This is a genomic window from Gemmatimonadales bacterium (assembly GCA_019637315.1).
GTDB lineage: Bacteria > Gemmatimonadota > Gemmatimonadetes > Gemmatimonadales > GWC2-71-9 > SHZU01.
In genome coordinates, this window is record JAHBVU010000005.1 from 113,670 (window position 1) to 229,012 (window position 115,343).

The window sequence follows — 115,343 nt, forward strand, 5'->3', positions numbered from 1 at the left end:
CCACCCTGGCCCGGGGCACCCCGGCCCAGAAGGCGATGGTTCAGGAGTCGGTCAACCGCTGGTGGTGGCCGTCGCTGATGATGTTCGGGCCCCACGACAAGGACTCGCCCAACAGCGGCGACCTGCTGCGCTGGAAGGTGAAGCAGAAGGGCAACGACGAGCTGCGCCAGCGGTTCATCAATCTGACGATTCCGCAGGTCAAGGCCATCGATCTGACGGTTCCCGATCCGGACCTCCGCTTCGACGAGGCGTCGGGTAACTGGGAAATCGGGCCGATCGACTGGGACGAGTTCAAGCAGGTGCTGGCCGGCAACGGCCCGTGCAACAAGGAACGGATCGCCGCGCGCCGGAAGGCGCACGAGGACGGGCAGTGGGTCCGCGATGCCGCCACGGCCTATGCGGCCAAGCGGCAGGGCGCAACCCAGGCCGCCTAACGCTACGAGGAGATATGGCGACGGAATCGACCGAACGCAACGAATGGCCGCTCTGGGAAGTCTTTACCCAGCCGCCGAACGGTAAGCCTCACGAGCATGCAGGCAGCGTCCACGCTCCCGATGCGGAAATCGCCCTGCAGAACGCGCGCGACGTCTACACCCGTCGCGGCGAAGCCGTGAGCCTGTGGGTGGTGCCGAGCGTAGCTATCGTCGCGTCCGCGCCGAGCGACGCCGGGCCGTTCTTCGATCCGGGCAACGACAAGGCCTATCGCCATCCGCAGTTCTACAAGATTCCACGCGGCGTGCGGGGCGTTTGACGTGTCGGCCTCTCTCTTCGAGTTCCTCCTCCGTCTGGGCGACGACCGCCTGATCCTGGGCCACCGCAACGCCGAGTGGTGCGGGCACGGTCCGATCCTGGAAGAGGACATCGCGATCACCAACATCGCGCTCGACCTGACCGGCGCTGCCCAGCTGCTGCTGGACCTGGCCGGCCGAGTCGAGGGTCAGGGCCGAGACGCCGACGCGCTGGCCTACTGGCGCGACGAGACGCAGTTCCGCAACCTGCAGATGGTGGAGCTGCCCCGCGGCGATTTTGCCTTCACCATGGTGCGGCAGCTCTTCTTCTCAGCGTGGACTCATTTCCACTTCGAGTGGCTCAAGGGATCGGCGCACGAGGAACTCGCCGGCATTGCCGCCAAGGCGCAGAAGGAAAATCGCTACCATCTACGTCATGCTGGTGAGTGGGTAGTGCGCCTGGGCGACGGCACCGAGGAGAGTCACCGCCGTGCTCAGGAAGCGGTTGACGCGCTCTGGCCCTGGACCGACGAGATGTTTGCGACGGACGCCGTCGATCAGGCTGCCGAGGCCGAACTCGGTCTGCCGGCTCGGCCCGATCTCAAGGCGGAATGGCGTGCGGTCGTGCTCGAGGTGCTCGGTCGGGCGCGGCTGACCGTTCCCGAGGCGCCGATGCGGATGACCGGCGGTCGCAAAGGACGGCACACCGAATCGCTTGGACCCCTCCTGGCCGAGATGCAGATCGTGCCCCGGTCGCATCCGGGCGCAACATGGTAGCGATCCGGTCACCCGAGGTCGAGCGGGTCTTCGAGATCCTGCATGAGGTCAAGGATCCCGAAGTACCCGTCATCGACGTGGTCGAACTCGGCATCGTCCGCTCCGCCCAGGTCGAGGGCAATCGCGTGACGGTGTTGGTGACACCGACCTATTCCGGGTGCCCCGCCACCAAGGTGATCGAACGGGACATAGCCGAGGCGCTCAAACGGCACGGTTTCGAGGACGTGACGGTCAGGACGGTGTTCACGCCGCCTTGGACCACCGACTGGATCACGGCCGACGCGAGGGAAAAGCTGCGGGCCTACGGCATCGCCCCGCCCGGTCCGGTTGGGCCCGGCGGCCTCGAGCTGGTGCCGCTCGGCGGGCCGACCCGGAGCATCGCCTGTCCCTACTGCGGTTCGAAGGATACCCGCCGCGAAAGCGAGTTCGGGTCGACCGCCTGTAAAGCGATCCACGTTTGCCACGCCTGCCACCAGCCGTTCGAGTACTTCAAGCCGATCTGACAACGCAGTTGCGGGCGACAGGTTCCGTCGCGTCGCCGCATGAGCCAATCCAGAGTACTTCTGCGCATGGACGAGTAGGTCCGGTATCGAGCCGAGACCTGGCTCTCTATGTGAGGACTACATGCGTCGCCCTGATGCCCTGGTAACCTCTCTGGCCGTTGCGGCCACCGTCTTCCTGTCGGCGTGCGGCGGGGGGACCACTCCTAACCCACCCTCGCCCCCGCCGGTTCCGCCGCCGCCACCACCGGCCGCGGTCGCCAGTGTCGCGGTGGCGCCGGGAACGGCAACGCTGGTGCCGCAAGCGACCCAGGCCTTCACGGCCACGGTCAGGGACGGAGCAGGGAACACGCTCTCGGGTCGCACGGTCACCTGGTCGAGCAGCCAGGCCACGGTGGCGACAGTCGACGGCAGCGGTCTCGTCACCGCCCTGGCGGTCGGGAGCACGACGATCACCGCGACGAGCGAGGGGCAGTCTGGGACGGCGCAGGTCACCGTCGCCGTCGGCGCCGTGGTCGGGTCGACCGGGGGGACGGTGACGACTCCCGACGGCACGGTAGAGATCGTCATACCGTCTGGAGCGCTGACGGGCCAGACCAACATCACGGTGACCCCGCTGGCGGCCCCGAGACAGGCGCTGCCCGCAGACTACCAGACCATGGGGCCGATGTACGCCTTCGGACCGAGCGGTACCACGTTCAGTCAGCCGGTCACGGTCAAGATCAAGTACGATCCAGCCAAACTGCCCAAATGGGTCATGGCGGGCGACCTCGCACTGCTGCACCTGAGTGGCAGCCAGTGGGACACCCTGACGGCGTTTGCGATCGATACCGCTGCCAAGGTGATGTCCGGCAAGACGACGAGTTTCAGCGATATCGGGCCGGGGGTCGAGGACCCGAAGGTCGAAATGACACCCACGAGTGCCAGCGTGAATCACACCCACCGATCGGTGGTCTTCCATGTCTCGCTGGCTCCTCGAGGCGCCGACATGAACGTGCCTGCAACGCAGTCTTTTCCCGTTCGCTATCGATGGAGCACATCGGGCCAGAACGGGGCACTGAGCGTTGCGTCCGGGCAGTGGAGTACGACTGCCGAGGCCCAGTACACGGCAACGGCAGGCGCGCTCGCCCAGATGACCGGCAAGATCGATGACGTGACCGTCGATGTGCTGCTCAATCCGCAGTCGCTTACGCCGGGCTCGGCCGAGGCCCAGCGAATCGTCACCGTCAAGGCCGATATCGATGCGGATCTCGAGCTGACCTACGACCTGTCACCAGGTGTTGCCGAGATCGGTCCGGGCGAAGTCGCCACATTCCGCCTGCGCGCGAACGACAAGCAGGGTCAGGAACTTCCGATCCCGGTCAACTTCACGGGCGAATGGCGATCCTCGGCCAATGTGGGAACGCTGATTGCCAACAGCACGACTCAGGCAACCTACACGGCAATGAGTGTTTTCAATCATCCGCCGCCGCGGGTGGACGACGTCGAGGTCATGCTGATCGAGAAGATTCAGCGTTGGGTGCGGACTCACCGGGCCGGGGCGTTTGGTTTCGAGGGGTCGAGCGAAGAGATCCGTGACTTCGAGATCGAGCGAGCCAAGCCGAAGTCGTTTGTCGAGGTCAAGGTCAACTACCAGGCCAAGCTGACGCCGGCAACCGACACCCTGCCGATCGGCGGAGCGGTCAATCTCGCGGTGACCGTCGAACCCGCCTACAACGGGCCCGGCTTCAGGTACCGTTACACACATACCGGAACCCGCGGCAGCATCGACCTTGCGCAGGGCGTTCCGCTCGAGGACAAGACGGTCCGGTACACCGCCAAAGCCGATGGGTCGGGAACCGGAAGCGATCAGGTCAGAGTCGACGTTCTCTCCGTCGTGGCAGGCGTGATCGTCCAGGTGGTCGCAACCGGCACGGCGAATATCAGCATCGACGATTGGCTGAGCGGGAGCTTCATCGTGGCAGAAGAGCCGACGCCTGGCGGTGCGTTCATCGCCGCGCAGATCGTGATACCGAAGCGATCCGGCAATCCCACCTACCGGCTGGAGGTGATCAACAACGGCGAGACCATCGTCTCGAAGACCTTCAGCGGCGCCGAGACCACCAACACCCGCTCCGTCGGCCAGATTTTCGACGGCGGCAGCTCGTGGCGCCTCAATCTGGCTGGAGGTTTCTCAACGACGCCAGCTGGCATGGAAGGACGAAGGAACGTCTACCGGACCGAGTATGCCAGTGTGAAGGTGCGATACAAGGTGGATTAGCGACCAGACGGGATGCGAAGAGGCCCGGTTCCACTCATGGAGTGGAACCGGGCCTCCTCGTTTCCCGCAATGGCCTATGCCCAGCTTTCGATCGTCTCGACCCACCTGGTGAGGAACGCGTTGGCCTGGAAACCGTCGAGCACCCGATGGTCGATCGTCAGGGTGACATACATTCGCGGGCGCACCACCGGGACGCCGTTCGGGTCGGCCACCACCCGGTTCTCGAGTTTGCCGATGCCGAGAATGGCGGATTGCGGCTGATTGATGACGATCGGGGTCGCCACCAGGCTGCCGCTCACGCCGTGATTCGAAATCGTAAAGGTGCCGCCCTGGACATCCTTCGGGGTGAGTGTGCCCGCCCGCGCCCGCGACGTCAGATCCTGCAGCCGCGCGGCGGTGCCCTCCAGGTCGAGGGTCTGCGCCTGCAGGATGACCGGAACGATCAATCCGCCGGTTTCGAGCGCCGTGCCGACGCCGACGTTGCAGTCATCGAAGAGCTCGAGCGCATCGTCGTGCCAGCGGCTGTTGACTTCAGGTACGGCCTCGAGCGCAGCAACCGTGGCACGAACGAAGTACGCCGTGAACGTCAGCTTGGTGCCGCGCGATTCGAAGTCGGCCTTGTGGGCGTTCCGGTGCGCAATCACGGCGGAGAGATCGACCTCGAAGACCGAGGTGACGTGCGGTGCCGTGGCCATGCTCTGAGCCATGTGATGCGCAATGCTCTTGCGCATCGGCGTGTGCGGAATCCGCCGCCCGCCGGTCTGGCTGGCGCCGGCATTCCGGGCCCGCTCGACGTCCTCGACCGTAATCCGCCCGCCTCGGCCCGTGCCAGTGATCGTCGCGGCATCGAGGCCGTGTTCCTTGATGAGCCGGCGGACCGCCGGGCTCAGTTCGGGTGTTCCCTCTGCATCCGCGGCTGGGGCCCGGGTCCGCGGGGCAGTCTCCGAGGCGCCTGCCGCTGCTACCGGAGCCGCCGAGGCGGCAGGCGCAACCGATCCGGCGGGTCCGATCCGGCCGAGCGGTTCACCCGGCTCGACCGTATCACCCTCGGCCTTGAGAATCTCGACCAGCACCCCGTCGCCGGGAGCCGCGATTTCGACCGTCACTTTGTCGGTGGTGATTTCGAGCAGCGGTTCGTCCGCTGTGACGGTATCGCCTGCGGATTTGAACCACTTGCCGACGGTGTTGGTGGTGCCCTCGGCCTGGTCGGCGGGGAGCAGAATATCGATGGGTGAAGCCATAGGGGTGTCAGGGCCGTGGATGAATGCGGATCGGGTACCAACCGACGCATTCTAGCCGGATGGACCGCCTCGGCGAAGGGGTTGCCGAGGCGGTCGATGCCGGGGTTGGCAGGCCGGTCAGGTCGTAGGCTTGGCGGCGCGACCCACGGCAGCACGGCCGATCGTGTTGTTGTCGCTGCCAAACCAGATCACGCCCGTTCTCGGGTCGAACACCATGTGGCGAATCGACCCCCCGCCGTTCGGGATGGCTGAGTTCTCGACGAAGGCGCCCTTCTTCGGGTCGAATCCGACCAGCCGGTTGGGCTGCACCCCGGTTTCGACCATCCAGACCCGCTCTTGATCGTCGGTGGCCATGGCGTACGGCATGGAGACGTTGCCGCTGGGTGCGGTCCACTCGCGGACCGCTCCGCTCTTTGGGTCGAGGCGGCCCAGCATGCCGACCGTGTAATCGCTGTACCAGACGTAGCCGTCGGAGGTCAGGGCCAGCCGTCGTGGCCGACTCTTCGGGTTCGGCAGGTCGTACTCCCGCGGGGTCATGGTGGCGGGATCGATCGTGCCGATCTTGTTGCTGCCGAACAGGGTGTACCACGGGCGGCCTTCGGCATCGAGCAGGATACCGTAGGGGCGCGACTTCGCGGTCGCGATCCTGACGAGCTGAACCTGGCCCGTCTTGGTCGCCAGCTTGCCGACGAAGTTGCCGTTCTGCACTGTGAACCAGATGTCGCCGGCGCGATCGAAAACCATGGTGTGCGGATCGCCTGCCTCGCTGTCGGGCATCGGGTAGCGTGTGATGGCGCCGGACGCACCGTCGACCTTGCCGATCATGCCGTTGCGATTTCCTGCGTACCAACCGTTGCCGGCCAGGTCGACGATGACCGTATGAGGGTAGGTCCCGGCGTCGATGGTGAACTGCTCGAACTTGGCCGACCGGGGGTCGAAGCGCGCGACGTAGTTGCCGGCCTGACCGACAAACCAGATCCGTCCGTCAGGTGCGACCGAGGGGTCTCTGGGTCGGGACTTTTCCCAAGGTACGGTCCATTCGTCGATGCTCACCGCCGGTGCCTGGGCCTGGGCATCGAGCACGAGCTGAGTCGCGAACACGAGAATGAGACTGGCGAGACGCATGGCTTCCCTCCTTCGGGGTTACCATACGTTAGCACAGTTCCTGGCGGGTCGGTACCGGAGGCGAGCCAATGGCGGGAAGGGCGGCATCGCCGCCCTTCCCCAAGGAGCTTACTTGTCCTTCGTGTAACTCACCGGCTTGATGGCGGGTTCGATCGGCATCGTCAGGTTGGCAATCTTACCGTTCGGGTCCATGTGGAACTGAACTCGCATCCGTCGCGGGATTGCCGGGCTGGCGGGCTCGGTTTCAAACACGTCGTAGTGCCAGTGGTTGAGGCCGACGCCTTCGAAGATCCCGTAGGTAAACCGCAGTTTGTCGCCGTCGACGGCGACGCGGATGCTGCCGTAGCCCGGATGGCTGTAGGTGCCCGCGTAGTCCGCCAGCGAGTGGGAGGGCCGGGTTCCGGCCACCTTGGAAGCGACCTCGCGGCCTCGGGCCGAATCGGCGCGGGCGCGGGCGCGCGCCGCCTGCTCGAGATAGCGTCCGCTCCAGTCGATCTGCGAGAGGCCGAGCATCCGGTCATACACCATGAACGGAATGAAGTCGCGGGTCTGGGTCCCGTTCATGTTGGTCAGCACGATCACGCCGACCGAATCGTCCGGCAGGAAGGACATCTGCGCCGAGAAGCCGTCGATGTTGCCACCGTGCTGAACCAGCTTGCGGCCCCGGTAGGTGCCCACCATGAAGCCCATGCCGTACTGCTGAAAACCGACTTCCGCTCCGCCTGCCCCCGGATTCGGCGAACTCGGCATCACCATGTGGGGAATGTGCATGTCGCGGATCTGCGCGGCGGGAATGACCTGCTTGCCGTCGAGCAGGCCGCGGTTCATGTGCAGAATCAGGTAGCGGGCCATGTCGGCTGCGCTGGCGTTGATGTTGCCGGCGGGTCCGATGGCATCGATGTTCTTGAACGGGATTCGCACCACCGAGTCGTTCGGCAGCCGCGCATGGCCGTAGGAGAAGTCGGGCGACCGGGCCATGTCGGTGACCGAGAAGTCCGCCGTATTCATGGCCAGCGGCTGGAACACCCTGGCGCGAACGACGTCTTCCCAGGAGCGGTTTTCGATCTTGCCCGACAGCAGTCCCGCGGTCATGTACATCAGGTTCTGATACTGCCAGACGCTGCGGAAATCGTGTGACGGCTCGAGATAGCGCAGGCGGTCGAGCATTTCCTGGCGACCGAAGCCGACCACGCCCCAGAGCGCGTCATGTCGGGGCAGGCCCGATCGGTGGGTTACCAGATCGCGCGGCGTCATGCGTTCGGTGGCCACCGCGTCGTACATGGTGAATTCCGGCAGGTAGCGGCGCACCGGGGCGTCCCAGTCGAGCTTGCCGTCGCCGGCCTGGGCGGCCATTGCGGTCACGGTAAACGACTTGGTGACGGAGCCGATGGCGAACTTGGTATTCCCGGTAACCGGCAACCGCTGTTCCAGATCCTTGAATCCGTAGCCTTTGAGCAACACGACCTCGTTGCCTTTGACGACGGCGATGCCAACGCCCGGGACGTTCCAGGCCTTGAGCACCGATTCGATGGCCGCATCGAAGTTTCGGTCGAGGCGCGGGGTTGCGGTTCGTTGAGCCTCGGCGGTCGAAACGAGCAGCAGGGTGGCGCACGCGGCGCCGATGCGGGCTTGCCAACGCATCACGGTCTCCTTCACGATGGGACGGGCCCCCCAAACCGGGGGCGGGGAATTGTACCCAGAATTGTGTCCAACTGCACCGTACGCGACCGGGGGGCCGCTGGTGTCAACCGGGTACTGGATTGCTCACGGTTGACCGCCCCTCCGATTGGGCCTTAGTTGTCAGAACAGAGAAGGTCCGGACGCGCTGGCGTGCCGGTTCCCGATTCAGGTCCTCACGATCGGTTCAGTCGATGCTTATGTCTCTCGATACGATCTTCTATGGGAATTCGTTGACTCAGTGGCTGTTCGCAGGCGTCCTCACCTTGTCGACCTGGGGCGCCATGCTGGTGGTGCGTCGCCTGATCTCCGGTCGGTTGACGGCGCTGGCGGCGGCGACCGCGGGCCAGTGGGACGATCTCATCGTCGCGGCGCTGAGTCGGACCAAGCCGTTCTTCTTCGCGACCGTATCGATCGTGGTCGGTGCTCAGGTGCTGACCCTGCCGCCGCGGCTCGAATCGTTCCTCGCGCACCTGATGGCCGTCGTGCTGCTGGTGCAGGTCGGGATCTGGGCGAGTCTGATCGCGCGAACGCTGCTGGATCGCTATGGCGCCAGTCGTGCCGAGAATGATCGTGGTGCTGCCACGATGATGAGCGCGGTCGGGTTCGTGGTACAGGTCCTGATCTGGTCGGGGGTGTTCCTGCTGACGCTCTCGAATCTGGGCGTCGACATCACCGCACTGATCGCCGGACTCGGCGTCGGCGGCATCGCGATTGCGCTTGCCACCCAGAATATTCTGGGCGACCTGCTCGCGTCGCTTGCCATCGTGCTCGACAAACCGTTCGCGATCAAGGACTTCATCATCGTGGGTGACCTGATGGGGTCGGTCGAGCACATCGGGCTCAAGACCACCCGGGTGCGGTCGCTGTCAGGTGAGCAACTCGTCTTTTCCAACGCCGATCTGCTGTCGAGCAGGATTCGCAACTACGGCAGGATGTTCGAGCGTCGAGTGGTGCTCTCGATCGGGGTCGAGTATGAAACGCCGAGAGCCAAGCTGGAACGGATCCCGGCAATCCTGAAAGAGGCAATCGGATCGCAATCGGGTACCCGATTCGATCGGAGTCACTTCGCCAGCTTCGGTGACTTTTCTCTCGACTTCGAGTCGGTCTACTACGTCCTGTCCGCCGACTTCAACCGGCACATGGATATTCAGCAGGCAATCAACTTCCGAATCCACGAGCAGTTCGAAGCGGAGGGTATCGGGTTTGCCTATCCGACCCAGCGGCTGGTCGTCGAACGGCGACGGGTTCAGGGCAGCGAATCATGAACCTTTCGGTCGTCAATGCCGGGGGGAATCGACTGGAGCCGGACAGCCCAAGATACCGGCAACGCACTTGCCTGCGTATTTTCCGGCACGCTCCCTGTCGCCGCGGCTGCGGCATCGGTCCACATTTCCGGTATAGGTCATGACCATTCGTCCGTCGATAAGCCGCCGTGTAGCGTGCGGCGCGCTGCTTCTCGTGTTGGCGGCTATTCCCGTCCTCCTCGAAGCGCAGGCCATTCGCACCACGCGTCAGGAAGACCCTCGCGTCGGGCTGCGGGCAGGCTGGCATAACGCGGAGAGCGCCATCCGCAATCTGCGTCTCGTCGCCAATCGTTCGCGCCCGGCCGGGTTCTTCGATCCGGCTTCGCTCGGGAACTTTGCTTTTGCCAACTCTGATCTGGCCTTCCGCGGTAATTTCGTGTTTCAAGGCGGATACAACGGTTTCCAGGTCTGGGATATCTCGAACCCCGCCGCACCGGCCATCCGGAAGGCGTTCCCCTGTCCGGGAGGCCAGGGTGATCCGTCGGTCTACGGCAACCTGCTGTTCATCTCGGTCGAGGAAACCAGCGGGCGGCTCGACTGTGGCGCTCAGGGCGTGGTCGATACGGTGAGCGCCGAGCGGTTTCGGGGCGTGCGGATCTTCGACATCAGCAGTCTCGATGCGCCGAAACAGGTGGCTGCGGTGCAGACCTGCCGAGGGTCGCACACCCATACGCTAGTGACCAGTCCGAAGGATCCGAGCAGTATTTATGTATATGTGTCCGGGACCAGTGTGGTTCGTTCGAGCAGCGAACTCCAGGGCTGCTCCGGGCGTGCTCCGGAGGAGGACCCGAATACCTCGCTGTTTCGTATCGAGATCATTCAGGTTCCATTGGCCGCTCCGCACACTGCCCGGGTCATCAGCGCGCCGCGCCTCTTTACCGATGCGTCCGGCAACATTGCGGGTCTCTGGCGTGGCGGGACCCACGGCGAAGGCACCCAGGAGACCGCGACGACGGATCAATGCCATGACATCACGGTCTATCCGGAGTACGGTCTTGCGGCGGGAGCTTGCTCAGGAAACGGCTTGCTGCTCGACGTGAGCGACCCCACCAATCCGCGCCGGATTGCGGAGGTGAGCGATCCGAACTTTGCCTACTGGCATTCGGCGACGTTCAATAACGATGCGACCTCTATTCTGTTCACGGACGAGTGGGGCGGTGGCATGGGGCCTCGCTGCCGCGCGACGGATCGGCCCGAGTGGGGCGCCAACGCGATCTATCGTCTCGAGAATCGTCAGCTCACACCGGCCAGCTTCTTCAAGTTGCCGGCGGCCCAGTCCGAGGTGGAAAATTGCGTGGCTCACAACGGCTCGCTGATTCCGGTGCCTGGCCGCGACATCTTCGTGCAGGCCTGGTATCAGGGTGGCATTTCGGTGATTGATTTCACGGATCCTGCCAAGCCGTTCGAGATCGCGTTCTTCGACCGTGGCCCGGTCAGTGCCGAGCGCCTCGAGCTGGCGGGCCACTGGTCGGCGTACTGGTACAACGGCTACATCTACGGGTCGGAGATTGCGCGCGGTCTCGATGTGCTCGAACTGCGACCGAGCGAGTTCCTGACGGCCAACGAGATTGCGGCGGCCAGGCTGGTGCGGCTCGATCAGTTCAATCCGCAGCTGCAGCCGAAGTTGACCTGGCCGGCCGATTTCTCGGTGTCGCGCGCGTATCTGGATCAGTTGGTGCGTAACCGCGGTCTCGTACGTGATCGCCTCAATCGGATCACCCGCGATCTGCGCAGCGCGGAGCAAGCGCGCGGCACGGACCGGCAGCAACGGCTGGCCCGACTGGCGGAGGCGATCGACCGGGACGTCGACGGGGCTGTCGATCCGGCGCGGGTCAGGGCGTTGGCGGCGTCGGTGCGGGCCTTGGCGGGCCAGTAGGCACCGACGCGCCTGCGGACAGATTGGAGACGTGCACGGCCCCGCTTGGGGCCGTGTGTCGTTCCGAGCCGGTCAGAAGGCCTGGGTCTGACGATCCCGGGTCCGGTTGTCGTCGCCGTGGCGCGAGCGAAAGCCGAAGGACTGCCAGACCATGCTGCCGGACCGCAGGGTGGCGACCACGCGAGTTGTTTCGAAGCGTTCGCGGGGGACCGCAAACGGATCGCGTTGCAACACCACCAGGTCCGCAACGGCCCCTGGCCGCAGGGCGGGCTCGACCGCCGGCCCGGCTGCCGGATGCCAGGTGGCGTTCATCTTCCAGGCAACCACCCGCGCGATCGAGTCGGGATAGGACGATCCGACGGCATTGGTGCGGGTCATGGTTGCCGCGACCTGGTGGAGTGCATCCGTCGTCGGGCGGGTAAAGTAGTCCGAGCCTTCGGCCAGCCGCGCTCCCATGCGGGCCAGACGATCCCATGCGTACACGCGACCGGCATTGGCCGTGCCCACCCGGGCCAGCTCGAAGCCACTGTGGTCACCCGGATGGGCATTGAAGTTGGAATGAACCGAGAGGACGACGCCGAGGCGGACCGCTCGCTGCATGTCGTGCTCGGAGGCGTAGGAGAAGTGCTCGATCCGCAGGCGACGGCTGTCGAGGCCGGCGCGGGTGCGCAGCAGCTCCTCGTAGGCGTCGAGGACGCGAGTCACCGCGCCGTCGCCGATGGCGTGGGCGGCGACACCCAGGTTCCGGTCGAGGGCCCGGCCGGCCAGGGTCGCGATTTCCGGCGTCGTCATTCGGAGGAGTCCGGTGGTCGACGGGTCGTCCGCGTAGGGGTGGGTCAGGGCGGCGCTGCGGCTGCCTAACGCGCCGTCGACGAAGAGTTTGAGATGGGTAATCCGGACTCGGGGCGAGAGCTGATACCGGCCCTGGTCCCAACCGAGCACCGAGTCGGCAAACGGGCTCGGGGCCGGAACCATCAGCGACAGCTCGAGCGGCAGCGGCTCGGCTCGGTCCGCCTGAGCCAGCAGCCCCGCATAGCGACCGAAATCGAGGTTGAGGGCAACGATGCCCGGTGCGGCGAGCACGCCGGCGTCGTAGGCACGGGCAATGCCGCGTCCGGCCAATTCTTCGGCGCCGAGCCGGTAGGCACGCACGATGTCGCTGTCGGCCAGCTGTGGCAGCAGAGCAACCAGCGGCTCGTTGGCGCGGCCCAGCAGGATCCCGGTGGGGCGGCCGTCGCGGTTGCGGACCACACGTCCACCGACCGGGTCGGGGCCGGGCGCCCACAGGCCGGCGGCTTCGAGGGCACGCCGGTTGGCCCAGCCGGTCTGGCCGTCGACGCGGCTGAGGTAGACCGGGTGGTTCGGGGCGGACAGGGTCAGGAGGTCATGGGTGGGCAGGGTGCGCGATCCCCACTGGATCTCGCTCCAGCCGGTTCCGAGGACCCACTGTCCGCGCGGCACCGGTGAGCTGCGCAGCCGGACGCCGTTGCCGACGTCCCGGTAGGCGGTGGCCGGTGCCAGGTCCAGGAACATCCGGTCGGGGTCGTGCTCGTTGAGCAGCGAGTAGCCCACGTTGAAGACGTGGACGTGGTGATCGGCGAGCGCCGGCGCCACGGCGGCTCCGCCCAGGTCGATGACGCGGGTCGTCGCACCCTGCCAGGTAGCGACGATGTCGCCGCCGCCGAGCGCGGCAACCGTGCCATTCCGGATTGCAATCGTGGTGACCAGGGGCGCTGCCGGGTCCAGAGTTCGGACCGCCGCGTTGGTCAGGATCAGGTCTGCTTTGGCTGCCGTTGGCGGCGGCACGGGGCGCTCGACGTCGGGTGGCGTCGGCCGGGGCGGTGGCGGAGCCGGAGGCCGGGCCGTTGAGCAGCCGAGGGCCAGGGTCGCTAAGCCGATTGAGTACCACCAGGAAAGTCGCATAGCCACGATTCGGTGACGGTGTCGCGAGCTGAATCTGCAAGCCGAAGGCCAGGGCCGGGTTGTCGCACGCTGCGCCACGATTGCGCGGAACCTTGCGCGGATCGCGGGTCCGCGGCGCTGACCCGCTCGGCCCAGAGCAGGCAACGCGCAGTCTCTTGCGCGGGTGGCTCCCCGGCGATCATGACCTGGCGGCATTCTGCCGGATCGTGCTCGTCGGGAAAGGTACGGCGGTATGGCGTCCCGGTGTCACGCTTTGGACGACTCGGTTGCCAGGAGAGTGCACAGTACCCGGGCTTGGCGGCGAGGCTCGACCGGTTATGCTCCCCCGTAAGGTTGCTGTGGTGACGGCTACCAATCGGATGGAACGGAAACTACTCGATAGAACTGGAGGCGGTATGGCAGGATCCTGGATCAGGCGGATCATCGCTGGTGGGGCGCTGGTTGTTGGCGCGGTCGGGCCGGTAGCGGCACAGCTCGGGATGGTCTCACTCGATGTCCGGGTGCCGAAGCGGCCGATTCCGGTTCCGTCGGATGGGCAGGCCCATCTCGTGTATGAACTGCGCGCCACCAACATCGGTCGCACCGGTTACGCGGTGCAGCGCATCGAGGTCACCAGTGGTGATCGGGTCCTGGCCTCCTGGGATGGCAGTGCCCTGCGGTCGATTGCGCTGCGGATGGGCGAGACGGGCGATCCGCGGATCATCGGTCCCGGGCGCCAGAACCTGTTTTACCTCATCGTGTCGGTACCGGTCGGCGCGGTTCCGGACACGTTGGGTCACCGGATCCATACTGCGCACGCCGACTCCGCCGAGGGTCCGACCCGTACCGTGCTCGGCGGCCCCGCAGTGGCGGTGGACCGGACGGCACCGATTCAGATTCGCTCACCGCTCAAGGGTGGTCCGTGGGCTGCGATCAACGGACCCGGCAACTTGTCGGGGCATCGTCGCACGGTGATTCCACTCGAGGGCGAGGGACGGATTGCGCAGCGGTTTGCCACCGATTGGATCAAGCTTGGTCCGGATGGCAGGGCCTGGCAGGGTGATTCCACCGTCAATGCCAACTGGTATGGCTACGGCGATTCACTGGTGGCGGTCGGCGCGGGGACCGTGGTGGCGCTCAAGGACGGCATCATCGAGAATGTGCCGTTTTCGCCGACCATGGCGGTGCCGATCACGCTCGAAACCGTGGCGGGCAATTACGTCATCATCGACCTGGGCCGCGGCAACTATGCCTTCTATGCGCACATCATTCCGGGCACCGTGGCGGTCAAACTCGGCGATCGGGTCAGGCCGGGGCAGCTGGTGGGCTTGCTGGGCAACTCCGGCAACTCGACAGCGCCGCACCTGCACTTCCACATCGGTGATCGGCCGACCCCACTGGGGTCCGAGGGCATTCCTTTCGTGCTGGACCAGTACGTCAAGCTCGGCGTGATGGAGAACTTCCTGTCGCCCTGGACCAACCGGGGGGCGGAGCAGGTCAAGCGTGGTGAAACGCCGTTCGAGAATCACGTGACTCAGTTTCGTCCCTGAGCCGGTCGGCGCCGTCCGTTGACGAGCGGAGTTGCGGGCCGTGAGGAACAGTTCCGCGTTGTGGTGGCCACGCACGGGCCCGCAATCCGCCGGATTGCCCGCATTTACGCAGGTAGCGACGGCGAGGAGGAGGATCTCTATCAGGAGATCCTCTACCAGATCTGGAACTCGCTGCCCTCCTTTCGGGGCCAGTCGGCCATCGGAACCTGGGCGTACCGGGTCGCGCTCAACGTCGGGCTGGGCTATCGGCGGCGAGAAACCCGGCGCTGGCAGACGCATGATCCGACGACGATCGTTGCGGACCTGCCGGCGCCTGCGGCATCGCCTGCCTCGGTCGAAGACGCCATTCTCGCGGAGTTTGTCGGCAGCCTCAACCCGGTCGACCGATCGGTTCTCGGTCTGTATATGGAAGGCCTCAAGCAACAGGACATCGCGGAGGTAACCGGATTGTCGGTTGGTGCGGTCGGGGTTCGGATTCATCGTCTCAAACAGCTGTTCAAGCAGCGCTACGTGGAACGGTGACCATGGAACTCGACTCGCTCAAGGAGGCCTGGCTTCGCCAAACGGTCAACGTCGACTCCACCCGAACGATCGATCGTGATGTGGCCGCCGCAATGGAGCGGGGGCGAGCCATGACCCGGCGAGTGCGGCGCCGCGACTGGCTCGAAACGGGCGCCTGTGTGCTGCTGTTTCCGTTCATGGTCATGACAGCCCTCGACGACGACTCATCGTTGGTTCGGGCCGGTGCCATCGTGACGGCGTTGGCGTGCGTGCTGATTCCGATTCGACTGCGAATGGCTCGTCGGGCGGCGCCGGATGTTGGGCTGCCGGTGCTCGACACCTTGCGGCACGAGATCGAGCATCTGAGCGCCCAGGAGCGGCTGCTGCGGACCTCTCTCTGGTGGTACTTCCTGCCGCTGCTCCTCGGCTTTGTCCTGATGATCCTCGGATTTCCTGGCTCTCCGGTACGGAAGGTTGCCGTTCTGGGTGTTGGGGTGGCCGTTTTCGGGGTCCTCGCCCGGGTCAACTGGAAGGCCGGTTACCGCAGCTTCGCGACTCGTCGTCGCGAGCTGGAGGACCTGGAGCGTGGACTCCTGGCGCTCGAGCGCGACACCGGTTCGGCAGGGAGGGGTGGAATGGAGGGCCATTAGGTTGCCTGCCGGTCGCGGTTCGCCGTTCATCCCCCGAGGGTAGTCGAAACCGGATTGAGCCGATATCGTACGGGGTCGGTGGTTTCTCGACCCTCATCCGTGACTCCGGAGTTCAAAATCCGCATGCAGCTTGTTGCCCGTCTTGCCCTCTTCGTGTGGGTGCTGGGTGTTGCCGTCGGCTCAGCCAGCGCTCAGGTCAGTACCACCGATACCCGCCTCCTTGCTCAGCCGGCTGTCAGCGCCGATCGCGTCGCATTCACCTACGCCGGCGATCTTTGGACTGCCCGCCATGACGGGTCGGATCTGCGTCGGATTACCACCGCCGATGGCGACGAGAGCAGCCCGGTATTCTCTCGTGACGGCAAGTGGCTCGCCTTCGCGGGCAATTACGACGGCAACACCGACGTCTATGTGGTGTCCGCCGAGGGCGGGGAACCGCGGCGGTTGACCTGGCACCCCGGTCCCGACCTGCCGCAAGCGTTCTCGCCTGACGGCTCGACCGTCCTGTTCACCTCGAATCGGGCGGACTACTCGATGCGGTACACCCAGCTGTGGACCGTGCCGGTTGCGGGCGGTCCGGCCACTCGGCTGCCGATTCCCAATGGAGCGCAGGCGACCTACTCGCCTGACGGACGGTGGATTGCTTACAACCCCATCGGACGGCGGTTCGAGCAATGGAAAGGCTATCGTGGGGGCACGGTGTCGCAGCTCTGGCTGATCGATACCAGAACTTGGGACATCGAGAAGGTGCCGCAACCGGCGGGCCGCTCGAACGACGTCGATGCGATGTGGCTCGAGCCAAACGTGGTGTGGTTCCGCTCGGATCGGGACGGCGAGTTCAATCTCTATCGCTATGATCGGTCGACCAAAACGGTCACCCCAGTTACCAGGCACACCGACTTCCCGGTGATGGCAGCATCGGCAGGCGCTGGCCGGATCGTCTACGAGCAGGCGGGTTGGCTCCATTTGCTCGACCCCTCGTCCGGCCGGGCCCAGAAGCTCACGATCGGCGTGTCTGCAGATCTGCGTGAGACCCGTCCGCGATGGGTCAAGGGTGCGGACTTCGTTCGTAACGCGTCCGTGTCGCCCAGCGGTGCGAGGGTAGCGTTCGAGATGCGAGGGGAGATCGTCACGGTTCCTGCGGAGCAGGGGGACCCCCGCAATCTGTCGAATACACCCGGGGTTCATGAACGGTCTCCGGCATGGTCGCCCGATGGCTCTCAGATTGCCTATCTGTCGGATGACGGGGGCGAATACCGACTCCACCTCGTGCCGCAGGATGGCAAGGGGACCCGAAGAGTCATTCCGCTGACGGGCGCGGGGTTCTACTCGGACCTGCGCTGGTCACCGGACGGGAAGCGGATTGCCTATACCGACAATTCGCTCTCAGTGTTCGTGCTCGACGTCGCATCGGGTCGCAGTAATCGGGTTGGTGGGCATCGGACCTATACGCCGATCGGCGGGCCAGGGTATGCCTGGTCGCCTGATTCGCGGTGGCTGGCGTACTGGGTATACAGTCAACCGCTGGTAGCGACGCTCTCGCTCTACGACGCCGATCAGAATCGGTCGACGGTCATCACCGATGGGCTGAGCGAAGTGACGCAGCCGGTCTTCGAACGGAACGGCAAGTACCTCTATGTGCTGGCCTCGACGGATGCCGGACCGGCTCTCGATTGGTTTGCGCAGAGTACGACGGGCTTGCGTCGGACCCGGGCAATCTACGCGATTGCCCTGAGCAAGGATGCGCCGAACCCCTTTGCAAAGCAGAGTGACGAGGAGGCTGCTGCTGCGGCTGCGAAGCCGGCCTCGCCATCCTCGCCATCCTCCTCGACGACGACCGTGGATTTCGATGGGCTGGCCGACCGGATCGTCGCCTTTCCGGTGCCGGCGGCGGAGATTCTGCAACTCGAGGTAGGGGAGGCGAACCAGGTCTACTACCTTCGCCTCACTGACGGCCGGCCCACGTTGCGTCGCTATGACGTGGTCAAGCGCAAGGATGACGTCGTCATACCGGAGGCCCAGGGCTTCGAGCTGACGGCGGACGGCAAGAAGCTACTCTATCGCAACGGACCGGCGTGGTTCATCACCTCGGCTGCGCAGCCACGCCCCGGGGAGGGTCGGGTCAATACCGGGTCGGTCGAGCTGCGGATCGACCCCCGGCTCGAGTGGGCCCAGATGTATCAGGAGGCGTGGCGGATAACCCGCGACTATTTCTATGCCCCGAATTTTCACGGGGTCGACTGGAACGCCCAGCGGGGCAAGTATGCGCCGCTGCTCGCGGCCGCGAGCAGCCGGGGGGATGTCGAGCGGGTGATTCGCTGGTTGTTGAGCGAGGTGCGGGTCGGACACAGTGGCCAGGGTCCTGGGCAGCGCCTTTCGCCACCAGGTCAGGTTGGGGTCGGCCTGCTTGGTGCGGATTACGAGATCGTCTCCGGACGGTATCGGTTTGCTCGGGTGTACGGCGGGGTCAACTGGAATCCGACGCTGCGGTCGCCGCTGACCGAGCCCGGAGTCGGTGTCCGCACCGGAGAGTATCTCCTGGCGGTCAATGGTGTCTCGATTGCTCCGCCTACGAGCGTGTACAGCCCGTTCGAGCAGACGGTCGGCCGAGCGGTCGAGCTTACGGTCGGTCCGAACCCGGATGGTACAGGGTCGAGAACGGTTACTGTCGTTCCGATCGGTTCGGAGGCACAGCTTCGGAACCGGTATTGGATCGAGAGCAACCTGCGACGGGTTGATTCGGCAACGGGCGGTCGGGTGGCCTACGTCTATGTGCCGAACACCACCACGGCCGGGTACGAATCGTTCAAGCGGTACTTCTACCCGCAGGCGCACAAGGACGCGATCATCGTCGACGAGCGGTTCAACGGTGGCGGGCAGCTGGCAGACTACTACGTCGATGTGCTGGCGCGGCAGACGATGAGTTATTGGGCGATGCGGTATGGCGAGGATCTGCGGACGCCCACGGCGTCGATCGCCGGGCCGAAGGCACTGCTAATCGATGAAACAGCCGGCTCGGGCGGCGACTATTTCCCGTGGATGTTTCGCAAGATGAACCTCGGGCCGCTGATCGGGCAGCGAACCTGGGGCGGCTTGGTCGGCATTCTAGGCTTTCCGGTGCTGATGGACGGCGGTACCATGACTGCTCCCAACCTGGCGATCTGGACGCCGGAGGAAGGCTTCATCGTCGAGAACGTTGGCGTGCCGCCTGACATCGATGTCGAGCAGACGCCGAAGGACGTGATTGCGGGGAAGGATCCGCAGCTCGATCGCGCGATTGCCTGGGTTATGGAGGAACTTCGCAAGAATCCTCCGACCAAGCCGTCGCGGCCGCCCTACCCGGACAAGACCAAGCGGCCCTGAGAGTACAGAATGGCCGGCACCCCAAGCGGAGTGCCGGCCGTTTGCCGCCCTACGCGGTGACGTCCGCTACTCGAACGTCTGTGCAAAGACGATCTCGTTCCCGTCCAGATCGAGGACGGCAAAGTCGCGAAGCCCCCACGGCCGGCTGGCTGGCGGACTGCCGACGCGGGCGCCATTGCTGCGCAACTCCTGATACAATTGATCCGCGTCTCGCACGTAGACGCAGCAGCTCGCGGCGCTGCGGCCTTGGCCTGCCCGTGTCGTGAGGAGCAGGCGGATCGAGTCGCGATCGAGAACGGCGAGGTCGCTCTGCTGGTAGTTCACCGTAAAACCGAGGGCGTTGCGGTAGTGAGCCACACTGGTGGCGACATCGTCCACAGGAAAGCTGGGCATGATAGCGCGACACTGGCCTGTCCCCGGCGGCGTGTGCGCCTCGATCGGTGGTTCGGCAAAGGACTGGCCGAACCAGAGGACATGGCCGTCCGGATCCCTGAGGTCGAACATCTGCATCTTGATCCAGTTGACGCGAGCTAACGGCCCCGGAGCCGCGCCACGATCCGCCAGGTCCGCGTGCATCGCGGCGATGTTGGCGACCTCGATGAAGACGACGTCGCGCGCACCCGACTCATCGGTGCCGCGCAGGACGAGGTCGAGTTGTGCAGGGCCAGAGGTTAGCTGAACAGATCCATCGTCCGAGGTGGCGGCGGCGAACCCGAGCACGTCGCGATAGAACGCCAGGCTGCGTTGCCGGTCGATGACGCGGAGCTGTCGTGAAACAGGTGATACGATCATCGATGCCTCGCCAAGAGTCTATCGGCCTCGTCATATCCTGTGGGCACCTGAACGCCCTCGGTCGATGCGCCGGCTTCGAGCAAGATCCGGATGGAGTCGGGTTGTCGCCGGTCGGACCAGTATGACTCAGTGCAGGCGCTGATCGCCAGCTGGAGCGCGGTTCGGCCGTTGCCATCCCGGGTGTCGAGTGGCGCGCCCCGCGCTATCAGCGTCTCGACCGTCCGATGACGAGCTCGCCACGCCGAGACATGCAGCGCCGTACTGCCCGCCGGGATGCCGAAGTAGCCGTCGCCGGCATACTCGGCGGTGATGCCGACGCCCAGGTCGAGGAGGAGTTCCACCCCGCGAGAGTTGCCATTGCCCGCGAACTCGGCCAGAAGCTGTCCTCCAATGTCGATCAACGCGGACAGCGCCTCGGGTCTCTGGCGAGCCAGTGCCGGTACGTTCTCCTGTCCGCGAGCGCAGGCTGCGATCAGCGCGTCGACACCCGTCGGTGCCTCCGCATGCCCATGGCGTTCGAGCGCAGCAAGCACGTCGCCGCGGCCGCGGCGTGCAGCAAGCCAGCTGACGGTGTGGCCCTGGGCAAGGCGGGCAGGGTCCGCTCCCCGGTCGAGCAGGAGCTCGACGAAGGCGATGTCATTGTCCCGGGCAATCGAGTGGTGCAGTGCCAGGAGGCCCCAGCGCCGGTCCTGATTCGGATCGGCGCCGTGGTCGAGCAGGTACTTTGCGCCGTAGTAGTCATGCCAGTCCAGCTTTCGAATCAGCATCAGCGCCAGATTGTCTGCGGTCACCCTGCCGGTCTCGACCACGAGCTGCATGGCGCGATTGTCGTGCGTTTCCGGGGAGTGGTAGACCACCTCCACGTCGTTCGGGTCGGCGCCACGCTCGAGGAGCAGTGCGGTCAGCTCCGGATGGTGCGCAACGCCCGCCGCACCATAGAGTGCCGTTTCCCGTTCCGGATGCGCTCCCGTCGTCCAGAACCCGGTGTTGGGGTCGGCTCCGGCGTCGAGGAGTGCGGTTGCTGCGCGGAGGAACCTGCTCGTCCGGCTCCGGTCGAGACGAAGGTACCTGGACAGGCCGAGATAGTTGAGCGCATCGCCACCATAGGGTGGGGCCGGGGCGGTCGCGCGCTTCGGATCGACCGCCAGATGCCGCCGAACCTCGGCGTCATCGCCGAGGACGGCGGCGGCGTGAATACTGCTCGATGCGAGTTCGGGCTGGGCCGCCAAGAGAGCGTTGGCCTGGTCGAGCGAGCCGTGCCAGATGGCGGCCTCGATGAACTCAGCAAGCCGATCGGGGGTCGAGCGTGACACGAGACTTCTCCGCGTCTACCGTGACTCAGCTGGACGGTGGGGTCAGACCAAGTATACGAAGGTAAGTCACCAGATTCCCATAATGCAGATTGACGTGCCCCAGATTGGCGACCAGCTCGGCAATTCTGGGTGCGTTGCTTTGATGGTAGGTCTTGCCGCACTCGGCCGTCGAGGCTTCGAGTTGTCGGATCAGCTCGTCCTTGGCTGCGCCGGATTCGGCGACAGTCTCCACCCAGTCCGGGCTCTTGCCGGCGGCTCGGCCGCAGTAGTAGGCGTTGCCGTCGACCACATGCCCGATCAGCTGGCCAAGGGTTCGGACCGACGCCGCCGGCCGAAAGTCGAACCGTTCTGCCGGTACGCGCCGAGCGGCCTCGACGATCCAGGCACTCGTAGCGAGAAAGCTCTCCCGGAGGGCGTCCATGGGAGACGGTTCGGCCGGTGGTGGTACGATTGGTGAAGCGGCCATCAGAGAAAGCAGGACGTGCCGGGTCATGTTGCCTCCTTGCGGGGTCGGGTAGGGTGGACCAGCGCAAGCTGACGAGGAGGGCGGGCCAAAGGGTCGGTGCGGGGTTCGGAGAATGTAAGGATCCTGTGGGGGGTCAGCGTTCCAGTCGATAGCCGACCTTCCAGACAGTCAGGATATGGCGGGGGTTGGCGGGATCGGCCTCGAGCTTCCGTCGCAACTCGGCGACATGGATGTCGACAGTTCGAGACTGAATGTCGGCTCGATACTCCCAGACCTCTTTCAGCAGGTCTGCGCGCGAAGCCACCGCGCCGTTGCGTCGCGCCAGGGCGAGCAGGAGGTCGAACTCGCGCGGTGTGAGGGCGACTTCGCCGCCCTCTCGATACACCGTGCGTGATGCCGGGTTGACCTCGATCTCTCCGAAGCGTTCGACTGACGGCGGCGGAGCGCCCTCGCGGCGACCGGATCGACGGAGCAGTGCGCGCACCCGGGCAATCAACTCCAGGGTGCCGAAGGGTTTGGTCACGTAGTCGTCGGCGCCCAAGGCGAACGCCTGAACCTTGTTGGCTTCTTCGCCTTTCGCCGTGAGCACCAGCACCGGTACCTCCGGATCGTCGGTTCGCAGCGAGCGAAGTACCCGGTAGCCGTCGAGCTTCGGAAGCATCAGGTCGAGGACGACGAGGTCGACGCCGCCGCGCCGGACCCGGTCGAGACCGGCCGACCCGTCGCCGGCGATCTCGACGGCAAATCCCTCGTTCTCGAAGGCCGTTTCCAGGCCGAATGCGAGATCTTCGTTGTCTTCGATGACGAGGAGCGTGCTCATGTCGGACTCTCACCGGTGCCAGGCAGTTCGACCACGAATCGGGCCCCGCCGCCCGGCGCGTCCTCAACCCAGGCTCGGCCCCCGAGCGCTTCGACCAGTTGGTTGACGACGGACAGGCCGAGCCCGCTGCCTCCGATGGCCGCGTTGCGGTGGCGCTCGAGGCGATAGTACGGCTGCCAGATGCGCAGCCGTTCCTCGGCCGGCACTCCCGGACCCTGATCGTCGATGGTAATTCGGACACCCGGGTCGACCGCGGCCGCTGCGATGCGAACCGTCTGACCCGTCCGACCGTACTTGATCGCGTTCTCGAGCAGATTGCGGACGATCCGGGCCAGACTGTCTCGATCGCCCCGGATGGTGAGTGGCTCGCAAGGATCGAGGACGATCGAGGTCGTTCCGGCCTGTGCCAGCGGCTCCAGAACATCCCGAGTTTCTTCGAGGAGCGCGGTGATGGGGACCGCAGTGGCCTCAGGCGAAGCAGGCTGTCGCCGCAGGCGAGCAAACTGGAGGATGTTGTCGACCAGGTTGGTGAGGCGAAGGGCTTCCCGGTGAATGATGCCGATGGCGCGAGCTCGCTCCGGCTCGGTGCGGAAGCCATCCCCTTGCAGCAACTCGCTCAGCATTCGTACCTGAGTCAGTGGTGTCCGCAGTTCGTGCGATACGCCCGATACGAAGTCATCCCGGAGCTGGGCCAACTGCTGCTCGCGCCTGAGCAGAATCAGTGCGGCAGCGCCAATCGCCAAGGTCAGAGCCAAGAGAATGCCGATCTGCGGCAGTCGCGCCGAGGGCACCCCGCCCCCGACGAGCACCGAGGCGACCTCGGGTTCGATCGAAGCGGTGACTGTTAAACCACCATAGAGGGAGCCGAGGGTGTCGACCCCGCTGTACACGGCCGCTGGCGATCCGGTTCCGAGCAGCGAGGCGCCGTTCGCGCCTTCGACATGAATGCGCATCAGCGAGTCGGCCCGGATGCCCCCGGTCATCGCAGGGGGAAAGAACTCGGCGTCGCCGAGGGCGCCCTCGAGCGGCCGCCGTATCTGGGCGGCTTCGACGACCATGCCGTAGATCAAAGGAACACCCCGGTCGGCAATCGCCCAGGCAAGGACGACATCGTCCGGGTGCGTAAGGTCCGGAGCGCCCGGAGCCAGGATCCGCCACGAGCGCGGGCCCCGGCGTGCGACCGAATCCTCGGCAAAGAGCTCGATCAGTTGTCGACCGACCGTGGCCGGAAGCGAGTCGCCGTCGGTCAGGAGTTCGGGTGTGCTGCCTAACGTTGCGCGGAAGGTCGTTCGCGCGAAGCCTGCCGACATGCAGTCGCACTCCTTCTCGGCCAGGACGCGTCGGAGCAGATCCGGGCCGGGCAGGGGGCGACCGGGCGCGGGCAAGGCCGTGCCGATTGCTGCGGCGGCCTCGTTCATTCCCCAGCTCAGCCAGATCCGGCCCTGTCTGGCGTACTGCCACGCCGCGATCGAGGCATAGTGACGCAGGGTTCCCTCGACGATGCCCCGATGTGAGCGTGCCGCCCGGGCGGCTTCAAGGCCCAGGACGCCGGCCAGGCCGAGTGTCGCTAGCAGGAGCGCGACCCCGAGTAAACCGGGGCGACTACCATGGCGGATCGGGCGGGCTGGCTTGGCCATGGCCTACAAGCTTGCGGCTGCCGGACCGGGGCGCCAGGCGTGCCAATGGGGCGGGGCGTATGGGACCTGTAAGGATTGACAGATATGCATAGCATATATACTATATGCTATGTAAAGGAGGCGTCATGCTCAACGCCACACCCCTCGTCCGGGCGATCGACCCTGAGATGCTGAGACGGGCGGCATCCATCATCAAGCTGCTCGGTCATCCGGAGCGGCTCAAAATCGTCGAGGCACTCGAGGGCTCCGAGCGGTCGGTTTCGGAAATCTGCGAGATCTGCGACCTCGAACAGGCGATCTGTTCCCAGCACCTGAGTCGGCTGCGTCGATACCAAGTCGTGAGCGCCCGCAAGGATGGGCAGCATGTCTGGTATCGGGTGGTCGAACCCAAGGTCCACCACATTCTCGAGTGCATCCGCAAATGCGATACGTCATCCTGACCGTCGCGCTGCTCGGCGCGCCCGGGTCCATTCGGGGGCAGGAACCGATCCGCCTGGGCGTGGCGGAGGCCATGGCGCGGGCCCGCACCGCCCATCCGCAGCTTTCGGGTCCTCGGGCGGAGCGCCGTGCCCGAGAGGCGGATGCTCGCGGTTCCAACGCCGCCTATCTCCCGTCGGTTGGGGCCGAGTGGCTGCTGATGCGGAGCGACGACCCCGTCGCTGCCTTCGGTGCCAAGCTGCGCCAGGGCATCTTCTCCGGAGCGGACCTCGGGCTCGATGCGCTCAACAACCCAAATGCTATCTCAAACGTCAGCCTTGGTGTCACGGTTGAACAACCGCTGCTGGCGCCGAGCGGGTGGATGGGTCGTCGCGCTGCAAAGGCCGGCGTAGCCGCGGCGCGCAGTGCCGAAACGCGGGCCGAGCAGCTGGCGGCGCTCGACGCCCTCGGAGCGTACTACGGGGCGGTGCTTGCGTCGTCCCGGGTCGCATCACTCGACACGGCCCTTGCCGCAATGAACGAAACCGTGCGGCAGGTCAGAACATTCCGTCGCGAGGGGATGGTCACGATCGTCGACGAGCAGCTGGCGACCGCGCGGCTGAGCGAGCTGGAGGCAGCCCGGGCGATGGCGCAGGCCGGCCGGCTCGAGGCGGTCGATCGTCTCCTGCTGCTGATGGGCGACGACCCTGGTCAGACCGTCGAGCTGACGGACTCGCTTGCGATCACCACGCTGGAGCCCGCAATGGCGCCGCGGGCCGATTTGGAGGCGCTGCGAGCCGTCGTCGATGCGCAGCAGGCCAATCTTGCCAGGAACCGGGCCGAGTTGCTTCCGACGGCCGGCGCCTTTGGATCGCTGGCCTTCAATGACGACAAGCTGGCGGCCCTGACGGGTCCGATGCGCTGGACTGCCGGTGTGGTAGTACGCTGGTCGCCGTTTCGCGGGTTGCGGGAAACGGCCGAGATCGATCGAGCCCGTGCCGGGCGCGACCGTGCTCGCGAGGAGCTGGCCGCCGCCGAGCGATCGGCGCAGGCCGAGGTGCGGGCGGCGGTGGCGCGACTGGAGGCTGCGACAGCGGCACTCGAGGCGACGGAGCGTGCCCTGGATCAGGCCGCCCAGGCTGCTCGCGTCGCCGCCACTCGCTATGCAGGCGGCGCAGGGACGCTGTCCGAGTTGCTTGCCATTCGGGCGGCCGAATCAGCTCAGCGGCAGAGTCGTCTCGAGGCGCTGTATCAGGCACGTCTGGCCCAGGCTCAGGTGGCCGTTGCGAGGGGAGGAAATCCATGAAGTACCTGATGGTAGTGGCAATCCTGCTGGCCGGTGCCGGCTGTGGTTCCGAGAAGCCCGCAGCGGCAACGGCCGAGGGACCGGTCTCGGAGGTCGCGACGATCGTAATAGGCGACTCCGGGGCGACCGAGACATACCATGCGGCGGGAACCGTTCGGGCGACCCGTCGTGCTGAGCTTGCGACGCGGGCCATGGCGCGAGTGGAAACGGTCCGGGTGCGGGCCGGTGATCGAGTGCGTAGCGGTCAGGTCCTGGCCACGGTGGAGCGGGGTGCGGTGACGGCGGCGGGGTCGCAGGCGGCGGCCGGGCTCGAACTCGCGACCACGAATCTGCGCCGGATGGAACGGCTCTATGCCGATAGTGCGGTTCCGCTGGCGCAGCTCGAGTCCAGTCGGGCCGCCTTTGCCGCCGCCCAGGGTCAGGCGGACGCCGCGACCGCCGAACTGGGCTACGCCTCGATCACGGCGCCGTTCGACGGCGTCGTTGTCGCGCGCAACGTCGATCCGGGTGCGTTGGCGACGCCTGGTCGACCCTTGCTGATCGTCGAGGATATGGGAACGCGGGAGATCGTCGCGGGGGTGCCCGATGCGCTGGCGCGCGGGCTCGTCGTCGGTGGAACGCTCACAGCGCTGGTTGGTGCGGATCGGCAGGCTGTGCCCGTCGTGGTAGCTGCGGTAGTTCCGTCAGCCGATCCGGTCAGCCGGACGGTCGAGGTTCGTCTCACCTCCAAGTCGCCGCTGACCCCGGGACTGACGGCCATCGTCGAAGTGCCGGGAGCGCAGCGCATCAGCCGGCAGATTGCGGTGCCGTCGTCCGCGGTGCTCTCGCGCGGCGAGCTGACGGGTGTCTATCTCGTCGGGGCCGACTCCACGGCGCGTCTTCGCTGGGTCCGGTTGGGTCGAGCGCAGGGCGATGCGGTTGCCGTCGTAAGCGGGCTGGCCGCAGGAGATGTCGTCGTTCGTGACGCTGCAGGGGTGCGTGACGGCATGCGGATACGGAGCGCGGCGAGCAGCGGTGGTGCGACATGACGATCGGGATATCCGGGCGGGTTGCCCAAGCGTTTCTCAAGAGCAAACTCACGCCGCTGCTGATCCTGGCCTCGCTCGTTGCCGGGTTGGCCGGTGTGCTGACGACACCGCGCGAAGAAGAGCCGCAGATCAGCGTGCCGATGGTCGACGTCTTTCTCTCGGCGCCCGGGTCCTCGCCTGAGGAGGTCGAGCGTCGGCTGATCGAGCCGGTCGAGCGGCGGCTTTGGGAAATTGGCGGTGTCGATCATCTCTACAGCACGGCGGCCAGCGACGGCGGGATGATCACCGTCCGCTTTGCCGTGGGCGACGATCCGGAGGAGAGCATCGTCAAGGTCTTTGCGAAGCTTTCCGGCACGCCCGCGCTGCTCAAGCTGCACACCATCGACGAGGTGCCGGTCCTGACGCTGACGCTCCATGGCGGTGGGTACGACGAGTTTCAGCTTCGTCGGGTGGCGGCGGAACTGCGAAACGAGATTCAGCGGATTCCGAATGTCGCCGAAGTCGAAGTCATCGGCGGCGCGCCCCGGGTTCTCCTGGTCGAGCCCGATGCCGCGCGGTTGACGGCGCATGGCCTGTCGCTCGATCGGCTGGTTAGCGCGCTGGCTGGCGCGAACGTCCTGGTGTCCGCCGGCGACGTGCTGGTCGACAATGCGAGTCTCCCGGTCCGGGCCGGTCGTCAACTGGGCAATGCGGAGGATGTTGCTGCGGTTCTGGTGGCGGTGCGGGCTGGCCGCGGAGTTCGTCTCGGGGATGTTGCCCGGGTTGTGGATGGCCCGGCTGAGCCGGCCTGGTATGTGAGCCACCTCGAGCGCAATGTACCGACCAGTCCCGCGGTGACCATCTCCATTGCCAAGCGACCCGGGACCAATGCGGCGTCGCTTGCCAATGTAGTTCTCGCCAAGGTCGAGTCGCTCCGGGGCGTGGTCGTTCCGGCGGATCTCGAGACCAGTGTTACCAGAAACTATGGCGAGACGGCGAACGAGAAGGCCGTCGAACTGCTGAGCCATATCATCATCGCCACCGTCGGCGTGGCGCTGCTGGTCTGGTTTGCGCTCGGCTGGCGTGAGGCGCTGGTGGTGCTCGTGGCGGTGCCGGTTACGCTGGCGTTGACACTGCTCGTCTATCGCGTGCTCGGATATACGCTCAATCGGATCACCCTCTTTGCTCTGGTATTTGCGATCGGGATTCTGGTCGATGATGCCATCGTCGTCGTCGAGAACATTGCGCGGCACCTGGGGATGAAGGGCAAGTCACCCGAGGATGCGGCGGTCGAGGGCGTCGACGAGGTCGGCAACCCCACCATTCTGGCCACATTCACGGTGATCGCGGCCATCCTGCCCATGGCGTTCGTGACCGGATTGATGGGTCCGTATATGCGGCCGATTCCAGTCGGCGCCTCGATGGCCATGCTGTTCTCGCTGGCGGTTGCGTTCATCGTGACACCGTACCTGGCGCTGCGGCTGGTGCGTCATCATGAACCTGCTGAAGATGTCGCGGTGTCTGCCGAGGGTCGAGTCGGGCGGGGCTACCGTCGGATGATCGAGCGCCTGCTGGTCAATCGCGGGCAGCGCTGGGCGGTCTACGGCGGGGTGGTTGTGCTGCTGCTGGTGTCAGTCGGCCTTATCGGCATCAAGGCCGTTACCGTCAAAATGCTGCCCTTCGACAACAAGAGCGAGTTCCAGGTCATTCTCGACTTTCCGGAGGGTACTACGCTGGAAACCAGCGCTCGCGCTGCGCACGAGATTGCCGAAAGGCTGCTGTCGGACCCGGATGTTCGCGACATCCAGGTCTATGCCGGCACTGCTGCGCCGTTCAACTTCAACGGGCTGGTGCGCCACTACTTCCTTCGTCAGGGTCCGGAAGTCGCCGACCTCCAGGTCAACCTGGCCCCGAAGCATGATCGGGATGCCCAGAGCCACGACATTGCGGTTCGGCTGCGCCCCGCCGTGACCGAGGTGGCCTCGCGATACGGTGCGCGGGCCAAGGTTGCCGAGATACCTCCGGGCCCGCCCGTCCTCGCGACGATTACGGCCGAGGTGTTTGGTCCCGATGATGTCACTCGGCGCCAGGTGGCGAGTGAGGTGCGCCGGGCTCTCGAAGCAACCGACGGCGTGGTGGATACGGACTGGACCCTGGCTGACCGGGCACACGAGGTTCGAGTGGCAGTACGCCCCGATGTTGCCGAGTTCGCCGCGCTGGCTGGTGCCGACGTTGCGCAGGCCGTCCGCAGCCTGGGTGGAATCCAAGCGGGATTGCTGCATGATGCCCGGGCAGCGGAGCCGGTGCCGATCATGGTGCGGCTGGCGCAAGCGGAGCGGTCGGGAATTTACGGAATCCTGGGAATTCCCTTGCAGAGTCGGGCTGGTGGAATCGTGCCGGTTGCTGCGGTTGCCTCGGTGGATACGGTGCCTCGGCAGGAACCAAGATTCCGGAAGGATATGAAGCCGGTCGTATACGTTACTGCGGACGTAGCGGGTGCCATCGAGGCGCCGGTGTATGCGATGCTGGCGGTCGATCCGGTTCTCCAGCAGGCCGGGGTTGTGACGACCTGGAGCGGGCCGGCATCGTCGACGGAAACCGCTACGGTCAACTGGGACGGCGAGTGGCGGATAACCTACGAGGTCTTCCGCGACCTGGGTATTGCCTTCGCGGCTGTGCTGCTGCTGATCTACTTCCTGGTGGTGGCCTGGTTCCAGTCGTTCCGGACCCCGCTCGTCATCATGGCGCCGATTCCCCTCACGCTGATCGGCATTCTCCCCGGTCATGCGATCGCCGGCGCGTTCTTCACGGCGACATCGATGATCGGGATGATCGCCCTGGCCGGGATCATCGTTCGCAACTCCATCCTGCTGGTCGACTTTGCGGAACTCGAGCGGGCGCGCGGTCTGTCGGTTCGCGAAGCGGTGGTCGAGGCCGGTGTTATCCGTGCCAGACCGATCGTGCTCACCGCGGCGGCTGTTGTCATTGGCGGCGCGGTGATGGTGACCGATCCGATTTTTCAGGGACTGGGCCTCGCGCTGATGGCTGGCGCCGTCGTGGCGACGCTGCTGACCTTGGTGCTGATCCCTCTTCTCTATGCGGAGATTGCCTGATGTCGCTCCATCATCGTATTCGCCTGATTGCCGGTACGTTCGTGCTGATTTCGCTGGCCCTCGGTACCTGGGTTCACCCCTACTGGTACCTCTTGACCGCGTTTGTCGGCGTCAATCTGATTCAGTCGGCCTTTACCCGGTGGTGCCCCGCCGAGTTGATCCTCGCCAAGCTCGGCCTGGCCGGGCCTGCAGAGCGTTCTGACAGCTGTGGCTGACCGCTCCCGACGGCGTCATCCGTTCTAGGGGCGGATGACGACCGTCTTGGTGTTGACGAACTCACGGATCCCGTAGACGCCGAGCTCGCGTCCATAGCCTGATTCCTTGATGCCGCCAAAGGGCAGCCGCGGGTCTGAGGCGACCTGGCTGTTGACGAAGGTACACCCCGCTTCGAGCTGGCGCGCGACCCGCTCGCCGCGCTCCAGGTCGCGAGAGAACACCGCGGCGCCCAGTCCGAAGATGGTGCCGTTGGCGATACGAATCGCATCCGCTTCGTCGCGCGCGGCGATGATGGCGGCGACCGGACCAAACAGCTCTTCATCGTGCGCGGGCATTCCCGCAGTCACATTCGTCAGCACGGTCGGCGGGTAGAATGCGCCGGGGCCCTCGGGGATGCTGCCTCCCAGGCGGAGCGCGGCCCCCTTGGCGACCGAGGCGACGACCTGTCCGTGCAACTCGTCTCGGAGGTCGTGGCGAGCCTGCGGCCCGACATCGGTGTCGGGGTCGAGCGGGTCACCGGTTTTCTTGGTGCGCATCAAGGCAATGAAGCGCTCGGTGAAGGCGTCGCGCACCGCATCGACGGCGATGAATCGCTTGGCCGCCACGCAGCTTTGGCCGCTGTTGACGAGCCGGGCGGCGACGCAGACCGCCGCTGCCTGGTCGACATCGGCGTCCTCCAGGATCAGGTAGGGATCCGAGCCGCCGAGTTCGAGCACCGTCTTCTTGAGCACTGCGCCGGCTTGCGCGGCAACCGCCTTGCCGGCTGGCGTACTGCCGGTCAGCGTCACAGCCCGAACCAGCGGATGCTCGATGATCGCCCGAACCTGATCGCTGCCGACGAGCAGCGTGCGAAAGACGCCGTGTGGAAACCCGGCCTGCTGAAAGAGCTCTTCGATGACGAGCGCGCACCCAGGCACATTCGACGCATGCTTGAGTACGCCCACATTGCCTGCCATCAGGGCCGGTGCCGCAAACCGATACACCTGCCAGAGCGGGAAGTTCCACGGCATCACGGCGAGGACCACGCCGAGCGGCTCGAACGCTACGTACGATCGGGTCGCGTCGGTTGGGATGACGTCGTGGGCCAGGTGAGTTTCGGCATGGTCGGCGTAGTACTCAGACACCCAGGCGCACTTGTCGACTTCGGCCCGGCCCTGGGCCAGCGGCTTGCCCATCTCGACGGCCATGAGCCGGGCGAGTTCGTCCTTCCGCTGACGCAGGTGCTCTGCCATCGATCGGAACAGGCGGGCCCGGTCCCCAAAAGTCGTCGTCCGCCACCGTGGCCATGCCTCGTGGGCCTCGGTAACGGCGGCAAACGTATCGGCTGGGGACATCGTGCTGTAATCAGCGACGGTTTCGCCAGTCGCAGGGTTGATGGCTCGGATCGGCATGCGGTCCTCGAACGTGTCGGCTGTGTTCCTGAACAGTAACAGGCCGGCCACGGCTCTGGGCCGCCCTTCATGAACGTTCCATCATACCAGGCTCAGGATCGGCTCACGGGTCCGACCCCAGTATTGCTGTATCGGGCTGAACGAGGCGGAGGAGCTCATGTCAATCCAATCGGTGATGGTGTCGGTCGACGGGTCTCGTTTCAGTGAGACGGCGGTTCCAGTGGCACGGCAGCTGGCGCGAACCGCGCGGGCTTCCCTGACGATCGTTATGGCGCACGAGATGGCTGGCGTCCCAACGGCGGCTGGTGTTGGCGAGTCCGACGACCGGGATGGCCAGGGCATCCGGGTTTTGGAGAAGACCTACCTGGCAGAAATTGCGCTCGCCAACGCGCATACGGGTGGCATTCCGGTCGGATTTCGCCTGATCGAGGGATCGCCCGGACCTGCCCTGATCGCCGAGATGGACCTGGCACGCCCTGATCTGCTGGTCATGTCGACGCATGGCCGGGGGGTCCTGAGTCGGCTCTGGCTGGGCAGTGTGGCGGACTATGTCGTCAGGCACGCGACACAACCGGTGCTTCTGCTGCCCGGATCTGCCAATGTCGCGGCAGATTGCTCGTTCCGGCGCGGGCTCGTGCTGATGGACCGCACAGAGGCAGCCGAGGCTGTGCTCGGACCGGTGGCCGAATTTGCGGCCCTGCACCAGTCTCACCTGACTCTGATGCACGTACTCGAGCCTGAGCCTGGTGCCCTGGGAATGGCGTCCGGGGAGTCGGTGCCCCCTCGTGATTCGCAGCTGGGCGGGGAGTATCGTAAGGCACAGCGATACCTCGATGGCCTAGCCCACGAGCTTCGTGCTCACGGCATTCAGGTCGCGACCCGGGTGGTGGTCGGCCTCGGTGCAGCGCCCACGATTCTGCAGCAGATCGAAGTAGGCGGGTACGATTTCGTCGCCATGACGACGCATGCCGGCAGCGGGATGGTGGCGCCACTACTGGGGCGGGTGGCCGACAAGGTCATCCGGGGGGCTGAGCGCCCGGTGTTCCTGGTTCGGCCGAGGGCTGCCCCCTGACGGCAGCTGCGTCCGGGACCCATTGGTCCCGAGCGCAGCTGACTTCGTGATGCTATTTACCCGGGCGGTAAGTTCGCTTGGTGCGCCCGACGAGCTGGTCAGGGTAGAAGTAGACCTCCCTCAACGTCCCGGTACTGTACCGCTCGGCCTGATCGCCAAAGTGCGGTGAACTCGGGTGACCGCTCTGACCCCCGGCTGTGATGGCGCGGGCCCGGACGCTGTCGCCGAACTCCACCGCGGCTACGAAGCTATTGCCGCTGGTACCATACCATTTCTTGGTGCCAGGATAGGCCCGTGCACCAAAGACGGCCAATGAGCCCCAGCGGCCCGAGGTGAACCCAACCGGGATGCTCGGACTGGCGTCGTCGAAGGGGTGGACGATGTCGCCGGTGATCCGCTGGAAGCGGTTGATCTCGCCCCAAGGTGTTTTCCAGGTTCCGAAGTCGGCGGCGAGCTTGTCGGAAGCGGCGGCCAGTGCCTCCAGGCGTGCTGCTGGGCTGGTACGACCGGCCATGTACTCGTAGACCGACAGGTTGCCCCGATCAGTCGCGTTGATAACCCGCTGCCACAGCTCTTCACCCCAGAAGACGGCGAGTGACGTCGGAACCGACGCCACGCCCCACTGGCGGTCCCAACGGCGCAGCGAGTCGAGCTGTTCTGCCAAACGCGTCTTGAGCGGGTCCGAGGCCGGGGTTCCGTCGGCGGCGCTGAGCAGCGCCGGAATGAGATCGTCGAAGGCCGGCATCGACCGGTTGTACGCGATGGCAATGAGCGTATCGAGCGTGACGTTGCGCCGTCCCGTCAGCTGACGGATCGCGTTGATTCCGCGAGGATTCTCGGGGTAGGTCTCCATGTAGGCCGGGAACCGGTCGCGCCTGGGGCTGTCCGGGCCGGCGGCGGAGTAGGGCCAGTTGTTGGTGTTGTAGACCCAACCGATCGACGGATTGAATACGTTGGGCGATTCGTCGATGCTGTGGATGCCCTGCCATTCCGTGGCCGGGTTGCTGCCGTCTACCGGACGCGACCAGTCGAATCTGGTGTCGCGTCGGGGGACGAAGTTGGCGTGAAAGTACGCGATGTTGCCGTCGGCGTCTGCATAGACGGTGTTGTTGGACGAGTTGGTGTGCAGTTCCATCGTCTGACGGAACTGCTGCAGATTCCTCGCCTTGGTTCGACCGTACGACTGACTGAGTGCCTTGACCGGCTCTTCCATCAGACGCACGGCAACCCATTTCCCGTCCTGGGCGCGGACCACCGGGCCGTGGTGGGTTCGGTGGACCGTGAAGCTGCGCTCGGCCATCCCGGTGCTTGTCTTGTACGGGACCTTGATGGTTCGACTCGTCACGGGCCGCTCTTCGTTGCCGAACCGGTAGGTGTGCCCATCCGCCGTCGAGGTGGTGGTCAGGAGATACTCGTCGATGTTGTCGACGCCGCTCGACGTATGCATCCACCCGGCCCGGTCGTTGAAGCCCTGGTAGACGAAAAACTGACCCCACGTGACCGCTCCATAAGCGTTGAGTCCCTCCTCGCTGGTGACATGGACTTCAGCCCGGAAAAAGAACGACGTATGGGGATTGATTAGAAGCATCGATCGACCCGAGGCCGAGTTCTTGGGGGCGATCGCGATGCCGTTGGAGCCGCGTGGCTCGTTGTCCGGCGGGGCAATCGTTCGATGTGCAGCTGCGACCTGTGCCGGCTGACCACCGTAAAAGGCCTCGAGCTCCCGGAGTGAAACGCGCTCGATGTCGCCTCCGATGCTTCCTTCGCTGAAGCTCAGCGCCATCCACGGCTCGAATCGCGCAATGACCCGCGGCTTCACCTCCGGATGCGTGTGGAGGTAGTAGTTGAGGCCGTCGGCAAAGGCGTCCATCAGGGACCGGAGCCACTCGGGGCTCGCGGCATACTTGGCGCGCAGGCTGTCCGGGTCGATGAACAGCTTCATCCGCAGGTCGCGGTAGATCTCCCCTTCGCCCTCCGCCTCTGCCAGCCTGCCCATGGCGTTCAGGTAGTTCGTCTCGATCCGATTGAAATCGTCTTCCGCCTGGGCATACATCAGGCCGAACACAACATCGGCATCGGTCTTGGCTGAGATGTGCGGAATGCCCCAGTCGTCACGAATGATGGTGACGTTGCTGGCTCGTGCTTCCCAGCGTTCGAGGTCGGGATGCTCTGGTGAGCCGGTTCCGCAGGCAGCGAGCATGCCGACGAGGACAAGACCTGCGTAGTTGAAACGTGCGGACATGGCAGCGGTGCGCTTGGCGCGATAGGGGACAGATGCTCGAGCGGAGGACGAAAGATCGCCCCGCCTCCGGCCGTGGGCCAGGGGCGGGGCAGGACTCAGCGGGCCGCAGGTACGGGAGGAAGCCGCGGGTGAAAACCTCGATCGCGGACGGCGATCTGACCCTGGCGCGCGTAGTCGATGGCCTCGCCGAGAATGCGTGCGGCTTCCTGAGGCGCGTGGAAGCCCATCGAGTTCTCCGCCTCGATGAAGTCGAGATAGAACTGGGCCCGGCGCTGGAGACTTCGCGCGGTCGCCAGTTCGGCGTCCGGTCGCCCCGCGCTCCTGGCGGCGGAGAGGTCCGCGATCAGGCCGACCAGTGCGTCCATGGCCTGATCTCTCAGGCGGTAGGTGTTCTCCTGAATCAACTCGGCGCGTGCTTTCAGTTCATCCGCAGCGACCGGATGGCAGGTCTGACAGGCATTGCTGACATTGAGCAGCGGGCTTCGAATGTGGTGATCGGTCACCTTGAGTGCGCCAACCCGCTGGTAGGGCATATGGCAGTCGGCACAGGTTACGCCGGATCGGGCGTGCACGCCCTGGTTCCACATCTCGAACTCCGGGTGCTGCGCCTTGAGGACCTCGGCGCCGGTCTCTGCGTGAACCCAGTCGCGAAATGCAACGCTGTCGTAGTAGGCATAGATCTGGTCGACCTTGAGTCCCTTGGACCAAGGATAGACGAGCCGCTTCTCTGAGCCTTTGAAGTAGTACTCGACATGGCACTGACCACAGACGAAGGCGCGCTTTTCCTGGCGGGTCGCATCACGGTTCACGTCGTAGTTGGCGACGCCCTGCGAGGCTTTGTACGCCCGCATGCCCTCGATGAATCCCGGGCGCGTGATCCGCAGCTCCATGGTTCCCGGAGTATGGCAGTCGATACAGGCCACCGGATGGGTCACCTTGGTGCGCGCCTCAGCGTACGGCATCTGGTTCATCAACTCAAAGCCGCGGGTCAGGTCTCCCTCGCCGAGGCGCATATATGGCACGTAGACCGAGGCATGACAGTGCATGCACGTGCCAGGCTGGCCGACCGCTTGACGCTCGGTGAAGGTCTGATCTTCCAGCATGTAGGCGTGCCCACGCTCCTCGCGGAAGTCGCGCGCAAAGGCATAGCCGGCCCACATAGTGCGCAGTCGGGGGTCCTCCTCGAGGCGTGATTGGGCCACGATACTTCGGGGATCTGCAGCAGTTGGCGTGCGCGGCATCGCTTCGCTGCCACCAAAGCGGGTCCGCTCCTGGTCGACGGTCCGCCGATAGGTGTCGTACTGATGGGGAAAGTTGCGTCCCCAGACTTCGGGTGCCTCAGTCGTGTCGGTTATCTCCACGACCTGAAAGAACGGGGCGCGAGCTTCCTGCTTTCGCTCGAAGATGTTGACGAGCAAGGCAAGGACGGCCACGGTTGTCAGAGCGGCAGCGAGTCCCAGCAGGAGCAGGCGGCGAGGGCGGCCAGGGCGCTCAGTCATCGATTCTCCTCCGGAGTGAGCGTGACACTATCGTCGGTGTCCGACCGATGGATGACAGGCAAGGCAGCTGACGGAACCGTCGTTGTTCGCCAGGATGGCGTGCACCATCGGAGCGTGGCAATCGCGACAACGCTGCTCGGCGATGGCGCGATTCGTGGCCTTGATCTGGATCGGCTCGTGAAAAATGCCCGACGTGAAAGCGGTCGAGTGCCAGAATCCGTTGCTTGCTTTGGTGACGTACTTCGCGATGGTCCCGTCAGGCGTGTGGCAATCGTTGCAAGTCGCCGCCTTGCGATGGCTGCCGGTCAGCCAGGCAGAGTACTGAGGTTCCATGATATGGCAATTGGCGCATGCCGCAGGATCGTTGGTCAGGTAGGATGCCCCTTTTCCATAGGAGAAGGTGAACATTCCCACGCCAAGGCCGACGCCGACGAGCGCAACGACGACGAGCAGGGGGGTCTGACCGCGATTGTGACTGGAGTCTCGCATCCGGCCTCCGGTTCGAAACCGCGTTCATGGAACGCCGTCGCGGGCTGCGGTGCTGTGACTCTACCATACTAGTCTGGCCGAGCCGAGTGCGCATCCCCCGGGGCCCGCTGTTGCTGCTGCCCCGCTTGCTGCAGGATCTGTCGTGGCCGCGTCCGAAGCCGGGCAGCGATGCCCGGCTTCGTCACATCAGAAGGTTCTCAGGGGCGTCAGTGTACGCGGGTAACGAACGAATCTCCGGTGATCATCCGGACGACGCGGCCACCCTCCTCGACGAAACGCACCACCTCGCCAACAGGCCCGCCGCCGGTCGGGGCCACGAAGCGGAACTGATCGTTGCCGATGGGTTCGAGCTCGGTAGGATTGTCGACGTTCGGCCCGTACGGATTGATGATGACGAGGCGATCGTTGAGCTGGACGACCTGGGACACGCTGCCGCGATTCTGATACAGACCCACGAACCGTGACCATGAGGGGTCCCAGGCAAACTTACGGGGCGGAGGCGCCGTGGCCTTGGCAACCGCCTCGCCGACGGTGCGCATCAGCTGACGCGCGATGTCGCTGGGATTGGAGTCATTGGTGTTGGTAAGCACCACGACACCGACCTTGGAGTCCAGTTGGATCAGCGTCTGCGTGGTGTACCCCGGGTAGCCGCCGCCGTGCCCGACGTAGACCTTGTCACCGATCCGGTTGACAGCAAATCCGACGCCGGTGCCCGAGGTCCAGTTGGTTTCGAGCATGCGGACCCGGTGCATTTCCCGGAGCGACGCCGTGCTGAGAATTCGATCGCCCCCGCGCGACCCGCGACGGAACTGCGCCGAGACGAAGCGTGCCATGTCGTCGACGGTCGAGGTGATACCGGTTGCTGCGGGCATGCCTCGCGAATCGACGAACGGCGTCGTCACGCGGGAGCCGTCGGGCAGGCGCGGGCCGTAGCCGGTGGCCAGGCCGGCCACGTTCTGGTCGACGCTGGACGCGGTCATGCCTAACGGGTCGAACACGTTACGCTGGATGTAGTCGGACCAGCTCTCGCCGGTAATGGCCTCGACGACGTATCCCGCCACCGCATACGCCAGGTTGGAATACTTCCAGCGGGTCTCCGGCGGAAACGCAGCCTGCCGGTCGCCGATCAGGGCACGAACCTGATCGATCGTGGGAAACTCGAACGTGGTCCAGTGATCACCGGCTTCGCGCGGCAGACCGGAGCTGTGGGTCAGCAACTCTTCGATCGTGATTGGGGGGTCATCCGGCTCGGCCGGTTTGACCTTGAACCAGGGCAGGTACTTCACCACCGGATCGTCGAGCTGCAGCTTCCCCTGCTCGCGCAGCTGCATGATGGCCGTCGCGGCGAACAGCTTGCTGTGTGAGGCCATCCTGAACTTGGTGCTGCGCGTCATCGGCCGCTTCGCGGCGATGTCGGCATGCCCAAATCCGGCAGTCCAGACCAGCTCCTGGTCGGCAATGACACCGACCACAATGCCTGGCAGGCCTCGGGAAACGACCTGACCCTCCATCCAGGCAGAGAACAGGCGTTGTGCGGCGAGAACGTCGGGGTGGTTGCTGGCCTGGGCTTGGGCGCTGAGGGGGGCCATCCCGAGGATCAGGATGGCCCCGGCGACCGTCGCGGTAGCCGCGAACGATCGCCGGAAGCCGCGGCGCATCAGGACCGCGCTGCGGCGAGGTCCTTCACCGCCTGTGAGAGGAGGCGGACCTTGGCGGCATCGCGTGAGCCGCCTGCCTCGCCGTCGAGCTGCGAGGCAAGGGCGTTGAGGCCGTCGCGCCGGGCCGAGCTCGAGCCCCGTTCGGCAGTGCTCAGCGTCTGGCGGACAGCCGCGATCCGGTCAGCCGACAGGCCGCGCGACCGCTCCAGCTGGTCGACATACGCCCGCGCGAGCGCAAAGCTCGGCGGCCAGACGAACTTGGGCTGACTCTGCGGATTCAAGTAGTCGAGCTTGACCGTATTGGCGGCGTCGATCTCGTTCTGCGACAGGAACCCGCTCGGCACCAGTTCGAAGATGTCGAGCCCGCGGGCGATTTCCGAGTTGACGATCAGACCATTGTACCAGTAGACCGACCAGGACCCGCCCATGACCATCCGAGTGGGGTCGACCGGTCCGCGATCGTGATAGGCGATCTCGATCGGATTCTTCGGGTCGGTCCAGTCAAAGACCAGAATGCCGCCCTGATACCAGCCCTGCACCATCACATCTCGGCCGGGAATCGGGATCAGCGAGCCGTTGTGGGCGACGCAATTCTCCTCTTCGGTCTGCTCAGCGGGCAACTTGAAGTAACTCTGGAACTTCATCTGCCCGTTCTCGATCGTGAAGATGGCGTTGGCGCCCCACTCGGGCTTGTCGATGGCCCGGCATTTCGGCGCGCCGCCGCCGCCCCATTCATCGGTGAACATGATCTTGCGGCCATCGTTGCTGAACGTCGCCGAGTGCCAGTAGGCAAAGTTCGAGTCGGCCACGAAACTGATGCGGCGCGGATTGACCGGGTCGCTGATGTCGAGCAGCATCCCGTATCCTTCGCAAGCGCCTCCGGCCAGGCCGATTTCGGGATACACGGTAATGTCGTGGCACTGGGTCGGGCCCGTTTCGCGCCGGGGTGGCGCGTTGCCCAGCAAGCGGGCAATGATGCCCGGCAATGCCGCATTCAGGGCGGCGCTGTCCGCAGCGGTCGGGGTGCCTGAGCCGTTCCGCGCCCGGACGATGCTGTCGAGCATCGGGCTCGTCATCTGGACCGGCAGCGGCATGTCCTGACCCATCACGTTGGCGATGAACTGCCCCCGCGCTCGCGCGGCCGCGAGTTCGCCCGGAATCGCGGCGTGGCGCGGCGGTGCATCGAGTCCCTCGAAAATCCGGGGGGAGCTCACGATGGCTGCCTTGGACGGATCGGCGAGAGGTACCTTGATGACCTCGATCCGGAAGAGTGCCGTGTTGGCGTCCGTGTCCGGCATCGCATCGCTGCAACCAGGCAGCTCTGCAGCCGGGCGAACCGGTGCCGAGCCGGAGACGTAGACATAGACGTTGTTCGGATCGCTGGGGTGAGCCAGCACCGTGTGGGTGTGCGAGCCGCGGCAGGTTTGCACGTTTGCAACGTTCTTCGGATTCTTGATGTCGCTGATGTCGAAGACCCGAATGCCGCGCAGCCGATCATGACTGACGGCTTCCCGGACACCCTCGTCGCTGCAGTCGAGACGCCCGGTGTAGCCTTCACCCGACACAAAGAGCAAGTTCTTGTAGATCGAAACGTCGCTCTGCGAGGCCGGGCAGTAGATGGCCGACACCAGGCCAGGCTTCTTGGGAGTGGAAAGATCCCAGATCTGCCAGCCGTTATAATTGCCCTGGATGGCATACTTGCCGGTGAAGGCGAGATCTGAGTTGGTGCTTCCTGCGAACCGCTCCGGCGACATGGTGTTGGAGAGCAGCCGGAGATTCCAGATTGCCTCGCCCGCGTCGGTCAGCCCCGCGCGCAACCCGACTCGGGGATCGGGAGTCGGCTTGGCCGTCGAAAGGGTGGCCGGTGCTGGTGTGCTGCCCCCATAGCTGGAGGAGCTGTAGGAGGAACACCCGAGCGAGAAGAGCCCAACGGCCAGCGACAGCGCCAGGCCGGGGCGATGAACACGATGCACAGCTAGCATGACAGGTTCCTCGGTGGGGAGAGCAGGTAACGGACGCCACAGGATCATGGCGTCTTTCCTTCGATAACCAGAGCGACGAGCATCTTTTCCATTCGGGCGATTTCGGTCACCTGGTCGACATTGATGTCGGCCGCGAGGCGGAACACGGTTTCGTCCTGCCCGGCTCCGTCAGTGGCGAACAGGTCCTCGACCATCGAGACGGCCCCGCGATGATGCTGGATCATGAGTTTGAGAAAGAGACGGTCGAACTCGGTGCCGCGGGCGCGGTTCAGGCGGTCGAGCTGCTCCTCGCTGAGCATGCCCGGCATCTCGCCATGGTGGGCAGCGTGGTCGCTATGCTCCGGGATACCCTTCCTGTCGACCCGCGGTACCGGCTGATGGCGGTCGGCCAGCCAGCGCTGCATCAAGGCAATCTCATCCCGCTGGGCGTTGATGATCCGCTCGGCCAGGCGTTGAATCCCGGGACTGGCCTGATGGGTGGGGGCCCAATGAGCGATGTACAGGGCCTGCGCGTGATGCCCGATCATGGCCGACATAAAGTGAATGTCAGCCTCCGTGTACGGGCGTTGAATGCTGTCGGCACGGGCCTGGGCAATATGGCGGTCATCGCCGGCGTGCGCCCCGTGTGCCGGCGTCGGAACGGCCCGGATCGGCTGACCGCTGCTGCAGCCCGCGGTCAACAGCCCGATCAGCGCCAGAGCAGGTATATGAGGTGATGAAAATGAGGCCATGCGGTCTCCTGCATTTCGGGCGGACTGACCCCTGGGGTCGCCCGCAGGTTAGCCCCGTAGAATACATCGTAAGGCCCGGCCCGGGCCACGGCAGGCCGGGCGGGCGGGGTCAGCCGAAACGAGGCGACGGCAGCGTGGTCAGGATCGGGCGGATCGTCTCCAGGCTCGGCGCAAAGAGCGATGGCTGCTCTGGATCGGCAAAGACGGCCGCGAAATCCTCCGGCGACAGCGCCCGGGCCAGTCGGGCCGCGTACTGCTCACGCAACAGCCGGAGGTAGTGGTCGACGTCGTAGTCCCGTTGTTCGGGCGGGTCCGTGCCGCCGCCCTGATCGGGGGCAATCCGACCCCCGCCCTGGCGAACCCGATAGATCCGAACCCTTTCGCCTCGCCGCCAGGCGGAGCGACCGTTGGTCAGCATCGCCTCGTAGGCGACTTCCTTCCGCCCTTCGCGGGTGGTCCCATACTCGGCCGGCGATTTGGTGAGCCGAACCAGCGAGGCAACCTGGCTGACAGGCAGTTCGCGCCGACGCAGGGCGCTCACGGCATCGAGGTAGGCCCGGCGAACCCCTGGAATGTCCCCCGCGAGCAGCCGGCCGACCGCCTGCCGAAGGAAGGTGTCGGCAAACGGTTCGTTGCGACTCGATCGGAAGGCGACACCGCGCAGGGTCAGCCGGCCGGTGTGCTCGAGCAAGGCATAGTTCTTCGGCTCATGCGAGAGCATGGCGGCGTAGCGACCGTCGAACTCCAACTGCACCAGCGCCGGCAGCAACTCGGCGACCTCGGCCACGACGCGGCGCTCGTCGGCCTCGGTCCAGCTCTCGGGAACGGCAAAGTAGACTCCGTCCGTGTCCGCTTCGAGCAGCGTCACGCCACGATCCGCCAGCTCTCGACACATCAGCGCCAAGGTGTCCCGCCCCCGGCGGGTGACTTCGTTGGCAGCGTGGACATCGGCAAATCGAGTCAGCTCTCCGCCCGCGGCGAGGTAGCCATAGGCAGTGTTGACCACCAGCTTCATGGCGGCGGACACGGCCTCATGGGTGTGTCGCTCCGCAGAGCCGGGTTCCGCTGCCCGCGCAGCTGCTTTGGCCGCGAGACGGTGCGGAACCAGGCGATCGACCAGCGCGACCAGCACGCCGAGGTGATCGCGGCTCGGCCCAATCCGATAGGCGCGCATTAGCGACGGATAGAGGCTGGCGACGTCGGCCTTGACGACCCGGTGCGCGACGCCGGTGGCAAAGAGATGGAGCGCCGCTCCGCTGTGCGGGGTGCCGTCGCCGGGCTGGTGGGCCGGCAGCGCTGTTCCCGACCGCAGGTAGGCCCGAACCAGGAGCGGATCGATGACGCCGGTTGCTGCGCCGGCGTCTGCCAATCTCTCGTAACGCCTCGGTGCCATTCGGGCCAGCGCAAACGCTGCTCCGCCAAGCATCCGGGCCAGGCCGGCAACCTCGGCAACATCAGAGCCCGCGTAGCGGCGGACCCGATCGGGATCGGTTCGAAAGACCCGATAGATCTCCGCACCAGGAATCATCTCCCGATCCGGCTCGGCAAGGCCCAGATGCCGCGCTACCGCCTTGAGGCCATGGCCCGGGAAGTCGCGGGTGGCAAAATCGTGGCGGCGCACAGCATCGAGGGTGTCGATCAACTCCCGCCCGGGTACCATCAGGCGCACCGTGCGGCCGTCGCCCCCGCGGTCACCTCGTCGCGCGGCGCGAGGTCGAAGTCCGCCGCGACCGATCCGCCCCAAGGCCAGGGTCACCCCCAGGCGCCGTGCCCGGCGGTCGAGAAAGGGGAGGTCGAAGCCGTACAGGTTGTGGTTCTCGATGACATCGGGGTCGGCCGCCTGGACTGTGCCTACCAGACGGCTGAGCAGATCGGCTTCGGCGGCGTCGTCATCACCCTCGGCTTCGAGGATGTGGGTGACGCCAGCCGGATCTCGCACCGCAATCATGAAGATCCGATGCCGGTTGGGGTCGAGCCCGGTCGTCTCAAGGTCGAGCTGGAGACGATGCAGGGCGTCGAACGAGAGGTCGCGAAAGTAGGTGCGCCCGGTCGCCGTCAGGTACTGCTCTTCCGGACTCAGCGCGAGATAGGAGTTTCGGTCGAGACTGCGCAGGTGGCCGACTGGACGGCCGAGCCTGGCGCTGGCTCCGCTGAGGAGTGCGGCGGTGAGAGCGTTGCCCGTCGGCGCCGAGACCAGGTAGCGAAGCGCGCCAGGACCGTCCAGCTCGCGCCAGGTTATCGGACTCGACGAGCCCTCCCGCCCCAGGTCCGAGCCCAGATGCTGCAGGTCGTCGAGCCGATCGAGCAGGAGCCAGGGTCGGAACCTGGCCTCTTCGCGAACCAGTGCTCCGGTCTCGGGGATCCGCCGCCAGACCGTTGCCCGGCCATCCGATTGCGCCCAGACCGAGACGATGCCGGGTGTCGGGTCCCAGCCCCAAAGCCATTCGTCCTCGATCAGCGGCGTTCTCCCCCTCGGCAGGATTTCCCATCGCGCGGATTTGCGATCGGGCTCTCGAACCCAGGGCAGCAATCTAATCCGTGGTTGCGTGCGTGATCCTCACCATCGAGACCACCCCTATACGGCTTCGATGCCGGGCAGGCGTGATCCGATTCCGTAGCTGGGCCTTCAGGGCGTCTGGTGTGCGGTCGCTTCCAAACAGCCAATGCCAAGCGCACTCTCGACATACTGTACCCGGTTGTCCTTTCGCAAACTGGCAATCGCCGCGTCCGGTACAATGGCGTGAACCGCAGGGAATGACGCGTACGCCTGCAGGATGGTCCCGCCGCGCCCAGTGACAGCATCGGGGACGATTGTCGTGTGGAACCCCACGATGACGCGGGTGTCCAGCTGATGCGGCTCGGTCACGCCGTGAATCACGACGTTGCGGAGCGTGGGCAGGGCCGCTGCCGGAAGGATGGCGCGTACCAGCGGGAGGTTGAACGAGTGCACGACGGTGCCGCCTGCCTGGACGATCCGGCGGACCTCGTCGGATCGTGGAGCCCCGTGCGCATCGCTCTCGTCGTTTCGAATCAGCAGCACGTCGAAGAGGCCGAGAGAAAGCCCGTTCGGCAGAGTCGGCACGGCGTCGGTTCGATGGCAGCTGGAATACAGGTAGGGCTGGGCAAATGCGTAGTCGGCGGGGTTGCCGCGGTCCGGGCCGAGGTAGTCGCTGCAACCGCTTGCCGCGCTGATCGCCAGGATGAGACCGAATCGTCGCATGAAGATCTCCGGGATGGGCTGGTGTTCCGTGGCTGCTCACTCATGCAACCGGCGGGCCCGCTGCTGGGGTATACCTAAACCGATGTCGCAGCAGGACTTCCGAACACGATTGTGAACGGTGCGTGTCGGATGGACACGCTTGCGCTGACGAATCGGCTCCTGCGTGGGTGGCCGAGAGTCAGCGGGCTCCCCGGAGGCGCCGCGAGGCCCATTCCGTGAGCAGTGCCGCAACCGCGACGACGCCGAGGAGCCAGTCGAGCTGCCTGGGCGGGGTGGGAAGAGCCGGCGCACGCCCGGCCGGATCGGGCTCGGGAGGACCGAATGTGGCGGTCATCCGCGCCAGGGGCGCGTCGTGCCGCAGCGAACGGCCGGCAAAGGTCTCCTCATCAGGGCGGTAGGCGACGGTGCGAACCAGGCCAGACCACCAGCCGCGATGGGCTTCGACCGAACCGTCCGGACCGGTCATGCGCCATCGCCAGGTGTCGTGATAGCCAACCTGCACCACTTGTCCGAGGCCAACTCTCTGCGCAGCCAAAGCAACGAGCGGGCCTCGGCGTTCGAGCGTCGTTGCGGTTGCTGCGAGGCGGGTTATCGGGGAGAGGTGCAAGGCCCGACGAGGCTCTGCCTGATCGATCTCGAGCGCACTCGAAGCGCGCTTCTGTCCCGAGGTCCCAACCCGGAGGTGTGCCAGGGCCGGAATGCCCGCGGCCTCGACGCCCAGAATCAGCCCACCGCCTTCACGTACGAACCGACTGATCTGCGGGGCATGGCGGGCGGCCGCCTCGTCGAGTGCGACGACCGCGGCAACTCTCGCGGTGTCGAGCTGCCCCGGTGCTCCCTGCCGGGTCTCGTCCTCGGGGCCAATGGCAATGCGGGCATCGAGTGCCCAGCCGCGCTCCTCGAGGGCAGCAATCACGAACCTGGTTTCCCATGATGCTCGACCAAACACGACGACACGACGCAGGGTTGGCGGCGTTTCCGGTCGGCGGCTCGCCTGCTGCGCGCCGACCGAACCGATCAGGGCGCCTGCCGGAGCATCGATGTCGAAGCTGACTCCGCCGCCCGAACTGACCGCGCTGTCGACCGGTCCGAGGCTGTCGGCGAGACGTACCATGCTGCCGGTGGGCGCGGCAACGGCAACGCGATAGCCGCCGGCAGGGTCGCCCAGCGGTTCGATGCTGATGGCCGTGGGGGTCAGACGGGAGCTGCCCCAGCGGACCCGCGCACCGGTTGCTGCCAACCAACCTCGACCGGTCGGATCCAGAGCCGTGTCGCTCACCAGGACGATCGGGCCGGGTCCGATGTCGTGCCGAGCGAGCAGGGCCGGGAGATCGCCGGCGTTCACTCGACGCTCGGCGGTTGGCTGGCGTGACGCGGCTCGGATGCTCAGGATCAGGGCCCCGGCCAGCGCAGCGTAGGCCACCGCGCGCAGGGCGCGCTCGAGCGCGACTCGTCGATCAACGGGTGAGGGCATAGACCACCAGGTTGACGCCGAATCGGGTGTTGTCGACGGAGAGAAAGCGCTTGTTGTCCGGGTGATAGCTCCATTCCGAGCTGTAGTCCTTGTTGCTGTACAGGATCCGGATCCGGTCGCCGTCGAGCGAAGCGAGCAAATGCTCGTGAATCAGGTTGTCGCCCCAGCCGTTCAGCTCGTGGCTCGTCGTCGGGGGGCCGTCAGGAAAGGTAAAGAAGGCCGAGTAGAGGGCATGATCGTTAGGCAGCTGACGGAGGGGTCGCCCGGTTACCAGGGCAAGTTCCTCGGTGGCCGTTTTGTGGAACTGGCCGTCGATATCGTGGTTGTGGTCGTCGACGAACAGGAGGCCGCCTCGATCGAGATAGACACGCAACATGGCCCGTTCGGCCGCGGTGAACCGTACCGGCAGGTGTCCCGTCATGAAGGTGAGGGGATAGCGAAGCAGGTCGCGGCTGGCGAGCGGAACGGTCACCGCGCCCGGATTGACCTCGATGCTGGTGTACCGGGCAACAGCATCGATCACGTTGGGGCCGACCAAGGGCGCTGAGTCCCAGTCACCCGATTCGTACTGAACGGTGGCAAAGGTGAAAGGCGTCATGGCGCGCTGCTCCAGGCGCGGAGCCCCGATCGCGAGGTGGTCGGCTGGCCAATGGCGCGCCGGGCCCGGGCCAGTGCCGCGGTCGGGTCATGATTGGTCCGCAGTGTGTCGATTGCCTGAGCCAGCGGACCCGCGAGGCGGGGGTGCTCGGCCAGCAAGTCCGCGCGAAGGAGGAGCAGGGAGTCGACGGCAGCATCTCGGCTTCGACCGAGCAGGTCGAGCGCCCGATCGAATCGTTCGACGATACGCCTCATGGCCGGGTCGAGCGGAGCCTGGGGCGTACGGGTGCTGGGCGCGATGCCGTCCCGTTTCCCTGTCAGGCGGACCTTCGCCACGTCGACGACCACCGGCCGAGTCCGGCCGCGCAGATAGATCCGATCCGCCAGCCGAGCACGCTGAATCGCATCGAGCGCTGCGTACATATGCGGTAGCGCGGCTCGGGGCTGGCCCAGGTTGAGTTCCCGGCTGGCCGCCCACATGGCGTGATACGCCTCGAGCAGGGGACGATTGACGGCGATGACTGGAGACTCCCCCGTGGCAAAGTCGAGGGCCTCTCCGCTCGCGTGCCGGTTGGCAGCCTCCGCGGCGCGGAGCAACTCCTCGGGCGTCATCGCGCTGTGGTCGTGGCCATCGTCGTGCGAGTGCTCGCCGCTCTCGCCCAGGTCTTCGAGACGCGCAAAGACGAGGTCGCCGACCTGGCGACGCAACCGGGTCTGGTCGCGCGCAATCCGGGCCGACTCGGTCACGACCGTCGATCGAGTCAATCGGGGGAGCCTGGTACTGAGCGCTTCGGTCAGCAGTATCAGCATTCGCTGGCTCAGCAGATTGGCCAGCGGCTCTGCCGGGGGCAAAGCCTCGATCTCGAGCGAATCGTCCTGCCGCTCGGCCGCAAGCCGGATCACCCGCGGATCTGACCCCGCAATCCTCAGTCCAGCACTCGGGTTCGCGTCGCGCGCGACCGCGCGGAGCAGGACGATGTCGCCGGGTGCCAGCGCCAGCGAGTCGATCCGCAGGGCAAGTGATCGGGTAGCCGATCTCCTGTTGCCCGCCGGCGCGCGATCGAGGGTCACGGTTCGGAACTCGAAGTTCTCCCCGCCCCCCCGACTGACAGTCAGCTCCCACCATGTGTCGGCCAGCCCGAAATCGTCGTGGAAGGAGGCGGCAAGTGGCAGTGACCCGGTGGCACGATCGAGCATGGTGTCGCGTTCCGGGAGGTCGAGGCGAACGACAGGCAGAGAGTCGCCTCGCGGCTCGAGGAGGATGAGCCGCTCCTTTGCGCCGCGTCGCACCCGAACGACCGTCGGTGCTTCCGGCATCGTCAGGTCGGCACGCCAGCCGGACGCTCGCGTTGTTACCGTCAGTGCCCCGCTCTCGGTCTGTACGCTGAGTTGGTCAGCTGGGAGTGATCCCTCGATGGCAAGCCGACTGCCGCTAACGCCGGCCACCCGAATCGGGTCCGAAAGCCGCTCGACCCCCAGGCGGGTGTGCGGGGGCGGAGTGACGGTAACGGCCAGCCGAATGGGCGCATCCGTCGCAGGCTCTGTCTTGTCCTGGGTTAGCAGGCCGTTGGGCCCGGCGTCCGTGAGTTGCCGTGCAGCGATCAACCCGACGACAACGGCCCCTGCAACCAGGACAGGCAGGACGATCAGCCGCGCCGCAGCTCGGTACGCAGTTCGCTCGAACCCGACCGACTCGGTTTGTCGCTCGAGCTCCGGACGGTGGCCGCCCGCGGCGGTGTCGACTGCGGTGATCAGCGTGTACTGGAGCTCGGGGTGGCGCTCCTCGAGCCAGAGCGCGACGCGATCGGCTTCGAAGACCGCGCGCCGCCACCACAGTGCAATTGCAATCGCAACGGTCGCTACGACTGCCGCCCAAGGTCGTGAACCCAGCGCGTGCCAGGTCGATACTGCCGCCGCCGCGCCCCAGACGACGGCCGCTGCAACGCTGCCCACGATCAGGGCTCGCTGCGATCGATAGAGACGGGTGAGCGTCGTCATGAAGACCGCCGCCGCAGCAGGTGTTCCGCAACGAGGGCAAACATTGCCAGGCCCAGCAGCCACGGCGATGGGCGGCCCTCTGAGGGCAATGCGGGAAGGTGCGCTGTCGGCAGTGATACGGTCGCCCCGCCCCGAATCCAGCTGACGATCGCCGAGTCGACAGGCTCGGCGTCGCGCCGTCCGCCGCAGGGCACCAGGAGATCGCGTATCAGGTCCCGGGTCGCCTGGCGCAGCGCGAGGTCGCCGGCGGGGTCGACCGGAATCTCGACTCGTCGAATGCAACCGCTGCCGTGCGGTCGGTCCGCGGCGGCCACCATTCCGTCCGCCCACCAGGCTCTGGCCGTGCCGTCGACGCGGGACCCGCTGCGCCGGAACGCTGCGGTCAGTACCGTGCGATCTGTCGCCACCGCGCCTGCCGTATCGCCGTCGGGTGCCGGCAGTGCCGGCCAGTGGATCAGCAGATGCGGCGCAGGCGATTGCTCAGCAGTCCAGGTGGAGTCGGCTCGGGTAAGAGTCTCTGTGCGGACCAGTCTGATCGGTGCGGTCTCGCTGGTCGACCAGCCGCTCAGCGCGAGCGTGCTGCGGATCGGGTCGTCGGTGTCGGCCCGCACCGCAAGGGCGTGTGGACTGGGCGGTGCCGGAATGGTCTCGATCCCCACCCAGGTGATGCCTGCGGGCCAGGTGGACCGGACCGCCTCGGTAGCTGCGTCGAACGATTCGCGTGCCAGCGGCGACACGATCACCAGGCTGACGCTATCGGTCGAACTGCGGAGAGACCGTGCTTCGCGAATTCCGGCAATCAGACCAGCCGAGAGGGAACTGAAGCGGATCGAGCGGTCGTGGCTGCGCGCCACGGTACGTACCGCGGCGTCGACCCCGACGCTGTCAGCAGCGCGTGAAGTATCGATCAGGATGACCTGGGTCAGGGCATGCCTCGACCCCTCGAGGCTGGGTTCTGCAAACGCCAGGGTTGCCGCGATCAGTGCAAGCAGCCTGAGCGCGAGGATCGCACGGTCGCTGAGGGCGACACTCCGGCTTACCAGCCGGTTCGGCGTTTCCGGGATGAACCGTGCGGTTGGCAGGGGGCGGGGCGCCGGATCGCGGCGGGTCAGCAGATGGAGCGCACTGATGATCAGGGCGCCGACGGCTCCCGCCAGGAGCCACCACGGTGCAGCGAAGCTCATGTGGCGACGATCCGCCGAACGGCGTGCGCCGGCGGCTCGATCGTGTCGATGAGGAGGTAGCGCGCGCCGAGTTCTTGCCAGCTTCGGGCGGTCTCAGCGCGCCATGCGGCAAAGGCCGTCTGATAGGCCGAGCGACCCGGCGCATCGAGGGTGCGGACCGTCGACGGATCCTCCGGGTCGGTGACCCGCGGAGCCTCCGGTGGATCCAGTTCCTCGGCAGCCACGATATGCGCTACGACTAGCTCTACCGCTTGCCTGCGCCACAGGCTTGCGACCTGAAGCAGTGCCGTGGTGTCGCCCAGCAGGTCGGAGATCACGACCAGCCGCCCGGTGTTGCGGAACCCGGACAGCAGTCGTCCCAGCTCCGTCGTGCCTGCTGGTGAGACGGCATCGAGGGTGCGAATCAGGCCTGGCAGCAGGGTGCGACGGGTCTGAAATGGCAGCTGCGAAGGCGTCGGTCCGCCGACCACCAGGCCGACGGGGTCGCCGGCAGCGTGAGCCAGGCTCGCCAGGCCGACCGCAATGGCGCAGGCCTGACACCACTTGGCATGGCCTGGTTCAGGAAACGCCATCGACGCGGAGGCGTCGACGGCAATCAGCGTCGGAAGGACCGTGCGTTCGTCCGTGATGCGCAGGTAGGCGCGATCGGTGCGCGCCAGGAGCTTCCAGTCCAGCCGGCGCGGGTCGTCACCTTGCCGGTAGGCGCGGTACTCGGTCAGTTCGATGCTGGTGCCACGGCGACGTGACGCATGCTGGCCGACGTTCGGCGACCGCGATCGGGCCCGGCTCGGCCACCGGACGCCGCGCAGTGCGTCGAGGAGTGGACCATGGCGGTGGCCGAATGGCGTGCTGCTGCTGCCCATTGGGAATGGAGTGTCGGCGGGCGCATCCGGCGGTATCCGCACGGTGCCGTCTGCTAGGCGCGGATACCGCTCGCCGGCGGGGTCACCGTCTCGACCACCTCGGCGATCAGCCGCTCGGCCGAGATGCCCTCGGCATCCGCGGCAAAGTTGGGCAGGACCCGATGTCGCAGCACCGGAAGGGCCACCCGGCGGATGTCCTCCGGAGTAACGGCCAAGCGTCCATCGAGCAGCGCGCGTGCCTTGGCGCCGAGAACCAGTGCCTGGCCTGCGCGCGGACCAGCACCCCAGCGGACGAACCGCCTGATCGCTGCCGGTGCCTGATCCTGGTCGGGTCGCGTGGCACGAACCAGCGCGGCGGCATAGCGCAGGGCAGGGTCAGCGGCGGGGATATCCCGGACCAGTCCCTGCAGGGCCAACACATCGGCGGCACCCAGAACAGGCTCGATCGGGGGCAAGGGGGCGCCGGTCGTACTGCGCAGGATGGCGACCTCGTCGTCCTCCGAGGGGTAGCCGATCCGGATATCGAAGAGAAAACGATCGAGCTGAGCTTCTGGCAGCGGGTAGGTGCCCTCCTGCTCGATCGGGTTCTGGGTTGCCAGAACGAAAAACGGCTCAGGCAGCCGCATCGACTCACCGTTGGCCGTGACGCGATGCTCCTGCATCGCTTCGAGCAACGCTGCCTGGGTGCGCGGCGGGGTTCGATTGATCTCGTCAGCCAGGATGATGTTGGCAAAGATCGGTCCCCGGACGAATCGAAAGCCGCGCACTCCGGTTGCCGAATCCTCCTCCATGATCTCGGTGCCGGTGATGTCGCTCGGGACCAGGTCGGGGGTGAACTGGATCCGTCGGAACTCGAGCCGCATGGCTTCGGCGACGGATCGGACGATCAGGGTTTTGGCCAGTCCGGGCACCCCCACCAGGAGGGCGTGTCCCCCAGCCAGGATAGCGAGCAGGAGGTGATCGACCACCTCGTCCTGACCGACAATGCGCCGTCCAACGGCTGCCCGGAGGCGACCGACAGAGGCGATCAGTGACTCTCGTCCAGCGGCGGACGGCGGGGTTGCTGGCATGGTGTTGGTCAAGGGATCGAAGTATACACCGTGGACCGTCTCCTCCTGCTCTATACGGATAGAAGGGTGGCCGTGTTTAGCTGCCGATCCCGGCCGGATTCGCGTATCTTGCTAAGATGGGCCTGCCACAGATCGGTCCGTCGGGCGCACGCCTCCTGCGCTCGAGTCAATCCCTTCTTCGACGAGGTTGCCGTGTCCCCGAGTCGCCGGGAGTTTCTCCGAACCACTTCTGCCGCGGCTGCCGCTGGCCTGGCGCTCGGGATCACCGGGCGAGCCGAAGCGGCCGAGCTGTCGGGCAGGCTGATCGCGCCGTCGCCGGGCGATGCCGCACTCAACGACCTGTTGCTGCGGGCCCTCGACGCGGCGAAGTCGGCTGGTGCGCAGTATGCCGATGCCCGGATCAGCCTCAACCGCACCCAGAGCATCTTCACGCGGGAGCGACGCGTCGCCGGCCTTTCCGATAACGAAACGTTCGGGATCGGCGTTCGGGTGCTGGTCGAGGGAGCCTGGGGCTTCGCGGCCACCAGCAACCTGGAACCGGATTCGGTCGCGCGGGTGGCGCGACAGGCGGTGGCGCAGGCCAAGGCCAATCGCACGCCGGGACAGCGTCCTGTCGTGCTGGCGCCCGCCCCTGGCAACCAGCGGGGAACCTGGCGGAGCGATGCGAAGGTAGATCCCTTCACCGTCTCGATCGAGGACAAGGTCGAGCTGCTGCTCGCGGTCAACGCCATTGCGCTCAAGAACCCGCAGGCGCGCTTCGTCAACTCGAGCATGTTCTTTCTCAAAGACGAGAAGAGCTATGCCAACACCGAGGGAACGCTCGTTTCGCAGACGATCATCCGGTCGCAGCCGACCGTGACCGTGACGGCCGTGTCGAAGGACTTCACGGATTTCCAGTCGCGGCAGAGCAATGACATTGCGCCGATGGGTCGCGGCTACGAGCATGTGACCGAGAACAAGCTCGAAGAGAATGTCGTCCGCTGGGCCGACGAGGCAGTTCAGAAACTCTCCGCCAAGCCGGTCGAAGTGGGCCGGTACGACCTGGTGCTCCATCCCAACCATCTCTGGCTCACCATTCACGAGTCGATTGCACATCCGACCGAGCTCGACCGGGCCATGGGTTACGAAGCAAACTATGCCGGTACCAGCTTTGTCTTTCCGCCCGAGAAGGTCCTTGGTACGCTCAAGTTCGGCTCGCCGCTGATGAATGTGCGCGGCGATCGCTCGCAGCCGGGATCGCTGGCGGCCTGTGGCTGGGACGACGATGGAGTAAAGCCGGACGAGTTCGACGTCGTCAGGGAAGGGATCTTCGTCGACTATCAGACCACGCGCGAGCAGGCGCTCTGGCTCGATTCGTACTACAAGAAGGCCGGCAAGCCGACTCGTTCGCATGGCTGCTCCTACGCCCAGTCGTGGGCCGACGTCCAGTTTCAGCGAATGCCGAATATCTCGCTCCTGCCCGGGGACAAAGACATCGGGTGGAATGATCTCATCTCGGCAACCGATCGCGGCATCGCCATCATCGGCGACGGTTCGTTCTCGATCGATCAGCAGCGTTTCAACGCGCAGTTCGGCGGGCAGCTGTTCTATGAGATCCGCGGTGGCAAAATTGTCGGCATGCTGAAGGATGTGGCTTATCAGATGCGGACCCCGGACTTCTGGGCCAATCTCGACATGCTCGGCGGGCCCAAGAGCTACGAGCTCGGCGGGGCGTTCAACGATGGCAAGGGCCAGCCATCGCAATCCAACGCCGTGAGTCACGGCTGCGTGCCGACCCGTCATCGTGGCATCAACGTCATCAATACCGGGAGGCAGGCATGAGCCGCGCATCGCAGGATCAGGCGCGGGTCATGTCGCGCGCCGAGGCGGAAGCGTTGGCCAAGCGTGTGCTGGCATTCGCCAAAGCTACGGAAACCCGAGTTTCGATCGTCAACGGCGTCAGGGGCAACACCCGTTTTGCCGTCAACCAGGTCTCTACCGCCGGCGACAATGTCGACACGACGATCGTGGTTCGCAGTGTGGTCGGCAAAAAGGTGGGGTCGTCGACCACCAATCGGGTCGACGATGCCGGCCTCAAGGCCGTGGTCGAATCGTCCGAACGCCTGGCTCGCCTCTCGCCCGATGATGCGGAGCTAATGCCCGAACTCGGCCCGCAGCAGTATCGCGACGGCCTCGGCTGGAGCGACCGAACGGCCGCCCTCGATCCGGCCGGTCGCGCTGCCGGCGTGCGACTGATTACGGACCAGTCGAAGGCGGCAGGCCTCGTTGGCACCGGGTATCTCGAGACTCGGGCAACGGCGCAGGCCATTGCCAACTCAAAGGGATTGTTCGCGTATACGCGCGATACCAGCGTGGCCTTGACCACGACGGTGCGCAACGAGGAAGGGACCGGCTCCGGCTGGGCTGGCAGTACCTCGAGCGACTGGGGTCAGATCGATCCCGCTGCGCTCGGTGCGCGTGCGGTCGACAAGGCCCGCCGCTCCACGCCCGCCTCGGCCGTCGAGCCGGGTCGCTACACCGTCATCCTCGAACCGACCGCCGTCGGCAATCTCGTGCAGCTCATCCTCGGCGCCACCAGTGCGCGCAACGCTGATGAGGGCCGCAGTTTCTTTACCAAGCAGGGCGGCGGCAACAAGATCGGCAGCAAGATCGTCGACGAGCGGGTTTCGCTCGTGAGTGATCCCTTCGATCCGCAGACCCCGGGCAGTCCCTTTACCGGCGATGGCCTGCCGACCGATCGGGTCGTCTGGGTCGAGAACGGCGTCGTGCGGAATCTCAACTACGATCGCTACTGGGCCGAGAAGCAGGGCAAGCAGCCGACCGGTGTTTCCGGCGGCGGCTTCGGCTTCAGCGGCGTGCTCAAGATGTCGGGCGGGAGTGAGACACTCGAGTCGATGATCGCAGGATGCCAGCGGGGCCTGCTGGTCACCCGGTTCTGGTACATCCGTCCGGTCGATCCGCGGACCATCCTGTACACCGGTCTGACGCGCGATGGGACCTTCCTGATCGAAAACGGCAAGATCACTCGCGCGGTGCGCAACCTGCGGTTCAACGAGTCGCCGATTTTCATGCTCAACAACATCGAGGCGATGGGCGCGCCGGTACGGGTCTCGTCGAGTGAAAGCGGCAGTCCTGGCAGCAGCGTGGTGGTTCCGCCGATGCGCGTGCGTGACTTCAACTTCACGTCGCTCTCCGAAGCGGTCTAGCATCGTCCTGAAACGGTGCGGGCCGGCGGACGTTTCGCGTCCGCCGGCCCGCCGTGTCTTTCGGGGCGTTGCTCTGAGTCAGCTGTCGTGAGGCCAGCGCGCGGACAGTCGAAGTCGCGCCACGCCACCGCCCGTCGAGATCAGTTCGCCAAGGTCCGCGGCAAAGTCACCCAACAGGGCATGCTCGGTCGGCACGGCGGCGCGCAGCTGGTTGCCGTTCTGATGCAGCTCTGCCGGCTGATCGGTGGCAGTTACCTCGATCAGAATCGCCGCTCGGCGGGCTCGACCATACTCGACGACGGTGGCGGTGAGCTGGTCGCCGTCGACGCCCGGGCTTGGTGCAAACGAGATCCGGTTGGTTCGGTGGCCGGCAAAATCTCGCAGCGCATTCGCAAAGCTGGTCAACTCTGCTGCCGATGTTCGGATTCTGGCGCGTCCGGACCAGGATTGCCAGGCAACCGAGACCTCCGCCTCGGTCAGCTCGGGAGCAGAAGGGTCGAGGGCAATCACGAACTGATCGTGCGCGGCTGGCTGGGGCTCGATGGCGGCACCCGGCGCGTCGTGACGATACCCTACCAGAAAGCCGACCAGCGCGCTCATTGGGTCGACTGGGCTGCTCGCTGAAGGCAGTTTGTCGTCGTGAAATCGCCGGGCGCCGCGCTCGAACCATGGGTCGGGTGCAAACCCGTCCCTGGCCAAATGGTGGATCGCCTCGATAGCGAGGTCGAGGTCCACGGCTCCGGCGTCGAGGCGGTCATGCAGGTATGAAACGGCAATCCGACCCGCGGCAGCGAGATCGGCACCCCAGGCCAGTTGGCCGAGGATGTTGAGGATACGGGAGGGCGGCTGATTGGCGGCGAGTGCCAGCTCAGAGAGCAGAATAGACGTGTCCTCGGGGTCATCGCCTACTTCGCCCCTGGCCCAGTCGATTGCATCGGCATTGGCCAGGAATCCGCGGACGATTCCCTCGCGGAGGGCTGCCGCCGTGTTCGCGAGCACTCGATCCATGCCGTCGAAGATAGCGGTGCCGGTCAGCCGCGTCAGCGTAAGGGGAGCAAACCCAGGCGGTGCAGGCGGGGGTCGTCGTCGAGCGGACGCAGGTCCTGCCGTGAGGAGGCGTGAATCCAGGCAATGCCGCTGAGACTGCTGCCGACAGCCTCGCTCCAGAGCGCTACGGCCCGCTCCCGGTCGCCAGCGATGGCGGCGTGTCTGGCCTGGTACACCAGGAATCCGCCCCGGCCATACGGAGGTGGTTCGCCGAGCCAGCGGGTTGCGCCGGCCGAGTCGCCCAGCCTGGCGGCGATCAGGCTGGCCAACCCTCTGAACTGGAGCTCATCAGGATAGTCATTCGCCAACGATTCAAAGTACGGCTGTGCATCCTGCCAGGCTCCCTGATCGTAGCGAGCGGAGCCCAGCCAGAACCGGTGAGCTCGATGGTCCGGAGTCCTGGCGAGCTGGTTGGCCAGCCATCGTTCAGCCGCAGCATAGTACCTCGGTGCCCGGCTAGCGAAGCCGTGCGCCTCGAGTTCTTCGGCAGCAGTGACCAGCATGGCGCCTTGCGACCAGTAGGTGTCGGGTGGCAACGCGCTGGCATCGGCGACCAGGGAGTCGAGCGCGACCGTGTCGCCGAGCGACGCGAGTGCCCGGGTCAGGTGGACCCAGCCTGCCCGGCTGTCGGGGTGGCGTCGACGAAGTTCTCGGCCGGCCTCGACTTCGTCCTGATAGCGACCCTGGAGGTGCAAGGCATGGCCGAGCACGAACCAGTAGGGAGCCCAGCCGCGGAAGGCGCCGGCGTCGGGGTCGACTCGCCGGAGCACCTCGAGCGCCTCGTCCGAGCGCCCGACCGAGATTGCCGCCAGCGCCACGTTGTACTCGACGCGACCGCCGGGGGCCAGGGCGGCCGCTTCGCGGATGGCCCGCAGCGCGCCGATGCCGTCGCCGGCGAGCCGGTGCTCCAGGTAACGAATCTGATTCTCGTCGTACGGATTGAGCGTCAAGCCGCGGGATCGAACTGATCGCAGCAGCGAATCGACGCGGCCTGGTTCGCCGGCGTTCCAGAGCGCCCGCCCGGCGTACGCAAGCGCCTGCTGAAAGGTGGTGTCCTCTTGCCAGGCCGCCAGCAGATCCGCCGAGGCCCGTCGATAGTCCTGGCGATTGTGGGCCTCGATGCCACGCTCGAACAACTGATAGGCGCGGTAGGTGGGCGGCCGGCCAGTGGCTCCCCCCGGTCGGTCGAGTCGATCGTCCGTGCGAACGGCCAGCAGCCCCATCAACCGCTCGCGGAGCAAGCCCACGCCCAGGCCGATCGAGTCGCGGGGTACTTCTCGCGTCGTCACCGTGGCGACCACCGTTCCGCTGGGCACCTCGGTCAGTTCGGCCTGAAACCGGATCTGCTCACCGATCAGGTAGTACGATCCCGTCACGACACTGCGGGCGCCGGTAGCCGCCGCGATGGCAGTGACGGTACTGCCGCCTTGAGGCAGCGACTCCGCGCGAGCGGCTTCGAGCGCGACCGGCCACGGAATCACGGAGGCCCGCCCGGTTTCCTGCAGTCCCTGGGTCAGCCAGTCTCCCGCCAGGCGCCCCCAGATGGCCAGCGTCGAATCGCCGGTCTCGTTCCGCAGGGGGGTGACCGCGACGGGACCGGAGTCCTGATCGAGTACCGTCACCGGAGTGCGCAGTTGCCAGAGCAGGGCGCTGCCCACGGTCAACGTCGCAGTCACGCCGAGGGCCGCAATGGCCCGGGTCAGCCGGCGACGATGACGGGTCAGTCGGTCCAGCATGGTCAGGATAGCGGTGCCATCGGCTGGCCGCCCGGCCGGGTCGGGAGCAAGCGCAGCGCGAATCAGGGGGGCGATGACCGACCGGTCGGCGGTGGGTCCCAAGGTTTCGCGGGCCACCAGTCCCCAGGCGTAGACATCGGCCCGCGCGTCGACCTGATGCCCAACGGCCTGCTCGGGCGCCATGTAGGCCAGGGTTCCGATCGCCATGCCTTCCAGCGTGTCCATCGGAGAACCTCGCCTGGTGAGTTTCGCCACACCGAAATCCATCAGGAACGCGTGGCCATCGACCACCAGGACATTCTCCGGCTTGAGGTCGCGATGGACGAATCCTGCCTGGTGCGCATGGCCGAGCGCCAGGGCGATGTCACGAATCACCGTGGTCGCGGCGCCGGCCGCGAGCGGCCCCTGATCGAGGCGTTGCCGGAGGGTCACCCCCTCATGATACGGCATGACATAGTAGAGCAGCCCCTCACTTTCGCCGGAGTCGATCAGCGGAATGATGTGAGGGTGGGACAGCTTTGCAACGATCCGGATCTCATCGAGAAAACGGGCGGCGCCGACCCAGCGGGCAACCTCCGGTCGCAACACCTTGAGCACGACCGGGCGGTCGTGCTTGGCTTCCTGCGCCAGGTAGACAGTGGCCATTCCTCCTTCACCCAAGACGCGCTCGATGCGGTAGCGCGCCCCCAGGGTTGTCGCGAGGCGTTCCATCGTCTCGGCGGCTGAGTCGGGGGTCATCATGGCGGCAGGAATCGGCGCATCGAGGATGCCCTGATGTTCGGCAGCGTCGAGCAGAGCGAGTACCTGGTTGCGAAGGTCCGGATCGGCGGGTGCCGAGCGAATCCAGTCACGTCGGCTGCCCTCGGGCTGATCGAGCGCGCGTTCGAACAGCGCATCGACCAGATCCCACTCCGGATCGGTCGGCCTACTTGGCGGCTGCACCTGCGTCACCATAGACCTCGCGATAGAGCCATGCCCGCGCCTTGGCCCAGTCACGTTGCACCGTTCTGGTCGTGACGCCGAGCGCCGTGGCGATCTCCTCTTCGCCGAGCCCGGCAAAGAACTTGAGTTCAACTACACTGCGCATTCTGTCGCTGATTGCCGACAGCCGGTCGAGCGCGTCGTCGAGCGCGACGAGCTCGTCGGCAGGCATGGCGCGATCTGGCAGCGCCGCGTCGAGGTCGACTGGTGTGGCCCCATCCCCCCGTTTCCGAGCCCGCTTGCGCCGGGCGTGGTCGACCAGGATCTGGCGCATGGCCCTCGCCGCAATGGCGAGGAAGTGCCCGCGATCCGCCGCGGGGATGGATCCGCTGCCTATCAGTTTGAGGTATGCTTCGTGGACCAGCGCAGTTGGCACGAGCGTATGGCCGGGCCGCTCCGCCCGGAGCGCGTGCTCGGCGGCGAGCCGGAGCTGAGCGTAGACGAGCGGAAAAAGTTGGTCGAGCGCGGCGGCATCGCCGTCGCTGACGCGGGCGAGCAGCTGGGTAACCGGGCCGGAAGGTGCCATCGGCAACTCGTGTCGGGAAATCAGGTATGCCTTCGCAAATATACCAGTAGCTCGTGACCGCGCCATGTTGGTTGCGCGTCGATCTGTTCCGACTCGAAGGAGGAGCCCCTATGCGTACGACGACCCTGACACTAATGCTGACTCTGATCGCAGGGTCTGCCGCAGGGCAGGCAGCGCCGGACTTGACCAATCGCGGTCGGCCAGGGAGCGGGTCGACCACTGCCGTGCCCCTGCACACGAACCTGGGCATTCACAGCTATCGGGTACGGGCGACCGATTCGGCGCAGCGCTACTTCGATCAGGGCCTGCGGTTCCTGTGGGCATTCAACCACGCCGAGGCGGCGCGGTCGTTCCGCGAAGCGGAGCGACTCGATCCGTCGTGTGCCATGTGCCCCTGGGGCATCGCGCTCGCGCTGGGACCAAATATCAATGCGCCGCTCGAAGCGGCGAATCTCGACACGGCCCGGGCCGCGGTGGCGCGGGCGCAGCGGATCCAGCAGACCGAGGCGGAGAGCCGGTTGATTGGTGCGCTGGCGGCCCGCTATGTATCGAACGACCCGGCCGATCGCGCCGCCGATGACAGCGCCTATGCGGAACGGCTCCGACGGGTGGTCGACGTCGCGCCGGACGACCTCGAAGCCCGGGTGCTCTACGCCGATGCCCTGATGAATCTGAGCCCCTGGAACTATTGGACCAGCGACGGTTTGCCCCGACCGGCAACCCCGGTGTTGCTGGAGCAGCTCGAGCACGTGATGGCAAGCAATGCGGCCCACCCTGGAGCCTGCCATCTCTACATCCACGCCGTTGAGGCGGCTGATCCCTATCGGGCGCTCCCGTGTGCCGAGCGTCTGGCTGCCCTGATGCCCGGCGCAGGCCATCTGGTCCACATGCCGGCCCACATCTACATTCGCGTCGGCAGGTACGCAGATGCGATCGAGGCCAACCGTCATGCGGTGCATGCTGACGAGACCTTGCTCGAGGGACCATCGGCGCGCCGCCGCGGCGGGATCTACGCCTCCGGATATTACCCGCACAACCATCACTTCCTGGCCTTTGCCGCCAGTATGACGGGGTCGAGTCGGCTCGCCATCGAGCATGCCCGGGCCGCGAGTCGCGGGGTCGACCCGGAGGTTGCGGCTGCGATTCCCTGGATCGATGCGATTACGCCGGTTGCGTACTGGACCCTGGTCACCTTCGGACGCTGGGATGAGGTTCTGGCAGAGCCGCTTCCTGCGCCCAACCGTCGCTTCACGACCGGCATGGCGTACTATGCCCGCGGCGTCGCCTTTGCCGCGAAGCGCCGCTGGCCCGAAGCGCGCGCGGCGCTCGACTCGGTCAGCCGGATTGCCGCCAGCCATCCGGAAGGTGAGAACCGGATTGCCCTGGAGATCGCCGAGCACGCGCTGCAGGGTGAAATCGCAGTGCGACGAGGCGCGCTGGCGGAAGCGGTCCGCGAGTTTCGGGCAGCAGTCGCGCTCGAGGACCAGTTGCCATACACCGAGCCGCCGACCTGGTACTACCCGATGCGTCACTCGCTGGGCAAGGCGTATTTGGCGCAAGGCAGGGGGGATGCGGCCGAGCGTGTCTATCGGGAGGACCTGGCGCGGTTTCCCGACAATGGCTGGGCGCTGTACGGATTGACCGCGGCGCTCAAGCTGCAGGGCCGCCTCGATGATGCCGCCGACGTGCTGCAGCGGTACCGGGCCGCCTGGATCCATGCTGATGTCAAACTGACCGGGTCGCGTTACTGACCCTTGGAATGAGGAGTCGAGATGCGAGTGTTTGCAGCAGTGTCCCTGATCGCCGGGGTGGTTGGCTGTACAGCGGCGCCGGAGTTTCCGGCGCCCCCTGCCGGCAGCGCAATCGTCACCTTCGCATTTGCAGCCAGCGGTGACACCATGGATGTGTTGATCACCGACAGTGCGACAGTTGCCCGGGCAGAGCAGCGGGTCGAAACAGGAGTCGGGGCAGCGATGCCGCTGGGGCCGATCGTTCGCGGGGTTGGCTCGGATTCGCGCTATCCGTTCCACTACCTGGCCGACGAAGTCCGACTGGTCGATCTGGCGATGGAATTGTGCGACGGGCGTCCGATGCGCACGCCGGAAGCGGTCGATGCGTTCATCGAAGGCGCCACCGGGAACCGGCATGCCAGTCGGGCCACCTGGTGCCCCTGGGGGGCTCAACCGATTGCCGTCAGGCGCGCCGATCAGGCGGCGATGTCTCCGCGCGCAACCAGGAACTCGCCGGGAATTCGATAGCCGTCGGCATGGCGGAATGATGCGATGGATTCGAGGTACTCCCGGTGCACCGCGGCCCGTGTGCTGTCGTCGAACCGGGAGTATGCCATTGCAACCGGCCCACCGAGAAACGCCGCCGCAAGCGCAGCTTCCGGAGTCTCGTACTCGAGAGTGCTTTCGAGGCGCTCGACGGCTTGGACCGTAAAGCCTACCGACTCCATCCGGGCCTGCAGCGCATCGCCGGTGCCGAGTTGAAAGAAGAGTGGACAGACCTCGCTGCTGACTCGACGCTCGACGATGGGAAAGATCTCGGCCCAGCCACACCCCCGCCGCTCGCCCCAGACCGCGGCGACAAAGCGGCCTCCGGGGCGCAGCACCTGAAAACCACCGGCCAGAGCCGCGATTGGGTCGGGGGCGTACATCAGGCCGAAGCCGCACAGGACCGCGTCGAAGCTGCCCGGGTCGAACGGATAGGTTTCCGCGTCGGCCCGCCGGGCGCTGACCCAGTCGAGACCTTGCCGGGCTGCCTCGGCGCTGACGGCGGCGACCATCGCATCTGAAATGTCGGTGCCGGTGACAGACCCCGATGGGCCGACGGCCAGGGCAGCTCGAAGCGTTACCAGCCCGGTGCCGCAGGCAAGGTCGAGAACCCTTTCGCCTGCGCCGAGCGCAGCCAGCGCCAGGAGACGATCCTGGGCCGGGCGGAGCGGAGCGGCCCAGCCACGTTCGTAATCGGCCGCGGCACGATCCCAGCCGTAGCGCTGAACCCGGAGCTGCAGTCGGGGGTCCATCAGACCTTCTCCGATCCGCGGATCTCTATCGTACCTGAGAGGGGCACCGGATTGGCCAGGTTGTCGAGCCAGGAGCTGGTTCTGGTGCCGATCTCGAGCCAGCGCCGGACCTCGGCTTCGGGCGAGGGGCTCTCGACGGCAATGTGATAACGCATGGCCAGATAGCCTGGGCGGACCTCCTCCGAGACACCGAGCTCACCTCGGACGTCATAGCCGGCCTCGACAGTCACCTCGAGCCGTGTCAGCACGATGCCCAGGCGGGCGGCCCACATCGAAAGCCCAATGCTGAGACAGGAGGCGACTGCGGCACGACCGAAGACGCCCGGGTTGGGTGCCGCGCCCGTGCCACCGTATTTCTCCGTCATCGCGACTGAAATCGTATGCGACCCGTCGACAACCTGGCAGGCCAGCCCGGGTCGAAGCGTGGCGACCGATCGTGCGGTACCCTGGCCGATGCCAGGACGAAGCGATACGGCCTTCACATTCCGTTCGATGGCCGTTCTGATGTCATCTGCCTCACTCATGGTCACCTCGGATGGGAGTCTGCACAGATGATGCGACACAATCCGCCGGAAAGCGACTTACTCACCGCAGAACAGAGAAAGGTAGAGGCTAGCCTGCCGAATGAGCCCATTCCGCCATGGCCTGCGCGTGTTCAGTAGATCAAGCGTCGCGAGCCCGGGGCTCGCAGGGTTCCGCCTTCTCCGGATCGGCGGTAAGATGACTCAGATTCCTTCCATCGTGTGCACCGACCGTCGCTCCGCTCTGCGGGTGGGGTCGGGCAGACCGGTCAACCCCTCTCAAAACTTATTCAAACCATAGGGGCCATGATGACTATTTCAGACGTCCGCCGTTGCCGGAATGCCTGGCTGCTGCCGAGTCTCCTGGTTGCTGCGTGTGGCGGAGACGGCCCGGTTTCGCCGCCGCCTCCACCGCCGCCCCCGGCAGTTGCCGTCTCGGTCTCTCCCGGAACGGCCACGGTCGGAGCGGGCGGAACCCAGCAGTTCACCGCGACCGTGACGAATGCGACCAATACCTCGGTGACCTGGACCGCGTCTGCGGGAACCATCCAGGCCAACGGCAACAATGCGACCCTGACGGCACCGGTCGCGGGCGGCAGCGTTACCGTAACGGCAACCAGTGCCCAGGACGGGACCAAGACCGGTACTGCCACGGTGACCGTGACGCCGGTGGTCGTTGGTCTGACCCCCGCGCAGGCCGAACTCGATCGGGGCGGTAGCCAGAACTTCACCGCCACGGTGACCGGTACCACCCAGACCGGCTTGACGTGGAGCGCCAGCTGCGGCACGGTCGACGGCACCAGTGCGTCGGTGAGCTACACGGCGCCGATCATTGCGGGTCCCTGCACGGTCACCGCGACCAGCGTGCTCGACCCGACCAAGTCGGCGTCCGCCACCGTTACGGTGCGCCCGGACTGGGTCGTTACGACCGCCAATGATCTCGATGACGGTGCCTGTACCCCGTCTCATTGTTCGCTCCGCGAGGCCATCATGGCGGTGAACTCGGCGGCGCCGGCGCCGCCGGCATCCGCGTCAGCTGGCGCGAGGTCAGCAGCGGCCGAAGGGGTCGCCGTCATTCGCCTGCCGAACAACTTACCCGGCGGAGAGATCACGCTGACCTCCGCGCTGCCGCCGCTGTCGGCCTCGGTCTCGATCGAGGGGCCCGGTGCTACGCAGCTTACGGTCAATGCGAATGGGAGCACTGGCAGTCTGCGCCGGGTCTTCCGGATTACGGGCGGCGCAACCGTGTCGATCTCCGGACTGCGGCTGACTGGCGGCGTCGCCGCGGGGGGCGGGGGCGTGCTGGTCGATGGCGCTTCGCAGCTGACGCTCACCGACTCCCGGATCGACCGAAACCAGTCGACCACCGGTGGCGGTGGTGGCATCCAGGTGCAGGACGAGAGCCATGTGCAGCTCGAGGACGTTCGGATCACCGACAACTGGACGTCGGGCGCCAACAGCCCCGGGGGAGGACTCTCGGTCGTCACCGGCGCCTCGGCCACGATGCGGAACGGTGTGATCTCCGGCAACAGTGTTACCAGCGGATGGGGCGGCGGCATCCGGGTGTTCAACGGCACGCTGACGCTGATCGACGTGACGGTCGAGGACAATGAAACGACCGGCAACAGCGGCGGCGGCCTGCTTGCCGAAGGTGTCGGATCGGTGACGGTGACGGGAGGCAGCTTCTTCAACAACAGCACCACGGTTGAAGGTGGCGCCATGCGGATCTCCGGGCGTGCCATGGCAGTCGCGATTACGGGCACCGTCATCGCGAACAACCGTGCGGTTCGCGGCGGTGGCATTACGATCTCGAACGATCCGGCTGCGCAGCTGACCGGTTCGCCTTCGGTGACGCTGACCAATGTGACGATCGAAGAGAACGTGTCCAGTGCGCGGGGTGGCGGCATCTTCCTCTGGGGATCGGCCGAGGTCGACATCACGAACGGGACGATCAGGAACAATCGTTCCGAAGGCGAGTTCGGTGGCGGCGGAATCCAGATGCAGAACACCGGCGTGCTCCGCACCGATGGCACGACGATCGTCGGAAACCGCACCCAGGGCTCGCAGGTCCACGGCGGTGGTGTGTATGCTGCATCAGGGAGCCGGTTGCAGATGAAGGGTGGGGCAATCTCGGACAACCGGGTCGCTAATGGATTCGGGGGTGGTCTCTACACCTTCGGGAGCACCGTTGCCTTCGAGGATGTCACGATTGCCAACAACGAAGCAACCGCGGCCGGAGCAGGCGGCGGAATTGCCGTGCTCGATGGCGCAACGATGACGGTAACTGGAGGTGCGGTCGAGGGTAATCGCTCCCTTGCTGGCGCAGGCGGGGGTATCTTCGGTCGCGCCAGCACCCTGACGCTCTCCAACGTGGCAGTGCGGAACAACGTCGCCTTCATCCAGGGTGGCGGCGTCCAGCTGCTTGGTGCCAACGTGGTCACCTTGACGCAGGTCACGGTCTCGGGGAACCAGGTCACAGGCACTGGCGGCAACAACGGGCTGGGCGGCGGCATCGGGATCTTCAACGACGGTCAGCTTGTTGGGACCGGGGTCGAGATCACGAACAACACCGGAACCGCCGGTGGGGGTGTCTATGCTGCGGGGACGTCACGCTTCGAACTGATCGGTGGAACGATCTCCGGCAACACCGCGACAACCTTCACCGGCGGTGGCCTGACGAGTTCAGCGTCGGCGGTCGTGGTGCTGACTGGCGTGACGATCGCGGAGAACACGGCTGAAACGCAGGGCGGCGGCTTACAGCTGACCGGGAGCGGAACCTCGACCATCGAGCGCAGCACCATCCGCAACAACACCGCCAAGACCGACGGCGGTGGCCTGACGATCGGGACGGCAGGCACGGTGGCGAACTCGACGGTTTCGGGCAACACCTCAACCGGTACGGGCGGCGGCATCTTCTCGACCTCGACCTCGACTGCGACCATTCGCAACGTGACGGTCTCCGGCAATGCCGGTGGCATCGGCGGCGGTCTCGGTGTGACCGGAACCTCCATCCTCCGTAACGTCCTGTTCCTCGGTAACACCGCGTCGAATTTCGGCGGCGGGATCGGCGCCAACAACGCAGGAGCGCCGAACCTCGGGAACGTGATACTGGTCGGCAACCTGCGAGAGGGAGCTGCGGCCAACTGCGCAACAGGGGGCGCGGCGGGTATCGTTTCCGCTGGCACTAACCTGAGTGGAGACGCAACCTGCGGACTGGCGGGCCCCGGCGATCAGAACTCGGTCGCGACCATGGGTGTGGATACTGACTTGGCAGACAACGGCGGCCCGACCCGGACGCACGCGCTGCAAGCAGGCAGCCCGGCCATCAATGCCGGCAACGCCTCGCTGTGTCCGACGACCGACCAGCGGGGCTTCGGGCGCCAGGGCGCCTGCGATATCGGTCCGTTCGAGTTCGGCGGTGTGGCACCGGCCGCTGTGCGGGCTGCAGCTGCCGCGCCGGCCCGCTCGGTGTCGGCGCCACGGCGCCCGGCAGGTGCGAACCTGACGCCTCCCACGGTCGATGGACAGGGAGCCGCTACCGGGGTGCGTCCAACCGACCAGCGCTGATCCGGTACCCGGCTACGCTACTTGAGCCCGCCCGGCACACGCCGGGCGGGCTCAATCGTCTGTCCTGCTTCGATGGCAACGCGACAAGGTGCAGGGTGACGAACCGGCCGGAACTTCGATGATTCGGGGGGCGTTGTCCGATAAGCTGATCCGCTGAGCGCCGCTACGCGCCTCCCAACTCGCGATACCAGGCCTGGAAGGCAACCTCGAGGAAGCGTGGACTGAACAGCATCCACTCACCCAGTGCCTCCGGGAATCGATACGCCGTAGCGGCCTCCGCGGCCGACTGCCCTCGGCCGCGGCTAGCGCGGGCAGCGCGTTCGACGCTCTCGAGCATGCTCAGGTATCGATCGAGATCCGCCGGAGCGCTCATGCTGCCATGGCCGGGGACGTATCGAGCGGCGCCTTGACTGCGCAGTGCCCTGACCGTTGCCGCCAGCGCGGACGGGACGGTGTCCATGTAGTTCGGGAACATCGCGTTCCAGACGAGATCGCCGCAGAAGATGGTGTCGTCAACCGTGACGATCACGTCGCTTGCGGTGTGCCCAGCATGCGGCGTGATGGTGATCTGCCGCCCGCCCAGGTCGAGCGTCGTGTTCCCCGTCGGCGCGATCACGGTCGCTCCGTCGAGCAGGCGGGTCCGGTCCGGATCGGCTGGCTGGTTCCGCTCCCGGGCCAGATCGAGCGTCGCGCGAGTCGCGTGCACGGTGACCGGCGTGCCGCTCACGTTCGTGAATCCCGCCACCCCATTGACATGATCGGCGTGATAATGGCTCAGCACGACGTGAGACGGACGCATTCCCGTCAGGGCTACAGCCTGGTCCGCAAGCCACCTGGCGCCCGCAGGCATCATGAACCCTTCAATGGCCAGCACCCCGTTCGTGCCGGCAATCAGGCCGCCGTTGGACAGCGTGGTTCGATCACCAGTCAGCGGAGTCGAGATCAGGGCCCAGACACCCGGCGCAACCGATTCGAGTCGACCGAACGGCTCTGCGGCGACGACACGGCCGCCCGGCCGGGCCGCCCAGGCCGACCGGGCCAGAGGAGGTAGCAGCGCGCCAGCCAGGGCAATGTGAGCTGCGCAGGAGCAGGTCCCGTGCAGAAATGCGCGACGTGATGACCTCATCCCGGTGTTCCTCCCTGGCTTGGCGTACGACGGTGTCAGAACTCGATCAGCTCGACCATCCGGTCCGTGATCCCGTCCACCTGCGGCAGCGTGGCGTTCATCAGCGCGACGTTATACGGTGTCGGGATGTCGGGAATGGCCATGCGGTGGATCGGGGCGTCGAGCGACAGGAAGGCCTGCTCCGCAACCACCGCACTCACCTCGGCGCCGAAACCGACTGTCATGGTGTCCTCGTGGACGATCAGGCAGCGCCGCGTCCGCTTGACGGACGCCAGCACGGCCTCGCGATCCCAGGGCGAGATGGTCCGCAAGTCGAGCACGTGGACAGCGTAACCCGACTGCTTGGCCGCTGCCTCACAGCGCTCGACCATAGCGCCCCACGTCACGCAGGTGAGCTTGTCGCCCTCCACGACGGTGCGTGCCTTGCCGAAGGGAACCACGAAGCTGTCGCCCGGATACGGCCGCCGAGACCAGGTGCCATCCAGGAGCGCCCGGTGTTCGAAGAAGATCGTCGGGTCGTTGCTGCGCATCGCGGTGCGAATCAGACCGACCGCGTCCTCGGCGTTCGACGGCACCGCCACCTGCCAGCCCGTCGCATGCGCAAAGACGGCTTCGCCACAGACGCTGTGCCACGGATCACCGCACTTCGGCGCATAGCCGCCCGGCATTCGTACCACGATCGGCGCGGCCCAACGGTTGTTGGTGCGCCAGCGGATGGTGCCGCAGTTGTTGAGCTGCTCGGTGGCCGGGTCGGCGTACTTGCGGAACTGGATTTCCGGTACCGGCATCAGACCTGCCAGTGCCATGCCCACGGCACGGCCGATGATGCCCTCTTCGGACAGGCTGGTGTCGAAGACCCGCTGCTCGCCGAAGCGCTCCTGCAGACCGAGCGTGGCCGCGTGAACCCCGCCCTTGGGGCCAACATCCTCACCGAACACCAACAGTTTCGGATTGGTCGCCAGCTCGTGCTCCAGCGCCCGGCGGATCGCGGTGAGCATGTTGATCCGCGGCCCCTCTGGTGCAGGTGTCTCGGTCGTGGCCGGGAACTCGTGAGCCGAGGGCGCCAGTCCGCCGCGGGTTTGCAGTTCCGGCGTGCCATCGTCGTTCCGTTCGGCAAATCGATGCCGAGTGATGCCCTCGCCGGTCGGCTCTGGACGGGCCAGCGCAGCGGCCAGGCCAGCCTCGACATCCCGAGCGGCCTGCGCCTCGATCTCGCCAAGCTGCGCTTCAGTCAGAATGCCGCCCGCAAGATAGGCACGCAGCTTGGGGAGGGGATCGTTGGCTCGCTCGCGATCGAGCAGATCGCCCGGCTTATAGGCCTGGGTGTCCTGCCCCGAGTGCCCGGACAGCCGAGGCACGGTCAGCCGCACCATGGCGGGGCCGTGGCCCTCGCGCACGTACCGGGTTGCCTCGTCGAACAGCGCAGCGGTCCCGGCGGCGTCGGTGCCGTCGCCCTGGGTGATTCGGAGATTCTTGAACGACGCGAGATTCTCGGCGATGTTGGCGCCCGGCGTCTGGAAATGGGACGGCACGGAAATGCCGTAGCCGTTGTCTTCGATATAGAAAAGAACCGGCAGCTTGAGCGTCGTCGCGATGGTGAGCGCCGACCAGAACCCGCTGGTTGCCACGCTGGAGTCGCCGCCCAGTACGCAGCCGATGGCGCCCGCGTACGACCCGTCGTTGAGCACGTCGCGATGGTAGGTAATCGCCTGGGCCCACCCGATCAGCGGGGTGTATTGCGAACCGACGTCGCCGGCCATCGGCAGAACCACCGGGCCAGGCACCGCAGGAAGGTTGCAGACAACACCGATATCGCGCCCGTTGCTGAAACCGCCCGACTTGCCCATCGGCCCCGCAAAAGCATCGTCGATCGGCAGCCCGAGCGCGAGCAGCAGCGGACGCGACCGGTAGTATGCGCTGGCAGCGTCATGCGGATGGTCGAGGTACTGAGCCAGAATGGTCTGCGCCACGTCATGGCCGCGAGCCGTGAACTGGTAGGCGACCTTCTTCTCGGGAACGAGCTTCGTTTCTTCCGTCTCGTCCAGCTGTCGGGACACCAGCGTCAGATAGTAGACGCGCTTCCAATCAATCTGCTTGGTCATGATATCCTAGCGGGCCGGGTCCGAAGGGCCGGACCCCGGCGAGAGGAGGTGAGGTTTCTCGGTGCGGTACGCCGTACCGCGAAAGAGGCCGACGACGCTGCCGTCGGCTTTGGTGACATTGACCTGGTGGTAGAGGATTCGCTTGCTGCGAGACACTTCCTTGGCGCTGGCGATCAGGACGTCGCCCGGTCGCACACCGGCGGGGTAGCTCATCGAGGCATCGATGCTGACCGCAACGTTGCCCTGCGTGTTGCAGGCAAAGGCAAAAGCACTGTCGGCAAAGGCAAAGGTCACCCCGCCGTGACAGACCCCGAATCCATTCACCATCTCGTCGCGCACCACCATGCGAAGCACGGCGTGTTCCGGCGCCAGTTCGACCAGTTCGATGCCCAGCCACCGACTGAACCGGTCGCGCTCCATCATGGCGGCGTAAACGGCCTCGGCCTGCTGCTGTGGCGTCATCGACTCACTCATTCGTAAAACGTCCGACCCTCGGCCACCATGCGGCGAAGCAGCGGGCTCGCGCGATAGCGGTCTTCGCCATATTCGGCGTGGAGCTGGTCCAAGCGCTCGAGCACCCGGTCGAGCCCGATGTTATCGGCCCAGCGGAGCAGGCCCTTGGGATAATTGACGCCCTTGGTCATGGCCAGGTCGAGATCGTCGCGGCTGGCCACGCGCCAGAACAGTGCGTCGATTGCGGCGTTGATCAACACCGCGAGGATTCGTGGAAAGATGGCAATCGCGAGATCGGTGTCACGGGTCGGTTCTGGGTTGATGGCGCCCGCGCGGTAGTCGAAATGGCCTCGCCCGGTTTTTCTGCCCAGCAATCCGCCGTCGACGAGCTGCTTCTGGGTCAGAAACGGTCGATACCGCGGGTCATACCCGAAGGCTTCGAACACCGAGCGAGACACGGCATAGTTCACGTCGTTGCCGATCAGGTCCATCAACTCGAACGGGCCCATCTTGAAGTGCCCGGCGTCTCGCATGGCCCAGTCGATCGTCGCCTTGTCGGCAATGCCTTCCTCGAAGATCCGGAGCGCCTCGCCGTAGAACGGTCGGGCCACTCGATTCACGATGAAGCCTGGCGTGTCCGACGCCAGCACCGTGGTCTTGCCCCAGCTGTCGACCAGCGCCCGAGTTGACTCCGTGACCGCCGGATCAGTTGCGACGCCGGGCACGATTTCGACCAGCGGCAGCACCGGCGCCGGGTTGAAGAAGTGAATCCCGATGACCCGCTGCGGATGGTCGCACCCGGCCGCGATGGCGGTCACGGACAGCGACGAGGTGTTGGTGCCGATCACCGCATCGCGGGTCAGGACGTTCTCCAAGTGGCGGAAGGTGGCGCGCTTGACCTCGAGATCCTCCACGATCGCCTCGATCACGAGCCCCGCCGGCCCGAACGGCAGGAAGTCACCCGGCGCCAGCGTGTGATACTCGATTCGGCCCAGCAGCGCTGCGGCTGCATCGGCCGAGAGACGTCCCTTCTCGACTTCACGCCCGATGGACTTGGTGTGCGCAATCCGGGCTTTGTCGGCCGCACCGGCAAAGACGTCGGCCAGGATGACGCGATGGCCGGCTGCTGCGGCCACCTGCGCAATGCCGCTTCCCATGGTGCCGGCGCCCAGCACACCAACCACGGTCTGTCGATCGACTGCCATTCCTACTTGCCTCCGAACGCGGGCTTCCGCTTCTCGCGGAACGCGGCCACACCCTCGGCATGGTCGGCGCTGTTGCCTGCGATAGTCTGATACTCTGCCTCGAGCGCCAGCTGCTGCTCCAGCGTGTTGGTCGCCGAGGCGTCGAGCAGCCGCTTGGTGAGCCCGACCGCGAGGGTCGGCATGGCGGCCAGACGCTCTGCCAGACCCCAGGCCTCGGCCTCCAGACTGGCAAGCGGAACCGCTTTGAGGATCAGACCCCAGTCGGCGGCCTGCTTGGCGGGCAGCTTGTCGCCCAGCATCAGGAGGGCCGCGGCGCGGGCGTAACCGACTCGACGGGGCAGGGTCCAGGTGCCGGCGGTATCGGGTACCAGGCCGATGTTCACGAACGCCTGGATGAACGAAGCCTCCTCGGCCGCGATCACGAAGTCGGCCGCGAGGGCCACGTTGGCGCCGGCACCAGCGGCTACCCCGTTCACCGCGACTACGACCGGGATATCGAGTGTCCGGAGCCCGCGCGCGACCGGGTTCCAGTGCTTCTCGAGGTGGGCTCCATAGGGACCCTCGGGCACGCCGCCGCTGATATCCTGGCCGGCGCAGAAACCGCGCCCCGCACCAGTCAGGTACAGAGCCCGAAGCGAGCGGTCGGCCCGGACTTCGTCGAGGACGGCCAGGAATCGCTCGAACATCGGGTTGTCGAAGCTGTTGAGAACGTCCGGTCGGTTGAGAGTCACGCGGGCGACCGCGCCGCGTCGCTCGAGGAGGACGGAGTCCTGGCTCATCGGGGTCCTGATTCGTTGTGGGACAGCATGGGACAACCCAGAAGTTTAGCATGAGCCTCCGATCTGAGGCACCTGGAACGGCTCGGGGGTAGTGGGTCAACTGACCCACTACCGGCTCGGGCACGGCCCCCCCGCCCAGGACGGCGGCTCGCTCTTCACGTATCCCAGGTGGGACCGCGGGGGTGGGCGGCTATTTTGCTAACATGTCACATGCCTTTGTCGTAGACGGCGTTCGGACGCCGATCGGATCTCTTGGTGGTGCCCTGTCGCCGGTTCGGGCCGACGACCTCGCTGCTCACGCTATTCGGAGCCTGGTGGCCCGCCATCCCGGGCTCGACCCTGCCGGAATCGGCGATGTCATCCTGGGCTGCGCCAATCAGGCCGGCGAGGATAACCGCAACGTGGCCCGGATGGCCGGCCTCCTGGCCGGATTGCCGGTCTCGGTGGCGGGCGAAACGGTCAACCGACTCTGTGCCTCGGGGCTTGCGGCCGTGGCCAACGCTGCCCGCGCCATTGCCGTCGACGAGGGCGATCTGTACATCGCCGGTGGGGTGGAACAGATGACCCGGGCGCCCTTTGTCCTCGGCAAGGCGGCTCGGCCCTTTGCCCGGGATATCGAGATGTTCGACACCAGCCTCGGCTGGCGGTTCATCAATCCGAGGATGAAAGAGGCCTACGGGGTCGACCCGATGGGCGGAACCGCCGAGAACCTGCTCGAGACCCGGTCGATCAGCCGGGAGGATCAGGACAAGTTCGCGCTCCGGTCCCAGCAGAACGCGGCGGCGGCCCGGGCGCGCGGGCGTTTTGCCAAGGAAATCGTAGGCGTCTCGATTCCGGCGGCGGGCAAGGGCAAGGAGCCCATCCTGGTCGAGCACGACGAGTTCATCCGGCCAGACTCAACCTTGGAGGGGCTGGCCCGACTCAAGCCGGCGTTCCGCACCGACGGGAAGGGGTCGGTCACCGCCGGGAATGCGTCGGGGCTCAACGACGGCGCTGCGGCACTGCTGCTCGCTTCGGAAGCGGGCGCCGCCCGGGCCGGGTTGATTCCCAAAGCCAGGATCGTGGCCACGGCAGTGGCCGGGGTGGAGCCCCGGATCATGGGGATCGGGCCGGTCTTTGCGATTCGGAAGCTGCTGGCGCGGACCGAGCTGACGCTTGATCAGATGGATCTCATCGAGCTGAACGAGGCCTTTGCCGCGCAGGTGCTTTCGTGTACTCGCGAGCTGGGCATTGCCGACGACGATCCGCGCCTCAACCCCAATGGCGGCGCCATCGCGCTGGGCCACCCTCTGGGCATGTCGGGGGCGCGGTTGGTACTGACCGCGGTGCGTGAGCTGGAGGAGCGCAAGCTGCGCTATGCGCTGGTGGCCCTCTGCATCGGCGTTGGTCAGGGTATGGCGGCGATTCTCGAGCGGGTCTAGCTGAGCGAGCCGCGGCGCAGGCCTGGCTTCGGTTCGGCTGGTGAAGGCTCGGCGGTCGCTGCCTTCCAGGCAACGACCGCCGAGCAGTTGGCTAGAAACAGCGCTCGCTGACCACCGCGCCGTCGATCACCACGCCGCACACGCGGGTGTTGTACTCGAACGGATCGCCGTCGAAGAGCACCACGTCGCCGTCCTTCCCGGTCTCGAGCGATCCGACCCGCTTGTCGATGCCCAGGATCCGAGCCGCGCCGAGCGTGACCGTGCCGAGGGCCTCCTGGAACGAGAGCCCGAAGCGCGCGGCAATCGCCGCTTCGAACAGCACCACCCGCGTCTTCGGCACATAGCCTTCGAAGCCGCTCTGCAGAGCAACCGGAATGCCGGCATCCCGCAGCAGCTTGGCCGTTTCGAAGGTGGCGTTCTGCAGAGTGCCACCGTGCCGGGCCATGGTCGGATGCGTGATGACCGGGACGCCAGCCGCCTTGAGCTCTTCGATCACCAGATACGACTCGGCGGCGCCATCGAGCACCAGCGGGAAGCCGAACTCCTTCTGGAGGCGGAGCGCCGAGAGAATCTCACTGACCCGGTTGGCGGTGATGAGCGCCTTGACCTTGCCCTCCAGCAGGTCGGCCAGGATCTCGAGCTTGAGGTCGCGGGTAATCGGCTTGTCGGCCGTGGCACCGCGGCGGTTGCGGCTGTACTCCTGCGCCCGGATCAGCTCGGTGCGCACCAGGGACATGCCCTTGCTGCGTGTGCCCGGCCGGCCCGCGAAGTTCTGACCCACCTCCGGTCCCAACGTCATCGCAACCATCGTGACCGAGTCGACCAGCGCCTCGCTGACGTTCCGACCCCGGGTTTTGACGATCATCGTCTGACCGCTCATCAGCGCGCCGGGGCCGTGACCGGTGTGGATCGTGGTAACGCCCAGATCACGGACATACTCGACCAGCGCTTCTTCGGCATTGTACGCGTCGAAGGCGCGCAGCTCGGGCTGAATCGCGTTGCTGCGATCGAGCTGGTCCTGATCGTGAGGCTGATTCAGATAGCCGGCCAGGCCGATCACCGTGTGGGCATCGATCAGCCCCGGCGTCACGACTTTGGCGGTCAGGGTACGGTAGCCGCTCGGGATCGAGACGCTGCCGGCCGGTCCGACCCGTTCGATCTTACCGTTGCGGCCGATCAGCACCACGCCATTGCTGATGGCGGCGCCGGCCATGGTGTGGACGGTTTCGCCGCGAACGGCCACCTGGGCGTGCGCAGCAGGAGCACCGACGCTCAGGGCGCCGAATGTGGCGAGGCCAAGAAGACAGGTACGCATCAGTCGTGGTCCTCGTCGTGATGGAGGAAGATTCCCTCGGAACTGGAACCACGGCCGCCATAGGCAAAGACGCGATCCTTGGGGTCGGACAGGTCAAACACCTTTTCGCCCAGGACCCAGGTCTGCTCCACATGCGTGTAGACCGACAGCGGGTCGCCGGACAGGATGATGAAATCCGCATCCTTGCCCCGTTCGAGGCTACCGATCCGCTTGTCGAGGTCCATCATCACGGCGCCCGCCAGCGTCAGCGCATGGAGCGCCTTGGCGCGCGACATCCCGGCGCGGACGGCGAGCCCGCCCGAGCGCAGGAAGAAGCGCGAATCGGTGATGCCGTCGTCGGTATGGAAGCCCACCAGGCCGCCGGCACTGTCGATCGCAAACGGGGTCCGGAGGCTCAGGCCGACGGCTTCGAGCTTGCCGCCCGGCGCGTCGATCATGATCACCGACGACGCAACCTTCGCCTCGGCGATTTCCTTGGCAACCTTCCAGCCCTCGCTGACGTGCTGCAGCACGACCCGGAAGCCGAACTCCTGCTTCAGGCGCAGCACCGTCAGGATGTCGTCATGCCGATGGGTGTGGAAGTGCACCATCCGGCGTCCGTCGAGCACTTCGCTCAGGGTTTCGAGCTCGAGGTCGCGCCGCGGCAGCTTGGTCGAATCGGTGCCGGCGGCGCGGATTTTGGCCCGATACTCCTGCGCAGCGATGAACTTCGCCCGTACCATCGCAGCGGCCTTGGCGCGGGTGCCAGGCGCGGGCGGAGTGCCGCGGGGGTTGGTGCCGTTGGCCATCTTGAGGCCGCCGCAGATCTCCTTCAGCACGTCGTTGCAGTAGAGCAGGTCGGTGATGATCCGGCCCTGCTTGAGCTTGATGTAGGCCGTTTGTCCGCTCGAGAGGAGTCCGGAGCCGGGCATCACGTTGACGGTGGTCAGCCCGCCCGCCCGAGCTCGCTGGAAGCCGGGATCCTGCGCGTTCATGGCGTCGATGATCCGCACGTCGGGATGGATGCTCGACGAGCGATCGCCGCCGTCACCACCACCGAGGTGCGAATGCGTGTCGACCAGGCCGGGCATGATCACTTTGCCGGTCGCGTCGATGACCTCCGCGCCGGACGGAATGGTCACCGAGCCGGCCGCGCCGACCGCCGTGATTCGGCCGCCCTGGACGACCAGGACGCCGTTCGGAATCTCCGGACCGGCAATGGGAATGATGTGGGCGCCTCGGAATGCTCTGGGGCGGTCCTGGGCGTCGAGCGTCCCGAGACCGAACACGGTCGCGAGAGCCAGCACGCTTGCAAGGGATCGGATCATGATGTCCTGACATGAGGGTAGCCCGCGGGGCGAACCGCGAACGGATGGAACCTGATCGGCACCAGGGCCGGCGGACGTGGTACGCCGGTAGCTTGCTCGATGGATCTGCCGCTGTCAAGACGAAATCGACCGTTGGTCCCGAATGGAGAACGGCCAGGCCGGCGCTAGATTCCCGCACCGCCCTTTCTGGAGTCACCGATGCTGTTTCTCGCCCTCCGGCGTGTCCTGCCGGGTCTGGCTGCTGTACTGCTGCTGTCGACCTCCGCCTGGGCCCAGCCCGGGGTTCGCGCCCGCGATCTCGGCGTGGCGCTCCCGGGAACGCCGGGGCCGCTCAATGCCATCACCGATGTTGCGGGAGTTGCCGTCGGACACACCACTATCATCGAAGGCGCCGGCAAGCTGGTCCGCGGACAGGGCCCGATCCGCACCGGTGTCACGGCCATCCTGCCCCGAGGCCAGGCAGGCCCGGACAGCACCTTTGCCTCCTGGTATCGCCTCAACGGCAACGGCGAGATGACCGGCGTGGCGTGGCTCGAAGAGTCGGGCATCCTCGACACGCCAGTGCTGATCACCAACACCCACAGTGTCGGCGTGGCGCGGGACGCGGCCATCGAATGGATGCTGGGACACCGCCCCGGCTTCTCGTTCGCGCTGCCCGTGGTGGCCGAAACCGCCGACGGCCTGCTCAACGACATGAACGGCTTTCATGTGCAGCGGTCGCATGTGCTCGGTGCGCTCGACGCGGCGCGACCTGGACCGGTGGCCGAGGGGAATGTTGGCGGCGGCACGGGAATGATCTGTCACGGTTTCAAGGCCGGTATCGGCACCTCCTCACGGGTGATTCAGGTGGCCGGTGGTCGTTACACGCTCGGTGTGCTGACCCAGTGCAACTACGGCGCTCGGCCCCGGTTCCGGGTCGATGGCGTGCCGGTGGGTGAGGCGATTCCCAATTCGGAAGTCGGGATCTGCCTCACGGTGAAACCCGAGGCAACCACGAGGTTCGCAGGTGGCCGCTTTCCCGAGTGCGGACCTGGCGGCTCGACCAAGCCGGGACTGCCAGGGCCGCTCGATGACGGGGCGGGTTCGATCATCGTCGTGGTGGCAACCGACGCGCCGCTCCTGCCGCACCAGCTCCAGCGCCTGACTCGGCGGGTGGCGCTGGCGGTCGGGCGGATGGGCGGCCTCGGTGAGAACTCCTCAGGCGACATCTTCCTGGCTTTCTCGACCGCCAACCGTTCCATCGGCCGCGGCGATTCGGTGGTCGCTCTGGCAATGGTGCCGAACGCGCTGATGAACCCGCTCTTCGAGGCCACGGTGCAGGCAACGGAGGAGTCGATCCTGAACGCGATGGTCGCGGCGGAGACCATGGTAGGTGCGGACGGCGTGCGGGTGCCGGAATTGCCGCATGATCGGCTGCGGGAGATCATGGCGGCGGCTCGGCGTCGCTAAGCGGTCCTGCACCTCGCCCACCCGCTCCAGGGCAGGTCAGGTGTCGGGCCAAACCTCGCGGAAGTACGCCGGCAGGTCGATCAGTAACGGCGGAATCGAAGGATCGGCGTGCCAGGTGAGCATATCGTCGACGATGGCGGGTTTGCGATCGGCGGGCGTCCAGACCTCGACCAGGCGGGCGTCGAAGTCGACGATCCAGTAGGCGGGCACGCCGGATCGCTGATACAGCCGCCGCTTGGTGACCCGGTCGTGCCGAGCCGTGCTCGGAGAGAGCACCTCCGCCACCAGGAGCGGCACGCCCCACTCGTTCCACTCGACCGGGGCGCGGCCTTCGATCGCCGCGCCGACGAACAGGTCGGGCTGGAGCAGCTGGCCGGCGCGCAGGTCCAAGTCGGCCGGAGCGGTGCCGGCGCGGCCGATGCCGTGTTCTCGAACGTAGGCCTTGATCAGGTCGTAGAGCGTCCAGACGGCGAGCTGGTGACGACCGCTTGGGCTCGGGGTCACGACCAGTTCGCCGTCGACCAGCTCGTAGCGGTTGCCGTCGTCGGGGAGGCCCAAGACGTTGTCCCGGGTCCACAGGCTGACCAGATCGGGCATGCCCATACGGTACGCTCGGCGGGGGGTGGATAGCAAGGAAACGGCATGCCCGAGGATAGGGGCCGTCGGCGTACGAGCGGTAACCCAATCAACGCAGTTGATTGCTGCGACATCGCGGCCGAAAGGGGTGCTACGATAATCCGGGTCGGGCACGCGACCTTCGGCCCCCGCGTGGTGCCCGATTCCCGCCTAGCTCCCCGGCGCTTCCGCCGCCAGGCGCATGATCTCAGCGCCCGCCACCAGATCGTCGAGCCGCCCGAAATGCTGCAATCGCAGCCGGCCGGCGCGATCGATCAGGATCAGGGTTGGCGTGCCCTGCATTCTGTACCGCTGCATGGTCGCGGGTATCGGCTGGCCAGGCACGGGCAGGTCGACCCCGACGGGGTGCGTGATGCGGTACTCGTGAAGAAAGGCCTGCAGCGACACCGGCTGCATGGCCGCGTGATGCTCGAAGACTGTGTGGAGGCCGATCACTGCCACGCCTTCGTTGGAAAAAATTCGGTGGATCCGCTCGGCCTGTGGAATGCCGTGACTGACGCATCCCGGACAGAGCATTTGGAAGGCATGCACCACGACGACCTTGCCGCGGAGGGCGGCAAGGTCGAGCGCGATCGGCGTGTTGAACCACTGGCTCACCTGCCAGTCTGGCGCGGTTGCGTCAGGCGGAATCGACACGGACAGCATTTCAGGCCAGGTCCGCGAGAGCCGCCCCGAAGTTGATATGGAACGGCGTCCCATCGATGACCAGCGCCGGAACCGACGTGATCCCGAGGCTTGCAGCCTCGGCGACCCGGTTTTTTTGCTCGCCCAGATGGACGACCTCGACTTCGTAGCGGGCAGGATCCAGGGCACTGACGAATTGCTGCTCGGCGGACACGCAGACCGGGCACCCGGCATGGTAGAACTTGGCCTTGCTCATGAGACCCTCCTGGGAGTTATTTATGTATCGACTAAATACATTTTTAAGTATAGAGTCGATACATTGTTGAAGTCAAGAAGGGAGTGCCCGGCTGCCATGAACGGCTCCTCGCTACTGCTTGAACGACTCGGCGCGTTGATCCACCAATCGACGCGCGACGATGCCGCCCGCCACGGTTTGTTGCCGATTCACGTCCAGGTTCTGAGCTACCTGGCGCGAGCCAATCGGTACAGCGACATCCCGATTGCCATCGCTGAGTACTTCGGGTTGACCCGCGGCACAGTGTCGCAGTCCCTGGCCGTGCTGGAGCGGAAAGGCCTGCTCGAGAAGCAACCCGATCAGCGCCACGGTCGCCGGGTGCAGCTCACGCTCACGCCGGCCGGCCGCGCCGTTCTGGAGGACAGCTGGGCCAAGGACCTGGAAGCGGAACTGGCGGCAACACCGATGCTGGCGGGGCAACTGGAGGCCACCCTCCGTGGCCTGCTGACCGGGTTGCAGCGACGGAATGGCCAGCGTCCGTTCGGTATTTGTCACCAATGCGCGCACTACCTGCGCGAACCGGGTGGCAGCCGATGCGGGTTGACTCGTGAGCCCCTGGCCGAGGCCCAGATCGACCGCCTTTGCCGGGAATGGAAGGCCCCAGCCGCGCAGACCGCGTGACGTCAAGCGGCGGAGGACCTGGCCCTTCTCGTTGCTACCAAACGCTTGTTCGGGTCGTCCGCAGGCCGTACATTCCGGCCTGGCGGAGGCCCTGAATGACCACGACGATCACCCGTAAAGAAGAGTTATTGCAGGCTGCCGGCGCGATGTTCAGCCGCCGGGGTTACCACGGTACGACCGTGCGCGACCTCGCCCGCGAACTCGACGTCCAGGGTGGCAGCCTCTACGCCCATATCGAGTCCAAGGAAGACCTTCTCTGGCAGATCGTCGACCGAATCGCCGCCCGTTTCCAGCGGTCCGCCGACGCGGTTGCCGACGACCCGGATCCGGTGAGCCGGCTCGGCCGTCTGATCCGCAGCCATCTCGAAACCGTCGCAGCCGAGCTGTCTTCGGCGACCGTGTTCTCGAACGAATGGCAGTGTCTCTCCGACACTCGTCGTCGGGAGATAGCCCGCCGCCGTGATGCGTACGAAGCGATCTTCCGTCGTACCATCGACCAGGGTGTCACCGAGGGTGTTTTTCGGGTCGCCGACCCCAAGCTCGCCGCGATCTACGTGCTTTCGGTGCTCAACTGGAGCTACCAGTGGTTCAAACCGGCCGCCTCGCTGAGCATCGACGAGGTGGCCGACCATTTTGCCGCGCTCACCTTCCGGGCGCTCGGTGCGGATCACGCGGCCTGACGCCGCAACGGTCGGTCGCCCCCGGCGACGGACCCGTCAATTCGAGGAGTGATCGGTGCGTACGCTAGCTTCTTATGCGCAGGGACAGTGGGTGGCTGGAGCGGGCAAGGCGGCTACGCTGCTGCATGCCGTGACCGGCGAACCAGTGGCGCAAGCGTCCAGTGAAGGACTCGACTTCAGAACGATGCTCGAGTACGGCCGCCGAGTCGGCGGACCGGTGCTGCGCAAGATGACGTTCCACGAACGCGCCAGGATGATCAAGGCGCTGGCCGCGTACCTGATGGAGCGGAAGGAAGAGTTCTACGAGGTCTCCAAGGCCACCGGCGCAACCCGGAATGATTCCTGGGTCGATATCGAAGGCGGGTTCGGCACGCTCTTTACCTTTGCGAGCAAGGGTCGACGCGAGCTTCCCGACGAGACCTTCTACATCGATGGCGACCTCGAGCCGCTCTCGAAGGGGGGCACCTTCGTCGGCCGCCACATTGCGGTGCCGCTCGAAGGCGTGGCCGTCCACATCAACGCCTACAACTTCCCCGTCTGGGGCATGCTGGAAAAGCTGGCCCCGACCTTCCTCGGCGGAATGCCGTCGATCGTCAAGCCGGCCACCGCGACGAGCTTCCTGACCGAGTCCGTGGTGCGGGCCATCATCGAGTCGAAGATCCTGCCGGAAGGGGCGCTGCAGCTGATTGTCGGCGGCGTGGGCGACCTGTTCGAATATCTGACTCTACAGGACGTGGTGACCTTCACGGGCTCCGCGGCAACCGGTCGCAAGCTGCGCGCGCACCCCAAGATCATCGAGGAGTCGATCCGCTTCAACATGGAGGCGGACTCGCTCAATTTCTGCATGCTGGGCCCCGACGACGCGCCGGGCACGCCCGAGTTCGACCTGTTCATCAAAGAGGTCGCTCGGGAGATGACGCTCAAGTCGGGACAGCGCTGCACCGCGATTCGCCGCACCTTCGTGCCCGAGCCGCTGGTCGGCGCCGTGATCGAGGCGCTGAGTAAGCGACTCGGCGGCGCCACGTTAGGCGATCCCTCGGTCGACGGCGTCCGGATGGGCCCACTCGCCACGCGGGGACAGGTGGCCGAGGTGCGGAAGAACGTCGAGCTGCTCAAGTCGGCGGCGACGATAGCGTACGGCAGCCTGGACGACTTTACGGTCAAAGGCGCCGACAAGGACAAGGGCGCCTTCTTTGCCCCGGTCCTGCTCCACTGCGCCGATCCGCTCGGCAGCGAGTACGTGCACGACGTCGAAGCGTTCGGCCCGGTCAACACGGTCATGGGCTACCGTAACGTCGACGAAGCAATCGAGCTCACCAAGCGCGGCAAGGGCAGCCTGGTCGGCTCGCTCTTTACGGCTGACAACCGCGTGGCTCGTGAGATTGTGCTCGGCACGGCCGCCTATCACGGTCGCCTGCTCGTGATCAACCGCCACTCGGCCGGGGAGTCGACCGGCCACGGCTCGCCGATGCCGCACCTGATTCATGGCGGCCCGGGTCGCGCCGGTGGCGGCGAGGAAATGGGCGGTATTCGCGGGGTGATGCACTACCTGCAGCGCACCGCGATTCAGGGATCACCGGAGACCCTGACCCGAATCACCAATCTCTGGATGAAGGGCGCCGACACCCCGACCGACGTGGCGCATCCGTTCTCGAAGTATTTCGACGACATCAAGATCGGCGACACGCTGTTCACGCACCGGCGTACGGTCACCGAAGCGGACGTCGTGAACTTTGCTGGCATCTCGGGCGACTACTTCTACGCCCATACCGACGAGATTGCGGCCAAGGAGTCGCCGCTGTTCGGCAGGCGCGTGGCCCATGGGTACTTCGTGCTCTCCGCAGCTGCCGGCTTGTTCGTCTATCCGCCCAAGGGGCCGGTGCTGGCCAACTACGGCCTCGAACGGCTTCGCTTCACCAAGCCCGTCTACCCGGGTGATACGATTGCCGTCCGCTTTACGGCCAAGCAGAAAACTCTGAAGGAAACGCCGGCCGACGGCGTACCGCAGGGCGTGGTTGAATGGGATGTCGAGGTGACGAATCAGGAGGGGGAGATCTGCGCGGTCTACTCGATCCTGACGCTGGTGGAGCGCCGCCCGGCGGCCTGATGCCGCGGGCGAGGACCCGGAACTCTGGTTCAATGGAGCAGGTATGCGTCATTCGTGGTCGTTAGGTGTTCTTGCGGCGCTTGGGGTGGGCGCCGTCCTTGCCGATAGCGGGCTTGCTCAGACGGCCGGCTGCACGCCGCTCGAGACGCGCCCGACCACGGCAGCGGGGCGTCCACCTGCGCACCCGGGTATGACGCGGGCCTGCGCGGTGCAGTCGCGAACGGCATTCGACGTTGTTGTCGTTGCGCAGGGACTGGAACATCCCTGGGCCGTCGAACCGCTGCCTGGCGGAGATTTCCTGGTCACCGAGAAGCCAGGACGGATGCGCATCGTCAGCGCAGCGGGTGTCATCGGTGATCCGATCGAGGGCGTGCCGCCCGTCGTGTACCGAGTCCAGGGCGGATTGCTCGATGTCGCGCTGAGTCCCCGTTTCGAAACTGACCGGACCGTCTTCTGGAGCTATACGGAACCTCGGGCCGATAGCCTGACTGGAACCAGCGTGGCCCGCGGTGTCCTCTCAGCCGATCGTCGTCGGCTGGAGCAGGTCCGCGTCATCTTCCGATCGGAGCCCGGTTCCAGGTTGCCCGGACACTTTGGATCGCGACTCGCGTTTGATCGCGACGGCTTGCTGTTTGTCAATCTTGGAGACCGGTTCAGTCCTGAGAGCCGGGCGCGAGCGCAGGATGTCGACAACCACTTCGGGAAGATCGTCCGGATCACGGCCGACGGCGGCGTACCAAAGGACAACCCGTTCGTTGGCAGAGCGGGCGCGGCAGCTGAGGTCTGGAGCTACGGCCATCGCAACATCCAGGCGGCTGCCTTCGACACCGAGGGGCGGCTCTGGGAAATCGAGCACGGGCCGGCCGGCGGCGATGAGCTCAATCTGGTGCAGAAGGGCAAGAACTACGGCTGGCCGTGGGCGACCTACGGGCAGGACTACTCGGGCCAGCCGATGCCCAACTCGACCACAACCCGTGAAGGTACCGAGCAGCCTGTCTACTATTGGGATCCGGTGATTGCGCCCTCCGGTGCGCAGTTCTATACCGGCAATGCCTTCCCCGAGTGGCGCGGCAATCTGTTCATCGGCGGACTCGGCTCGGCGCGCCTGGTGCGCGTGGTGATCGAGAAGGGTCGTGTCACCGGCGAAGAGCATTTGCTCGTCGACCATCGCTTCCGGATTCGGGATGTGCGGCAGGGGCCCGATGGCCTGCTGTACCTGGTCACGGATCAGCCCAAGGGCGAACTGGTCAAGCTGGTCCCTCGAAAGTAAGCCTGGCACGACATTCCCTGTGCCAGGCGGGCCGTATCTCGCCCTGACCTGTGTCAGCGTCGCTTCTTCGACTTCGACCTTGGCAGGACATCGGCAGGCCCGAGGCCCACACGCCCTCGGGCCTGAGCTCCTGCCAGGGTGTTGTGGTATCGACAGCGAATGCGTCGAAATGGTACCCGCTGGCGGTGTGGCCTGTATATATCTGGAGTCGGCCCAAACAGGATGTTGCACTTATGGAAGCTGTGGGTTATACTCATGGCATGAGTAAGCGTCTTCAGGTCATCGTCGACGATGGCGAGTATCGGGATCTCCAGCGGACCGCGCGGCGGCACCGCCTCACAGTCTCCGAGTGGGTCCGCCGCCTGATTCGCGAGGCGAGCCGGCTGGAGCCGGCGTCCGGCCCTGATCGGAAGCTTGCGGTGGTGCGGGAGGCGGCGCGAGCAGCCTATCCAACCGCCGATATCGACCTCATGCTCCGGGATATCGAGCGCGGCTATCTCGACGAGCGTTGAGATGATCTTTGTCGACTCAAACATCCCGATATATCTCGTCGGCGCGGACCATCCGCTCAAGGTGGACGCGCAGCGGATCTTGGAGCGCGCCATCACCGATCGGGAAAAGCTGGTGACGAGCGTCGAGGTCTTTCAGGAAATCCTGCACCGCTATACAGCGCTCGAGCGCCGGGACGCGATCCAACCGGCGTTCGATGCGCTGTCCGGCGTGGTCGACCAGGTTTTCGATGTCACCCTGGCCGATGTCGAGCGCGCCAAGACGATCGTGCTGGGTCGGCCTGCGCTCCGGGCCCGCGATGCGCTGCACGTCGCTGTCATGGAGCGTCACCGGGTCACTCGGGTCATGTCGTTCGACGCCGACTTCGATCGCATGCCAGGGCTCGTGCGCCTGAGGTAACGGTATGAGGGACGGCGGGGTGCCCACGCCATGTTTCCCCCCCCCCGGCTGGCCCCGCCTGGAATCGGATACCAGCGCCACCGGCGACGTGATCAGGCGCTCACTCGTCTCGCAGTACGCTCACCACGTCGATCCGAGTTGCCCGCCGCGCAGGAATGAAGGTGGCGACGGTCGCCACGCCGAGCAGCAGGAGTGTGACCCCCGCCAGGGTGAGCGGGTCGCTCGGACTGACGCCGTACACCAGCGTCGTCAGCGTGCGACCGAGCAGGAGGGTCGTTGCCAAGCCGAGCAGCGTACCTGCGATAGCCAGGGTGAGGCCCTCCTTCATCACCAGCCGTCTAACCGACGCTGGCGCCGCGCCGAGTGCCAGCCGAATCCCCAGTTCCTTGCCGCGCTGAGCGACGCTGTAGCTGATGACCCCGTACAGCCCGAGTACGGCAAGCACCACCGCCGCCAGACTGAACCCACCGATCAGGATCGTGCTGAATCGCTGCCGAGCCACCGACTCGGCGACGATGTCGTCGACCGCCGCGACTGCGGTGACCGGCACGCTCGGATCGAGCCGTCGGACAACATCCCGAATGGTTGCGATCGTGCCGGCCTGCGCCCCTTCTCCGCGCACGACCAGCGTCATGGCCGGCGTGGTGTACCGAGACATCGGCAGGTACATCATCGGCACCGGTGCCGACACCATATCACGATGCCGCACGTCGCCGACGATGCCGACGACTGTGACCGGCGGGCCGAACATGCCCTCGACCCGCGCTCCGATCGGGTCCTCGTTCGGCCAGTAGGCGCGCGCCGCCGCCTCACTGATGATGATCGAGGCTGCCGACGAGTCCCGGTCGGTTGCGTCGAAGTAGCGACCCCGGACGAGCGGAATGCGGAGGGTCTGGAAGTACTGCTCGGAGACCCCGGCAAAGAGCGCGAACTGCCGTTCGTGCGCCTGAAGGGGCGGCCGCCCGGCAACCGTAAATGCGTTCGACTCCCACGCGCCGCTCAGCGGTAGGCTGCTGATCGCGGCGACCTGGACGATGCCCGGTCGGGCGGCAAGCTCGTCGATTGCCTGTCGATAGACCTGCCGCCAGCGAACGCTGGCCTCGAGGAATCGTGAGAAATCGCTGGCAGCAACCGGAAGGATCGGCTTGGCCGAGATGATGCCTGCCGGTGCGAACCCGGGATCCTGATTCTGCAGGTTGCGAAGCGTCTGGGCCAGGAGAGCCGCGCCAGCCAGGAGCACCACGGACACGGCGACCTGCAGGACCACGAGTCCGTTCCGAGCCCGATGCCGTTTCGGTCCCGCGCTGCCTCGCGTGCCGTCCCGCAGCAGAGTGCTGCGGTCGGCATGCCGCGTTTCCGAAGCAACCAGCGCGCCGAGTCCAGTGCCGATCGCGGCCACCAGCGCGATGATGCCGCTCAGGACGCGCCAGTCGATGACCACATCGTCGAGTCGGGGCAGGTCGATCGGCGCGAGGTTGAGCAGCGCCTGCTTCGTGAGCACAGCAACCAGGGCACCCAGTCCGCCGCCGACGATCGCGAGGACGAGGTTTTCCGTGAAGAATTGCCGGGTCAACCTGCCACTGCCTGCGCCGATGGCGGTCCGCACAGCGATCTCCCGCCGCCGTGCCTCGGTTCGGGTCAGCAGGAGACTCGATACGTTGACGCACGCAATCAGGAGCAGGAATCCGACGGCGCCGAGCAGCACGAGCAGGGTCGGTTTGACGGGGGCCACGGCGGTTTCCAGGATCGGCGCCCCCCTCATGGTGGTTTCCGCATGGTAGTTCGGATAGCGCTCGGCCAGGGAGCGCATCACGAGGCCCAGGTCTGCATCGACGGCTGCCCGGTCGACGCCTGCTCTGGGCAAGGCCGCGACGGCCAGGTTCCGCTGACCGCGGAGCTGCGGCGTCAGGCCGCTAGTCTCGAGCGGCGCCCACAGGTCGGTCCGGTTGCCGAACTGGAATCCCGATGGCAGCTCGGCGCCGCGCGGAAAGTGGAATCCGGGCGGCATCACGCCGATGACCGTGCGGGCAACGCCGTTCAGCACCACCGACCGGCCCAGCAAGGCGGGATCGGACCCGAATCGTCGTCGCCAGAGCCGGTCGCTGATGATGACCACGCCACCCGCTTGCTCCTCGTCGCGCGCGAAGGTGCGGCCGAGGGCCGGGCGCACTCCGAGGACCTCGAAGAGTCCGGGTGAAACGTTGGCGCCGGCCAGCTGCTCGGGTTCGCCTTGCTCGGCAAGGGTAAAGTTCCAGCTCCGGAAAGCGGCCACCTGCTCCAACGTCTTGCTCTCCTGGCGCAGGTCGACGAAGTCGGGCAGGCTGAACGGCAGGTTCGTCCCGGGTGAGCGCGGGTCGCCGGTCCAGACGAGGACGGCGCGATCGGCGTTCGGATATGGCAGCGGTCGGATCAGCACGCCATTGACGACGCTCAGGATGGCGGTGGTGGCTCCGACGCCCAGGGCCAGGGTCAGCACGGCCGCCGCCGTAAAGCCGGGCGTACGCCTGAAGCTGCGCATGGTGTAGCGGACATCCTGGCCCAACTCGTCCAGCCAGCGGAATGACCACATATCTCTCGTGTCCTCTTTGAGCTGTGTCAGGTTGCCCAGGCGCCGCGCAGCGCCGGCGCCGCCATCTCGTGTCAGCGATTCATGGTGGAAGCGAAGTTCTTCGCCCAACTCCGCGTCGAGGCGCCCGCGCTGGAAGCGATCGCGAAGCCGGGCCAGCCACTCGCTCATCTCAGTCGCTCCGCAGGACGGTGTTGGGGTCGGCCCGCGTTGCCCGCAGGGTCGGCAGGGCGGTGGCGATGAGGGCCACCAGCACCAGTACCAGGCTAACACCGCCGTAGACGAGGGGGTCGCGCGCCGACTGCCGGAACAGGAGCGGCTCGATCCACCCGGAGAGGATCAGCGCCAGGACGAGGCCCGCAGCCACGCCGGCGAGCGTGAGCGTGAGTGCGCGCCTGAGCACCAGGGCGACCAGGTTCGCGCGCTGCGCGCCGAGCGCCGTACGGACACCGAGCTCGTGCATCCGTTGCGCCACGTCGTATCCCATCACCCCGTATAGGCCGATCGCAGCCACCACCAGCGCCAACGCGCCGAAGGCCAGAAACATCGTGGCGCCCATCCGCCAGGAGCGGTGGCGCTGGGTATACATGTCGCCCATGGCCTGTACGTAGAGGTAGGACAGGCCGGGCAGCTCCCGCTGCAGCGCCCGCCGGATGCCCTCCGCCTCGGCGCGGGCGTCACCTCGGATGCGGAGCGCAAGCTGCCAGCCGCCCTCGTCGAGCTGGGCCTGCGGCAGGTAGTAACGCAAGGTGCGCTCCGCCAACGGGTCCTGCAGCGCATCCTCGGCGACACCGATCACGGTGGTGCAGGGCATCGTCTCGGGCGGCCGGTTCATCCAGCCCACGCGAATGCATTGGCCCAGCGGATCCCGGTCGGGCCACAAGGTCTGCGCCATCGCGGCGCTTACCACGACGACCGGCGGGCTGCCGTCCCGGTCGGCGCCGGTAAAGGCCCGGCCGCGGAGGATGCGGGTCTTCACTACGTCGAAGTACCGGTGCGAAGCAATCTGATAGCTGAACCGTCCGAGGCGCGTCACCGAATCGATGCCTGGCACGGCGAGACCGAATGTCGAGGTGCCCTGCATCGGGACGCTGGAGACCCACGCCGCGGCCTCGACGGCGGGAAGCCGGTGGGCCGCCTCGAGGATGTGGTCGCGAACGGCGATGCGTTCGGCCGGGCTAGTCGCCGAGCCGCGGCGTTCCCAGACCATCAGGAGTACCGGTTCGGGATCGAAGCCGGCCGGCAGCGCCTGAACGCGCACCAAGCTGCGCACGAAGAGGCCGGCGCCCACCAGCAGGAGGACGGAAAGCGCAGCTTGCGCCACCAGGAGCATCGATCGGGCGTGCGACCGGTCCGCCGAGCCGGCGCGGCTGCCCGTCGTGAGCCGGCTTGCGGGCAACTCGCGCCGGGCGAACAGTACGGGAGCGACCCCTGTGGCTACTGCCGCCAGCAGCGCAGCGGCGCTGGCGAGGCCCAGGGTCCGCCAGTCGGTTACCACGTCGAACGAACTCGCGAATGGCAGGAACATCCGCTGGAGCCCGATGCCGGCCCATTGCGCGGCGAGCAGACCGGCGGCGCAGCCGATCAGCGAGAGCAGCAGGCTCTCGGTGAGCGCTTGGCGGACCAGACGCCCGCGGCTTACCCCCAACGCGAGGCGCAATGCGAGCTCCCGCCGCCGGCCGACCGCGCGCGCCAGATACAGATTGGCGACGTTGGCGCAGGCGATGATCAGCACGATCGCGGCGACGCCCGCGACCCAGAGCAGCGTGCGCATCTCGAGGCCGGCGTCCGGCCCGGCCGCCGTCTGCAGTGGCCCGGCCATCGCGCGCGGGCTGGCGCGTTCGGTCTGCAGGAAGTTCGGATGCACCGCGCGCGCGGCCACCCGGCTCCGGACGAACGCCGCGGTCAGGTCCGCGGTCGCCTGGTCACGATCGATGCCCGGCTTACGGCGGACCATCATCTCGGTCCAGTCCCAGGTGTACTGATGATGGTAGTCGGTCGGGGCTCCCCAGCCTTCGTGGACCGCGTAGGCCGTGATCGGAATGAAGACGGCCGGATCGCGGGTCTGCGCGACGCCCACGAAGCCGGGCGGTGCCACACCCACTACCTGGTAACGTGCGGAGCCGATCTGGATCGTTTCGCCCAAAACGTTCCGGCCGCCGAGCTCGGCCTGCCAGAATCGATGGCCGAGCACCACGACGTCGGTGCCCGCCGGCAGTGCATCCTCGGCCGGCCCGAAGAATCGGCCTGCTGCAGGTCGCGCCTCGAAGAAGTCGAAGAACGAGGCGCTCACGCCATAGACAGGGTGTTCCCGCGCATCCTCACCGCTCCCGATCGCATGGCGTGCCGCCACGAACGCCGCGGATTCGGAAAAGGATGATGTCCAGCGCCGCAGATCGAGATAGCGGGTATAGGGGAAACTCACCGAAGTGGTGGTGGCGTCGTTGCGACCGCTGAGCTGCAGATAGACCCGATCCACCGTGGCAGGATCGCGCAGGTACGGATAGGGCCGGAACATCAGCCGGTCGATCACCCCGAACATCGCCGCGTTGGCGCCGATGCCAAGCCCGAGCGTCAGGATGACCGTTGCCGCGAATCCGGGCGAGCGACGGAGACCGCGCAGGGCATATCGAATGTCCTGCAGCAGATCGTCGAGCCAGCGGATCGACCACATATCCCGGGTGTTCTCTTTGAGGCGGGTCAGGTTGCCCAACCGGCGGACGGCTGCCGAGCCGTCGTCGCGCTCCAGCTGTGCCCGGTGAAAGCGCAGCTCCTCAGCCAGCTCGGCATCGAGCCGGTCGCGCCTGGGCCAGTCGCGCAGCTTGGCCAGCAGCTCGCGGAAGGTCATTGGGCTGGCTTCATGACCCGCGCAATGGCTGCGACCAAGTCGGCAAAGCCGCTTTCCTGCTCACCGAGCTGTCGGCGACCGGCCGTCGTGACGGTGTAGTACCGCGCCCGCTGGTTGTTGGGCGTTACCCCCCACTCGGCCTTGATCCAGCCCTTCTGTCGCATCCGCTGCAGGGCCGGATAGAGCGACCCTTCCTCGACCTTGAGCACGTCCTGTGAGAGCCGCTGGATGTGCTGCGCGATGCCGTAACCGTGCATCGACTGTGCGGTGAGGGTCTTCAGGATCAACATGTCGAGCGTGCCGGGGAGGAGATCGCGCTTGGAATCGGGCGCCATGGCAGGGGCATCGTTCATCTAGGGGATAGACAATCTATGTCCTGGCAGGTTTCCCGCAAGAGGGCGTCGTATCGAAGGGGTGTCGGACGAATTAGAAACGCGGGTAACGCAGGCGGTCCGACCGGTCTGAGGCAGCCAAGCCGTGCCCATATAGAGTTGGACACGCCGTTTCGGGCTTTCGTTGCCGCCCTCCCGGAGTGGGTCGGCTCGGCGTAGTTTGCAGGATTCCAATCTGCCGTCAGATCCTGCCGTACCCCGTTCCCCCGACCGGAGTCATGATGCGGTCTCGTTGCGTCCTCCTTGGAGCACTTCTGGCTGCGGCTGCGGTGCCAGCCGGCGCACAAACTGGCACGCGAGCGGCCGGTGCCGACCGCCGGCTCGAGCCGCTCAAGCGCGAAGCACTGGCCCTGGTCGAGGCACGCGCCAAGCTGGTCCAGGAAATCAACGACCAGATCTTCAGCTACGGCGAGCTCGGTTTCCAGGAATCGGAAACGTCGCGCTATCTCGTCGGACTCCTGCGCAATGAGGGCTTCACGGTCACCGAGGGCATCTCCGGGATGCCGACCGCGTGGGTGGCGACGTGGGGTTCGGGTAAGCCGGTCATTGCGCTCGGTTCTGATATCGACGCGATTCCGCAGGCCTCGCAGATGCCGGGCGTTGCCTGCCGGGTACCGTTGGTGGACGGCGCCCCTGGTCACGGCGAGGGTCACAACTCCGGCCAGGCGGTGGTGATCGCGGCAGCGCTCGCGGTCAAAGGGCTGATGGAACGGGAGCGGCTGCCGGGCACGATCAAGATCTGGCCTGGGGTTGCCGAGGAGCAGCTCGGTGCCAAGGCGTTCTTCGCGCGCGACGGGCTCTTCAAGGACGTCGACGTCAGCTTCTTTACTCATGTCTTCCACAACTTCACGACGCCGTCGGAAGCCCCGAATGGGTACAGCGGCCTTGTCTCGCTCCTGTACACATTCCAAGGCGCCAGTGCGCACAGCGCCGGGGCGCCCTGGCGCGGCCGGAGTGCGCTCGACGCGGTCGAGCTGATGAACGTGGGGATGAACTATCGGCGCGAGCATCTCGGGCTCGACCACCGGTCCCACTATACGGTCCGGGATGGCGGGGATCAGCCTAACGTGGTTCCGTCGACCGCGTCGGTCTGGTACTTCCTGCGCGAGATCGAGGCGTCCGGCGTCCGGAGCGTCTGGGCCGTGGCCGACTCGGTGGCCCGGGGCGCCGCGATGATGACCGGCACCACCCTCGCGAGCACCCGCGTGCTCGGTGCCGCGTGGCCGCCCCATTTCAACCGGCCCGTGGCGGAAGCCATGGGGGCCAACATCAAGCGCGTCGGAATGCCGAAGTGGTCGGACGACGACGTCCGATTTGCCAAGGCGATTCAGCGTGAACTAAAAATGCCCGAGCGTGGTCTCGATACCATCGCTCGCGGGCTGGACCGACCGCCCCCGGCCGCGGAGCGCAGGGGTGGCGGGTCGGATGACATCGGCGACGTCTCGTGGTCGGTGCCGACGGTACAGCTCTTCTATCCCTCGAACGTGCCCGGCACGCCCGGGCACAACTGGGCCGACGCGATCGCGATGGCGACGCCGATCGCTCACAAAGGTGCGACCGCCGGGGCCAAGGCGCTGGCCCTCACCATGATCGATGTGCTGCTGACTCCAGCGCTCGTGACGGCTGCGTGGGACTATTTTCGCAATGAACAGACCAAGGACCTGAAGTACGAGCCGTTCGTGCGCGCCGAGGATCGTCCGGCCGTCGAACTGAACGGGCCGATCCTGGCGCGGTATCGCGACCGGATGCGACCCTACTACTATGACGCAGCCAAGTATCCCACCTACCTCGACCAGCTTGGCGTGAGCTATCCCACGCTGCGCGCGGCCGACGGCAGCTGCGGACCGCGGCCCCGTCCCTGATTGTCATGCACATGGAGCGACCAATGCGCCAACTCCTACTCCTGGGTACCCTCGTTTTCCTGGCCGATGCCGGCCTCCTGGCCCAGACCAGGTCGACCGCTCGGCCCGATCCGCGTCTGGCCCGTCTCAAGAAGGAGGTCGTCAGCGACGTCCAGGGCCGTGCCAAAGCGACCCAGGAAATGGTTGACCAGGTCTTCAGTTTCGGTGAACTCGGCTTCCAGGAGTTCGAAACCTCGAAGTACCTGACTGACATCCTGCGGCGCGAGGGCTTTACGATCGAGGAGAACTATGCCGGTATTCCGACGGCCTGGGTCGCTACCTGGGGTTCGGGCAAGCCGGTGATCGCGCTGGGCTCGGACATCGATGGCATTCCGCAGGCCTCGCAGTTCCCCGGGGTGGCGTGCCGGGCGCCGATGGTGCCTGGTGGCCCGGGCCATGGTGAGGGACACAACGCGGGCCAGGGCCTCAACATCACCGCTGCGCTGGCAGTCAAGCGCCTGATGGAGCGTGAAAAGATTCCCGGCACCATCAAGCTCTGGCCGGGTGTGGCCGAGGAGCAGATCGGAACCAAGGCGTACTTCGTGCGGGCGGGGCTCTTCAAGGACGTCGACATCAACATCTTTACCCACGTGGCCAACACCCTGGGTGTTTCGTGGGGGCAGCCCGACGGCACCGGGCTCGTCTCGGTCGAGTACACCTTCCGTGGCACCTCGGCGCACTCGGCTGGTGCACCGTGGCGGGGGCGGAGCGCGCTCGACGCGGTCGAGTTGATGAACGTCGGGTGGAATTTCCGGCGTGAGCATCTCCGGTTGTCGCACCGGTCGCACTACATCGTCAGTAACGGCGGTGACCAGCCCAACGTCGTTCCGCAGGTAGCGTCGGTCTGGTACTACTTCCGCGACACCGACTACCAGAACATCAAGTACGTCTGGGCTGTCGCCGACTCGATTGCGCTTGGGGCCGCGATGATGACCGGCACCACGCTCGAGCCGACTCGCGTGCTGGGTTCCGCCTGGCCGCAGCACCATAACAAGCCGATTGCCGAGGCCATGCACGAGAACATCAAAGTTGTGGGCATGCCGGAGTGGTCGGAGGACGATCAGCGGTTTGCCAAGGCGGTTCAGGTCGAGATGAAGGTGCGGGAGCAGGGCCTCAATACTGAGGTCGGCGAGCTGCGTCCACCGCCGCGTCCGGAAGACATGCGGGGCGGCGGGTCGGACGACATCGGTGACGTGACCTGGGCCCTGCCATCGGTCACGCTCCGCTTCCCGTCCAACATTCCGGGTCTGCCGGGTCATAACTGGACCGACGCGATTGCGATGGCAACGCCGGTTGCGCACAAGGGTGCCACGGCGGGTGCCAAGGCACTGGCCATGACGATGCTCGACATTCTGCTCACGCCGCAGCTGGTGACCGATGCCTGGGACTACTATCGGAACGTGCAGACCAAGGACGTCAAGTACGAGCCGCTGATTCGTCCGCAGGACCGGCCGGCGATTCATCTCAATGAGGGGATTCTGGCGCGGTATCGAGACAAGATGCGGCCCTTCTACTATGACGCGTCCAAGTATCCGACCTATCTCGAGCAGCTCGGCGTGAAGTATCCGATGGTGCGTGCGCCGAACGGCAGCTGTGGTCCTGTGGCGACTCCGTGACCGCACCGGACACTGCGGTACCCGGCGCGCCAGCGTTGGCCAAGTCCGAGGCGTGGGCAGCGCCGCCGCTCATTGCGGGAGACTGGCGGGACCTGACGATGGCAGAGTCGGTGCCCCTGTTGCTCCGCTATGCGCAGAAGGCGGAATCGGAACGACTCCGGCGGCTGTTCGTAGAGCACTGGCCGGTCCGGGTTCGTGCCATGCGGCCGCGCTGCTATCCGGGGTGGATTCTTGCGGAGGTCGAGGCGGTGCTGCCGGACGGCGAGGCCGGGCTGCTGGCCTTCCTCTACGGACCTGGCGGCATCACGACGATCGACGGCAGCTCGAACCCGATTCACGACCTGAACGGAACCGGGGCGCTGGCTATCAAGGAGCCGGCGTTGGCCCTCGACTACCTGCGGTTCTTCTGCAGCGCAATCCATGGTGAGGAGGGGCGCTTCCAGATCGTCGAGTCGCCCTTTGATCTGCTGCCGATTGCGGATGCGGAGGCCCGCGCGGCGGTCCTGGCCGCTTCCAAGTCTCTGCGACAGGCCTCCGTCCATGGTGGGGACGGAACTTATCTCGGGCACGGCTCGGTCCTCTACGGCGGCAGCCTGTTTCATGCCACGTTCTCGGTGCAGCCCACCGGCAACATCACCATGGTCGACGACGAGCCCGTGACCCGCTTGCGGGTCCGACGTGAACTCTTCCGACCGCCCTTCAGGATCGTCGATGACGAGGGGTATGATGCCTAACGATGGAGCGGTGAGATGAGTCCGGATGGACGGCGGCTGCCCGATACCTGGGCATCGATGGCTGGGCGGGAGGATGATGCGGCGGGCGCTCGGCGGCAGCGGCCGATGGCGACCCTCAAGATGCCCGACAGCCTGGGTACGCCTGGTCTGCTGATCGGCTGGTCGCTCGAAATGGAGCGGGGGCGCCGCCCGATGGGCTTCGGGGCCGGCGATGCGCAGCGCGCGCCGCGTTCCGGCTACATCGATCCGATTCTGATGGAGACCGATGGTCACCTGATTACCGTTGCGCCGACCGGGGCGGGCAAGGGGGTAGGGTGCATCATCCCGGCGCTGCTCCGGTACGACGGGCCGATCATCGCGATCGATCCGAAAGGGGAAAACGTCGCCATCACGGCGCGGCGGCGGCGCGAGCTGGGTCATCAGGTCATCGTGCTCGATCCAATCGGCATTACCGATCAGCCGGCGGCGGCGCTCAATCCCCTCGATATGCTCGACCCGACCTCGGCCACGACGGTGGATGAAGCGGCGGCGCTGGCCGGGGTTCTGATCGATCACAGGCAGGACGAGAAGAATCGATTCTGGTACGAGCGGGCGGCGCACCTCCTCTTCGGGGTCATTCTGCATACGATTGCGGACTATCCCGTCGAAGAACGTAATCTGAACACCGTGCGGAACTTGATCGGGTTGAGTTCCGGCGATCCGGACAAGCTGATCGAGGCAATGCGGATCTCGGTGCACCCCGAGGCCCGCGCCGTGGCACAGTCGCTCGCGGTCGGTGCCGCCGAGACCCGCGGCTCGATCGTCGCCGTGGCGCAGGATGGTGTCGACTTCCTCCGGGGCCCGCTGGTTCAGAATGCCATCCGGGAGACCACTTTCGACCTCGACGACGTGACGTTAGGCAAGCCGCTCTCGATCTACATCGTGGTCCCACCCCATATGCTCGAGAGCCACGGCAAGCTGCTTCGGCTCTGGATCGCCACGCTGATGACGGCGATCACCCGGCGGCGAAGCCGGGCCAAGCAGGCTACGCTGTTTCTTCTGGACGAGGCCGCACAGTTGGGCACCCTGCCGCAATTGCGGCAGGCGATCACGCTGCTGCGCGGCTATGGGATGCGGACCTGGAGTTTCTGGCAGGATCTGAGCCAGCTTCGGCTGCTCTATCCGTCGGACTGGCAAACCATGGTCAACAACTGTCAGGTGCTGCAATGCTTCGGGGCCTTCAACTCGCTCGCTGCCCGTGACCTGCATGAGCTGACGGGATTCGGGACGCCCGACGCCATCGTCGACCTCGAGAATCACGAGATGATTCTACAGATCAGCGGCGATCAGCCCGTGATTGCCCGGGTACCGAACTACCGCTTTGATCCGCCCTTCAAGGGCCTGTTCGATGCCAATCCGTATTTCGATCCGGATCAGAACATCCTGCCGAAGGATCCGCCGCGGATCCGATTGTTCGAGCGGCCTGAACCGGCAGTTCCTGCTCCGCTGCCAGTACCGGCGTTCCTGTCCCAGATGGATGAAGAGGAGGAATCAGACGAGGCGGCCGAGCCGGTCAGGGTGGGAGAAACGGATCGGCTGCTTCAAGTGTTGCTCGCGGGATGGGGCGATACCGGGCGTCCGCCATCTGCGCCGGGTTGATCCGGCAGTCTCAGCCACCGGGTCATTGAGCTCGATCACAGGCCGGCATCCGAAAGGGGTGCCGGCCTGTGCACGTTTCGGAGGCAGGCGCATCTCCCGGACCACTTCGGTTAAAGGAACGTGGTATGTCGGGTCGAATCGCTGCTGCCGTGATGCTCCTGGGTGCGATGCTGGTCGGGTGCGGGTCCGATGGTCCGACGGAGGTGGAGCTGCCGGCGGGTGAGCTGGCGGTGCCGGCCAAGGTTGCGCCCGGGCTGCTTGGCAACCAGGCCACTCGAAGCATGGCTGCCGACGCGGCCGGATTTGCCCAGCCAGTGCCGTCGGAACCGCCAATGCCGGTCGTGCTGCCCGATCGGATGCTGATCCGCACTGGATACGCCTCGATTCGAGTCGACACCCTCGAGGCCGCGATTCGGCGGGTGACCGAGGTCGCGGGTCTGATGGGTGGCTACGTAGCCAACAGCTCGTTTCAGACGGGTGAGCAGGCTGCTCGGAGTGCCACGCTCGAAATCAAGCTGCCCACCGCACGATATCAGGCTGCGTTCGATCAGTTGAGCGGCATCGGCAGGGTGACCAATGCCTCGACGTCGACTCAGGATGTCGGCGAGGAGTATGTCGACATCTCGGCGCGGACGGCCAATGCCAAGCGACTGGAAGAACGCCTCGTCACCCTGCTGGCAACCCGGGCCGGCAAGCTCGAAGAGGTGCTTGGCGTGGAGCGCGAGCTGGCCCGGGTTCGTCAGGAAATCGAGCGCTACGAGGGGCGGCTGCGGTATCTCGAGCGCCAGGTGGCCATGAGCACGTTGTCGGTTACGGTCTTCGAATCCGGACCGCTGGTCGGCAACCCCGGTGACAACGTGATACGGGATGCGTTCAAGGAGGCGTGGCGGAATTTCGTGGGCGTGGTGGCGGGCGGCATTGCGCTGCTTGGCGTGATCGTGCCGGTCGGGCTGGTGCTGGTCGGGGTCGGGTTCGGGGTACGCTCCTGGCGACGTCGCCTGGTGCCGGCCGCACCGCGGTCGATCAGTTCCGAAGGGTCCGCCCTCGGTTGAGCGGGTTCGGCTCCGCCGGGTCGGCGAGGTCCGAGAGCTCCGGGGGACGAATGCTCAGGTCGAGGGCCAGGTAAAGCATCCGGGCGTAGGGGAAAATGATAAAGGGTGTGACGACCGCGATGCCCAGTCCGATGAACAGGAGCCTGGTCCAGGGCACGTCCGGCCAGGTGGCGAACATCCCGATGACGAAAAAGACGACGAAGACGCCTTCGGTCGCGAAGATGTTAATGCTGTAGCTGCCGATCCAGTAGCCTGGCTCGTGGCGGTCGAAGCGGAAGCCGCAGGTGGGACAGTTCGGCGCAACTTTGAGCCAGCTGAGCAGGACTGGCCGGCCGCCGCAAGCGGGGCAGCGCAAACGGAGCGCTCGGCTGAAGATGGTCTTCGGTCGGGGCAGCGGCTTCGCGGGTCTGACCTGAGGGTCAGATGGGGAGTTCATCGCGCACCAGCACCAGGATCGCGCCCTGGGGAACCACCAGGTACTTCTTGTCTTCGAAGGAAATCTCGACCGCGGCTTTGCGGAAGAAGATGGCGTGATCACCGACCCGGGCCTGCATGGGGCGGAAGCGCGGAGTCTTTTCCAGGGCGCGCCAGGGCTCCTCGTCGAAGCTCGAGGCATCGGGCACCGGGTCGCCCGGTCCGGTGGCGACGATCAGGCCGCCCTGGATCTGCTGCGTATCCATGGCGGTGGCCGGCAGGTAGAGCCCGACTCGGGTTCGCTCCTCACCATCTTCCGGGGTGACGAGGACCCGGTCGCCCACGACGAGCAGTTTCTTCGGGAACTCCATGGTCTATCCTGCCTGGTGAACCGTAACGAGTTCGGTGACGCGGAGGCGGCGGATCAGGGTCGGCAGCCGGAGGGTGACCTCGTCGCCGACTCTGCGGTCGTTGAGGGCGCGACCCAGCGGCGACATCAGGGAGATATGCCCTGCGTCGATGTCCATCATCTCGGCCAGCACGAGTTGATAGGTCTCGATTTCCTCGGTCTCGACGTCGATCACGGTCACCTTGGAGCCCAGGCCGACCCGATCGATGGGAGCCTCGGTGTTGGCGAGCTGGGTCAGTTGGGCGAGCCGCTGATGGAGTTGACCGAGCCGGGCCTGGACCAGCTGCTGGCGTTCCAGGGCGGCCTTGTATTCCGAGTTCTCCCGGAGGTCGCCCAGGGCAACAGCCGTCGCAATGGCTTGTGGCAAGGTGATCTTGAGTTCATGCGTCAGCGCTTCGATCTCGGCGCCGAGTTTTTCTCGCATCTCACGGATCATGGGCGACTCCGGGCTCCAGAAAAGACGCTGGCCCGGCTGGGTTGCAGCCGGGCACAGGGCGAACCAACCGCCAAATCGTAAGGTACCTACAATCGGGTCGGAGCGAAACGGGTCCTTCGAACGTGTCTAAGTGATTGGTATGTCGTGGTATATGATCGGCGTGTGCAGCAGGGACCTGGTTCGGTCGGGCACCCTTGTAATCGGGGGTTCGGTATTCGGATTTGCCGGGCCTTCGGCTGAATGATTTTCTTGACGCAACCTCTTGTCGCAGTTAAACTTCCGCCCGTCGTGGGAGTGGCCTCCCCGGCCTCACTACGAATCCTCATCAATCTCGGATTTGCAGCGCATGGAACGAAGCCCCAACCGCGTCAAGCGCGCGTGGATGGCCAGGGTTGCCCTCTTGGGCCTGGTCCTTCTCGTCGCCGCGTGTGCCGACAGCTACCCGAACTATCCGCAGACGACACTCGATCCGCGCAGCGACTTTACCCGATTGATCGACAGCCTGTTCCGCCAGACATTCTGGTGGGCCATGGCTGTCTTCGTTCTGGTTGAGGCTGCGCTGATCTATGTGCTGTGGCGGTTCCGGGCCAAGCCCGGCGATGCGGAGCCTGAGCAGACGCACGGCAATACGACCCTCGAAATCGTCTGGACCGTCGTTCCTGCGATCATTCTGGTGTTCATTGCCGTGCCGACCGTCAAGACGATCTTCAAGACCTCGTTGCCTGCGCCGAACCCCGAGGTCGAGGTCGAGGTGATCGGGCATCAGTGGTGGTGGGAGTTCCGCTATCCCAAACTCGGCGTGGTTACCGCCAACGAAATGGTGGTGCCGGTCGGCAAGATGATCGGCCTCAAGATGTGGAGCGCCGACGTGCTGCACAGCTTCTGGTCGCCGCAGCTGGCCGCCAAGCGGGACGTTTTCCCGGTCTTTCCGAACACCAAGTATCCCAAGATCAATCCGCTCTGGTTCACGGCCGATTCGACCGGCGACTACAGTGGGCAGTGCGCCGAGTTGTGCGGTATCCAGCATGCGACGATGGGCCTTCGGGTCATCGTCAAGTCGGACGCCGATTTCGAGGCCTGGGTTGCGGCTCGGCAGGTCGGCTCGCCCCTGGTCGAGGGTGGCCGGGTTCCGGCGGCTGTCGACAGCGCCTGGAAGGCTGACACCATCCATACCAAGGGTCAGGCTGCGTTCGTGGCCGGTGGCTGCATGACGTGCCACGCCATGGCTGGGACCCCGCTGGCGGGTGCGATGACGCTGCGCGGCCCCAACCTGAGCCACTTCGGCAGCAGGGTGTCGATCGGCGGCAATATGTATGAGAACACGCCGACGAACCTTGCCGCCTGGCTTCGGGATCCGCAGGCGATGAAAAAGGGCAGTCACATGATCCTGCCCCGGCCGCTCACTGAACCGGAGATCGACGCGCTGGTCGCGTATCTCCGGATGCACAAATAAGGCGACGAGCCATGGCAACCTCGGTACTCGAGCATCGTCCTCCGGCGCTTCCGCACGTTCACCCGAAGACCGGGATCTGGAGCTGGATCACGACGGTCGATCACAAGCGGATCGGCATCATGTATGGTGCCACCGCGTTCCTGTTCTTTCTGTTGGGCGGGATCGAAGCGTTGATCATGCGGATGCAGCTGACCGGGCCGAACGGCAAGCTGGTCGATCCGGATACGTTCAACGCGTTGTTCACGATGCACGGCACGACCATGATCTTTCTCGGGGTCATGCCGCTGTCGGCGATGTTCTTCAACTATTTCATCCCGATCCAGATCGGGGCACGAGACGTCGCGTTTCCGCGGCTCAACGCCTTCAGCTACTGGGTCTTCCTGCTGGGCGGCCTCTTCATCAACGCGAGCTTCGTGGTGGGCGCGCCGCCCGATGGGGGCTGGTTCGGTTATGCCAACCTGACGTCATCGCGGGTGATTCCGGCGACGGCTGCGGCGCCGTCGCCGGGGCTCAACATCGACTTCTGGGTGCTTGGCCTCCAGATCCTCGGTGTGGCCTCGGTTGCGGCGGCAGTCAACTTCTTCGTCACCATCATCAACATGCGGGCGCCCGGAATGCGGATGCTCCGGATGCCGATGTTCGTCTGGATGAGTTTCGTGGTGCAGGTGCTGCTGGTGCTGGCCTTCCCGGTCATCACCGTCGCGCTCATCATGCTGATGTTCGACCGCAATTTCGGGTCGAGCTTCTTCATGCCCGATGGCGGCGGCGATCCGGTCATGTGGCAGCACCTCTTCTGGATCTTCGGACATCCGGAGGTCTACATCCTGATTCTGCCGGCGTTCGGTATCACGTCGGAGATTCTTCCGGTCTTTTCGCGGAAGCCGCTCTTCGGCTACACCGCGATGGTGTTCTCGGGCATCTTCATCGGTTTCGTCGGATTCGGCGTGTGGAGTCACCACATGTTCGCCACCGGCATGGGACCGTTTGCCGACACCTTCTTCTCGATTGCCACCATGGTGATCGCGATACCGACCGGTGTGAAGATCTTCAACTGGCTGGGCACCATGTGGGGCGGCTCGATCCGGTATACGACAGCCATGCTCTCGGCGATCGCGATGGTGGCGCTCTTCGTGATCGGTGGTCTGTCGGGCGTGATGCATGCGTCGCCGCCGGCCGACTTGCAGCAGACCGACACGTACTTCATCGTGGCGCACTTCCACTACGTGCTCTTCGGTGGCGCCATCTTCGGCTTGACGGCCGGCGCGTACTACTGGTGGCCGAAGATGTTCGGTCGCCTGCTCGATGAGAAGCTGGGCAAGGCCCACTTCTGGCTGATGTTCATCGGGATGAATCTGACCTTCTTCCCGATGCACTTCCTCGGCCTGCACGGCATGCCGCGCCGGGTGTATACCTATCCGGAAGGCCTCGGCTTCGAGTTCTGGAACCGGGTCGAGACCTACGGCTCGTTCATGATCGCATTCGGCTTCCTGGTCTTCATCATCAACATCATCAAGACCTGGCGCGGGCCGGCCAATGCGCCTGCCGATCCGTGGCGCGGCGCGACCCTGGAGTGGTCGATTCCGTCGCCGCCGCAGGAGTTCAACTTCCCGAAGCTGCCGGTGGTGCACAGCTCGGTGCCGCAGTGGGATGCGCGGCGCGCGGCAGGCGGCGAGTTGCCGGAGCCGCAGCCGGTCAGCGGCGAAGACATCCATATGCCGAACCCGTCGTACTGGCCGCTGGTGGCCGCGATCGGCGTGTTCCTGCTGTTCTTCAGCCTGCTGTTCATCCGGACTTGGTCGAGCTGGTGGATCTTCACGATCTTCAGCGCGCTCTGGCTGTTCTACGGCGTGTACCGGTGGGCCTTCGAACCGGCGCACTGAACACCGCGGCTGCAACCATTGATCGGGACGGGGCGAGCTACGGCTCGCCCGCTAGATAAACTGGAGATTTGACACGTGGCACACGCCGCATCCCAACCTGCCGAGCCGGGCGCGATCGACGAGCATCACTGGACGTCGACCGGCATTGACAACCGCAAGATAGCCCTCTGGTCCTTTATCGGGTCAGAGTGTCTGTTCTTTGCGACTCTGATCTCGACCTATCTCGTCTACAAAGGCAAGAGTCTGGTTGGTCCGCTGCCGCACGAGGCCTCCGAGTGCGTCATCAACGGTACCAAGCAGACCTGCGAGGCCATCTTCGAGATTCCGCTGGTCACGTTCGGCACGGCGGTCCTGTTGTTCAGCTCGCTCTTCGTGGTGCTCGCGCTCTACGGCGCGCAGAAGGGCAACCGCAAGATGATGATCGGCTGGCTCACAGCCACGGTCATTGCCGGTCTCTTCTTCGTCGGCATGCAGGTCTACGAGTTCTACCATTTTTTCCACAAGGGGTTGGGGTTCAGCACCAATCTCTTCGGGTCGACCTTCTATACCCTGACCGGCTTCCATGGAACGCACGTTTCGATCGGCGTGATCTGGCTTGCCACGATGCTGGTCCTGGCCATTCGCGGGAAGTTGCCGCCTGAGAAGGCGCTCAACCTGGAACTGGCCGCATTATACTGGCACTTTGTCGACGTGGTGTGGATCGTGATCTTCCCCGTCGTCTACCTGATGCGCTGAGGAAGGATCCGAACCATGGCATCCCATAGCGAAAGCCATTCCGAGCACGCGCATCCGACGCCCGGGCTCTACGTCAAGATCGGCGTCGTGTTGTTCGCGTTGACGGCACTCGAGGTGCTGGCCTACGAAATCGGTGTGCGGCCGACCATGCCGCTCCACAGTGTGATCGAGCCGCTCGTCGTCCCGATTCTGCTGATTTTGTCGGCCGCAAAGTTCGCGCTGGTCGCAATGTTCTACATGCATCTCAAGCAGGATTCGGCACTGCTGAGCCACCTGTTTGTCTGGCCGCTCCTGATTGCGGCCGCGATCATTCTCGCACTCATCGTACTCCACGAGTACTGGATCAAGACGACCTTCCCATGAGCTTTTCCCGCGCCGGCCTCGTCGGGCTCGCCCTCGTCTCCGGGGCCGTGTCGGCGGCCGGCGCGCAGGATCGGAAACTGACGCAGTGGGAGCAGGTAGCCCGCGATCTTCTCGCCGAGCTGGTCGGCTACAATACCTCACAATCCGGCGGCGAGATGACGAAGGCGGCCGAAGCCATGGCCGCCCGCGTCCGCGCGGCTGGTTTCCCCGCATCCGATGTCGTGGTCGTCGAGTCGGCACCGAACAAAGGCAATCTGATCGTGCGGTTGCGGGGTCGTTCGTCGAACAAGAAGCCGATCCTGCTCCTTTCGCACCACGATGTGGTTGAAGCCAACCCGGCCGACTGGACCCTCCCGCCGTTTGAGTTTCTCGAGCGTGACGGCACCTTCTACGGTCGAGGCGTGGCCGACGACAAGGATGAGGGGGCAATTCATCTCGCCCTGATCATGCGGATGAAGGCGGAAGGGTACGTACCCGATCGCGACATCATTGTGGCGCTGACCGCCGACGAAGAGGGTGGTCCGGACAACGGCGTGGTCTGGCTGCTCGAGAATCGCCGCGACCTGGTTGATGCCGAGTTCGTCCTCAACGAGGGCGGGGGCGGCCAGCTGCGCGATGGCGTCAAGGTGGCCAACGCGGTCCAGGCCAGCGAGAAGAAGGTCCAGGATTTCACGCTCGAGGTGACCAACCCGGGCGGACACAGTTCCCGCCCGGTCAAAGACAACGCCATCAGCCACTTGAGTGCGGCGCTCGTCCGCATCGGCGCGTTTGACTTCCCGGTCCGACTGAATGAAGTGACGCGGGCGTATTTCACCAGGACGGCGACGCTGGTCGAGCCCAAGCTGGGTGCGGCGATGCGCGCCATCGTGGCGAACGAACGGGATGCGGCTGCGGCTGGGACCTTGTCGGCCGATCCAGGCTACAACTCGATGCTGCGCACTTCATGCGTGGCTACCATGCTCAACGCGGGACACGCCCGAAACGCACTGCCGCAACGGGCCCGCGCCAATGTGAACTGTCGGATCCTGCCCGACGAGACGCCGGAGCAGGTGCAGCAGACGCTCGAAGGCATCATCGCCAATCCGAAGGTGTCGATCACGCCGGTCAGTCGCGCCACCGACAGCCCGCCTTCACCACTCACACCCGAGCTGATGAAGCAGATCGAGCGGGTTACCGCAGAGATGTGGCCCGGCGTACCGGTTCTGCCGACCATGAGTACGGGAGCTACCGACGGGCTCTACTTTCGAAACGCCGGCATCCCGGTCTATGGTGTGTCCGGCCTGTTCTACGGAGACAGCGGTGCGCACGGCATGAATGAGCGCATCTCGGCCGAGGCCTTCTATGAGGGTCTCGAGTTCATGTACCGCCTGGTCAAGAGTCTGACCAATCCTGGCGTGAGTTGAGCCCGATGCGGCCCGGGCCGATCGTGATCGGGCACCGCGGCGCGTCGGGGTACCGCCCCGAACACACCCTCGAATCCTACCGGCTCGCCATTGCCCAGGGCGCCGACGTCATCGAGCCGGATCTCGTGATGACGCGGGACGGCGTCTTGGTGGCGCGCCATGAGAACGAGATCGGCCAGACCACCGATGCCGCGATCAAGTACCCGGAACGACGCCGCACTGCCCTCATCGATGGTGCCGAGTATACCGGCTGGTTCGTCGAGGACTTTTCCCTCGCCGAGATCAGGACGCTGCGGGCCCGCGAACGGCTCAGCTTCCGATCTCACGATCACGACGGCCTGTACCAGATTCCGACCTTGGACGAGGTAATCGACTTCGTTCAGGCGGAGGAGCGACGGCTGGGTCGACGAATCGGGATCTATCCGGAAACCAAACATCCCAGTCACCACGAGGCGTTGGGCCTCCCGATTACCGAAGCACTGCTGCTGACGCTCGACCGTTTCGGGTATCGAGAACGCGGGGATCCTGTCTATATCCAGTCGTTCGAGACGGCCAACCTGCGCTGGGCCCGGGAACGGACTCGACTCCGCCTGGTCCAGCTGATCGAGCCGCGCGGACGCCCGGCCGACTTCGTTCTGGCGGGAGACCTCCGCGCCTATGCCGACCTGATCGCGAGCGGCGGACTGAAGGCCCTGGCTGAGTATGTCGATGGCATCGGTGTGGCCAAGGAACTGGTCCAGCCGATTGGTGCGGAGGGACGGCTCGACCCGCCTACCACGCTCGTGGCCGAGGCGCATCGGGCCGGGTTGTTCGTTCATGTCTGGACTCTGCGAGCCGATCCGGAGTATTTGCCTGCTGGGTATGACGGCGATGCAGAGCGCGAAGTACGGCACTTTGCCGATCTCGGCGTCGATGGAATCTTTACCGACTTTCCCGATATTGCGGTGCGGGCTCTCGGCCGGCGCAGTCAATGAAGACGGGCGCCATCGGCCGCAGTTCGGTGGTGGCGCCTGGCGACGAGTCGGGCCCTGGCAGCTAGCGGCCTGAAGGCGGCCAGGCGTGCAGCAGTCTGCGCAGCTGGACGATCTGGCCCAGATGGTAGCTGTTGTGCAGTACCAATTCCCAGAGAAGCCCCTCGACGGTCCGGCCGGTGTTTCGGTCGAGAATGCGCGACAGGGTCGAGGCCCGTGCATCGGCCAGCGTTGCCAGCTGATCCAGGTTGGTTCGGAAGAAGCCCACTTCGTGCTGCCAGGCGAGATCGTCCTCCAGCCCGGCTATCGTCGGCCAGCTGGCCTGCTCGTCCTCAAGGCCGGTTTCGACACCTTCGATCCGTTTGAGGCCCCAATCGATCCAGTAGTTCATGTGGCCAAGGATCTGCCAGATACTGTGCGGCAGGTCCGGAACGTTCTGAGCGGCCAGCTCTCGCGTCAGGTCTTCGACACACCGGATCGGGTCGATATGGACCCCGCGACCATGGATCAAATCGGAGAGCGGACTCATACGTCAAGAAGTTGGCGGGATCGGCACGACTCGGCAAGCGCGTAAATCGACCTTACGTGGCGGCTGGTCGGATGGGCCACGCCAGCAGCGCCATGGCAACCGTCGTTTCGTACTCGGCAGCGGCCGAGTCGGCAGTAAGTTGCACGGCGGCAGCCCTGCGACACGACTCTTCCGCATCTTCCCACGCATCGAGCGCAAAATACTGCGGCTCCAGAGCGCGATAGCTTGGGAAGTCCTCCTGAATCGGACAGCTGTTGTCGATCACGTCCTGACGCTCGTTGACCAGGCCGAGTCCCATCAGGCGGCAGACAGCTGGGCGCGCATGGTAGACGAGACAGCGCCCGGCATCGTCGAGCAGCGGGCACGGCAAGGCTGCCAGGGCATCGCTCAGTCGGTCGAAGCGTTCATCACCGATGGCGCGGATATCGTACGGGGCGGCCCACTCGGGTTCGAGCGCGCGGACGGCGTCGGCGTGGACGCTGGCCCGGGCCAGGATCTCGTGCCGGGTACTCTCTGGCAGGCTCCCGACGGCATCGATCAATGCCGCCACGTCCGCAATCGAGATGTCGAACGGGCCGTGACAGCAGGCAGTACAGCCTGCCCGGCAGGGTATCACGCCAGGGTGGTCGCTGGCTGCCTGGGCCTGCCACCGATCCAGCTCGGCGAGGAGCGGGAGGTAGCTGCCCGGCGTCATGCGCGGCGGGCGGCTGTCAGCGCGTGGGCTGCTATCAGGATCCACCCTGCAATCAGAGCGACCCCGCCGAGCGGTGTAATTGCGCCGAGCCAGCGGGTGTTGGTCAGGACGAGCAGGTAGAGGCTGCCCGAGAAGATCGCGATTCCCGCGGTGAAGGCCCAAGCCGCCCACTCGAGCCGCGCCGAGGGCGCATGCGCCGCCCATGCGGCGAGCGCAAGCAGCGCCACCGCATGGGTCAGATGGTATCGCGTCGCCGTTTCGAAAATCACGAGGTCGGCAGCCGGCACGCGCTTGGCCAATCCGTGCGCACCAAATGCGCCCAAACCGACGCCGACTGCGCCCAGGATGCCCGCCAGGGCGGCGATCCGATAGGCCGTCATTCGGACGAGGCCGACAGGACGGACTCGTCGACACCCATGCCCATGGCGTGGTAGCCGTTGTCGACGTACATCACCGTTCCAGTAATTCCGGCGGCCAGGGGGCTGGCCAGGAACGCCGCAGCGTTGGCGACATCGGTTGCCTCGAAGTTGCGGGTCAGCGGGCTGTGCTGCTTCGTGTAGCGAATCATCCGTTCGATCAGTCCGATGGCACTCGCGGCGCGCGAAGCGTACGGGCCCGCCGAGATCGTGTTGACGCGAATGCCGATCCGCCGGCCAGCCTCGAATGCGAGGGTGCGGGTGTCCGACTCAAGCGCCGCTTTGGCCGACGACATGCCGCCCCCGTAACCTGGAATGACACGCTCGCTTGCCATGTAGGTGAGCGAGACCGCAGAACTGCCGGGCCGGAAGAGCGGAGCAAAGGTCCGGATCATGGCAATATTGCTGTAGGCGCTGACACCCACCGCGTCGAGGTAGCCGCGCCGGCTGGTGTCGAGCAGCGGCTGCCGCACCTCCGGGCCATTGGCCAGGCTGTGCACCAGAATGTCGAGACAGGGCGATCCGAAATCGGCAGCCAGGCGATCCGCGATGCCCTTGATCGAGAAGTCTCCTCGTTCACGGTACCGCTTATTCTCCCGAATCTCGGCCGGTGCGTCGTCGAGTGTGTCGTAGGCCGCGTCGAGTGGGTAGATCCGCTCGAAGCTCAGCGCGGATCCGTCGGCGAGCCGCATCGAGTCCGCCATCTTGCCGCGCTCGAGCAGCTTTTCGAAGATGCCCATTGCGGGAGGCCAGGTTCCCAGGCAGACGGTGGCGCCAGCCTCGGCCAGCGCCTTGGCAATCGCGAAACCGAAGCCGCCGTCGTCGGCCACACCGGCCACGAATGCCCGTTTTCCGCGTAAGTCGATTGCCAGCATATGACAGAAGCTCCTAAGTGTCGGATCGTAGAATGGCGAGCGGGGGCCGTTTGAGAACCTCCGCACTGCTCCAGAGACCAACCAGCAACGTGAGCCCGACCAGCAGAGCCGTCAAGCCGGACAGCGCTCCAATGGGCAGGTCGTACCGCGCTTCAAAGACGAACCGGGCCAGGGCCCACCCGGCAACCGACGAGAGCACGATGGCAACCAGCGCCGCCATGATGCCGAGCGCGGCGTACTCGGCAACCAGAATGCGGAGTACCTGGGCACGTGTGGCGCCCAGGGTCTTGAGCAGGACGCCCTCCCGGAGCCGCTGGAGCCGCGCCGTAGTGACGGCGCCTACCAGGACGATGGTGCCGGCGGCCAGGCTGAAGAGGGCCAGGAACCTGACGGCGAGACTGGCTTTGCTCAGCACGCTCTCGATCACTTCCTGCACTTGTGACAGGTCGATCGCGGCAACATTGGGGTAACGTTCCGCGATCTGCCGCTGCAACCGTCCGCGCACCGCAGCGCTGTCGATGCGGGCCAGGGTTACCAGCATTTGCGGCGCGTCGTTGAGGACGCCCTCTTCGAAGACGACATAGAAATTGGTCTGGAACCGACCCCAATCGACTTCGCGCAGGTTGGTGACTACGCTTGGGACCTGGACACCTTGGACGTCCCAGACGATCTCATCGCCGACCCGAACCCGGAGGTCGCCGGCGATTTCGCGATCCAGGGAAATCCGCGCCGGACCGTTACCACGCGGTCCGCTCCACCATGAGCCCGCCACGATCCGCTCGGAATCGGTCAGGCTGTCACGATAAGTGGAGCGGTACTCGCGCCGCACCGCCCAGCCACGGGGCATGCCGCTGTCGCTTGGTGCGGCCGTGTCGACCTCATCCTGGTCGAGGTCGTCGAGGTCCGGGGAATCGACGGGCGTCTGCAACTGCATCACGGGTCGACCCCGAATCGAGTGGACCCGCATCCCGATGATCGGCACCGGAGCACTGCCCTCGACGTCCGCCCCCTCGAGAATGCTCATGACGCCGGCAACCTGGTCAGGCTGCATGTCGAAGAACATCACGTTGGGCCGCTCGCCCGAGCCCCCGCCAACTCGAAATTCGCGCAGCAGGTTGTGCTGAACGAGGTAGAGCGTCGCGAGCAGGAAGGCGCCGAACCCGAGGGCCAGGATTACGGTCCCGGTCTGGTTGGCCGGGCGGTAGAGGTTGGCCAGCCCCTGTCGCCAGAGATACGGCCAGCGGGTCGGGAACCAGCGCCGTAGCGCCTTGATGAGGCCGAGCGACGCCAGCCACAGCACCAGCACGACAACACCGACTGACGCGGCGAAGTACGCCCCTTCGCGGGCATCCCGCACCTGGACTGCGGCCAGACCGTAGACGCTTGCCGCGAGCAGCACGAAGGCGATCCAGGCCAACGGGTCCTTGCGCGAGCCGGAGGGCTCCTCGCCTCGCCGGAGTGTGACCAGCGGCGAGACACGGCGCACGCCCAGGAGCGGCAGCAGCGCAAAAACCAGCGCAACCCAAATGCCCAGGCCGATTCCGATCGCCACTGCCGCCGGCGCAATGGCAATCGTGACGTCGACGGGGAGCAGGTCGAGGAACAAGTACGGCAGGAACTGCTGAATCCCGACGCCCAGGGCTGCGCCCAGAATGCTGCCGAGCAAGCCCATGGCCAGGGCCTGGACGAGATAGGCCAGAAACACCTGACCGGAGGTGGCGCCGAGGCAGCGGAGAATGGCAATCGTGTCGAGCTTGCGCCGGATGAAGAGATGGGTGGCGCTCGCCACGCCGAGCCCGCCCAGGAGGAGCGCTACCAGCGCGACCAGGCCCAGATAATTGCCGAGTCGGGTCAGCGTACCGGCCAGATCCTCACGATCCTCATCGACGCTGCGGATCCGATAGCGCAAGGCGCGCAGGTCATCACGCCGCTGGGCGGCCAGCTGCTCCGCCCGCGCTTCGGTGGCGCTCGGCAGCTTGATAAACCACTCGTACTCGACCCGTGATCCGAACTGCAGCAAGCCGGTGACCGCCAGGTCCGTTGCCGTCAGAAAGACCCTGGGCCCGAAGGCGGTAGCCACGCCGACATCGCCAGGGATGTTGGCTACCGTGGCATCGATCACGAATCGGCCATCGCCGATGGCCAGCGTGTCGCCGAGCTCGGCATTGAGGGCGGTGAGCAGGGCAGGGTCGACCACGGCCCGACCGGGGCCCAGCGTGGCCCAGCGGCCCGACGGTGTGGTCTGGATGTCGCCGTAAAACGGATAGCCCGCCTCGACGCCGCGAATCTGGACCAGCCGGACGGCCGACGTCGTGGTGACATAGGCCATGGCTGCGAAGCTGGTAACCTGCGCCGAGGCGCCACGATCGGACCCGGTCGTATCGCCGCGCACCAGAGTGTCGACCAGCTGCTTGATCGGTTCGGTAAAGGCGCGCCGGCCCGTGATCACGAGGTCGGCGCCCAGCAGAACCTTCGCTTGCGTACCAACCGAAGTGCGCAGGTTCTCGGTAAAGCCGTTGATCGCTACCAGCGCTGCGACCCCGGCGGCAACCGAGGCCACCAGCATGATCAGACGCCGTCGCGCGGCGCGACTTTCCCGCCAGGCGAGTTTGAAGACGAACGGCAGGTTCATGCGGCCGCCGCGGTGTCCTCGACCACGTGGCCATCCGTCAGTCTGATGATCCGCCCGGCCCGCGCGGCGAGGTCGCGGTCGTGGGTCACCAGCACCAGGGTGGTGCCCCACTCGCGGTTGAGCTCGAGTATCAGGTCGACGATCGACCCGCCTGTTTTCGCGTCGAGGTTGCCCGTCGGCTCGTCGGCAAAGAGAATCTGCGGCCGGGAGGCGAAGGCGCGGGCCAGCGCTACTCGCTGCTGCTCACCCCCAGACAACTGGGTCGGGTAGTGGTGTGACCGGTCGCCCAGCCCGACCCGGGTCAGGAGTTCCTGGGCCCGGTCGGCCGCAGGTTCGCCCCGGAGTTCGAGCGGGACCTGGACGTTTTCGCGGGCGGTCAGGGTCGGAATCAGATGAAACGACTGGAAGACGAAGCCGACCTTCTGGCCTCGGAGCTGGGCGCGCTCGTCTTCCGTCATGGCTCCCAAATCATGGCCGTCCAGCATGACCCGCCCGGCACTCGGCCGGTCCAGTCCCGCCAGCAGGCCGAGTAGGGTGGTTTTGCCGCTGCCGGAGGGGCCGACGATGGCCAGGAACCCCCCGTGTTCGAGGCTGAACGTGATATTGTTCAGCACGGTAAGCTGGCGTCCCCCCGACAGATAGGTCTGGGTGAGGCCGGAGCATTCAAGCATAGCTGACGAGGACTTGGACATGGGTCCAATGATAGCCGGATCGGGGTTCCGTTTCATTCTGGTGGCCCTGGTACTGACCGGGTGCGGGTCCAGGCCCGAGCAGTCGCCGCCGCCCCCACCTCCCCCCCCGCCGTCAGCTGCCGATGCAGCGGCAGTAGACTCCACTCCGACCATCGTCTTTCTTGGCACCAGTCTCACGGCGGGGTATGGGCTGCCCGATCCGAAGCTGGCGTATCCTGCCCTGATACAGCGCAAGCTGGATTCGGCCGGCCTGCGATATCGGGCCGTCAATCGCGGGGTCAGCGGCGAGACCTCGGCGGGCGCGCTCCGGCGGATCGACTGGATCCTGCGTGAGGGCAAGGTCGCCGTTTTGCTGGTGGAAACAGGCGCCAACGACGGTTTGCGTGGTCAGAATCCAGATTCGACCAGGGCCAACATCCAAGCCATTTTCGATCGCGCGCTCCGGCTGGAACCCGCGCCCAGGCTGGTACTGACGGGGATGGAGGCGCTGCCGAACCTCGGGGCGGACTACACCAGTCGTTTTCGGGCGATTTATCCGGACCTGGCGCGCAGCAACCGCGCGGCGCTAGTGCCGTTTCTGCTGGAAGGTGTGGCCGGGGTCGACTCGCTCAACCAGGCCGACGGGATCCACCCGACGGCCCGCGGTCAGGAGGTCGTCGCGGAGAACGTCTGGCGCGTTCTCCGCGGTGTGCTTAGTTCGGAGGCAGCAGGTACACCGTAAACGTGGCTGGTGCGCTGATGCCGGCTACCGTTGCCCGATACTCCCTTGCGCCTGCTGTGCCGTTGGGGGTCACGCCCTGCGTCGCGATACCGTTTGCGTCGGTCGTGGTGGTGCCCAGGCTGCCTCCACCCACCAGGCTCCACGATACCTGAACTCCGCTGACCGGGTTGTTGAACTGGTCGACGACGAGCGCCCTGAGCGGCTCCGGCAGGCTCGAGCCGGCGACCACGGTTTGCTGGTCTCCGGCAGCCATCAGGATCCGGTTCTCGAGTCCGGGCAGAGCGCGGAAGGCAAACCGCATCGGAATCGGAACGACCCCCACCTGGTGGATCGCCTGGATCAGATGGTGCCCGGCAAGCGGGCCCGGGGCATACTGCCCGGAGGCGATGCCCGCGGTGTTCGTTACCGTGTTGGGCAGGGAAAAGACGCCGCCGCCGCGCACCACGGTCCAGCTCGTTGCCACGTTGGAAAGGCCGGCTTCCGAAGGATCGGCAATCTGGGTCGTGAAAGCGATCGGTGTGCTGCCCACCCTCACGGGGGCGGTCGGACCCGTCCTACCCCTGAAGGCTACCATATAGAAATCACTCAGCAGCAGCATCTCTGCAAAGCTGCCGCCGCCGATGGTCCCCCGAACCCGGGACGACATGCTCGGGTTGGACGGCGTCAGGAACGAGGTCCTCGCCACGCCAAGTGAATCGCTCAGGCTGCTGCTCGGAACGAGGGTGCCGCCGCTTCCCTCCGCTTCGGTCCACTGCACCATGACACCGGGAACCGGGTTGCCATAGCTGTCCGTGACCTGCACCTCGAGCTCTTCCGACATAAAGTGAATCGACTGGTTGGCGCCGTTGTGAACGGCGACCTGGCTGGCGGGCCCGGTCGTTCCGAACCCGGCAAACGTGATGTTGGCGCCGTTCGGCAGTGAGGCGCGGTAGAGGGCGATACCCTGACGGGCGGGCGCATTGGCCGTCATCGTGGCAACGCCGGACGCTCCCGATACCGAGGTCGCGGTGCCGACCAAGCCATTGCTGTGGATCACCTGCCAGGACACGGTGGCTCCCGAAACCCCGACCCCGCCGGCATCGGTGACGCGGACCGAGAGCGGTGCCTGGAAGGGCGCTCCGGCAACCGCGGTCTGGGCGCCTCCACCGACATAGTAGAGCGCCGCTGCGGCGCCCACTTCGGCCGTGGCGGTGATGAGCAGAGCGGGAAGTCCTGCGACGCTGGCCTCGAACTGCTGCGGACCGAGCCCGGGACCGAGTTGCGCCGTCGTGGAGGCCTCCCCGGCTTCGGTCGTGGTGGCAGAGCCCGGGGCAACCGACGCCCCGGCAGCAAGTGCCCGGAACGAGACGGTCACGTTGGGCAGTGGCAGGTCATCGGCATCGACGACGCGAACGGTGAGCGGAACAGGCAGCGTCGTGCCGGGGCCGCCGCGCTGGTTGCCGCCGCGCACCAGGAGCAGCGACACCGGGTTGCCGTACGCCGCGGTGGCCGTGATCGTCACCGGGGCGAGGCCAGGTGCGCTGGCCTCGAATCGCTGCTCACCAAGGCTCGGCCCCAGGAATGCATCGGTCGAGGCGCGGCCGGCGTTGTCGGTGCGCGCCTCGGCGACTTCGACGCCACCACCACCGGTGACGGATCGAAACCCGATCGGAACATCGGCGACGGGCAGGCCGTCGGAAGCTCGGACCTCGACCGTGATCGGCGTGGCAAGCGGTGCGTTGGGTCGGGCGGTCTGGCCCGTGCCGCCAACGACCGTCATCGTCGAGGGTACGGCCACCAGCGTCAGGTTGACCGAGTCACGCACACCATTCGGCAACTCGGCGCGGACCCTGATCGTGGCCCGCCGTGCGGGGGCGCGTAATGCGCCGGCATCGGTCATCGGTACGGTCGCGTCGTTCGTGCTCCAGGCAATCGGGAAGCTCGTAATGACGGCACCGGCAGCCGTCGTGCCGGTTGCCCGGAACCGAACCGAGTCGCCGAACGAGGCCAGGCTGTCCCGGGGGGCAATGCGCAGAGTGGCAATGTCGGCCCCGGGGCCGACGTAGCGGAGCGTCAGCGGTGGCATGGCTGTCGGCCCCGCCCGGCTGGATGAGACGGTGACGGTGTCGGAACCCAGGTAGAAGACGGCGCTGCCGCCAACCAGAGTAACGGTTACGTTCAGCAGCTCACTCGGCGCTTCGAGTTCGATGCGTAGCTGGAGCGACACCGACGGGGCGCTGGCTGGGAACGCCACGAGCGTATCGACAACGAGATCGGCGGGCCGTGCGGCGCGGGTGACGCGAACTCGGGCGCCGTCGATCGGAAGCGGTGCAGCGCTCGCGCTCAACTCGATTACGGGGGCCAGTGCGAGCGAGGCCGAAAACGCGCCTCCGGATGGCGCCGAATGCTCGCTGCAGGCCAGGGCGGCAAGGAGCGCGGCGAGGGCGGAGTAACGACGGGTTGAGTCAGGCATCACACACCGATCGCACGGCGTTGGCAAGTTCCTCGGACGTAAACGGCTTCGACAGGTACGGCATCTTCCGAAGCTGGTCCAGCGTTCCTTCTCCAGGATACCCTGAAATAAACAGGACGCGTAGGTGGGGCCAATCGCCGAGCAGCTCGCGGGCCAGATCGGTGCCCCGTTGCCCTGGCATCATGATGTCGGTCACCAGGAGCGCAACCTCACTGCCCCGCTCTGCGGCAATCGCTGTTGCTTGCGCGGCACTCTCGGCGGTCAGGACCTGATAGCCGTATCGTTCCAGTCCGCGTTGCGCCACCTTCAGCACGGCGGTGTCGTCGTCGACGAGGAGAATGGTCTCCTGGCCGTGTCCGGCTGGGATCGACACCGGAGTCGACTCGATCGTTGCTGAGCGACCGGGCAGCGCCGGGAAGTGGATCTCCACCGCCGTGCCCTGTCCTGGATAGCTGCGGATCCAGAGCAGGCCGCTTGCCTCGCGGACAATCTCCTGAACCGTTACGAGACCGAGCCCGCGATGGTCGGGACCCTTGGTGGTGAAGAAGGGCTGAAAGAGGTTGGCCTTGGTTTCGGCGCTCATGCCGGCGCCGGTA

Annotated in this window: 95 protein-coding genes (2 of these 95 cut by a window edge); 42 read left to right on the plus strand and 53 right to left on the minus strand. The window is 65.9% G+C overall.

Going from position 1 to position 115,343, the window contains the following annotated elements; genetic code table 11:
• The 5 genes from paaA to KF785_06530 form a co-directional block, all read left to right on the plus strand.
• Positions 1 to 434 carry the final stretch of a 1,2-phenylacetyl-CoA epoxidase subunit A gene (gene paaA, locus KF785_06510; protein MBX3146407.1) on the plus strand. The gene continues 535 nt to the left of window position 1, outside the view, so the window shows 434 of its 969 coding nt (coding positions 536–969); its start codon lies off the left edge, out of view; it ends in the stop codon at positions 432 to 434.
• Between the two features lie 14 nt (positions 435 to 448).
• Positions 449 to 751: a 1,2-phenylacetyl-CoA epoxidase subunit B gene (paaB, locus tag KF785_06515; GenBank protein MBX3146408.1), complete on the plus strand. Its 303-nt coding sequence runs from the start codon at positions 449 to 451 to the stop codon at positions 749 to 751.
• Between the two features lies 1 nt (position 752).
• On the plus strand, positions 753 to 1,505 hold the full coding sequence (paaC, locus tag KF785_06520) for a phenylacetate-CoA oxygenase subunit PaaC (GenBank protein MBX3146409.1): 753 nt from the start codon (positions 753 to 755) through the stop codon (positions 1,503 to 1,505).
• The gene (gene paaJ, locus KF785_06525; protein ID MBX3146410.1) at positions 1,499 to 2,008 is read left to right on the plus strand and encodes a phenylacetate-CoA oxygenase subunit PaaJ; all 510 of its coding nucleotides are present in this window, start codon (positions 1,499 to 1,501) and stop codon (positions 2,006 to 2,008) included. Before paaC ends, paaJ begins: the two co-directional genes overlap by 7 nt.
• 121 nt (positions 2,009 to 2,129) lie before the next feature.
• Positions 2,130 to 4,265 (plus strand): Ig-like domain-containing protein, encoded by a 2,136-nt coding sequence (locus tag KF785_06530; GenBank protein ID MBX3146411.1) that lies wholly within the window; start codon positions 2,130 to 2,132, stop codon positions 4,263 to 4,265.
• 74 nt (positions 4,266 to 4,339) lie between these two features.
• On the opposite strand, the gene KF785_06535 is transcribed toward KF785_06530, so the two are convergent.
• The 3 genes from KF785_06535 to KF785_06545 all read right to left on the minus strand — a co-directional run bounded on the left by KF785_06535 (position 4,340) and on the right by KF785_06545 (position 8,272).
• Positions 4,340 to 5,506 carry a 2-oxo acid dehydrogenase subunit E2 gene (locus tag KF785_06535; GenBank protein ID MBX3146412.1) on the minus strand — a complete coding sequence of 389 codons (1,167 nt, stop codon included), beginning with the start codon at positions 5,504 to 5,506 and terminating at the stop codon, positions 4,340 to 4,342.
• 117 nt (positions 5,507 to 5,623) lie between these two features.
• Positions 5,624 to 6,631, minus strand: a complete 1,008-nt coding sequence (locus tag KF785_06540) for a hypothetical protein (protein ID MBX3146413.1) — start codon at positions 6,629 to 6,631, stop codon at positions 5,624 to 5,626.
• A gap of 108 nt (positions 6,632 to 6,739) precedes the next feature.
• Positions 6,740 to 8,272, minus strand: coding sequence for a serine hydrolase (locus KF785_06545; protein ID MBX3146414.1), 1,533 nt, complete (start codon positions 8,270 to 8,272; stop codon positions 6,740 to 6,742).
• A 230-nt stretch (positions 8,273 to 8,502) separates the two neighbouring features.
• Between KF785_06545 and KF785_06550 the strand changes: the two genes are divergently transcribed.
• Positions 8,503 to 9,576 (plus strand): mechanosensitive ion channel family protein, encoded by a 1,074-nt coding sequence (locus KF785_06550; protein MBX3146415.1) that lies wholly within the window; start codon positions 8,503 to 8,505, stop codon positions 9,574 to 9,576.
• A 157-nt stretch (positions 9,577 to 9,733) separates the two neighbouring features.
• Positions 9,734 to 11,491, plus strand: a complete 1,758-nt coding sequence (locus KF785_06555; protein MBX3146416.1) for a hypothetical protein — start codon at positions 9,734 to 9,736, stop codon at positions 11,489 to 11,491.
• 72 nt (positions 11,492 to 11,563) lie between these two features.
• Here KF785_06555 and KF785_06560 read toward each other — a convergent pair whose 3' ends face one another.
• On the minus strand, positions 11,564 to 13,297 hold the full coding sequence (locus tag KF785_06560; GenBank protein ID MBX3146417.1) for an amidohydrolase: 1,734 nt from the start codon (positions 13,295 to 13,297) through the stop codon (positions 11,564 to 11,566).
• 512 nt (positions 13,298 to 13,809) lie between these two features.
• On the opposite strand from KF785_06560, the gene KF785_06565 reads away from it, so the two are divergent.
• From KF785_06565 to KF785_06580, 4 genes are all read left to right on the plus strand, one after another.
• Positions 13,810 to 14,943, plus strand: a complete 1,134-nt coding sequence (locus KF785_06565) for a M23 family metallopeptidase (protein MBX3146418.1) — start codon at positions 13,810 to 13,812, stop codon at positions 14,941 to 14,943.
• Positions 14,944 to 14,961: 18 nt separating this feature from the next.
• Positions 14,962 to 15,465, plus strand: a complete 504-nt coding sequence (locus tag KF785_06570; protein MBX3146419.1) for an RNA polymerase sigma factor — start codon at positions 14,962 to 14,964, stop codon at positions 15,463 to 15,465.
• Between the two features lie 2 nt (positions 15,466 to 15,467).
• Positions 15,468 to 16,094, plus strand: a complete 627-nt coding sequence (locus tag KF785_06575; GenBank protein ID MBX3146420.1) for a hypothetical protein — start codon at positions 15,468 to 15,470, stop codon at positions 16,092 to 16,094.
• 123 nt (positions 16,095 to 16,217) lie between these two features.
• Positions 16,218 to 19,457: a PD40 domain-containing protein gene (locus tag KF785_06580; GenBank protein ID MBX3146421.1), complete on the plus strand. Its 3,240-nt coding sequence runs from the start codon at positions 16,218 to 16,220 to the stop codon at positions 19,455 to 19,457.
• Positions 19,458 to 19,523: 66 nt separating this feature from the next.
• On the opposite strand, the gene KF785_06585 is transcribed toward KF785_06580, so the two are convergent.
• From KF785_06585 to KF785_06605, 5 genes are all read right to left on the minus strand, one after another.
• Complete coding sequence (locus KF785_06585; GenBank protein MBX3146422.1) at positions 19,524 to 20,249, minus strand: VOC family protein; 726 nt, start codon at positions 20,247 to 20,249, stop codon at positions 19,524 to 19,526.
• Positions 20,246 to 21,562, minus strand: a complete 1,317-nt coding sequence (locus tag KF785_06590; protein MBX3146423.1) for a hypothetical protein — start codon at positions 21,560 to 21,562, stop codon at positions 20,246 to 20,248. The genes KF785_06585 and KF785_06590 overlap by 4 nt, the downstream gene beginning before the upstream one ends.
• A 25-nt stretch (positions 21,563 to 21,587) precedes the next feature.
• Positions 21,588 to 22,055 carry a DinB family protein gene (locus tag KF785_06595; protein MBX3146424.1) on the minus strand — a complete coding sequence of 156 codons (468 nt, stop codon included), beginning with the start codon at positions 22,053 to 22,055 and terminating at the stop codon, positions 21,588 to 21,590.
• 106 nt (positions 22,056 to 22,161) lie between these two features.
• Complete coding sequence (locus tag KF785_06600; GenBank protein ID MBX3146425.1) at positions 22,162 to 22,848, minus strand: response regulator transcription factor; 687 nt, start codon at positions 22,846 to 22,848, stop codon at positions 22,162 to 22,164.
• Positions 22,845 to 24,485, minus strand: coding sequence for a HAMP domain-containing histidine kinase (locus tag KF785_06605; protein ID MBX3146426.1), 1,641 nt, complete (start codon positions 24,483 to 24,485; stop codon positions 22,845 to 22,847). Before KF785_06605 ends, KF785_06600 begins: the two co-directional genes overlap by 4 nt.
• 125 nt (positions 24,486 to 24,610) lie before the next feature.
• Between KF785_06605 and KF785_06610 the strand changes: the two genes are divergently transcribed.
• From KF785_06610 to KF785_06630, 5 genes are read left to right on the plus strand one after another with little or no spacing between them, the layout of a single operon-like run.
• Positions 24,611 to 24,925, plus strand: a complete 315-nt coding sequence (locus KF785_06610) for a winged helix-turn-helix transcriptional regulator (protein MBX3146427.1) — start codon at positions 24,611 to 24,613, stop codon at positions 24,923 to 24,925.
• Positions 24,907 to 26,208, plus strand: coding sequence for a TolC family protein (locus KF785_06615; protein ID MBX3146428.1), 1,302 nt, complete (start codon positions 24,907 to 24,909; stop codon positions 26,206 to 26,208). The genes KF785_06610 and KF785_06615 overlap by 19 nt, the downstream gene beginning before the upstream one ends.
• Positions 26,205 to 27,236 (plus strand): efflux RND transporter periplasmic adaptor subunit, encoded by a 1,032-nt coding sequence (locus KF785_06620; GenBank protein MBX3146429.1) that lies wholly within the window; start codon positions 26,205 to 26,207, stop codon positions 27,234 to 27,236. The genes KF785_06615 and KF785_06620 overlap by 4 nt, the downstream gene beginning before the upstream one ends.
• Positions 27,233 to 30,328 carry an efflux RND transporter permease subunit gene (locus tag KF785_06625; GenBank protein ID MBX3146430.1) on the plus strand — a complete coding sequence of 1,032 codons (3,096 nt, stop codon included), beginning with the start codon at positions 27,233 to 27,235 and terminating at the stop codon, positions 30,326 to 30,328. The genes KF785_06620 and KF785_06625 overlap by 4 nt, the downstream gene beginning before the upstream one ends.
• Positions 30,328 to 30,543: a DUF2892 domain-containing protein gene (locus KF785_06630; GenBank protein MBX3146431.1), complete on the plus strand. Its 216-nt coding sequence runs from the start codon at positions 30,328 to 30,330 to the stop codon at positions 30,541 to 30,543. Before KF785_06625 ends, KF785_06630 begins: the two co-directional genes overlap by 1 nt.
• Positions 30,544 to 30,567: 24 nt before the next feature.
• Here KF785_06630 and KF785_06635 read toward each other — a convergent pair whose 3' ends face one another.
• The gene (locus KF785_06635) at positions 30,568 to 31,935 is read right to left on the minus strand and encodes an NAD-dependent succinate-semialdehyde dehydrogenase (GenBank protein ID MBX3146432.1); all 1,368 of its coding nucleotides are present in this window, start codon (positions 31,933 to 31,935) and stop codon (positions 30,568 to 30,570) included.
• 157 nt (positions 31,936 to 32,092) lie between these two features.
• Between KF785_06635 and KF785_06640 the strand changes: the two genes are divergently transcribed.
• Positions 32,093 to 33,007: a universal stress protein gene (locus tag KF785_06640; GenBank protein MBX3146433.1), complete on the plus strand. Its 915-nt coding sequence runs from the start codon at positions 32,093 to 32,095 to the stop codon at positions 33,005 to 33,007.
• 52 nt (positions 33,008 to 33,059) lie between these two features.
• Here the strand turns inward: KF785_06640 and KF785_06645 are convergent, their stop codons facing one another.
• The 14 genes from KF785_06645 to KF785_06710 all read right to left on the minus strand — a co-directional run bounded on the left by KF785_06645 (position 33,060) and on the right by KF785_06710 (position 52,014).
• Positions 33,060 to 35,249: an acylase gene (locus tag KF785_06645; GenBank protein MBX3146434.1), complete on the minus strand. Its 2,190-nt coding sequence runs from the start codon at positions 35,247 to 35,249 to the stop codon at positions 33,060 to 33,062.
• A gap of 95 nt (positions 35,250 to 35,344) precedes the next feature.
• The gene (locus tag KF785_06650) at positions 35,345 to 36,748 is read right to left on the minus strand and encodes an ammonia-forming cytochrome c nitrite reductase subunit c552 (protein MBX3146435.1); all 1,404 of its coding nucleotides are present in this window, start codon (positions 36,746 to 36,748) and stop codon (positions 35,345 to 35,347) included.
• 27 nt (positions 36,749 to 36,775) lie between these two features.
• Complete coding sequence (gene nrfH / locus KF785_06655; GenBank protein ID MBX3146436.1) at positions 36,776 to 37,237, minus strand: cytochrome c nitrite reductase small subunit; 462 nt, start codon at positions 37,235 to 37,237, stop codon at positions 36,776 to 36,778.
• 206 nt (positions 37,238 to 37,443) lie between these two features.
• Positions 37,444 to 38,895 carry a beta-lactamase family protein gene (locus KF785_06660; protein MBX3146437.1) on the minus strand — a complete coding sequence of 484 codons (1,452 nt, stop codon included), beginning with the start codon at positions 38,893 to 38,895 and terminating at the stop codon, positions 37,444 to 37,446.
• Positions 38,895 to 40,877, minus strand: a complete 1,983-nt coding sequence (locus KF785_06665) for a hypothetical protein (GenBank protein ID MBX3146438.1) — start codon at positions 40,875 to 40,877, stop codon at positions 38,895 to 38,897. The genes KF785_06660 and KF785_06665 overlap by 1 nt, the downstream gene beginning before the upstream one ends.
• Before the next feature lie 44 nt (positions 40,878 to 40,921).
• Positions 40,922 to 41,608: a DUF305 domain-containing protein gene (locus tag KF785_06670; protein MBX3146439.1), complete on the minus strand. Its 687-nt coding sequence runs from the start codon at positions 41,606 to 41,608 to the stop codon at positions 40,922 to 40,924.
• A 109-nt stretch (positions 41,609 to 41,717) separates the two neighbouring features.
• Positions 41,718 to 44,090, minus strand: coding sequence for a ribonuclease H-like domain-containing protein (locus KF785_06675; GenBank protein MBX3146440.1), 2,373 nt, complete (start codon positions 44,088 to 44,090; stop codon positions 41,718 to 41,720).
• 144 nt (positions 44,091 to 44,234) lie between these two features.
• Positions 44,235 to 44,828 carry a hypothetical protein gene (locus tag KF785_06680; GenBank protein ID MBX3146441.1) on the minus strand — a complete coding sequence of 198 codons (594 nt, stop codon included), beginning with the start codon at positions 44,826 to 44,828 and terminating at the stop codon, positions 44,235 to 44,237.
• A 178-nt stretch (positions 44,829 to 45,006) separates the two neighbouring features.
• A complete protein-coding gene (locus KF785_06685; protein ID MBX3146442.1) occupies positions 45,007 to 46,302 on the minus strand; it encodes a hypothetical protein in 1,296 nt (431 codons plus the stop codon).
• Positions 46,286 to 46,900 (minus strand): DUF4159 domain-containing protein, encoded by a 615-nt coding sequence (locus tag KF785_06690; protein ID MBX3146443.1) that lies wholly within the window; start codon positions 46,898 to 46,900, stop codon positions 46,286 to 46,288. The genes KF785_06685 and KF785_06690 overlap by 17 nt, the downstream gene beginning before the upstream one ends.
• Positions 46,897 to 48,897 (minus strand): hypothetical protein, encoded by a 2,001-nt coding sequence (locus KF785_06695; protein MBX3146444.1) that lies wholly within the window; start codon positions 48,895 to 48,897, stop codon positions 46,897 to 46,899. Before KF785_06695 ends, KF785_06690 begins: the two co-directional genes overlap by 4 nt.
• A complete protein-coding gene (locus KF785_06700; protein MBX3146445.1) occupies positions 48,894 to 50,081 on the minus strand; it encodes a BatA domain-containing protein in 1,188 nt (395 codons plus the stop codon). The genes KF785_06695 and KF785_06700 overlap by 4 nt, the downstream gene beginning before the upstream one ends.
• Positions 50,078 to 50,986 (minus strand): DUF58 domain-containing protein, encoded by a 909-nt coding sequence (locus KF785_06705; protein ID MBX3146446.1) that lies wholly within the window; start codon positions 50,984 to 50,986, stop codon positions 50,078 to 50,080. Before KF785_06705 ends, KF785_06700 begins: the two co-directional genes overlap by 4 nt.
• Positions 50,987 to 50,997: 11 nt before the next feature.
• Positions 50,998 to 52,014 (minus strand): MoxR family ATPase, encoded by a 1,017-nt coding sequence (locus KF785_06710; GenBank protein MBX3146447.1) that lies wholly within the window; start codon positions 52,012 to 52,014, stop codon positions 50,998 to 51,000.
• A gap of 192 nt (positions 52,015 to 52,206) precedes the next feature.
• Between KF785_06710 and KF785_06715 the strand changes: the two genes are divergently transcribed.
• Both KF785_06715 and KF785_06720 read left to right on the plus strand, forming a co-directional pair.
• A complete protein-coding gene (locus tag KF785_06715) occupies positions 52,207 to 53,835 on the plus strand; it encodes a TldD/PmbA family protein (GenBank protein ID MBX3146448.1) in 1,629 nt (542 codons plus the stop codon).
• Positions 53,832 to 55,220, plus strand: a complete 1,389-nt coding sequence (locus KF785_06720; GenBank protein MBX3146449.1) for a TldD/PmbA family protein — start codon at positions 53,832 to 53,834, stop codon at positions 55,218 to 55,220. The genes KF785_06715 and KF785_06720 overlap by 4 nt, the downstream gene beginning before the upstream one ends.
• Before the next feature lie 78 nt (positions 55,221 to 55,298).
• Here the strand turns inward: KF785_06720 and KF785_06725 are convergent, their stop codons facing one another.
• From KF785_06725 to KF785_06735, 3 genes are read right to left on the minus strand one after another with little or no spacing between them, the layout of a single operon-like run.
• Positions 55,299 to 56,228, minus strand: coding sequence for a hypothetical protein (locus KF785_06725; GenBank protein ID MBX3146450.1), 930 nt, complete (start codon positions 56,226 to 56,228; stop codon positions 55,299 to 55,301).
• Positions 56,229 to 56,260: 32 nt separating this feature from the next.
• On the minus strand, positions 56,261 to 58,945 hold the full coding sequence (locus KF785_06730; GenBank protein MBX3146451.1) for a protein kinase: 2,685 nt from the start codon (positions 58,943 to 58,945) through the stop codon (positions 56,261 to 56,263).
• The gene (locus tag KF785_06735) at positions 58,929 to 59,516 is read right to left on the minus strand and encodes a sigma-70 family RNA polymerase sigma factor (protein ID MBX3146452.1); all 588 of its coding nucleotides are present in this window, start codon (positions 59,514 to 59,516) and stop codon (positions 58,929 to 58,931) included. Before KF785_06735 ends, KF785_06730 begins: the two co-directional genes overlap by 17 nt.
• Positions 59,517 to 59,620: 104 nt before the next feature.
• Between KF785_06735 and KF785_06740 the strand changes: the two genes are divergently transcribed.
• A complete protein-coding gene (locus KF785_06740; GenBank protein MBX3146453.1) occupies positions 59,621 to 61,261 on the plus strand; it encodes a tetratricopeptide repeat protein in 1,641 nt (546 codons plus the stop codon).
• A gap of 21 nt (positions 61,262 to 61,282) precedes the next feature.
• Positions 61,283 to 61,768, plus strand: coding sequence for a hypothetical protein (locus KF785_06745; GenBank protein MBX3146454.1), 486 nt, complete (start codon positions 61,283 to 61,285; stop codon positions 61,766 to 61,768).
• On the opposite strand, the gene KF785_06750 is transcribed toward KF785_06745, so the two are convergent.
• Positions 61,717 to 62,538, minus strand: a complete 822-nt coding sequence (locus KF785_06750; protein ID MBX3146455.1) for a class I SAM-dependent methyltransferase — start codon at positions 62,536 to 62,538, stop codon at positions 61,717 to 61,719. The genes KF785_06745 and KF785_06750 overlap by 52 nt on opposite strands.
• Positions 62,538 to 63,062 carry an OsmC family protein gene (locus KF785_06755; GenBank protein MBX3146456.1) on the minus strand — a complete coding sequence of 175 codons (525 nt, stop codon included), beginning with the start codon at positions 63,060 to 63,062 and terminating at the stop codon, positions 62,538 to 62,540. The genes KF785_06750 and KF785_06755 overlap by 1 nt, the downstream gene beginning before the upstream one ends.
• A gap of 303 nt (positions 63,063 to 63,365) precedes the next feature.
• Here KF785_06755 and KF785_06760 point away from each other — a divergent pair, with 303 nt between their 5' ends.
• Entirely contained in the window at positions 63,366 to 66,626 is a 3,261-nt protein-coding gene (locus KF785_06760; GenBank protein MBX3146457.1) for a right-handed parallel beta-helix repeat-containing protein, read from the plus strand.
• Between the two features lie 163 nt (positions 66,627 to 66,789).
• Here the strand turns inward: KF785_06760 and KF785_06765 are convergent, their stop codons facing one another.
• Genes KF785_06765 through KF785_06785 form a run of 5 tightly spaced genes read right to left on the minus strand, consistent with a single transcriptional unit; the run spans position 66,790 to position 72,291 of the window.
• Entirely contained in the window at positions 66,790 to 67,752 is a 963-nt protein-coding gene (locus KF785_06765) for an MBL fold metallo-hydrolase (protein MBX3146458.1), read from the minus strand.
• A 35-nt stretch (positions 67,753 to 67,787) separates the two neighbouring features.
• Positions 67,788 to 69,854, minus strand: coding sequence for a pyruvate dehydrogenase (locus KF785_06770; GenBank protein MBX3146459.1), 2,067 nt, complete (start codon positions 69,852 to 69,854; stop codon positions 67,788 to 67,790).
• 6 nt (positions 69,855 to 69,860) lie between these two features.
• Positions 69,861 to 70,328 (minus strand): hydroxyphenylacetyl-CoA thioesterase PaaI, encoded by a 468-nt coding sequence (paaI, locus tag KF785_06775; protein ID MBX3146460.1) that lies wholly within the window; start codon positions 70,326 to 70,328, stop codon positions 69,861 to 69,863.
• Entirely contained in the window at positions 70,325 to 71,512 is a 1,188-nt protein-coding gene (locus tag KF785_06780) for a 3-hydroxybutyryl-CoA dehydrogenase (protein MBX3146461.1), read from the minus strand. The genes paaI and KF785_06780 overlap by 4 nt, the downstream gene beginning before the upstream one ends.
• A 2-nt stretch (positions 71,513 to 71,514) precedes the next feature.
• The gene (locus tag KF785_06785) at positions 71,515 to 72,291 is read right to left on the minus strand and encodes an enoyl-CoA hydratase/isomerase family protein (protein ID MBX3146462.1); all 777 of its coding nucleotides are present in this window, start codon (positions 72,289 to 72,291) and stop codon (positions 71,515 to 71,517) included.
• Between the two features lie 203 nt (positions 72,292 to 72,494).
• On the opposite strand from KF785_06785, the gene pcaF reads away from it, so the two are divergent.
• Complete coding sequence (gene pcaF / locus KF785_06790) at positions 72,495 to 73,712, plus strand: 3-oxoadipyl-CoA thiolase (protein MBX3146463.1); 1,218 nt, start codon at positions 72,495 to 72,497, stop codon at positions 73,710 to 73,712.
• A gap of 91 nt (positions 73,713 to 73,803) precedes the next feature.
• Here the strand turns inward: pcaF and KF785_06795 are convergent, their stop codons facing one another.
• Both KF785_06795 and KF785_06800 read right to left on the minus strand, forming a co-directional pair.
• Complete coding sequence (locus KF785_06795) at positions 73,804 to 75,027, minus strand: amidohydrolase family protein (protein MBX3146464.1); 1,224 nt, start codon at positions 75,025 to 75,027, stop codon at positions 73,804 to 73,806.
• Entirely contained in the window at positions 75,027 to 76,334 is a 1,308-nt protein-coding gene (locus KF785_06800) for an amidohydrolase family protein (GenBank protein ID MBX3146465.1), read from the minus strand. Before KF785_06800 ends, KF785_06795 begins: the two co-directional genes overlap by 1 nt.
• A gap of 198 nt (positions 76,335 to 76,532) precedes the next feature.
• On the opposite strand from KF785_06800, the gene KF785_06805 reads away from it, so the two are divergent.
• On the plus strand, positions 76,533 to 77,783 hold the full coding sequence (locus KF785_06805; GenBank protein ID MBX3146466.1) for a P1 family peptidase: 1,251 nt from the start codon (positions 76,533 to 76,535) through the stop codon (positions 77,781 to 77,783).
• A 36-nt stretch (positions 77,784 to 77,819) separates the two neighbouring features.
• Here the strand turns inward: KF785_06805 and KF785_06810 are convergent, their stop codons facing one another.
• The 3 genes from KF785_06810 to KF785_06820 form a co-directional block, all read right to left on the minus strand.
• The gene (locus tag KF785_06810; GenBank protein ID MBX3146467.1) at positions 77,820 to 78,386 is read right to left on the minus strand and encodes a Uma2 family endonuclease; all 567 of its coding nucleotides are present in this window, start codon (positions 78,384 to 78,386) and stop codon (positions 77,820 to 77,822) included.
• 183 nt (positions 78,387 to 78,569) lie between these two features.
• A complete protein-coding gene (locus KF785_06815) occupies positions 78,570 to 79,055 on the minus strand; it encodes a redoxin family protein (protein MBX3146468.1) in 486 nt (161 codons plus the stop codon).
• Positions 79,056 to 79,065: 10 nt separating this feature from the next.
• Positions 79,066 to 79,299 (minus strand): hypothetical protein, encoded by a 234-nt coding sequence (locus tag KF785_06820; protein ID MBX3146469.1) that lies wholly within the window; start codon positions 79,297 to 79,299, stop codon positions 79,066 to 79,068.
• Positions 79,300 to 79,395: 96 nt separating this feature from the next.
• On the opposite strand from KF785_06820, the gene KF785_06825 reads away from it, so the two are divergent.
• From KF785_06825 to KF785_06850, 6 genes are all read left to right on the plus strand, one after another.
• Complete coding sequence (locus KF785_06825; protein ID MBX3146470.1) at positions 79,396 to 79,959, plus strand: winged helix-turn-helix transcriptional regulator; 564 nt, start codon at positions 79,396 to 79,398, stop codon at positions 79,957 to 79,959.
• 95 nt (positions 79,960 to 80,054) lie between these two features.
• Entirely contained in the window at positions 80,055 to 80,639 is a 585-nt protein-coding gene (locus tag KF785_06830) for a TetR family transcriptional regulator (GenBank protein ID MBX3146471.1), read from the plus strand.
• Between the two features lie 55 nt (positions 80,640 to 80,694).
• Positions 80,695 to 82,746, plus strand: a complete 2,052-nt coding sequence (paaZ, locus tag KF785_06835) for a phenylacetic acid degradation bifunctional protein PaaZ (protein ID MBX3146472.1) — start codon at positions 80,695 to 80,697, stop codon at positions 82,744 to 82,746.
• A 43-nt stretch (positions 82,747 to 82,789) separates the two neighbouring features.
• On the plus strand, positions 82,790 to 84,016 hold the full coding sequence (locus tag KF785_06840) for a PQQ-dependent sugar dehydrogenase (protein MBX3146473.1): 1,227 nt from the start codon (positions 82,790 to 82,792) through the stop codon (positions 84,014 to 84,016).
• A 260-nt stretch (positions 84,017 to 84,276) separates the two neighbouring features.
• Positions 84,277 to 84,528, plus strand: coding sequence for a hypothetical protein (locus tag KF785_06845; GenBank protein ID MBX3146474.1), 252 nt, complete (start codon positions 84,277 to 84,279; stop codon positions 84,526 to 84,528).
• Position 84,529: 1 nt separating this feature from the next.
• Positions 84,530 to 84,925 (plus strand): type II toxin-antitoxin system VapC family toxin, encoded by a 396-nt coding sequence (locus KF785_06850; GenBank protein MBX3146475.1) that lies wholly within the window; start codon positions 84,530 to 84,532, stop codon positions 84,923 to 84,925.
• A 100-nt stretch (positions 84,926 to 85,025) separates the two neighbouring features.
• Here KF785_06850 and KF785_06855 read toward each other — a convergent pair whose 3' ends face one another.
• The 3 genes from KF785_06855 to KF785_06865 are packed head-to-tail and all read right to left on the minus strand — an operon-like array spanning position 85,026 to position 90,674.
• Entirely contained in the window at positions 85,026 to 87,662 is a 2,637-nt protein-coding gene (locus KF785_06855; GenBank protein MBX3146476.1) for an ABC transporter permease, read from the minus strand.
• Between the two features lies 1 nt (position 87,663).
• Complete coding sequence (locus KF785_06860) at positions 87,664 to 90,339, minus strand: ABC transporter permease (protein MBX3146477.1); 2,676 nt, start codon at positions 90,337 to 90,339, stop codon at positions 87,664 to 87,666.
• Positions 90,336 to 90,674, minus strand: coding sequence for a PadR family transcriptional regulator (locus tag KF785_06865; protein MBX3146478.1), 339 nt, complete (start codon positions 90,672 to 90,674; stop codon positions 90,336 to 90,338). Before KF785_06865 ends, KF785_06860 begins: the two co-directional genes overlap by 4 nt.
• A 275-nt stretch (positions 90,675 to 90,949) precedes the next feature.
• Here KF785_06865 and KF785_06870 point away from each other — a divergent pair, with 275 nt between their 5' ends.
• The 5 genes from KF785_06870 (at position 90,950) to KF785_06890 (ending at position 97,672) form a co-directional block, all read left to right on the plus strand.
• A complete protein-coding gene (locus KF785_06870; protein MBX3146479.1) occupies positions 90,950 to 92,593 on the plus strand; it encodes an amidohydrolase in 1,644 nt (547 codons plus the stop codon).
• A gap of 5 nt (positions 92,594 to 92,598) precedes the next feature.
• The gene (locus tag KF785_06875) at positions 92,599 to 94,248 is read left to right on the plus strand and encodes an amidohydrolase (GenBank protein MBX3146480.1); all 1,650 of its coding nucleotides are present in this window, start codon (positions 92,599 to 92,601) and stop codon (positions 94,246 to 94,248) included.
• Positions 94,245 to 94,982: a hypothetical protein gene (locus tag KF785_06880; protein ID MBX3146481.1), complete on the plus strand. Its 738-nt coding sequence runs from the start codon at positions 94,245 to 94,247 to the stop codon at positions 94,980 to 94,982. The genes KF785_06875 and KF785_06880 overlap by 4 nt, the downstream gene beginning before the upstream one ends.
• 15 nt (positions 94,983 to 94,997) lie before the next feature.
• The gene (locus KF785_06885; protein MBX3146482.1) at positions 94,998 to 96,620 is read left to right on the plus strand and encodes a type IV secretory system conjugative DNA transfer family protein; all 1,623 of its coding nucleotides are present in this window, start codon (positions 94,998 to 95,000) and stop codon (positions 96,618 to 96,620) included.
• A 125-nt stretch (positions 96,621 to 96,745) separates the two neighbouring features.
• The gene (locus KF785_06890) at positions 96,746 to 97,672 is read left to right on the plus strand and encodes a DUF4349 domain-containing protein (protein ID MBX3146483.1); all 927 of its coding nucleotides are present in this window, start codon (positions 96,746 to 96,748) and stop codon (positions 97,670 to 97,672) included.
• Here KF785_06890 and KF785_06895 read toward each other — a convergent pair.
• Genes KF785_06895 through KF785_06905 form a run of 3 tightly spaced genes read right to left on the minus strand, consistent with a single transcriptional unit; the run spans position 97,644 to position 98,931 of the window.
• Positions 97,644 to 98,108: a DUF983 domain-containing protein gene (locus KF785_06895; protein ID MBX3146484.1), complete on the minus strand. Its 465-nt coding sequence runs from the start codon at positions 98,106 to 98,108 to the stop codon at positions 97,644 to 97,646. The genes KF785_06890 and KF785_06895 overlap by 29 nt on opposite strands.
• Positions 98,092 to 98,457, minus strand: a complete 366-nt coding sequence (locus KF785_06900) for a co-chaperone GroES (protein ID MBX3146485.1) — start codon at positions 98,455 to 98,457, stop codon at positions 98,092 to 98,094. The genes KF785_06895 and KF785_06900 overlap by 17 nt, the downstream gene beginning before the upstream one ends.
• 3 nt (positions 98,458 to 98,460) lie before the next feature.
• Positions 98,461 to 98,931 (minus strand): GreA/GreB family elongation factor, encoded by a 471-nt coding sequence (locus KF785_06905; GenBank protein MBX3146486.1) that lies wholly within the window; start codon positions 98,929 to 98,931, stop codon positions 98,461 to 98,463.
• Positions 98,932 to 99,277: 346 nt separating this feature from the next.
• Here KF785_06905 and coxB point away from each other — a divergent pair, with 346 nt between their 5' ends.
• From coxB to KF785_06935, 6 genes are all read left to right on the plus strand, one after another.
• Positions 99,278 to 100,384 carry a cytochrome c oxidase subunit II gene (coxB, locus tag KF785_06910; GenBank protein MBX3146487.1) on the plus strand — a complete coding sequence of 369 codons (1,107 nt, stop codon included), beginning with the start codon at positions 99,278 to 99,280 and terminating at the stop codon, positions 100,382 to 100,384.
• An 11-nt stretch (positions 100,385 to 100,395) separates the two neighbouring features.
• On the plus strand, positions 100,396 to 102,264 hold the full coding sequence (gene ctaD / locus KF785_06915; GenBank protein ID MBX3146488.1) for a cytochrome c oxidase subunit I: 1,869 nt from the start codon (positions 100,396 to 100,398) through the stop codon (positions 102,262 to 102,264).
• Between the two features lie 75 nt (positions 102,265 to 102,339).
• On the plus strand, positions 102,340 to 102,999 hold the full coding sequence (locus tag KF785_06920; GenBank protein MBX3146489.1) for a cytochrome c oxidase subunit 3: 660 nt from the start codon (positions 102,340 to 102,342) through the stop codon (positions 102,997 to 102,999).
• Between the two features lie 15 nt (positions 103,000 to 103,014).
• The gene (locus tag KF785_06925; GenBank protein MBX3146490.1) at positions 103,015 to 103,362 is read left to right on the plus strand and encodes a cytochrome C oxidase subunit IV family protein; all 348 of its coding nucleotides are present in this window, start codon (positions 103,015 to 103,017) and stop codon (positions 103,360 to 103,362) included.
• Complete coding sequence (locus KF785_06930; protein ID MBX3146491.1) at positions 103,359 to 104,765, plus strand: M20/M25/M40 family metallo-hydrolase; 1,407 nt, start codon at positions 103,359 to 103,361, stop codon at positions 104,763 to 104,765. The genes KF785_06925 and KF785_06930 overlap by 4 nt, the downstream gene beginning before the upstream one ends.
• Positions 104,766 to 104,770: 5 nt before the next feature.
• A complete protein-coding gene (locus KF785_06935) occupies positions 104,771 to 105,739 on the plus strand; it encodes a glycerophosphodiester phosphodiesterase (GenBank protein MBX3146492.1) in 969 nt (322 codons plus the stop codon).
• A 61-nt stretch (positions 105,740 to 105,800) separates the two neighbouring features.
• Here the strand turns inward: KF785_06935 and KF785_06940 are convergent, their stop codons facing one another.
• The 6 genes from KF785_06940 to KF785_06965 are packed head-to-tail and all read right to left on the minus strand — an operon-like array spanning position 105,801 to position 111,610.
• Positions 105,801 to 106,265: a DinB family protein gene (locus KF785_06940; GenBank protein MBX3146493.1), complete on the minus strand. Its 465-nt coding sequence runs from the start codon at positions 106,263 to 106,265 to the stop codon at positions 105,801 to 105,803.
• A gap of 52 nt (positions 106,266 to 106,317) precedes the next feature.
• Positions 106,318 to 107,004 (minus strand): YkgJ family cysteine cluster protein, encoded by a 687-nt coding sequence (locus KF785_06945; GenBank protein MBX3146494.1) that lies wholly within the window; start codon positions 107,002 to 107,004, stop codon positions 106,318 to 106,320.
• A complete protein-coding gene (locus KF785_06950) occupies positions 106,956 to 107,339 on the minus strand; it encodes a DUF423 domain-containing protein (GenBank protein ID MBX3146495.1) in 384 nt (127 codons plus the stop codon). The genes KF785_06945 and KF785_06950 overlap by 49 nt, the downstream gene beginning before the upstream one ends.
• Complete coding sequence (locus KF785_06955) at positions 107,336 to 108,250, minus strand: enoyl-[acyl-carrier-protein] reductase (GenBank protein MBX3146496.1); 915 nt, start codon at positions 108,248 to 108,250, stop codon at positions 107,336 to 107,338. Before KF785_06955 ends, KF785_06950 begins: the two co-directional genes overlap by 4 nt.
• A 13-nt stretch (positions 108,251 to 108,263) precedes the next feature.
• Positions 108,264 to 110,882: an FtsX-like permease family protein gene (locus KF785_06960; protein MBX3146497.1), complete on the minus strand. Its 2,619-nt coding sequence runs from the start codon at positions 110,880 to 110,882 to the stop codon at positions 108,264 to 108,266.
• Complete coding sequence (locus KF785_06965) at positions 110,879 to 111,610, minus strand: ABC transporter ATP-binding protein (GenBank protein ID MBX3146498.1); 732 nt, start codon at positions 111,608 to 111,610, stop codon at positions 110,879 to 110,881. The genes KF785_06960 and KF785_06965 overlap by 4 nt, the downstream gene beginning before the upstream one ends.
• Between KF785_06965 and KF785_06970 the strand changes: the two genes are divergently transcribed.
• Positions 111,582 to 112,295, plus strand: a complete 714-nt coding sequence (locus KF785_06970) for an arylesterase (protein MBX3146499.1) — start codon at positions 111,582 to 111,584, stop codon at positions 112,293 to 112,295. The genes KF785_06965 and KF785_06970 overlap by 29 nt on opposite strands.
• Here KF785_06970 and KF785_06975 read toward each other — a convergent pair.
• Together KF785_06975 and KF785_06980 are read right to left on the minus strand one after the other, a co-directional pair.
• Positions 112,267 to 114,747 (minus strand): Ig-like domain-containing protein, encoded by a 2,481-nt coding sequence (locus KF785_06975; protein ID MBX3146500.1) that lies wholly within the window; start codon positions 114,745 to 114,747, stop codon positions 112,267 to 112,269. The genes KF785_06970 and KF785_06975 overlap by 29 nt on opposite strands.
• Positions 114,740 to 115,343, minus strand: partial view of a response regulator gene (locus tag KF785_06980; GenBank protein ID MBX3146501.1) — the 3' end only. The gene runs 896 nt beyond the window's last position; only the last 604 of its 1,500 coding nucleotides appear in the window; its start codon lies off the right edge, out of view; its stop codon occupies positions 114,740 to 114,742. The genes KF785_06975 and KF785_06980 overlap by 8 nt, the downstream gene beginning before the upstream one ends.

Coding starts and splice junctions, on each gene's coding strand:
- paaB (MBX3146408.1), top strand. CDS start 449: ATGGCGACGGAATCGACCGAACGCAACGAATGGCCGCTCTGGGAAGTC.
- paaJ (MBX3146410.1), top strand. CDS start 1,499: ATGGTAGCGATCCGGTCACCCGAGGTCGAGCGGGTCTTCGAGATCCTG.
- KF785_06530 (MBX3146411.1), top strand. CDS start 2,130: ATGCGTCGCCCTGATGCCCTGGTAACCTCTCTGGCCGTTGCGGCCACC.
- KF785_06535 (MBX3146412.1), bottom strand. CDS start 5,506: ATGGCTTCACCCATCGATATTCTGCTCCCCGCCGACCAGGCCGAGGGC.
- KF785_06540 (MBX3146413.1), bottom strand. CDS start 6,631: ATGCGTCTCGCCAGTCTCATTCTCGTGTTCGCGACTCAGCTCGTGCTC.
- KF785_06545 (MBX3146414.1), bottom strand. CDS start 8,272: ATGCGTTGGCAAGCCCGCATCGGCGCCGCGTGCGCCACCCTGCTGCTC.
- KF785_06550 (MBX3146415.1), top strand. CDS start 8,503: ATGCTTATGTCTCTCGATACGATCTTCTATGGGAATTCGTTGACTCAG.
- KF785_06565 (MBX3146418.1), top strand. CDS start 13,810: ATGGCAGGATCCTGGATCAGGCGGATCATCGCTGGTGGGGCGCTGGTT.
- KF785_06575 (MBX3146420.1), top strand. CDS start 15,468: ATGGAACTCGACTCGCTCAAGGAGGCCTGGCTTCGCCAAACGGTCAAC.
- KF785_06580 (MBX3146421.1), top strand. CDS start 16,218: ATGCAGCTTGTTGCCCGTCTTGCCCTCTTCGTGTGGGTGCTGGGTGTT.
- KF785_06585 (MBX3146422.1), bottom strand. CDS start 20,249: ATGATCGTATCACCTGTTTCACGACAGCTCCGCGTCATCGACCGGCAA.
- KF785_06595 (MBX3146424.1), bottom strand. CDS start 22,055: ATGACCCGGCACGTCCTGCTTTCTCTGATGGCCGCTTCACCAATCGTA.
- KF785_06600 (MBX3146425.1), bottom strand. CDS start 22,848: ATGAGCACGCTCCTCGTCATCGAAGACAACGAAGATCTCGCATTCGGC.
- KF785_06605 (MBX3146426.1), bottom strand. CDS start 24,485: ATGGCCAAGCCAGCCCGCCCGATCCGCCATGGTAGTCGCCCCGGTTTA.
- KF785_06610 (MBX3146427.1), top strand. CDS start 24,611: ATGCTCAACGCCACACCCCTCGTCCGGGCGATCGACCCTGAGATGCTG.
- KF785_06615 (MBX3146428.1), top strand. CDS start 24,907: ATGCGATACGTCATCCTGACCGTCGCGCTGCTCGGCGCGCCCGGGTCC.
- KF785_06620 (MBX3146429.1), top strand. CDS start 26,205: ATGAAGTACCTGATGGTAGTGGCAATCCTGCTGGCCGGTGCCGGCTGT.
- KF785_06625 (MBX3146430.1), top strand. CDS start 27,233: ATGACGATCGGGATATCCGGGCGGGTTGCCCAAGCGTTTCTCAAGAGC.
- KF785_06630 (MBX3146431.1), top strand. CDS start 30,328: ATGTCGCTCCATCATCGTATTCGCCTGATTGCCGGTACGTTCGTGCTG.
- KF785_06635 (MBX3146432.1), bottom strand. CDS start 31,935: ATGCCGATCCGAGCCATCAACCCTGCGACTGGCGAAACCGTCGCTGAT.
- KF785_06640 (MBX3146433.1), top strand. CDS start 32,093: ATGTCAATCCAATCGGTGATGGTGTCGGTCGACGGGTCTCGTTTCAGT.
- KF785_06645 (MBX3146434.1), bottom strand. CDS start 35,249: ATGTCCGCACGTTTCAACTACGCAGGTCTTGTCCTCGTCGGCATGCTC.
- KF785_06650 (MBX3146435.1), bottom strand. CDS start 36,748: ATGACTGAGCGCCCTGGCCGCCCTCGCCGCCTGCTCCTGCTGGGACTC.
- nrfH (MBX3146436.1), bottom strand. CDS start 37,237: ATGCGAGACTCCAGTCACAATCGCGGTCAGACCCCCCTGCTCGTCGTC.
- KF785_06660 (MBX3146437.1), bottom strand. CDS start 38,895: ATGCGCCGCGGCTTCCGGCGATCGTTCGCGGCTACCGCGACGGTCGCC.
- KF785_06665 (MBX3146438.1), bottom strand. CDS start 40,877: ATGCTAGCTGTGCATCGTGTTCATCGCCCCGGCCTGGCGCTGTCGCTG.
- KF785_06670 (MBX3146439.1), bottom strand. CDS start 41,608: ATGGCCTCATTTTCATCACCTCATATACCTGCTCTGGCGCTGATCGGG.
- KF785_06680 (MBX3146441.1), bottom strand. CDS start 44,828: ATGCGACGATTCGGTCTCATCCTGGCGATCAGCGCGGCAAGCGGTTGC.
- KF785_06685 (MBX3146442.1), bottom strand. CDS start 46,302: ATGCCCTCACCCGTTGATCGACGAGTCGCGCTCGAGCGCGCCCTGCGC.
- KF785_06690 (MBX3146443.1), bottom strand. CDS start 46,900: ATGACGCCTTTCACCTTTGCCACCGTTCAGTACGAATCGGGTGACTGG.
- KF785_06695 (MBX3146444.1), bottom strand. CDS start 48,897: ATGACGACGCTCACCCGTCTCTATCGATCGCAGCGAGCCCTGATCGTG.
- KF785_06700 (MBX3146445.1), bottom strand. CDS start 50,081: ATGAGCTTCGCTGCACCGTGGTGGCTCCTGGCGGGAGCCGTCGGCGCC.
- KF785_06710 (MBX3146447.1), bottom strand. CDS start 52,014: ATGCCAGCAACCCCGCCGTCCGCCGCTGGACGAGAGTCACTGATCGCC.
- KF785_06720 (MBX3146449.1), top strand. CDS start 53,832: ATGAGCCGCGCATCGCAGGATCAGGCGCGGGTCATGTCGCGCGCCGAG.
- KF785_06725 (MBX3146450.1), bottom strand. CDS start 56,228: ATGGATCGAGTGCTCGCGAACACGGCGGCAGCCCTCCGCGAGGGAATC.
- KF785_06740 (MBX3146453.1), top strand. CDS start 59,621: ATGCGTACGACGACCCTGACACTAATGCTGACTCTGATCGCAGGGTCT.
- KF785_06745 (MBX3146454.1), top strand. CDS start 61,283: ATGCGAGTGTTTGCAGCAGTGTCCCTGATCGCCGGGGTGGTTGGCTGT.
- KF785_06750 (MBX3146455.1), bottom strand. CDS start 62,538: ATGGACCCCCGACTGCAGCTCCGGGTTCAGCGCTACGGCTGGGATCGT.
- KF785_06755 (MBX3146456.1), bottom strand. CDS start 63,062: ATGAGTGAGGCAGATGACATCAGAACGGCCATCGAACGGAATGTGAAG.
- KF785_06760 (MBX3146457.1), top strand. CDS start 63,366: ATGATGACTATTTCAGACGTCCGCCGTTGCCGGAATGCCTGGCTGCTG.
- KF785_06765 (MBX3146458.1), bottom strand. CDS start 67,752: ATGAGGTCATCACGTCGCGCATTTCTGCACGGGACCTGCTCCTGCGCA.
- KF785_06770 (MBX3146459.1), bottom strand. CDS start 69,854: ATGACCAAGCAGATTGATTGGAAGCGCGTCTACTATCTGACGCTGGTG.
- paaI (MBX3146460.1), bottom strand. CDS start 70,328: ATGAGTGAGTCGATGACGCCACAGCAGCAGGCCGAGGCCGTTTACGCC.
- KF785_06780 (MBX3146461.1), bottom strand. CDS start 71,512: ATGGCAGTCGATCGACAGACCGTGGTTGGTGTGCTGGGCGCCGGCACC.
- KF785_06785 (MBX3146462.1), bottom strand. CDS start 72,291: ATGAGCCAGGACTCCGTCCTCCTCGAGCGACGCGGCGCGGTCGCCCGC.
- pcaF (MBX3146463.1), top strand. CDS start 72,495: ATGTCACATGCCTTTGTCGTAGACGGCGTTCGGACGCCGATCGGATCT.
- KF785_06795 (MBX3146464.1), bottom strand. CDS start 75,027: ATGCGTACCTGTCTTCTTGGCCTCGCCACATTCGGCGCCCTGAGCGTC.
- KF785_06800 (MBX3146465.1), bottom strand. CDS start 76,334: ATGATCCGATCCCTTGCAAGCGTGCTGGCTCTCGCGACCGTGTTCGGT.
- KF785_06805 (MBX3146466.1), top strand. CDS start 76,533: ATGCTGTTTCTCGCCCTCCGGCGTGTCCTGCCGGGTCTGGCTGCTGTA.
- KF785_06810 (MBX3146467.1), bottom strand. CDS start 78,386: ATGGGCATGCCCGATCTGGTCAGCCTGTGGACCCGGGACAACGTCTTG.
- KF785_06820 (MBX3146469.1), bottom strand. CDS start 79,299: ATGAGCAAGGCCAAGTTCTACCATGCCGGGTGCCCGGTCTGCGTGTCC.
- KF785_06825 (MBX3146470.1), top strand. CDS start 79,396: ATGAACGGCTCCTCGCTACTGCTTGAACGACTCGGCGCGTTGATCCAC.
- KF785_06830 (MBX3146471.1), top strand. CDS start 80,055: ATGACCACGACGATCACCCGTAAAGAAGAGTTATTGCAGGCTGCCGGC.
- KF785_06840 (MBX3146473.1), top strand. CDS start 82,790: ATGCGTCATTCGTGGTCGTTAGGTGTTCTTGCGGCGCTTGGGGTGGGC.
- KF785_06845 (MBX3146474.1), top strand. CDS start 84,277: ATGAGTAAGCGTCTTCAGGTCATCGTCGACGATGGCGAGTATCGGGAT.
- KF785_06850 (MBX3146475.1), top strand. CDS start 84,530: ATGATCTTTGTCGACTCAAACATCCCGATATATCTCGTCGGCGCGGAC.
- KF785_06855 (MBX3146476.1), bottom strand. CDS start 87,662: ATGAGCGAGTGGCTGGCCCGGCTTCGCGATCGCTTCCAGCGCGGGCGC.
- KF785_06860 (MBX3146477.1), bottom strand. CDS start 90,339: ATGACCTTCCGCGAGCTGCTGGCCAAGCTGCGCGACTGGCCCAGGCGC.
- KF785_06865 (MBX3146478.1), bottom strand. CDS start 90,674: ATGGCGCCCGATTCCAAGCGCGATCTCCTCCCCGGCACGCTCGACATG.
- KF785_06870 (MBX3146479.1), top strand. CDS start 90,950: ATGATGCGGTCTCGTTGCGTCCTCCTTGGAGCACTTCTGGCTGCGGCT.
- KF785_06875 (MBX3146480.1), top strand. CDS start 92,599: ATGCACATGGAGCGACCAATGCGCCAACTCCTACTCCTGGGTACCCTC.
- KF785_06885 (MBX3146482.1), top strand. CDS start 94,998: ATGAGTCCGGATGGACGGCGGCTGCCCGATACCTGGGCATCGATGGCT.
- KF785_06890 (MBX3146483.1), top strand. CDS start 96,746: ATGTCGGGTCGAATCGCTGCTGCCGTGATGCTCCTGGGTGCGATGCTG.
- KF785_06895 (MBX3146484.1), bottom strand. CDS start 98,108: ATGAACTCCCCATCTGACCCTCAGGTCAGACCCGCGAAGCCGCTGCCC.
- KF785_06900 (MBX3146485.1), bottom strand. CDS start 98,457: ATGGAGTTCCCGAAGAAACTGCTCGTCGTGGGCGACCGGGTCCTCGTC.
- KF785_06905 (MBX3146486.1), bottom strand. CDS start 98,931: ATGATCCGTGAGATGCGAGAAAAACTCGGCGCCGAGATCGAAGCGCTG.
- coxB (MBX3146487.1), top strand. CDS start 99,278: ATGGAACGAAGCCCCAACCGCGTCAAGCGCGCGTGGATGGCCAGGGTT.
- ctaD (MBX3146488.1), top strand. CDS start 100,396: ATGGCAACCTCGGTACTCGAGCATCGTCCTCCGGCGCTTCCGCACGTT.
- KF785_06925 (MBX3146490.1), top strand. CDS start 103,015: ATGGCATCCCATAGCGAAAGCCATTCCGAGCACGCGCATCCGACGCCC.
- KF785_06930 (MBX3146491.1), top strand. CDS start 103,359: ATGAGCTTTTCCCGCGCCGGCCTCGTCGGGCTCGCCCTCGTCTCCGGG.
- KF785_06935 (MBX3146492.1), top strand. CDS start 104,771: ATGCGGCCCGGGCCGATCGTGATCGGGCACCGCGGCGCGTCGGGGTAC.
- KF785_06940 (MBX3146493.1), bottom strand. CDS start 106,265: ATGAGTCCGCTCTCCGATTTGATCCATGGTCGCGGGGTCCATATCGAC.
- KF785_06950 (MBX3146495.1), bottom strand. CDS start 107,339: ATGACGGCCTATCGGATCGCCGCCCTGGCGGGCATCCTGGGCGCAGTC.
- KF785_06955 (MBX3146496.1), bottom strand. CDS start 108,250: ATGCTGGCAATCGACTTACGCGGAAAACGGGCATTCGTGGCCGGTGTG.
- KF785_06960 (MBX3146497.1), bottom strand. CDS start 110,882: ATGAACCTGCCGTTCGTCTTCAAACTCGCCTGGCGGGAAAGTCGCGCC.
- KF785_06970 (MBX3146499.1), top strand. CDS start 111,582: ATGATAGCCGGATCGGGGTTCCGTTTCATTCTGGTGGCCCTGGTACTG.
- KF785_06965 (MBX3146498.1), bottom strand. CDS start 111,610: ATGAAACGGAACCCCGATCCGGCTATCATTGGACCCATGTCCAAGTCC.
- KF785_06975 (MBX3146500.1), bottom strand. CDS start 114,747: ATGCCTGACTCAACCCGTCGTTACTCCGCCCTCGCCGCGCTCCTTGCC.